Raw genomic sequence first — 111,820 nt, 5'->3', positions numbered from 1 at the left:
GAGATCATCCTGGACCACTACAAGAACCCTCACCACGCGGGTCTGCGTGACCCGTTCGAGGCAGAGGTGCACCACGTCAACCCCACCTGCGGTGACGAGGTGACCCTGCGCGTGCACCTGGACGGCGACGTCGTGCGCGACGTCTCCTACGACGCCGTCGGGTGCTCGATCTCCCAGGCGTCGGCATCGGTGATGGCGGACCTGGTGATCGGCAAGCGCGTCGACGACGCGCTGTCGGTGCACGAGGACTTCCTCGCGCTGATGCAGGGCAAGGGCACCGTCGTACCCGACGAGGAGGTGCTGGAGGACGGCATCGCCTTCGCCGGTGTCGCGAAGTTCCCGGCACGCGTCAAGTGCGCGCTGCTGGGTTGGATGGCCTGGAAGGACGCCACCGCAGCCGCCCTCCACGGGGCGGCCCAGACCGAGGAGAGCAAGTGAGCCAGAGCAACGAGACCATCGGGTCCACCGAGAGCGTCGACCACGGCGATCTGCCGGTCGTCGACGCCCCCGGAACGTCGACGGGTCCCAGCGTCGACGACGTCACCGAGGCGATGAAGGACGTCGTTGACCCCGAGCTCGGCATCAACGTCGTCGACCTCGGCCTGGTCTACGGCGTGCACGTCGACGAGGGCAACAACGCCGTGATCGACATGACGCTGACCTCGGCGGCCTGCCCGCTGACCGACGTGATCCAGGACCAGACCAACTCCGCCCTGGAGGGGCTGGTCAACGACGTCGCGATCAACTGGGTGTGGATGCCGCCGTGGGGCCCCGACAAGATCACCCCCGACGGCCGCGAGCAGCTGCGCGCCCTCGGCTTCAACGTCTGACCCGGGACACGTCCCGCACCGACCCGGCAGAGCCCCGACCAGGGGCGCTGCCGGGTCGTCGGCGTTCAGCAGTCGCCGCCGCCGCCGCCGCCGTCGGAGCAGCCCCCGTCGAAGAAGCCCCCGCCACCGCCGCCGTCGGAGCGACCCAACCGGTTGCCGGCGTCGTCCCAGGCCGAGACCCGGCTGACGCGGCGGGCCGGGAAGCTCTCGCCCCGGGCTAGCGCCACGCCCCAGATCACCAGGGCCACCACCGCCATCAGCGCGAGCACCGATGCCGTCGCCACCAGGCCCGCCAGCAAGAACCCCGTCATCTCGTTTTCCCCCGTCTCTCCCGGTCAGGCCCGCCGGCGTCGGGTGCGCAACAGGAGCATGGCCGCGGCCAGCAGGGCGAGCACGCCGGCTCCGGCGGCGCCCACGGCGGCCAGTGAGATGCCGCCCTCGTCGTCGGCGCCCGCGACCGCGGTGTCCTTCGGCTCGTCCTGCTCGGGCGTGGCGCTCGGCTGCTCCGTCGGGGTCTCCTCGGTGCCGCCGATCGGGTTCTCCACGAACTCCGGCGCGCCGGAGGGCTCTCCGCTGACCGCGAGGTCGAGCTCGAACGGCACGGCGATCGAGGGGTTCTCGTCGGTGTCCTCCAGGTACAAGGTCACCGTGTAGGCGCCGGCCTCGGAGCCGGCGAAGTTGGTGACGCCGTCGAGGTTCGCCAGGCTGATGGCTCCGGTGGTGACCGCCGGCTCGGTGGAGCCGTCGGTGAGCAGCAGCACGTCGTCGTTGATCGGCTGGTCGGTGGACGCGGCCTGGGCCGGGGCCCGGCTGGGGGAGTACACGTCCATGATCGTGTGCGGCCCGCCCGCGGCCGCCTCGCCGAGCGGCCCGTCCAGGGCGGGGTAGTGCGCGACGGCGTCGATCTGCTGGCCCCAGTCAGCCTCGACCGCGAAGGTCAGGGTCTCGCCCGGGACGATGGTGCCCTGGTAGCTGCCGGGCGTGAGCACCTCGGCATCGCCGAAGGACGTGCCGCCGGTGACCTCGGTGCGGGCTCCCTTGCTGGGACGCACCCAGGTGGCGGTCTTGGGGGCGGGCTGCAGCGTGTCGACGTTGGTGACGTCGGGCAGCTCGGTGACCTTGACCTCCATCGGCACCTCCTGCGCCGTGCCGCGGTAGGTGGCGGTCAGGATGAGCTCTTCGCTGGTGACGCAGGGGTCGTCGGGACCGGCGAAGACCGAGGCCACAGCGGCCTGGCTCACCAGCCGGTTGCTGCTGCCCACGCTCGTCGCCGAGCCGCAGGTGGCGCCGTCCGGGGTGGTCAGCCGGACGTCGACGTAGTCGGGACCCTGGCGGCTGGTGCGGAAGGCGACGCTGGTGAAGACCGTGGAGCCCTCCAGGGTCCGCTGCACGCGGTAGTGCTTCTCCGGAGCGGCGAGCTCGCCGCGGTCGAGCCAGTCGCCGGGCTCGATCTCGGGAGCCTGCTCGGGGGTGGCCGCACCGGTGACCGGGGTCCCGATCGCCGCATAGGGACGCGCCGCCCGTCGCGCCACCCGGATCAGCGAGTCGGCGAGCTCGTCCGCGCCGTCGACGTCGTAGTAGGTGCCGTTGCCGGCGCCGGCGACGCACTGCAGCTGCTTGCGTGCGGCGTCGTTGACGTCGAGGCCGACGACGTCGATGCGGACGTCCACGCCGTCCTTGGTGAGCTGACGGGCGACCACGCAGGGGTCGGGGTCGCAGGTGGGCTCGCCGTCCGAGACGAGGATGATGTTGCGCTTCCCCTCGCTGCCCAGGTCCTTGCCCGCCTCCTGCAGGGCGTAGCCCGTCGGCGTCTCCCCGTACGGCTTGTAGGCGTTCACGGCCTTGTTGAGCTCGCCGCGGTTGTCGGTGGCCGGCTCGACCACGACCTGGGAGTCGGTGCAGGCGCCGGCGTCGCGGGCGGAGAAGACCTTGGCGCCGTAGACGCGTAGCCCCACCTCCTGGTCGGCCGGCAGATCGGCCACGACCTTGCGCAGCGCCTCCTTGGCCGCCTCGATCTTGCTCTGCCCGCCGGGGGTCGACTCCTTCATCGAGCCCGAGGAGTCGAGGACCAGCATCAGTCGGCCGGGGTCATCCTCGGCTGCGGGGGCTGCGGGGGCTGCAGGGGCTGCGACCGGTGCGGCGGCAGGGGTCTCGGCGAGGACCGGGGCCGTGGGCACGACCATCCAGCCACTGACGGTGAGGGTCGCGATCGCGAGCAGGCGGATGGCTCTCGGAGCAGGCACGGTGGCCCCTTTCGCAGAGTCGAGGCGATTTGCAATAGGAAACTACGGAGTACTGTTGGCTCGCGTCAACCCGTTGCGTGATGCCTCGCCGTCGGGTGACCATCTGGACCACCATCGAGAAGCCAACGAAGAGGTGCCTCATGAACGCGGATGCGGAGGACCATGCTTCCCGGAACCGTGCCGAGCAAACGCGGTTGTACGGCGCGCCGTTGGGGGAGGTGGTCGACTCCCTCACCCAGCGCCTGAGCATCACCCGCGCGGCGTTGGCGGCGCTGCTCGGACTCTCGGCGCCGATGCTCTCCCAGCTGGCATCGGCTCACCGGCTGAAGATCGGCAACCCGGCCGCGGTGCAGCGCCTGCAGTGGCTGATGGAGCTCTCCGAAGACGTGGTGCGGGGCGAGTTGACCGCGCAGCAGGCGATGGAGACGGTCTCGGCCGACACGCCGGGCGGGGTGCTCACCCGCAGCTCCCAGCGGCTGCGCCGCGAGGGCGCGGGCGAGGTGCAGCAGGTGCTGCGGTGGGCGGGCACCCCCGAGGAGCACGAACGCGCCGCAGCGCTTCTCGAGGGGGAGTTCCCGGCCGTCGCCGAGGTCCTGCGCGTCTACGGAGCAGGTACGTCGGCCGATGCGGTGGCGCACTTCGAGCGTCACTTCCCCGCCTGAGGTGCCCAGTAGGACATGTCGAGCTGTGCCAGGATCGGACCCCGATGACGCATGAGTGAGGCGGTGGGTGTGGCTGAGGTGGTGGCGGGACGCTACGAGCTCGTCGATGTTCTCGACCGGGGTGGCGTCGGAACGGTGTGGCGGGCGTGGGACCACCGGGCGGGCGAGTTCGTGGCGGCGAAGGTCCTGCGCGCCTCCGACTCCGACGCGCTGATCCGGTTCGTCCGCGAGGCCAAGCGGCTGGTGGAGCATCCGCACGTGCTCGCGCCGCGCAGCTGGACCGGTGAGGACGACTGGGTGCTCTTCGCGATGGATCTGGTGCGGGGCGGGTCGGTGTCCACCCTGATCGGCGACTTCGGTGCCCTGCCCGAGGGGTGGGTCGTCGAGCTGGCGCGGCAGACGTCCGAGGCGCTGGCGGCCGTGCACGCAGCGGGGTTCGCGCATCGCGACGTGAAGCCCGCCAACCTCCTCCTGGACGCCACCGGCTCCGCTCAGCCACACCTGCGACTGTCCGACTTCGGCACGGCGGGGTCCTTCGACGGGCCGCGGCTGACCTCCAGCACCGCGGTTCTGGGCACGCCGGGATATCTGTCGCCGGAGGCGCGGCGGGGGGCGGATCCGGCGCCCGCGCAGGACATCTACGCGCTGGGGATGGCCATGCGCCACATGCTGGCGGGGTCGCTGGAGCCCGCCCGGCTCCCCGGGAGAGGCGGCGGGGAGCTCGCCGGGCTGATCTCGGCCATGACCGACCCGGACCCCTCGCGTCGTCCGGCCTCCGCACGCGAGGTGGTCGAGCGGCTCCACGAGCTGCCGGCGGCCGGTCGGCTGTCGCTGGGCGCGGACCCCGCCGCCCCGGTGGAGGTCTTCGACCACGTGCCGCCGCTGCCGACGCGGTGGTCCCTGCCCGGGCCCGAGCCCGAGCGCGGGGGACCCGGAGCGGTCGTGGTGCCTGCGGTGGGGCACGCCGCGACGAGTGACCCGGAGTCCTCGGGGCCGAGCGCCGCCACGATCACCATGCCGCGGATCGCCGAGGCGCCACGGGTGACGAGCGGAGTGGGGCGCGACCTGATGTGGGCGGGCCTGTTGGCGCTTCTCGGTCTGTCCCTGCTCGTCGCCTCGCTTCTGCTGGCGTGAGATAGAGGCGTTTGGCGCGGCTTTCCGTGGGTACGCTTTCGCCCGTTTGACGGACTCGCACCGAGGTCGGTCTGGATGAGCGGCGGGGGAACAGGAACTTGGCATCTTTCACGGTAGTCGCGTGCGGCTTCGCGGCGGCGCCTCTCGAGGCTCATCCCGCGCACCGCAAGGTGCTGCTGCTGCCGGACCCCACCTCCGCCGACTTCGTGGAGCAGGGCCTGGCGCTGTTGGCCAGCATCGAGACCGATCAGCCGGTCCTGCTGCTCCACGCCGGACGCCACGAGCAGGTGCGCAAGACTCGGGTGCTGCGCGCGCTGGCGCGCACGGTGGCGGTCCTGGGGGTCCCGCTGCCGGTGCCGCCCACCGGGCTGGCCGCGACGGCGACCTGGATGGCCACCCTGGCCGAGCGCCGGGTCCCCGCCGCGGTCGCCGTCGTACACCTCGAGCGTCAGCCCGCCGTCCTCCCGACGTTGGTGGTGACCACCTCGGCCGCCGGCCTCGAGATCGCGTGCGTCAAGCTGCGCCACCATGCCGTGTCCTGGGTGCCCGGCGTCACCTTCGGCCTCTCCGTGGGCCTCGGTGGATCGCGCATCGCCATCAACGGCGCCCCGGAGGTCGACTTCGGCAAGGACCAGCTCGATCGAGTGGTCCAGGGCAACCCCCAGCTGGGGAGCCGGATCGACTTCTCGCTGCCGCCGGTCGGCGAGACGGTGGAGCTCCCGGCGGGCGACCCCGCCACCTCGTGGTGGGGTCGCAAGCAGTTCTTCGAACAGACCCTGTTGCCCCAGGAGTTCCTGCCGACCCTGCAGCGCCTCTCACGTGAGCGCTTCGGGCGGTGCCCCGAATGTGGCGGCGTGGCGTCCGTGTCCTGTCTCTTCTGCAGTGCCCGAGAGGAAGTCGTGGTCGTATGAACCCCCGTCAACGTAGGGGAGTCCTGTTCCTCGCCGCCGCCATCGTGGGCGCCGTGGCGGTCTTCTTCGCCATCATCAGCTATGTCAACGACGTGGAGAGCCAGGTGGGCAACCGGGTGCCCGCCTACGTCGTCGTCGAGGACGTGGCCGCCTACCAGGAGCTGAGCGAGACCGACTTCGAGAAGGTCGAGATCCCCCAACGGTGGCTGCCCGACGGCACCGTCACGGACCTGGCCGACCTGATCGGCCAGGTGTCCGCGGCGCCGCTCACCGAGGGCACCCTGCTGCAGAACGCGAACCTCGTGCCGCGGCCCGGCCTGGAGGCGGGGCAGCGCGAGATCGCGATCCTCGTGGACGCCGAGACGGGCGTCGCCGGCAAGGTGCAGCCGGGTGACCGGGTCGACATCTGGGCCACCTTCGACGAGGGCATCACCGGCGTCGGACCTCGGACCAAGGTCATCGCCCAGAACCTGCTGATCCTGGACGTCGGGCTCACCGTGGCCCGCGAGAAGGCCAACTCGGCGGGCGGGATGACCCAGAACGAGGCGCTGCCGGTCACGTTCGCCACGGCGGAGGGGCAGGTCAAGGCCCTGACCTTCGCCGAGGCGTTCGCGTCCCAGACCCGCCTGGTCCTGCGTCCTCCGGGCGATGGGTCCGAGGTCGCCCCGGACAGCAAGACCTATGTGGAGACCTTCGAGAAGGGTGCCAAGTCATGAGCGCACGGGTGCTGCTCGGCATCGGGCAGGAGGAGCTGCGCAGCCAGACGGTCGCCACCTTCGCCGAGCTGGGCGACGACGTCGACGTGCTCGGCGTGGCGGAGACCTCCTCGGACCTGCTGCTCGCGGTGGACGCGGCGCAGGACCTCGACGTCGTGGTCGTCCACGACCAGATCGGCACGCTGCCCTACCTGGCGCTGGTGCGGGAGATCGTCACCCGCTCGCCGGACACCGCGGTGATGGTGATGACGGCCAGCCCGACGCTGTCCACCTACCAGGCCGTGATGGATGCCGGAGGGCGGGCCGTCATCGACTCGCCGCCCTCGCACGACGAGCTGTCCGCCCGCCTGCCCGGCATCCTGGACTGGCAGCGCCGGCTGCGTGCCATCTCCGGGCCGCCCTTGGGACTGAGCGGAGCAGACCAGGCGGGACGCCTCATCGCCTTCACCGGGGCCAAGGGCGGGGTCGGGACCAGCACGGTCGCCCTGCACGCGGCGCTCCTCGCCGCGGTGAGCAACCCCGAGCGGCGCATCTGCCTGATCGACCTCGACCTGCAGCAGCGCGGACTGCGTCAGATGTTCGACGTTTCCGCGAAGCGCACGATCGTCGACCTGGTGACGATCTCCGACGCCCTGACCGGGCGCAACCTGGACGAGGCGGTGATCGTTCACAAGAGCGGGCTGCGGGTGCTGATGTCGCCGCAGCAGGGTGAGCAGTCCGAGGACGTCTCGGGACCGGTCGCGCGCCAGATCATCGGCGCCGCCAAGGGCCACTACGACCTGATCATCGTCGATGCCGGCTCCGTGGTCAGCGAGGCCAGCGCGGTGGGCATGGAGTTCGCCGACGCGCTGATCATGGTCGCCACACCCGACGTGGCGTGCATCCGCGCCGTCCAGGACAAGCTCGACATGCTCAACCGCCTGCAGGTGGCCAAGAGCGGCGACGTCCAGCTGCTCTTCAACAAGGTCAACCCGCGCAACGAGGTCCAGCCCGAGTTCGGGGCCCGGATGACCTCCGCGGAGTCCCTGTCAGCGAGCATCCCGGAGGACTGGCGCAAGCTGGAGCCGGCCGCCAACGCGATGGCGCCGCTGGACGTCGCGGACGGGCCCTTCCGCCGGGCGATCCTGGCCCTCGGCCGGGAGCTGAACCTCGCGCTGCCCGCCGTCGCCGCGCCGCCGGTGGCCGCGGCTGCCGCCCCGCGCGGGAAGCTGAAGGTGAAGCCGCGGCGTCGCCGTGGCGACGAGGACGGCCAGGTGACGATCGAGGCCGTGGTCGGCATCGTCGTGGCGATGCTCATCCTGCTCCTGCTCATGCAGACGACGCTGCTGGCGATCGCGACCGTGTCCAGCCGCCGAGCGGCGGACGAGGCCGCGCGCACGGCGGTGCGCGGCGGCACCATCGCGGAGGTGCAGGAGGCGGCCGCGGATGCCGTGCCCGGCTTCTACGACGTCGAGGTGACCAGGATCGACGACACGACCTACAAGGCGACGCTGGAGGGCCCCACGCTCTTCCCGCTCGTCAACCGGCCCATCGCGGCCGATGGCTCGGCATCGAAGGAGGGGTCATGAGACGCGGACGGACACGCGACGAGCGCGGCCAGGCGGTCATCGAGATGATCGGGATCATCCCGATCGTCGCGCTGATCGTCGGCGCCATCATCCAGCTCTTCCTGGTGGGGTACGGCGCGGTGGCCGCCGAGTCCGCCTCGCGGATGGCCGCCCGCGAGGCCAGCAAGGGAACGACCCACAACATCGCCGAGCAGATGGCCGAGGACGACGTCATCGACCTGCTCGGAGCCCGTACCGACGTCTCCTCGGGCAACCTGAGCGAAGCCGGGGACGAGCCGTCGGTCACCGGTGGCGGTGGCGGCGACCAGGTCTCGGCGCGGACCTCGGTCAAGGTGCCGTTCCTCGGCATCGGCGTGCGGGGCCTCGACTTCGAGATCACCCGCTACGCCGTCATGCCGAAGGTCGAGGACTGAGCGCGTGAGCCTGAGAGACCGCAAGGGCGAGGTCCAGATCGACTCGGTCGTCAACGACAACGGCGTGACCTACCTGAAGGGACTCCTGCTCGAGGAGGTCGACCTCGGCGAGCTGTCGGCGCTGACCGAGGAGCAGCGCCGGGCCCGCCTGGAGCGGGTGGTCGGCACCCTGCTGACCCGGGAAGGGCCGCTGCTCACCAACCGCGAGCGCAACATCCTGGTCCGTCGCGTCGTGGACGAGGCACTCGGGCTGGGCGTCCTCGAGCCGCTCCTGCGCGACGAGACCATCACCGAGATCATGGTCAACGGACACGAGAAGATCTTCGTGGAGCGGGCCGGCAACATCCAGCAGCTGCCGCTGAGCTTCTCCTCGGTCGAGCAGGTCTACCAGGCGATCGACCGGATCGTGGCCGGCGTCAACCGCCGCGTCGACGAGTCGAGCCCGATGGTGGACGCCCGGCTCCCCGGGGGTGAGCGCGTCAACGTCATCGTCCCCCCGCTGGCGGTCGACGGTCCCACCATCACCATCCGTCGCTTCCCGCGCCCGTTCTCGATCGCCCGGCTGATCGAGATGGATGCCCTGGACGAGCCCACGTCCCGCCTGCTGTCGGCGATGGTGAAGGCGGAGCTCAACATCGTGGTGTCGGGCGGCACCGGATCCGGCAAGACCACGATGCTGAACGCGCTCTCCTCCTTCATCCCCGCCGACGAGCGCATCGTCACCATCGAGGACGCCGCCGAGCTCGCGCTCCAGCAGAACCACGTCATCCGGCTGGAGACCCGCCCGCCGAACGTGGAGGGCAAGGGCGAGGTCACCATCCGTGACCTGGTGCGCAACTCGCTGCGGATGCGTCCCGACCGGATCATCGTCGGGGAGACCCGCGGCGGCGAGGCGCTCGACATGCTCCAGGCCATGAACACCGGTCACGAGGGCTCCCTGGCCACCATCCACGCCAACACCGCCGAGGACGCGTTGCTGCGCTTCGAGACGCTGTGCACCATGTCGGAGGTGCAGCTGCCCGACGCGACGCTGCGCGACCAGATCAACAGCGCCATCGACTGCGTGGTTCAGCTCAGCCGGCTGCCGGACGGCAGCCGCCGCCTCACCGAGGTGGTCCTGCTCGTCTCGCGTCACCGCGACGACTACAAGATGCACCCGGTGTTCAGCTTCGTGCCCGACCCGTGGCTCGGCGACGGCAAGGTCACCGGCACGTCGACCTACCACTCGCTGCCGCAGCGCTACGCCGAGCGGATCCGGCTGTCCGGCATCGCGGTCCCCGACGAGTTCACCTCGGCGCCGCCGCCTCCGGAGCACGACCGGTGACCATCCTTGGCATCGTCCTGATGCTCCTGGCGACCCTGACGCTCGTCGTGGTGGGCGTCGGCGTGCTGGTCAAGGAGCAGGACCGGCGACGCTCGCTGGCCTTCGTCGTGTCCCAGGACCGCTCCCCGGCCCTGGCACGGCTGCGCCGCGGCCTCGAGCGCCGGGTGCTGCGGACCCGGTTCGGCAAGCGGCTCCGTTGGGGTCTGGACAACGCCGACCTGAAGTGGCCGGTCGCGGACGCCGTCATCATCGGGACCCTCATCGCCGCGCTGGCAGGCGTGATCAGCTACGGAATGGGCGGGCCGGTCCTCACCGTCATCGTCCTGTCGTTGCTGGGGATGGGCGCGCGGGCGTGGCTGAAGCGTCGCGAGGAGGCGCGCTTCTCGAAGTTCATCGACCAGCTGCCCGACCTGGCGCGGCTGCTCGCCAACGCGGCCAGCGCCGGGCTGTCGCTGCGGGCCGCCCTGGCCGTGGCCGCCCAGGAGACGGTGGAGCCGACGCGTGGCGAGCTGCACCGCGTCAACGAGGAGCTCGCCCTGGGGTCGTCGCTCGACGACGCCCTCGAGCGGATGGGCAGCCGGCTGCCCTCGCGGGAGCTGGCGGTGCTGGTCAACGTGCTGGTCATCCAGTCCCGGGCCGGCGGCAAGATCGTGACGGCCCTGCAGGGCATCACCGAGGCGCTGGAGATCCGCCGCGACCTCCGCCGTGAGGTCGCCACGCTCGTGGCCGGCTCCAAGGCCACCGTCCTCGCCGTCTCCGCGCTGGGGGGCGGGATGGTGGTCCTGGTGCACAACTCGGTCGAGGGCGGCCTGCGTGGGCTCCTCGCGAACCCGGTCGGGCTCTTCCTGTTCGTCTTCAGCCTGGGCCTGTTCCTCTTCGGGATGGTCCTGGTCCGCAAGGCAGCCAAGGTGGAGATCTGATGGCGCTGCTGCTCGGCACCGTGGGCCTGTGCCTCGTCGCGCTCGCCGCCCGCGGGTGGACCTTGATCCGTGAGCCCGGCGTGGACACCAGCGCCTTCAGCGCCTACGCGGACGCCGCTCCGCGCCGCGAGCGTACGAGCCTGGTGGGGAAGCTCCTGGTGTTCCTCGACCGCGCCATCGGCGGCCGGGTGTTGGGACAGATGCCCGCCGAGTCGCGTCGCAAGGTCAGGGCGGCGATCGCCCGGGCCGGGTCCCCGGAAGGCTTCACGGTCGAGAGCCTGATCCAGCGCCAGGCGACCTGGGCGGCTCTGGGCCTGGTGGCCGGGATCATCCTGCTGCTGCAGGGGCAGGTGCTGGGGATGCTGATCCCGGTGCTCGGCTGGTTCTTCCCCCGGCTCACCCTCTACACCGCGGCACGGCGTCGCGCCTCGGCCATCGAGCGCGAGCTGCCCGACTTCCTCGACGTGCTCTCGGTGACCATCAGCGCCGGCCTGGGCTTCCGCTCCGCCCTGCGACGGGTCTCCTCGCTGGTCGAGGGTCCGGTCGCCGAGGAGATGCTGGTGACGCTGCGTCAGATCGACCTGGGGGCCAGCCGGCGGGCCGCCTTCACCGAGCTGCGCGAGCGGACAACGGCTCCGTCACTGCACAACTTCGTCACGGCCTTCCTGCAGGCAGAGGAGCTGGGCACGCCGATCACCGGATTCCTGGAGACCTACGCCAAGGAGCTGCGACGCACCGCGGGCCAACGCGCGCGCACCGCCGCGGCGCGCGCGAACCCGAAGATCAGCCTGATCCTGACGCTGATCATCATGCCGGCGCTCTCGATCTTCATGATCGGCTCCCTGGTGCTGATGGCGTTCTCGGAGGCCTGAGTCGTGGCCACCTTGCAGCTGATCCCGCACTCGGACGAGTTCGAGCGCGTCCAGACCCTCAGCGAGGTCGCCAAGATCCTGCTCGACATCCGGATCGTGTGCTGCCTGCTGGTCACGCTGTGGCTGGCGTGGATCCCCGAGCTGCACGCCGCAGCGCTCGCCCTGGTCGCTGCCAGCGCCTGGCTGCTGATGGTGCTGCTGCGCTGGGAGAGCTTCGGGCTGACGCTGTGCACCCACCCCTTCATCCTGGCCGTGGATGCGATCGTGTGTCTGTTCGTGCTGCACCTCACCGAGCCGGTGAGCCCGATGCTCCTGGTGCTGGGCTCAGGAGCAGTGCTCTCGGGGCTCTGCCTGGGCCGCAGGGGCGCCTGGGTGTTCGCGCCGGTGCTCGCCGGAGGGTGGTGGTTCGTCTTCTCCTTCAGCACCCCCGAGTCGCTGCGCGCCGAGGACTCCTTCAACGCGCTGGTGGTGGTGCCGGTGCTGCTGGTCGGCTCGCTCTTCCTCGGCACCGGCATCAGGGAGGTGATCCTGCGGGCCGCCGAGACCGAGCGCGATCGGCGGCGGCAGAACCACTTCGCCGGCGTGGCCGAGGAACGGGCCAGGTTGGCTCGCGAGATGCACGACTCCCTGGTCAAGACCCTGCACGGCGTGGCGCTGCTCGCGGACACGCTGCCGGCGTGGCTGGAGCGCAGCCCGGACCGGGCTCGTCAGCACGCGGCCGCGATCAGCGAGCAGCTGCTCCAGGCCTCCAAGGACTCGCGGGCCCTGATCCTCGCGATGCGCCGCGCCCGCGGTGAGTCGGGGGTCGCCGAGCAGGTGCCGGAGGCCGTCGAACGGTGGTCGCTGAGCACCGGTCGCCGGACGGCGGTGCAGGTCAGCGGCGAACCCGATCTGTCGACCGAGTCGACCTACGAGCTGGTGGCGCTGCTCAACGAGGCGCTGGAGAACGTCGCTCGGCACACCCCCCCGACCACCGGAGTGGAGGTCTGCCTGGCCGAGAGCCCGGGATGGGTCGAGCTGACGGTCAGCGACGACGGTCCGGGCACCGATCTCGATCTCAACGGTCCCGGAACCCCGCGGCCGGGGCACTTCGGGGTGACCGGGATGCGCGAGCGGGCCGCCCGGGTGGGCGGAGCCCTCAGTTTCACCAGCAGCTCGACCGGCCCCACGACGGTTCACGTGCGTCTGCCGGCTGCCCTGCCCGACGAGGAGGAGTGGTACTAGATGAGCGTTCGCGTGCTGATCGCCGATGACAATCCGGTGGTCCGGATGGGGCTCACCAGCCTCCTGGAGCTGGAGGACGACATCGAGGTGTGCGGCGAGGCCAGCTCCGGTCCCGAGGCGCTCGCGCTGGCCCAGGCGCAGCGGCCCGACGTGGTGCTGCTCGACGTACGGATGCCCGGCGGGAACGGGCTCGACGTCCTCGCCGACCTCCAGGAGGTCAGCCGGGTGCTGATGCTGACCTACTCCGACGAGCCGGCGATCGTGTCGCAGGCGCTGACGGGGGGAGCCACCGGCTACCTGGTCTACGGCACCTTCGACAGCGCCGAGCTGGCGGTCGCGATCAAGGACACCGCCTGCGGGAGTGTCCGGCTCTCCCCACCGGCGGCCGCGGTGCTGCTCAGCGGGCCGCTTCGCCGCCCGGAGCCGGCCGCCGCCGACCCGGGCGGCACCGCGGTGGCCACCGTCCTCGACGCCGCGGTGATGCAGCGCTTCCACCTCTCCCGCCGGGAGCGGGAGATCGCCCAGGAGATGGTGCTGGGCAAGACCAACACCGAGATCGCCGCCTCGCTCTACATCGAGGAGAAGACGGTCAAGAACCACATCAACCGCCTCTTCGCGAAGCTGGGCGTCACCAACCGCTCGGCCGCCATCTCGCTGCTGCTGGGTCTGCGCTCCGTCTAGGCCTCACCCACGGTCGGGGCCCGGATTGGGCCCGGGTGATTGGGCCCGGAATTGGGCCCGCGGGCCCGAGGCGATCCGGCCCTTCCTGCGTAGCGTTCAGGTCGTCAGCAAGGGACGGGCAAGCCACTCGGACCACGACGACCCACATCTCTCTCACGACACCAGGAGCAACCATGAACCAGTTCGCAGCCACCCTGCAGGCCACCCTCCACGTCTTCAGCCAGAACCTCCAGACCCGGCGCGACGAGGCGGGCCAGACCACCGCCGAGTACGTCGGCATCCTGGCGTTCGTGGCTCTGCTGGCCGTCGCGGTGATCGGTTTCGCCACCCCCATCGGCGACCAGGCCAACACCATCATCACCTCGGCCTTCGACAAGATCTCCGAGAAGCTCGGCTGATTCATGCGCACTCGCGCCACTGGGGAGGAGGGCCAGGTCTACCCGGCCCTCCTCCTCGCGGTCATTGGTGGGTTCGCCATCGCGGTGACCTTCGTGGCCCTGCAGAACCTGCTCGACCAGACCGGCCGAGCAGACACCGCGGCCGACGCCGCGGCATTGGCGGTGGGAGCCGAGCACAAGGACCACGTCGAGTCGATGCTCAAGCTGGAGTCGGTCTTCGGCACCGGCGGGAGCCTCACCACCTTCCTCCAGAGCTTCGGATCCGCGCCCGCCGTTCAGGTTGCGGCGCGAGAGTACGCCGAGGCGAACGGTGCCGAGGTCGACGGCCTCGTCTCCTTCCGGGGCTACGACCCGGTGAAGCGCCAGTGGACCTACGAGGTGACCACCCGTCAGCTCGACACGGTCAAGGGCGGCGACGCCGAGGCCCGCTCCCGGAGCCGCTCGAAGGTCGCGGTCGCGATCTCGGGAGGCCTGTGCAGCGATCTGAGCGGCTTCATGATCGGCGGCTCCTGCATCGGGCTGACCGAGTACCTGGAGTCCTGCGTGGAACCACCTCCGCCACCGCCGCCACCTCCGCCGCCGCCGAGCCCCTCGGACCCCCCGGGCCCCGGCGGCCCGAAGGAGACCCAGAAGCCTGAGCCGGAGGAGCCCGAGGAGCCGGAGCCGTTCGAACCGGCCGGCTTCTGCGCCACGAACCTTGGTGATCTTCTGCAGTGGGACATCCACCTCATCCAGTGACACCGGCACCCCAGCGCCACACGGCACACCTAGTCAGGAGACGCACCATGTACCCATTCGGAGGCCGGAGGCGGCGCGGGGAAGACGGCGCGACCACCGCCGAGTACGTCGGCATCCTGGCCTTCGCGGCGCTCCTGGCGATCGCGGTGATCGGCTTCACGACCCCGATCTCGGGGCAGAGCAAGCAGATCATGTCGAGCGCCTTCTGCAAGATCGGTGGGACGCTCGGCGGTGCCGGCTGCTCCAACAGCGAGCTGCCCTCCTACGTCCCCACCGATTGCACGGTGTCCTCCAACGGCAAGCAGTACGGCGGCTCGGTGTCGGTCGTCGCCACCGTCGGCGGCGACAGCGGCTACACGCTGCTGAAGATCCGGGAGCGCCAGGACGACGGGTCCTTCAAGGACACCTATGTGGTGAGGACGTCGGGAGAGGTCAACGGGAGCTACGAGTTCGGTCCCAAGGCGGGGGCTGACGTCAACACCGGCAAGGGCGGGGTCGACGCGAGCAAGGGCGCCAGCGTCAACATCTCCGGGAACGTCAGCACCGGGAGCAACTTCAAGTTCGACTCGCTCGAGGAGGCGCGGGAGTTCGCCGAGAAGAACAAGGACAACTTCGGCGGCGTCGTGGGCGGCGTCGAGGGCGGGCCCGAGGCGGAGTCCACCTACTACCAGGCCGGCGGAGGCGTCGATGTCTCGGGTGACGCGGGGCCACTGAAGGGCTCGGGCGGTGGCAAGGCCGTCCTCGGAGTGGAGACGTACAAGAACGGAAACACCAAGTTCACGATGGCACTGACTCTCGAGGCCGCTGCCGAGCTGGGCATCCCCGTCCCCTCGGACATGATCGCAGCGAACGCCGCGGGCAACATGGCACTCTCGGTGACGACGGACGTGACCTTCGACAAGGACGGCAAGCTCGTCTCGATGGCCGGCGAGATCTCGGGCCAGGCGAAGGGATCGGCGAACGTCAAGCTCGGTCCCGGCCACGGCAAGCCGGAGCCCGGTACCACCAACGACGTGCTCAACCTGCCGAGCCTCACCGTGGGAGCCGGCGGCAAGGTGAGTCTCGGATTCTCGACCACGTTCGACGATGAGGGACGCAGCCAGCTCTCCGAAGCCGTGGGCGACTTCGTCACCGGGGGAGGGCTCGGCGAGGACGCCCAGGCGGCCATCACCGACCAGTTCGCCAACCACTCGCAGTACACGTTCACCCAGGGCACGGTGGACGAGAGCCGAGAGGAGTGGGGCGGTAAGGTCAAGGTGATCGCAGTCACCGTCGGCGCCGAGGGGCACGTCGTGACCACCGACGAGACGACGACCGGTGGCTGGTACTACAACCCCGTCACCGGCACCTGGGAGGAGAACCTCGCATGCGGATGACCTCGAGGGCACATGCGCTGCTCGGTGCGGCTCTCGCCGCGCTCCTGCTGCTGACCGGCTGTGGTGGAGAGGACGTCGAGGTGTCGGACGCATTGGTCTCGACCGCCCCCGATGAGTTCAAGATCGTCGAAGAGGATGGCGCCTCCTACGCGGCGGGCCACGGGATCGTGGTCACGATGGCCGAGGACTGGGTCGATTATGAGCCCGAGATCGAGAGCATCGAGGGCACTACCTGGGAGTGGGCCGTCGGCCAGCCGATCGAGACGACGCCGTTCCCCGCCGGACTGCAGTTCTCGATGGGCCAGCCCGACAAGGGCGCTCAGCTGGATGCCGGGATGGCCACCGCGGCCGAGAAGATCGCCGAGCTCTCGTCCGGCTACGAGCTCCTGGACAAGGGCGACGCGGACGTGCCGGGTGCCGAGGCAGCCGAGTTCCTCAGGTTCCGACGGAACCTGGACTACAACGGTGAGGAGTACCCGGTGGAGCAGGTGACGCTGATGATCCAGCTGTCGGACGACACCTCCTCCAGCATCCGCTTCATCGCCCCCGAGGGGGAGTGGGACTCGCTGATGAAGAAGGCCTACGACTCCGTGAAGGTCACCGCGGGATGATCACGCGCCCGATCGCGGTGACCCGTGGGGTGCTGGCGGCAGCCGCCATCGGCGTGGTCGGAGCCGGGATCGTCATCCTCGGCTTCTCCGTCGCCGGGGCGGATCGGACGATCAGCGACGTCCAGGGCGTCGGCTCCCGGGTGAACGTGCTGTGGTGGGGCTCCACCGCCTTCGTGGCCTGTGCCGCGATCCTGGCCGGTGTCATCGCCGGTGGGATGGCGTTGACGGGGGCGGGGCTGTCCTCGCCCGGACAGGCGGTGCTCACGGTGGCGACACCCCTGGCGCTGCTGACGGCGGCGAGCGTGGGGACCGCCTCCGGCCTCGGCTGGCTTGCCGACCGCACGGCGATGCCGGTCGGGGTGGGGTGCGCCATCGGCTTCGTGGGGGGCGCGCTCTACGTGATCCAGCGAGGCGTCATCGACCAGTCCTCGCAGTTCTCGACCCACCAGGAGCTTCCTCCCAGCAGAGCATGGGGAAGTCGCTGAGCGTGACGAGACGAACGTGCCGGTCACCGTGGCCGCGGTGAGCCGCCGAGACCGCCGGCGGCGCCTGCTCGTCTCGGTGCTTGCCGGCCTGCTGGTGGCGTTCGGGCTGGTCGCCCCGGGTCGGGCGAGCGCGCCGACCGACGCGGACCTGCGGGTGCTGGTCGTGCTGGACGTCTCGGGATCGATGCAACGCGACGGCGGGCACGGGCAGTCGCTGCTCGACGGCGCACGCCGGGCCCTCTCGGAGCTGGCGTTCTCGCTTCCTCGCGCCTCGAGCATGGGGCTGCGGGCCTACGGCTCGGACTACGCCGGCGACGACCGGGCCGAATCGTGCCGCGACTCGCGGCTGCTGGTGCCGCTGGCCCCGACCAGGCCGGCCCGGGTGGTCGCCGCGGCCGGTCGTCTGAGCCCCACCGGCGACACCCCGATCGGGTACGCCCTCACCCGGGCCGCCGACGACTTCACCCAGGGCGCCGGAGCCCGGGACGTGATCGTGCTGATCAGCGACGGCGAGGACAACTGCAGCACCCGTCCGCCGTGCGAGATCGTGAAGGACCTGAAGCGCAACGGCCTCGAGGTGCGCATCGAGACCGTCGGTGTCGCGCTCGGCCGGACCGGCAAGGCCCGCAGTCAGCTGCGCTGCATCGCCGACGCCACAGGCGGGGACTACTACGACGCCGAGAACTCCGACGCGCTCAGCGCGGCGCTGCGGCGGATCAGCCAGCAGGCGACGGGCCGGCTCGGGACCGGGCGTGCCGTCGAGGCGAGTCCGCGACGGGCGAAGGCCAGGATGATCACGCCCGGGGCCTACCGGATCACGCTGGCGCCGGGTGGCTCCGCCTGGTTCCGGTTCGACGCGCCGGTCGGCGCCCGGCCCCGGGTCCTCGCCACCATCGAGGGCGGTGAGCGGACGACGATGCCGCGAGAGCTCAGCAGGTGCCCGTCCTGGCGCGCCGAGCTGCGCAACCGGGCCGGCGAGGGCTACGTGTACCCGCCGTACGGCAACTCGGGAGTCTTCGACGGCGTGGACTTCGGCTCGACGGGAGCCTCCACCTCCCATCCGCTCGAGGAGAGCTCGACCGGCATCGACTACGCGGGCCCGTGGACCATCCGGCTGGCGCTGGGCGTCGACCGGGAGAACGAGCTTCTCGAGTGTGCCAAGTACCTGGCGCCGCGCCGGTACAACGTCCGGTTCTCGCTGGACTACGACGGCCTGGATCCGCAGTCCGAGCAGTCCGAGCAGCCGGTGGACCCGGGGGAGCCGGTGACGCCTCAGCCCGACCCGAGCACCGCGCCGCTGGTCCCCTCGCCGAGCGTCCCGCCGGCGTCACCGGGGCCCTCGGCTGCCGACAAGTACCGGCGGCCCGTCTCGGAGTCGGAGGCGCCGACGTGGCGCGCGCCGGTGCTCGCCGGCTTCCTGGCCGTCGGCACGATCGGGCTGGGGGTGCTGCTCTACCGGATCAGACGGCGTCGTGCGCGCGGCTGGTGAAGTCGATCCGGGACCCCTGGGTGAGACCCCAGGTCTCGAACGCCCCGGCCTCGGCCTCCAGGACGCCCTTGCTGCGCCATGACCACGGTCCGAGCCGGCCCGGCTGCATGGTGGCGACATGGATGGCGACGTGCTCCTTGTCCAGGTAGGCGACGTCGATCGCGAACTTCATCCGATAGGTGTGCACCTGCCGCGCCGGGGCCAGCCACAACGCGCCCTCCAGGCCGGTCCGGCCCAGGAGGCCCTTGCTGCGCGTGCGCGCGGTCGTGGCAAGCTCCACGAAAGCGACGTCACGCCCGTCGACGGTGAGGCGGTGCACGAAGAGTCCCCCTGCTTGGTGATGGTCGGTTCCGGCTGGTCCTCTCGCTCACGGACCGCTGGTGTAGTCCGTGGTGCCGCCCGTCCAGTTCGCGGTGGTCGAGTGCGACGGATCGTGACGCCAGTCGGACTGGGGGCTGCGCCGCACCAGGTCTCCGCGGCGGATCCGCCGGAAGATCGAGACGAACAGCGCCAGCACGCAGCCGGCGACGACCACGAAGACCCCGGCGATCAGGCCCACGATCCCAACGACACTCAAGTCCATGGCCAGTCCTCTCGTCACGGGTCAGTGCGCACAGGCTACGGGCAACGCGCTACTTTCGGGCGGTGAGCGTCGAGGTGTTCGTGCCGGTCGAGCGGATCGGGCGGTGGGTGGCCAACTTCGGCCAACGGCACGGGACCACCGCGCTGGCCTGCTCCGACGGTGCTCTGCGGGGGGTGGCCGAGGACGGGTCCACGTTCGTGGCGCGCCTGCCCTTCGCCGCGACGTACGACGGGGAGCCGGGCGCGGCGGGCCTCGCCGAGGCGTGGCGCCCTCCCGAGTTGTGGGGGATCCTGCTCGTCCGCAGGGGCGGATTCGCCGTCGCCCGACTGGCCGGGGACAGCATCGTCGCGTCCAAGGTGGGCCAGCGCCACGTCCAGGGGCGGACCAAGGCGGGCGGACAGAGCCAGCAGCGCTTCGCCCGCCGGCGCGACAACCAGGCCCGCCAGGCCTACGAGGCGGCGGCCGAGCACGCCGCGCGGCTGCTGGTCGCGGTGCCCGTGCTGGTGACCGGAGGGGACCGTCCGGCGGTCCGGGAGGTGCTCGAGGACCCGCGCCTGGCGCACCTCGAGGTGGTGGCGCCCTGGCTCGCCGTACCCGACCCGCGGCGCGGCGTGCTGGAGAGCGCGGTGCGCGACGCCTGCGCGATCCGGGTCGAGGTCACCAACCGCGGCTGAGCGTGCGGGACAGGCCGGCCTCCGTCGTGGAGATCTGCGGCGATCCGAGGCCGCGTTCTGTCAGGATGTGCCCATGTGGCAGCCCGAGCCCGGCTGGCGCCGCCTCCCGGCGGGCCCCTCCGCGTCGACGCAGGGAGTGTGGGCGTTCGACGAGGCGGGCCGGGAGCTGGTCGCCAAGCGGCTGCGCGCCCCGGGCCCCGACGACCCGGCTGAGCTCTCGGACCCGCGCCACCCCGCCTACTGGCGCCGCGAGGCCGACGCGGCCCTCGACCGGGGGACCGAGCGGACCCCCGGGCTGCGCAGCGCGGCGGCGCTCCGGGTGGACGAGGACCACGAGGGCGTCACGCTGGTCCACGAACTGGTCGAACTGGCGGACAACCCCGGCCTGTTCACGGCCCGCGCCCTGGGACGGTTCGCCGGTGCGCAGCTGGGGGAGCGGCCCTGGCTGAGCCGGGGACAGCTGCGCAGCCGGCTGCGTCCGGTGGAACGCCGCGGCGGTTGGACGGTCCTCGCCCGGACCACGGTCGCCGACGTCGCCCACCATCTGTGGTCGCGGCGCGAGGTGCTCCTCGCGCGCCTCGACGAGCTTCCGCAGGTGGCGCAGCACGGCGACCCGGTGCCGGCGAACCTGCGCGGGCGGCACGGTGACGACGTCATCGCCATCGACTGGTCGGCCCTGGGCCGAGGACCCGTCGGCGCCGACCTCGGCTACTTCGCCCTGTCCACCCGGGAATCGCTCGAGCCGCTGCTCGCGGCGTACCTGGGCGGGCTGCCGAGCGGGCTCGCCACCGCCGAGCAGGTGCTGCTGGCGGCGCGGGCGGTGTCGGTCTTCACGGTGCTCACCCGCGCCGACTGGGCGCTGTCCCGCGCGGCCGACGGCGAGGGCGCGCTGGCCGGGAAGTTCCGGCACCCCTCGGTGGCGCCGGCGCTCCAGGCCCTGCAGCGGCAGGCGGCGCACATCGAGGCGTTGTTGTGAGGTGCGCCGTCCCTGTTGCTTTCACGAGTTAACTCGTGAAACCCGCACATCCCACGTGAAGGAACACGTGGGAAGTGCGGGTTTCGTGTGGCCAGTGGCCTCGAGCGGGAGAGAGCGGCGACTAAGGGGTGCGCACGGCCCAGGTGTCGCAGCTCTCGAGGGTGCCGCGCTCGTAGCCGGTGCGGAACCACTTCATCCGCGACGCCGCGGAGCCGTGGGTCCAGGACTCCTCGTTGGTCTGGCCCTGGGTCTTCTGCTGGATCCGGTCGTCGCCCACCGCCTCGGCCGCCTCGATCGCCAGGCGGACGTCCTCGTCGGTGACCTCGGCGAACAGCCGGGACCCGGCCGCGTCCTCGGTGGAGGTGGCGGCGGCGGTCCACATCCCGGCGTAGCAGTCGGCCTGCAGCTCCAGGCGTACGGCGTCGCTGCGCGGGCCCTGCTGGGTCCGGACCCGGCCCATCGTCCCGCTCAGGTTCTGCAGGTGGTGTCCGTACTCGTGGGCGAGCACGTACGCCTCGACGAAGCCGCCGTCCGGGCCGCCGAGCTGGCGCTCCAGGACGGTGTCGAAGAACGCGGAGTCGAGGTAGATGCCCTGGTCGGCGGGGCAGTAGAAGGGGCCGACCGCCGAATCGGCGCGACCGCACGCGGTGTCGACCGCGCCGGTGAACGTGGCCATCGTGGCGGGCCGGAAGGCCACGTCGCCCTGCCGGGGCAGCGTGTCGGCCCAGTAGTCGTAGAGCGAGTTCTCGATCGCGACCCGGGCACAGTCGGCGCTCTCGTTAGCGTCCGCGCCCGTGGTGCAGCCGGCGTAGCGCTCCCGGTCGGCCTGCGCGACCCGGCTGGTGTCGACGCCCGACGTCGCCGTACCGCCCCCACCCTCGCCGCCGCCGACCAGCTGCAGGACCACGAAGACGATGATCAGCACCACCACGCCGCCGATGCCGCCGCCGGCCACCCCGCCGGGGATCGGCAGTCCGCCGCTCGCGCGGGCGGAGCGGCCACCGCCGCCGCGGTTGGAGACGCGGCCGGTGTCGAGACGAGCCTTGGGGTTGAAGCGCATCTGCGCATGATCGCACCCCGCTCTGGCGATGCGGGACGGGCCCGCGCCAGCGCGTAGGGTGGAGACGATGATGCGCGCGGGCCGATCGGCCTCCCGATGGCCCCGCATCCCTTCCCAGCCTGCAGAAAGCTCACATGATCACGGCACAGCAACTCGAGGTGCGCGCCGGTGCGCGCCTGCTCATGGAGAACGTCAGCTTCCGGGTCGCGGCCGGTGACAAGGTGGGTCTCGTCGGGCGCAACGGCGCCGGCAAGACCACCCTCACCAAGATCCTCGCCGGTGACGCGCTGCCCGCCTCCGGCCAGGTGCTGCGCTCGGGCGAGATCGGCTACCTGCCCCAGGACCCGCGCATCGGCGACCCCGAGGTGCTCGCGCGCGACCGGATCCTCTCGGCCCGCGGGCTCGACGACGCCGTACGGCGGATGCGCCAGTCCGAGGAGCAGATGGGCAGCGACGACCTGAAGGTCCGCGAGAAGGCGATGCGCCGCTACACCCGCGCGGAGGCCGACCTGCACGCCGGCGGCGGGTACGCCGCGGAGTCCGAGGCGGCCCAGATCGCGAAGAGCCTCGGCATCGAGGACCGGCTGCTCGGCCAGCCGCTGAAGACCCTGTCCGGTGGCCAGCGCCGCCGCGTCGAGCTGGCCCGGATCCTGTTCTCCGAGGCCGAGACGCTGCTGCTCGACGAGCCGACCAACCACCTCGACGCCGACTCCATCGTCTGGCTGCGTGAGTTCCTGCGCACCCACAAGGGCGGCCTGATCGTGATCAGCCACGACAACGGGCTGCTCGAGGCGACGGTCAACAAGGTCTTCCACCTGGACGCCAACCGGGCCGAGATCGACATCTACAACATGGGCTGGAAGGCCTACCTCACCCAGCGTGAGACCGACGAGCGACGTCGCAAGCGCGAGCGGCAGAACACCGAGCGCAAGGCCAGCACGCTGATGGACCAGGCGAACAAGATGCGGGCCAAGGCGACCAAGGCCACCGCCGCCCAGTCCATGCTCAAGCGCGCCGAGAAGATGATGGCCGGGCTCGAGGGCGAGCGTCAGGCCGACCGGGTGGCGAAGATCAAGTTCCCCTCGCCCGCCCCCTGCGGCAAGACCCCGCTGATGGGCACCGAGCTGTCGAAGTCCTACGGCTCGCTGGAGGTCTTCACCGACGTCGATCTGGCCATCGACAAGGGCTCGCGGGTCGTCATCCTCGGCCTCAACGGCGCCGGCAAGACCACGATGCTGCGGATCCTCGCCGGCGTCGACCAGCCCGACACCGGCAAGGTCGTCCCGGGCCACGGCGCGAAGCTGGGCTACTACGCCCAGGAGCACGAGACGCTGGACGTGAACCGGACGGTGCTGGAGAACCTGCGCACCGCCGCGCCCCAGCTCGCGGACGCCGAGGCACGCTCGGTGCTGGGCTCCTTCCTCTTCTCCGGCGACGACGCCAACAAGCCGGCCGGCGTGCTGTCCGGTGGCGAGAAGACCCGCCTGGCCCTGGCCATCCTGGTCGTATCCAGCGCCAACGTGCTGCTGCTCGACGAGCCCACCAACAACCTCGACCCCGCCTCGCGCGAGGAGGTGCTCGCCGCCATCCGCAGCTACGAGGGGGCGATCATCCTGGTCACCCACGACGAGGGTGCGGTGCGCGCCCTCGAGCCGGACCGGGTGCTGATCCTGCCCGACGGCGAAGAGGACCTCTGGAGCGACGAGTACGCCGACCTGGTCAGCCTCGCCTGAGCTGAGCTGAGCTGAGCTGAGCCGGGCGGGCGCGGCGCGGGCAAGGTGAGCCCAGCCTGACCTGCGGCCCGGCGAGGGGGCTTCCTAGACTGCGGCCCATGACTCCCGAACAGCTCACCTCCGCCGGCCTGCGTCTCGAGATCCAGGGGCCGGTGGCCACCCTGACGCTGAACCGGCCGGAGGCCCGCAACGCCCAGACGCCCACCATGTGGCGGGCGATGGCGCAGGTGGGGGAGTCGCTGCCCGAGGACGTCCGGGTGGTGGTCGTGCGCGGCGAGGGGCACAGCTTCTCCGCGGGCCTGGACCGCAAGATGCTCGACCCCGCGGGCGGGGACGGCGAAGAGACCGTGGCCTCGCTGCTGGCGCTGCCCGACGAGCAGATCTCGGCGACCATCGACGACTACCAGCGCGGCTTCACGTTCCTGCGCGACCCTCGCTTCGTCTCGATCGCCGCGGTGCAGGGATACGCCATCGGCGCCGGCTTCCAGCTGGCCCTCTCCTGCGACCTGAGGGTGCTCGCCGACGACGCGCAGCTGTGCATGAAGGAGTCCGCGCTGGGCCTGGTGCCGGACCTGACGGGAACAAAGCCGCTGGTCGAGAGCGTTGGCTACTCGCGAGCACTCGAGATCTGTGCCACCGCACGGATGGTGGGGGCCGCCGAGGCAGCGGCGATCGGGCTGGCGACGGCCGTCGTGCCGGCGTCCGAGCTGGACGCGGCGGTCGCGGACCTCACCGCCGCGCTGACCGCACCGATGGCGGGTGCGGTGCGTGAGACGAAGACCCTGCTGCAGGGGGCAGCGGACCGGAGCCTGGACGAGCAGCGCCGCCTCGAGCGTGAGGCGCAGGCCCGCAGGTTCCGTGAGCTGGCCCAGATGATGCAGGGATGACGACACCGGCCTGACCAGACCGGGTAGACGAAGCAGCAGGGCTGTTCGCGGCCCGGAGGAGGGGCCATGTCCGGCATGCAGGGGATGGGCCCGGCGTTCCGCAACCTGCGCACCGATCGCAGTGTGGCCAAGGCCAAGGTGGAGCGGGGCACGGTGCGCCGCATCCTGCAGTTCGCGCGGCCGCACCGGCGACTGATCGCGCTGTTCCTGTCGCTGACCGTCGTCGACGCCGGCCTGGTGGTGGTGACCCCGCTGCTGGTGCAGCGGATCATCGACGACGGGATCCTCGGCCACGACAGCACCCTGATCACCGTGCTGGCGCTGGCGATGGTGGCCACCGCGGTGCTCAGCGCCCTGCTGGCCGTGCTGTCGGGGTTCCTCTCGGCCAGGATCGGCGAGGGGCTCATCTACGACCTGCGCACCCAGGTCTTCGCGCACGTGCAGCGCCAGTCGCTGGCGTTCTTCACCCGCACGCAGACCGGCGCCCTGGTCTCGCGCCTGAACAACGACGTGATCGGGGCGCAGCGCGCCTTCACCTCCACCCTGTCCAGCACCGTGTCGAACACCATCTCGGTGTTCGTGGTGGGCATCGCGATGTTCGTGCTCAGCTGGCAGGTCACGCTGCTGTGCCTGGCGACGTTCCCGATCCTGCTGATCACCTCCCGCTGGGTCGGCAACCGGCTGGCCGGGCTGACGCGGCAGCAGATGGACGGCAACGCCGACCTCGGCAACGTCATGACCGAGCGGTTCAACGTGGGCGGCGCGATGCTGCTCAAGCTGTTCGGGCGTCGCGCCGACGAGGACGCGCTCTTCGCGCAGAAGGCCGGCCGGGTGCGCGACCTGGGCATCCGGATCTCGCTGATCACCCGGGTCTTCATGGCCACGATGATGGCGGTCCCGGCACTGGCCACCGCGCTGGTGTACGGCGTGGGCGGGCACCTCGCGGTCCGCGACCAGCTCACCATCGGCACGCTCGGGGCGCTGGCCACCCTGCTGCTGCGCCTGCTCGGGCCGTTGCAGGGGCTGTCCAACGTGCGCATCGACGTGATGACGGCGCTGGTCAGCTTCGATCGGGTCTTCGAGGTGCTCGACCTGCCGTCCCTGGTCGCCGAGAAGCCGGACGCCGTCGCGCTGCCCGCGGGCGCCGCGCGCCTGGAGTTCGACCGCGTCGGCTTCCGCTACCCCGGCGCCGAGGAGGTCGGCATCGAGTCGCTCGAGGGCGTCGCGCGCCGCGACACCCGCGACAACGGACCGGTGCTGCACGACGTCAGCTTCCGTGCCGAGCCCGGGCAGATGATCGCCCTGGTGGGTCCCTCGGGGGCCGGCAAGACCACCGTCACGCACCTGGTGGCGCGCCTCTACGACGTGACCGAGGGCGCCGTGCGCGTCGGTGGACACGACGTGCGCGACGTGACGCTGCAGTCGCTGGAGGACGCGGTCGGCTACGTCACCCAGGACGCGCACATGTTCCACGACACCATCCGCGCCAACCTGCTCTACGCCCGGCCCGGCGCCGACGACACCGAGATCTGGCACGCCCTGGAGGCCGCCCAGGTGGCGTCGCTGGTGCGCAGCCTCCCCGACGGCCTGGACACGGTGGTCGGCGACCGCGGCTACCGGCTCTCCGGTGGTGAGCGCCAGCGGCTCGCCATCGCCCGGCTGCTGCTCAAGGCGCCGGCGATCGTCGTCCTCGACGAGGCGACCGCCCACCTCGACAGCGAGTCCGAGGCCGCCGTGCAGCGGGCCCTGGACGCCGCCCTGGAGGGGCGCACGTCGCTGGTGATCGCCCACCGGCTCTCCACCGTGCGCCACGCCGACCGGATCCTGGTGCTCGAGCAGGGCCGGATCGTCCAGTCCGGCACGCACACCGACCTGCTCGCCCAGGGTGGCCTGTACGCCGACCTGTACCGCACGCAGTTCGCCGTCCACGACGGCGACCGGGTGGGCTGAGCGGGTGGGCTGAGCGAGGCCCTGCGCCTCGACGGGGTGAGTAGGCTCCCCGGCATGGACCTCCAGCTGCGCGAGCGCGTGTACGTCGTCACCGGTGGAGCCCGCGGCCTGGGTCGCGCGAGCGCCGAGCGTCTGGTCGCCGAGGGCGCCCGGGTGGTGCTCTCGGGACGCAGCGCCGACTCCCTCGACGAGGCCACGGCCGCGCTGGGCGAGGCGTCGCTCGGGGTCCGGGCGGACAACGCCGACCCGGACACGCCGGCGCGCCTGATCGCCGCCGCCCGGGAGCGCTGGGGGCGTCTGGACGGCGCCCTGATCAGCGTCGGCGGACCGCCCAAGGGCACGGTGGCCGACACCGGGGACGCGGCCTGGACCCGGTCGTTCGAGACCGTCTTCCTCGGTGCGGTCCGGCTGCTGCGCGAGATCGGCGCCGAGTTGTCCGACACCGGCGCGTTGGCCGTGGTGCTGTCCTCCAGCGTCCGCGCGCCGCTCGCGGAGATGGCGCTGTCCAACGGGTTGCGCCCCGGGCTGGCGATGGTCGCCAAGACGCTGGCCGAGGAGCTGGGGCCACGGGGGATCCGGGTGAACGGACTGCTGCCCGGGCGGATCGCGACCGAGCGGGTCGCCGAGCTCGACGCCTCCGCGCCCGACCCGGCCGCGGCCCGGGCCGCGGCGCTGGCCAGCATCCCGCTGGGACGCTACGGCGAGCCGGAGGAGTTCGGCCGGGCCGCGGCCTTCCTGCTCTCGCCCGCCGCGTCGTTCGTGAGCGGCGTGATGCTACCGGTCGACGGAGGCATGCTCCGCGCCCTGTGAGTCCTCGCCGGGGGACTCCTGGGCGGGCTCGTTCTTGCGCTTGGCCTTGCGCCACTCGTCGTAGCCCAGGTAGCAGAAGCCGAACACCGCGAGCACCCCGAAGAACCACCACTGCAGTCCGTAGAAGAAGTGTGGGCCGTCGCCGAGCTCGGGCAGGTCCGAGGGGGTGAGGGACTCGGCGGGCTCCGGGTCCTCCGAGGAGAGCTGCAGGAAGCCGCCGTACACCTCCCGGTCCAGGGCAGCACCGATCTCGGTGCTGGAGATGGCGCGCGTGGACTGGTTGGCGACCTTGGTGCTGTCGCCGGTGGCGTCGCCGCGGGCCCAGCCGGTCACCTCCACCTCGCCCGAGGGGGGCTGCGGAACCTCGGCGGCGTCGATGCCGCGGTTGTCGGTGGGCATCCAGCCGCGGTCCACCAGCAGGGCGGTGCCGTCCTCGGTGACCAGGGGGACGACGACGTTGATCCCGGACTTCCCGTCGCGGGTGCGGTAGCGCACGATCACGGTGTCGTCGGTGTCGTAGACCCCGGTCGCGGTGAGCCGGGCCCACTCGTCCTCGGAGCTGACGGCGCGACCCGGTGCCAGGACGTCCTGGACCGGGCGCGGGGTGGCGGTCTCGTTGCGCTCGACGACCTCGTTGCGGTCCTTGCGCTCCTCGAGCCGGTCGAACTGCCACCCGCCCAGCCACCACGCGCCGTAGGCGAGCAGCGCGACGGCGATGGCGAAGAGCGCCCACCGCCTGCTGAGGAACAACCGCATCCGATCCACCTCCCCGAGGGTAGTCGCGCGCGACGGGCGACTCGCGACCGGTCCCCGCCTACTGTGAGGTCCGCTTCACACCTAGACTGAGGCAATGAGCAGTGACCCCGTCACGACCTACGCGCTCGAGGACCGATTCGGCCGGGTGGCCACGGACCTGCGTGTCTCCCTGACCGACCGGTGCAACCTGCGGTGTTCCTACTGCATGCCGGCCGAGGGGCTGGACTGGCTACCCGACGAGTCGGTGTTGACCGACGACGAGATCGTGCGGCTGGTCCGGATCGGCGTGGAGAGACTCGGGGTCCAGGAGGTCCGCTTCACCGGCGGGGAGCCCCTGGTACGCCGCGGGCTGGTCGACATCGTGCGCCGCAGCCGTCTGGCGGGACCGGACCTGGAGCTGTCGGTGACCACCAACGCGCTCGGCCTGCGCCGTACCGCCCACACGCTCGCGGAGGCGGGGCTGAACCGGGTCAACGTGAGCCTGGACAGCGTGCGCGCCGAGACGTTCGCCGCGATCACCCGCCGCGACCGGCTCGACGACGTCCTCGCCGGCCTGGCCGCCGCGCGCGACGCCGGGCTCGGACCGGTCAAGGTGAACGCGGTCCTGCTGCGTGGGGTGAACCACGACCAGGCGCCCGAGCTGCTGCGCTGGGCGCTCGGCGAGGGTTACGAGCTGCGCTTCATCGAGCAGATGCCCCTGGACGCCCAGCACGGGTGGAGCCGGGAGCTGATGATCACCGCCGACGAGATCTTCGCGATGCTCGAGCGCGAGTTCGTGCTCACCGCCGCGGTGGAGCCGCGGGGGAGCGCACCGGCCGAGCTGTTCACCGTGGACGGCGGACCCGGCACGGTCGGGGTCATCGCCAGCGTGACGCGGCCCTTCTGCGGGGACTGCGACCGGGTCCGGCTCACCGCCGACGGCCAGATCCGCAACTGCCTGTTCGCGCGCGAGGAGTCCGACCTGCGGGCCTCCCTGCGCGGCGGAGCCTCCGACGACGAGATCGCCCGCCGCTGGGTCGCCGCGATGGCGGGCAAGCGGGCCGGGCACGGCATCGACGACCCGCTGTTCCTGCAGCCGGACCGCCCGATGTCGGCGATCGGCGGCTGAGCCCCCGGCCCGACTCTGCGCCGGCTCGGATCAGAGCGCCTCGACGTCGCGCAGGAACCCGCGTGCCTGGAGGAAGTCGCCCAGGGACGTGCGGTGCTGCGCGCACGCCAGCCAGGTCTTGCGGCGCTCGGGCGTGTGCAGCTTGGGGTTGTTCCACAGCAGGGCCCACACCGCGTCCTGCGGGCAGCCCTTCGCCGAGCAGGTCAGCGGTGCGTCCACCGGGGCGATCTCGGCAGCTTCGGTCTCGGGGGGCGCGCTCAGGGGATCGGGCATGGCGCCAGCCTAGAGACGGACGATGCCGGACAGCCACGGGGGAAGCTGTCCGGCATCGCGATTGCCGGCTCAGACGGGGGAGACCGAGCCGACGAGGGTAATTCTTGCACGGCCCTCAGCGGTTTTCTACCGCTGCGGGCCCAACGTGACGGGCCCCTCGTCGGCCCGCTCCGGGCCCGGAGAGGGGCCGGCTGCTGAGCGCGCGGACCCGCCGGTCAGGGGCGCGGCGGGAGCTGTGTCGAGCCGGTGGTCCCGCTGCCCAGCTGGCGGTCGATCGGACCGCCCTCGGGGACCTGGAAGTCGTCGCGGCGACGGGGGGCGACGTTGGCCATCACCACCGCGACGTAGGGCAGCACCACCGCGCCCGCCACCAGGGCCCAGCGCAGCCAACCGTCGGCGACGACCGCCCCGATGAAGCAGACCGCGCGCAGCGACATCGAGTACAGGTAGCGGCGCTGGCGCGCGGCGATCTCGTCGGCGCGGTTCGTCCCCGCACTGGTGATGCGCACGGGCTCGGAGTCCCGGCGACGCTCGCGCTCGGCCATCGCACCATCGTACGTCGCTACGATCGTCGAGCCGCCCGGGACCAGCCTGGACCGACACCGCACGGAGGACCCCATGACCGACCGCACCTACCGCGTCACCGAGATCGTCGGCACCTCGCCCGACGGCATCGACCAGGCGGTCCGCAACGGCATCGCGCGCGCCTCCCAGACCCTGCGCCACCTCGACTGGTTCGAGGTCACCCAGGTCCGCGGGCAGGTCAAGGACGGCCAGGTGGAGCACTTCCAGGTGGGCATCCGGCTCGGCTTCCGCCTCGAGGACGACTGAGCCGGCGTCCCACGGCCCGGGCGGCGAGGTGTTTAGGGCTACGCGCGGGTAATCGCTAGCGTCGCTGGACGTGAGCAGATCAGTCCTCGTCACCGGCGGCAATCGCGGCATCGGCCGCGCCATCGCGGAAGCCTTCCTCGCCCAGGGCGACAAGGTCGCCGTCACGACCCGCAACGGGGGAGCCCCGCAGGGCGCCCTCGACGTGCGCTGCGACGTGACCGACCCCGCCGCGGTGGAGGCGGCCTTCCTGAGCGTCGAGCAGGCGCACGGTCCGGTCGAGGTGCTGGTGGCCAACGCCGGCATCACCTCCGACACCCTGCTGCTGCGGATGTCCGAGGACGCCTGGTCCTCGGTGATCGAGACGAACCTGACCGGCTCCTACCGGTTGGCCAAGCGCGCCGCCAAGGGCATGCTGCGCCAGCGCCGCGGCCGGATCATCTTCGTCTCCTCGGTGGTCGCGATGCTGGGCTCGGCGGGCCAGGTGAACTACGCCGCCTCCAAGGCCGGGCTGATCGGCATGGCGCGCTCCATCGCCCGCGAGCTGGGCAGCCGTTCCATCACCGCGAACGTGGTGGCTCCCGGCTTCGTGGAGACCGACATGACCGGGGTGCTCACCGACGAGCAGAAGACGCTCATCAAGACCCAGGTGCCGCTGGGCCGCTACGCCACCCCGGACGAGGTGGCGTCGGTCGTCGCCTTCCTCGCCTCCGACGCCGCGGCGTACGTCACCGGGGCCGTGATCCCGGTCGACGGCGGCCTGGGCATGGGGCACTGACCAGGCCGGACCCGGCCGACAGCCAAGGAGAGGGAGCAACACACATGGGCATACTCGAGGGCAAGCGCATCCTGGTCGCCGGAGTCACGATGGACTCCTCCATCGGCTTCGCGACCGCCCGGGTCGCACAGGAGCAGGGCGCGACCGTGCTGATCTCCAACTTCGGCAGGGCGCTGGGGATCACCCGGCGGATCGCCAAGCGGCTCCCCGTGGAGCCGCCGGTCCTCGAGCTCGACGTCACCGACGACGAGCACCTCGCCCGGCTGCCCGACCTGGTGCGCGAGCACGTCGACGGCCTGGACGGGGTGGTCCACTCGATCGCCTACGGCAACCCCGAGACGCTGCTGGGGGGCGACTTCATGCAGGGGCCCTGGCCCGACGTGGCGCAGGCGCTGCAGGTCTCGGCGTTCTCGTTGAAGTCGCTGACCGCCGCCTGCCTGCCGCTGATGCCGCAGGGCGGCTCGGTGGTCGGGCTGACCTTCGACGCGACGGTGGCCTGGCCCGCCTACGACTGGATGGGCGTGGCCAAGGCCGGGCTGGAGTCGTGCTCGCGCTACCTCGCCCGCGACCTCGGGCCCCAGGGGGTGCGCTGCAACCTGGTCGCCGCCGGGCCGCTGAGGACGCTGGCGGCCAGGGCGATCCCCGGCTTCGAGGAGCTGGAGTCGATGTGGAGCACCCGCGCGCCGCTGGGCTGGGACGAGACCGACCAGACGCCGACCGCCAAGGCCGTCTGTGCGCTGCTCTCGGACTTCTTCCCCGCGACCACCGGTGAGATCGTGCACGTCGACGGCGGCTTCCACGCGATGGGCTCCTGAGCGAGCGCGCTGTCGCCACCGGCGCGGGTAGTGGCAGGATTCGGGGCGTGCCCGAGAACCGCAGTCTCGTCCTGATGCGACATGCCCAGGCCGAGGGCCACGCCGCCTCCGACGCCGCCCGCGACCTCACCGCGCGGGGGCGCGAGGACGCCGCCCGGGCGGCCGGCTGGCTGAGGTCGGCCGGCTTCGTGCCCGACCACGCCATGGTCTCGGCCGCGACCCGGACCCGGTCGACCTGGGCCGAGCTGGCCGAGACCGCAGGTTGGCACCTGGAGCCGGAGGTCGAGGCAGGGCTCTACTCAGCCGGACCCGAGACGGCGCTGGACCTGATCCGGCTGGCGCCGGCCTCGGCGCGCTCGGTGATCGTGGTGGGACACAACCCGACCATCGCCTACCTCGCCCAGATGCTCGACGACGGCGAGGGCGACGCGCAGGCCGGCGCGGCGATGGCGGGCGGCTACCCGACCGCCGCGGTGAGCGTCTTCGCCTACGACGGGGACTGGGCCGACCTCGGCTTCGCGACGGCGCGGCTGGCGGGGTTCCACGACGGGCGCGGCTGAGCCGCTTCGGGTCACCCGAGCGGGATCACACGGGGGGTGAGGGGGTCACGATGCCGGCCTCGGCGTCGGCGGCCTCGACCTCCTCGCGGGTGATCCCCAGCAGGTACATGATCGCGTCCAGGTAGGGCACGTTGACCGAGGTGTCGGCCGCCTCCCGCACCGCCGGCTTGGCGTTGTAGGCGATGCCGAGGCCCGCGGCGTTGAGCATGTCGAGGTCGTTGGCCCCGTCCCCGATCGCCACCACGCTGGACTCCGGCACGCCGACCTCGGCGGCGAACTCGCGCAGGGCCTGCGCCTTGCCGGCCCGGTCGACGACCTGGCCGACGATGCCGCCGGTGAGGCGGCCGTCGACGATCTCGAGCTCGTTGGCCCGGGAGAAGTGGATCCCGAGGTCGGCGGCGAGCCGGTCGGTGATCTGGCTGAAGCCGCCGGAGACGATGGCGAACCGGTAGCCCAGCCGGCTCAGCGTGCGCACCATCGTCCGGGCCCCGGGTGCGAGCTGGATCGCGTCGTACACCTGGTCGAGCGCCGAGGCGTCGACGCCGCGCAGCAGCGCCACCCGCGAGCGCAGCGACGCCTCGAAGTCGAGCTCCCCGCGCATCGCGGCCTCGGTGACGCGGGCGACCTCCGCCTCGCAGCCGGCGTGGGCGGCCAGCATCTCGATGACCTCGCCCTGCACCAGGGTGGAGTCCACGTCCATCACGATCAGCCGCATCCCGCGCCGGATCAGGCTGGCCGGCTGCACGGCGACGTCCACGCCTTGGCGCGACCCCTCGGGGGCGAGCACCGAGCGCAGGGTGGCCGGTGCGACGCCGGAGACGTGCAGGTCGATCGCGGTGACCGGGTAGCGGGCCATCCGCACGATCCGGTCGATGTTGCCCCCGACGTCGGCGATCCGCCCCGAGATGGCGGCCATTGCGTGCGCGTGCAGCGGGGCGCCGAGGACGGTCACGTGGGAGCGTCCCTGCTTGCGCGCCTGGTTGTCGCCGATGCCGCGCTCGATCGAGACGTGCATCCCCAGGAAGGCGGCGCTCTCCTCGACCGCGGCGGCGAGGCGCTTCCAGTCCCGCGGGGCGGTGACCAGGACCCCGAGCACCAGCTGGCCGCGCAGCACGATCTGCTCGACGTCGACGACGTCGACGCCGGTGTGGGCGAGGGTGGAGAAGATCGTCGACGTCACTCCGGGCCGGTCGATGCCGGTGAGGGTGATCAGCAGGGTGTTGGGGGCGTCCTGGGTCATGGCAGGACGAGGCTATCGCGGCCCGGGGACTCAGCCCGGCGGCCACACCTCCGGTGAGCACGCCGCGACGAGCCCGCGGCGGGCGGCGCGCTCCAGGGGGCGCAGCGCCTCGCGGCGCAGCTCGATCTCGTGGGCGGTGACCGCGGCGCCGTCGTCCTCGAGCGCCAGCTCCACGATCCCCGCGGCGAGCAGGGCGCGGCCGGCGAGCTCGACGCAGCGCGGGGGCACCCCCGGCGGGGCGTCGGGCAGCCGGAGCCGGCGCAGGTTCATCAGCTCGTCGGCGACCTCCGGGCGCCAGCGGGCCACGTCGAGCGCGGCCAGCGACTCGGCGGCGGCGATGATGGCGGCGCGCAGCCCGCGGTCGGCCTCGCCGACGTCGGGGAGCTGTCGGCGCGCGGCCGGGTGGGCGACCCAGGTGACCACCCGACCCACTCGCTCGGGGACCAGCCCGAGGTCACCCGCGAGCACGGCCTCGCCCGCCTCCAGGGCGGCCGCGTTGAACGCGGCGGGCCCACCCAGACCCACCGGGTCCCCCTCCGCCGGCAACGCCAGGCCGAGCCCGTCGACGCCGCGGGCGCGCAGCCCTGCCAGGGACTCCAGGAGCGGGCGCGGCTGAGCGTCGTGGGGGAGGCCGGGCGCCGTCTCGCGGACCAGGTGGGCGGCGTCCTCCCCGCCGAGCACGACGTCGAGGAGCTGGTCGGCGACCACCTGGCCGCGCAGCCAGGCGGTGCCCCACCAGGCGAGGACGGCGGATTCGGGCAGCGAGGCGCTCACGGGCGAAGACCCTACGCGGGGCTCGGAGGGGGATGGATAGGGTGAGCCCCATGACCGCTGTCCTCGAGTTCGCCGATGTCACGGTCCGAAGGGGCAAGGCGACCCTTCTCGACCAGCTCTCCTGGACCGTCAACGAGGATGAGCGGTGGGTGATCCTCGGCCCGAACGGCGCCGGCAAGACCACGCTGCTGCAAGTAGCGTCCGCGCAGATGCACCCCACCAGCGGCGTGGTGGGCATCCTCGGCGAGGTGCTGGGCACCGTCGACGTCTTCGAGCTGCGCCCCCGGATCGGCCTGACCAGCGCCGCCCTGGCCGAGCGCATCCCCCGCCACGAGCTGGTGCCCGACGTGGTCGTCTCCGCGTCGTACGGCGTGCTGGGGCGCTGGCGCGAGGACTACGACAGCCTGGACCACGACCGGGCCGACGCGCTGCTCACCGAGGTCGGCGTGCAGCACCTGCGCGAGCGGACCTTCGGGACGCTCAGCGAGGGCGAGCGCAAGCGGGTGCAGGTGGCGCGCGCGCTGATGACCGATCCCGAGCTGCTGCTCCTCGACGAGCCGGCGGCCGGCCTGGACCTGGGAGGGCGCGAGGATCTGGTCTCGATCCTCTCCACGCTGGCCGTGGACCCCGACTCGCCGGCGACCGTGCTGGTCTCCCACCACGTGGAGGAGATCCCCCCGGGGTTCACCCACGTGCTGATGCTGCGTGAGGGGCGCGCCGTCGCGGCCGGCCCGATCCCCGAGACGCTCACCGAGCACAACCTCTCGGAGACGTTCGGGATGCCGCTGAGCCTGGCTCACGACGAGGGCCGCTGGTCGGCGCGTCGTCGAAGTGGGCACCGCGCTCAGTGAACAGTCGATAGGCTCTCGTCATGGACTGGCTCGACTGGCTCAGAGAGCACGCGTGGGAGTCCTGGCTCGGGCTGGCCATCGCCCTCGGTGTCGCGGAGATGCTCAGCCTCGATCTGGTGCTGGCGATGCTCGCGGCCGGGGCCCTGGTGGGCATGCTGGCCGCGGTGGTCGGGCTGCCCTTCGGGCTGCAGGTCCTGGGGGCGTTCCTGGCCTCGGCGGCGATGCTCGCGCTGGTACGTCCCTCGATCGTCAAGCGGATGCACCACGGGCCCGAGCTGGTGCTCGGGCACAGCAAGCTGCTGGGCACCCAGGGCAGGGTCACCGAGGAGATCACCGGCCTGCAGGCCGGCCGGGTGCGGCTGGCCGGCGAGATCTGGTCGGCACTGCCCTACGACGAGACCCTGATCATCGCGCCCGGAGAGACCGTGGAGGTCCTCGAGATCCGCGGCGCCATCGCCTACGTCCACCCCGTCCCATCCCTGGAGAGCTGAGAGGAGTCACCATGCCCGTTTTCCTGGCCCTGCTCGTTCTTCTGGGGCTGTTCGTCATCGTGCTGTTGGCCAAGACCGTGCGGATCATCCCGCAGGCGCGTGCCGGTGTCGTGGAGCGGTTCGGCAAGTACAAGGAGACCCTCCCCGCAGGGCTCAACATCCTGGTGCCGTTCATCGACCGGGTGCGCTACATGATCGACCTGCGCGAGCAGGTGGTGAGCTTCCCGCCGCAGCCGGTGATCACCGAGGACAACCTGGTGGTCTCCATCGACACCGTCATCTACTTCCAGGTCACCGACCCGGTCAGTGCGACGTACGAGATCGCCAACTACATCCAGGCCGTCGAGCAGCTCACGATGACCACGCTGCGCAACATCGTCGGCGGCATGGACCTGGAGGAGACGCTGACCAGCCGCGACGAGATCAACACCCGGCTGCGTGGCGTGCTGGACGAGGCGACCGGCAAATGGGGCATCCGGGTGAACCGGGTCGAGCTCAAGGGCATCGACCCGCCGCCGTCGATCAAGGACTCGATGGAGAAGCAGATGCGCGCCGACCGCGACAAGCGCGCGCAGATCCTCACCGCCGAGGGTGGCCGGCAGGCCTCGATCCTCACCGCGGAGGGCCAGAAGCAGGCCGCGATCCTCTCCGCGGAGGGTGACCGCGAGTCGCAGATCCTGCGCGCCCAGGCGGATCGGGAGTCGCAGATCCTGCGTGCGCAGGGCGAGGGGCAGGCCATCCAGACGGTGTTCCAGGCGATCCACGACGGGCGCCCCGACCAGTCGCTGCTGGCCTACCAGTACCTGCAGATGATGCCGAAGATCGCCGAGGGTGACGCCAACAAGGTCTGGATCGTGCCCAGCGAGATCGGCAAGGCGCTGGAGGGGCTGGGCTCCACGATGAACAGCCTGCAGGGCATCCCCGACGAGGTCGAGGGACCGCGGGTCCGGGTGCCGATGGGCGAGGAGGCTCCGTCGCTGGCCGAGGACCTGGCCGAGGCCCATCAGCAGGTCTCCAGCGCCCAGGCCGAGGTCCAGCGCGCGATCGCGGAGGCCGAGGGCGCGGCCGCGCCCCGCCGCTCCGCCGGGAACGACATCGCCGGGCCCGACACCGAGGTGCCGCCGGCCCCGTGAGCATCCTGGAGATGGCCGCGGTCCTGCTCGCCGGGATCGCGGCCGGCACCATCAACACCGTGGTGGGGTCGGGAACGCTGGTGACGTTCCCGACCCTCATCGCGTTCGGCATCCCGCCCGTCACGGCCAACGTGTCCAACACGATCGGCCTGGTCCCCGGGTCGCTCTCCGGCGCCTGGGGCTACCGCCGCGAGCTCTCCGGCCAACGCGCCCGCATCCTGCGCCTGGCCGGCGCTTCCCTGATCGGCGGCGTCCTCGGGGCGGTGCTGCTGCTGGCCCTGCCCGAGGGGGCCTTCTCCGCGATCGTGCCGGTGCTGATCGTGCTCGGCTGCGTGCTGGTCGTGCTGCAGCCGCGGATCTCCGCGTGGGTGGCGCGCCGCCACGAGCACCTGGGCGGTCTGCCCGAGACCGGTGCCTGGTGGGTGTGGCCGCTGGTCCTGCTCGCCGGCGTGTACGGCGGCTACTTCGGCGCCGCCCAGGGCGTCCTGCTGATGGCGGTGATGGGGATCGGCATCAACGAGACCCTCCAGCGGCTCAACGGCGTCAAGAACATCCTGGCCGCGGTCGTCAACGGCATCTCGGGGCTCATCTTCGCGGTGGTGGCCCACGTCGACTGGCGCATCGTGGCGCTGATCGGGGTCGGCTCGGTGATCGGCGGCCAGATCGGCGCCAGCGTCGGGCGCCGGCTGCCGGCGACCGGCCTGCGGGTGTTCATCGTCGTCGTCGGCGTGGTCGCGCTGGTGTCGTTCCTGCTCTGAGCCGCGCTCGGGGTGCGGATCGCGCCTGGCCGCGGCGGGGTGTGGGTGCGCTCGCCGCGTCGTACTCCCCACACGAAACCCGCACTTCCCACGTGTTCCTTCGCGTGGGAAGTGCGGGTTTCACGAGTTAACTCGTGGTTCTGGCGCCCTCCCAGCCGCAACCACCGACCCGCCCGAGCGCCCCACCCCGAGCCTCAGCCGTACTTCAGCACCTGCGTGCCCCCGGCGAGCCGGTCGTGCCAGGCCTGCCGGGAGACGGTGTCGGCGTTGATGCCCAGGGCGATCGTGATCCAGGCGACGAACTGGACCAGGCTGCCGATGGCGCCACCGACGAAGGGGACGAGGGAGAGCATCCCGGCCGCGTAGAAGAGGTTGCGACGCAGCGCCTGCTCCAGCGTCGGGTTGGTGCCGCGGGGACCCACGGTGCGCAGCTTCATCACCATCTTCCCGATGGTCTGGCCCTGGGCGGACTCGAGATAGCCGAAGTACGCCAGCTGCATCGCCACCAGCAGCACGGTCGAGATGGCGTTCTCCAGGAGCCAGCCGTCGACGGTGATGCGCACGACGAGGCTCAGCACCAGGTAGGGCAGCCCGACCACCACGGCGTCCAGGAGGCGGGCCACGAACCGGTCGAGCAGCGGTGCCGGCACTCCGGCGGACGGCGCGGCGGGGAAGTCGCGGGGGAAGGGCTGGTGGGACATCGGGGGCTCCTCTGGCAGGGTCAGGCGTCGGCGCCGAGGTCGGCCACCCCGACGGCGACCGCGCCGAGTGCCGGCAGACACAGCAGCGCGCTGGTCGTCTTCCCAACGTAACCGCCACGCCCGGCGAGCAGTGCCGCAACGGTGTCGGCGCCGTCGATCGCGACCCCGAGCTGGACCAGGCGCCGGCGCGCCGGGCCGCCGGCGAGCAGGGTGATCGCGCCCAGCCCGATCTCGCGCGAGCCGAACATCCGGCTCAGGTAGGGAAGCTGCGGGTTCGCTGCGGAGTCGAGGCGCAGCAGCCGGGCGGCGAGGCCGGGGGAGACGAAGGAGACGGTGCCCAGGGCGATGCGGCCCCAGGCCAGGCCGGTCACGGGATTCATGGGCGTGACCCTAACCACACCGAGCCCGCTCAGGCGGGCTCGACGTCCGCCAATGAGACGTACGCCGTGTGCCAGCGCTCGATCTCGGCGTACGCCCGGCTCCGCGCGGGCTGTCGGGAGAGCACCACGTCGTGCCGGGCCCCGTCCACGGCGACCGTGGTCACGTGCCTGCCCAGCGAGGTGGCCCAGCGGCGGATCTGGCCCACGTCGAGCACGATGTCGGTGCTGTGCACCTCCTCGCCCATCTCCAGCGGGGCGCCGGTGCGCGCCGAGCAGAGCACCAGCACCGGACAGCCGACCTCCAGCCCGGCGTGCACCCGCGCGTGCCCGCGCCGCACGGCGCGCAGCCAGCCGGCGTACACCGGCCAGGAGTCCATCGGCTTCCACGCCAGCTCGTAGTCGAACTCGCCGTCGTGGTCACGGTGCAGGCTGCGCCCGTAGAAGCCGCTCACCGTGCGGGGGATCTCGCGCAGGGGACGGTGCTGCCCCACCCGGTCGACCAGTCGGGTGCCCACGGTGCGCATCAGGAACGAGCCGCGCAGGTCCAGCCAGGGGGAGTTGAGGACCATCCCGGTCGCCCCGGGGCGCCGCGCATCGGCCCACAGCGGCAGCGTGAGCCCGCCGGTGCTGTGGCCGCTGAGCAGGACGCGGTCGTGGCCGTCGCGCTCGGTGACCCGCTGCCAGGTGAGGTCGAGCTCCTCGAAGTACTCCTCGAGGTCGGCCACGTAGTTGGGTGTCTGGTGGGGGCGCAGCGACCGGCCGTACTTGCGCAGGTCGAGGGCGTAGAAGTCGTAGCCGCGGCTGGTCCACCACTCGGCGTACTCGGTGTGGAAGAAGTAGTCGGCGAAGCCGTGCACGTGCAGGACCGCGCCGGCCGAGGCCCCGGCGGGGCCGTCGGCGGGACGCCGCACCAGGGTCGCGACGACCTCGCCCTCGTCGTCGGGGCGCAGGGACAGGGTCTCGACGGTGTACGGCGCACCGAGTACGGCGTCGTGGGTGCTGCTGGTCACCGGCACATCCTCTCAGCCGCTCACCACGCTCGCGCGCGAATCCCCCACCGGGCGAGGACGGCGAGGGTCGCCGCGCGCAGCACCTCCGCGTCCGGCACGTGGGTGGGGTCGAGCCCGACCACCGACAGGGTGGCGACGTCGCCGTGGCGCGACCACCAGGTGCTGATCCCGCCGCGGGTGCCGCGCATCATGCCGCGGGTGACCCGCTGGGTCACCGAGCGCATCATCACCGAGGTCGGCGGCGTCCCGGTCGGCTGGGAGTACGACGTGGGCAGGCGCCCCAGGTTGGAGGCCAGGCACAGCGGGGCGGCGTTGTCGCGCGCCAGGCGACGCAGCAGCCGGTCCGGCATCATCTGCAGCAGCGGCTTGAGCGGCTCCACGGCGTCTCGCCGGGTCCCGGCTGCCAGCGACGAGAGCTCCGCGCGCACCGCGGTGCGGACCGCGGCGAGGTCGGTGACGCGGCCGACGCCGTCGACGACCTCGGTAGCGACGCTCACCGAGACCCCCGAGGTGGCGTTGGAGCGCAGATCGTCCTCGCCGCGCAGGCTGACCGGGACGGCCACCCGGACCGGGCGGCCGGCCTGCGCCCGCCCGAGCGCGAGGATCAGCTCGACAGAGATGGCCACCAGCAGCGTGTTGGCGGTGCCGCCGTGGCGACGGGCGACCTCCTCCCAGGCGTCGGCCGAGCAGTCGAGGACCACGGTCGGGATGGTGAAGGGCAGGTCGTCGTCGGCCGCCGGCGCGGGTATCGGGAGGTCGGAGGACTGCTGGGCGTCCAGGGCGGGTGCCGGGTCGCGGGCCAGGCGCCGCGCCTCGAGAAGCCCACGCCCGGAGCGGCGGGCCAGGTGCAGGGCGTCGCGCACGTCGTCGCGGCGACGGTGCTGGAGCAGGCCGGGGTCGTCGACGGGGAGGCGGCGACCGCGGGTGCCCTCGACCGCCGCGATCACCGCGCCCAGGTGGGCGCCGCCGTCGCAGAGCACGTGCGAGGTGAGGTAGGACAGCACGGAGCCACCGTCGTCGGTGCGGGCCAGAGCGAGCGCCCAGCCGGGCCCGTCCACCGGATCGACCTCGACGGCGGCCATCCGGTCCGCCCAGGCCAGGACCTGGTCGGCCGAGACCGGGTTGGGCTCGACGTGCAGCGCCGGGGCCACCGAGGAGCGCACCCACCGGGGCCGGGCGCCGGGGATCCTCGGCGCGGCCACCGTGCGGGCCAGCCGCCCGGTGGCGAGCCGAGCCCGGATCGCCTCCACCCCCGCCGGGTCCAGCTCGGTGTCGAAGCGCCACAGGGTCTGGTTGACCAGCGGGATGCCGAGCACCCGGCGGGCGCGCAGGAACAGGTCGTCGTCGTAGGTCAGTCGGTTGGCACGGGTGGCGGGTTCACGCAGGACGGGCACGTCATACCTCCGGGTCAGGCGCTGCGCACGTAGGCGCGCACGGTCAGGGGAGCCATCACGGCGATCAGCAGCACCGCGCCCAGCAGGGACCACAGCACGGAGCCTGCGGCCGGGGTCCCCGCGGCGAGCTCGCGCACCGCCGAGACCATGTGGGTGATCGGGTTGACCTCGGCGACGGCCCGCATCCAGCCCGGCATCGTCTCCACCGGCACCAGGGCGTTGGACATGAACGACAGCGGCATCAGCACCAGCATCGAGGCGCCCTGCACCGCCGAGGCGCTGCGCATCATCACGCCCATCAACGCGAAGACCCAGCTCACCGCGAACGCGCAGCCGATCACCAGCAGGCCGCCGAGGATGAGCCCGGACCAGGACTGCGGCCGGTAGCCCATCGCCAGGCCCACCACCACGGTGAGGCCCACCGCGATCACGTAGCGCAGCACGTCGGCGAGCAGCGACCCGGCCAGTGGCGCGGTCCGGGCGATCGGCAGGGAGCGGAACCGGTCGAAGACGCCCCGCTCCATGTCGTCGCGCAGCTGGACGCCGGTGACGACCGAGGCGGTCACCGCGATCTGGACCATCACCCCCGGCACCAGCCGGGGCAGGTAGGCGTCGATGCCGCCGGCGACCGCGCCGCCGAAGACGTTGGCGAACATCACCGTCGCCACCACCGGCAGGGCCACCACGTCGAAGAGACGCTGGGGGTCGTGGCGCACGCGCAGCAGCCCGCGGTAGGCCATCGTCAGCGACTGGCTGACCGCGGCGCTCATGCCGCCCCCTCGTCCTGGCCGGCGCCGGTGTCCGGGCGCGGGTCGCCGGTGAGGGCGAAGAACACGTCGTCGAGCGAGGGCCGGTGCACCCCGATCTCCTGCACCGCGATGGCGTGCTCGCGCAGCGCCAGCACGACGTCGGCGGCCACGGCAGGGTCCTCCACCGCGGCGTGCAGGACCCCGGGCTCCCCGGGGTCGGCGGAGGCAGCGGCGCGCCGCCCGGTCACCTGCGAGACGAGCAGGGCGGCGCGGCCCTGCTCGGCGGCGGCGACCCGGACGGTCAGGGTCGAGCTGCCCACCGAGGACTTGAGCCGGTCGGGGGTGTCGTCGGCGACGATGCGTCCTCGGTCCACCACCGCGATCCGGTCCGCGAGGTGGTCGGCCTCCTCGAGGTACTGCGTGGTCAGCAGCACGGTGCTGCCCTGGGCGACCAGGTCGCGCACGGTGGCCCACATCTGGGTCCGGGTCCGCGGGTCGAGCCCGGTGGTGGGCTCGTCGAGGAAGATCACCGGGGGCCGCGCGACCAGGCTGGCGGCGATGTCGAGGCGCCGGCGCATGCCCCCGGAGAAGCCCGACACCGGACGGCGGGCCGCCTCGGTGAGGCCGAACTCCTCCAGCAGGTCCTCGGCCCGGCGACGGGCCCCGCGGCGCAGGCCCAGCAGCCGGCCGATCACCACCAGGTTCTCGGTCGCGGTCAGCGCCTCGTCGAGCGAGGCGTACTGGCCGGTCAGCCCGATCAGGGACCGTACGGCGGTCGCCTCGCGCACCACGTCGTGGCCCAGGATGCTGGCCCGGCCGGCGTCGGGGCGCACCAGCGTGGCCAGGATCCGCACCGCGGTGGTCTTGCCGGCGCCGTTCGGGCCGAGCAGCGCGCACACGCTCCCCGCCGGCACCCTCAGGTCCACCGCGTCGAGGGCCCGGTGGCCCGCGAAGGACTTCACCAGCCCCTGGGCGTGCACGGCGTAGGGCTCATCCATGTGCTCTCCCTCCCACCCGGGTCCGCGACCCGGCGGTTGCGTCTACGGTTGCCCCGTGAAGTTCGCGATGGCGCTGGCCGGCAGCCGCGGCGACGTCCAGCCCGGGCTGGCGCTGGCCCTGGAGCTGCAGGCGGCGGGACACGGGGTCGCGGTCGGCGTCGCGCCCAACCTGGTCCCGATGGCCGCGCGGCTCGGTCTCGCGCCGGTCGCGGTCGGCACCGACAGCCACGACCTGCTGGTCTCCGACTTGGTCCGCCGCGACATGCGCTCGCGTCACCCGGTGCGTCGCCAGCGTGCGCTGCGCGAGGTCGCGACGGCAGGCTGGGACCCGCTGTGCGCCGACCTGCTGGAGCTCAGCGAGGGCGCCGACGCTGTGGTGACGGGCCTGCTCGGCCAGGAGGTCGGCTCGGCGGTGGCCGAGCACCGCGACATCGGCTTCGCGGCGCTGCACTACTGCCCGGTGCGCGCCAACACGGTGGTCCCGCTGGTGTCGCTGGGCGCCGGGTCGGCAGGCGTGCGCCGGGCCACCTGGGCGCTGGGGGAGCAGGCCCGCTGGCGGCTCACCAAGGCGGCCGAGAACCGGGTGCGCGCGTCGTTGGGGCTGCGGCCGGCTCGGGTCCAGCTGCCCGAGCGCCTGCGCGAGCGCGGGGCGCTGGAGATCCAGGCCTACGACCGCGCGCTGGTGCCCGGGCTGGGTGAGGAGTGGACTCCGCGCCGACCGCTGGTGGGCTTCCTCGGCCTCGACGCCCGAGCCCGCGCCCTGCTCGAGGACGCCGACCCGAGCACGGACCCGGAGCTCGACCGGTGGCTCGACGCCGGGGACGCCCCCGTCTACGTCGGCTTCGGCAGCATGCCGGTGAGCGACCCCGCCCACCTGGTCGGCGCCGTCGAGGCCGCCTGCGCCGACCTCGGTCTGCGCGCGGTCATCAGCAGCGGCTGGAACGACTTCCCCGGACGCCGCGGCGACCGGGTGCGGGTCGTCGGCGCCGTCGACCATGCGGTCGTGCTGCCGCGCTGCCGGGTGGCGGTGCACCACGGTGGGGCCGGCACCGTCGCCGCGACCCTGCGGGCCGGGCTGCCCTCGGTGATCGGCTGGTACAGCGCCGACCAGCCGCTGTGGGGCAGGCTGCTGACCGAGCTCGGGGTCGCCACCTCGCTGCGGGCGGCCGACCTCGACCGGCGGCGCCTGCGGGGTGCGCTGGAGCGGGTGCTCGGAGAGAACACCCGGGAGCGCGCCCGCCGTCTCGGTGCGTCGATGGTCGGTCCCGACCAGGCGGTGCGCGAGGCCGCCCGCCTGCTCGCCGACGCCGGCTGAGCCGACCCGCCTCACCACAGGGTGGCCTCGAGACCCCAGCGGGCCAGCTCCTCGCGCACGAGACGCTCCAGCGTGGTGTCGTCGGGGACCCGGTCGGGGTCCAGCGCGGCGATGCTCAGCGTGGTCACCTCACCGCGGGTGCAGGCCCACGCGGTCAGGCCGCCGCCCAGCAGCCGGATCTCCCCGGCCTGGGCGCCGACGTGATGGGCGATCGCGGCGACGCTGCGCGGCGTCGTACCGACGACGGAGCAGAAGGCCTGCGACAGCTCACCCATGTGCGAGGCCAGCACGGCCGCGGCGGGGGGCTGGGGGAGCCGGCCGATCACGGCGTCGGGCAGCATCTGGATCAGCGCCAGGGGCAGCGGCGCCGCACCCGGCGTGGCCGCGGCCAGCTCGGCGTACGCCCGCTTGCAGCCCGCCCGCACCCCGGCCAGGTCGCGCCCCTCGATCTGCTCGGGGGTGACCTCGACGCGCGCGATCCGGGTGCTGTTGGAGCGCAGGTCGTCCGGGGTGCGGGTGCTCACCGGCAGCGCCACCGGCACGTGCGAGCCGGCGCCGATCCGCCCGCTGGCCCGCGAGAGCGCGGCCGTCACCGCGACGAACCAGCTGGTGGGGCTGCCCCCGTGGGCGGCGAGCGCCGCGGTCAGGGTGGCGGTGTCGACCTCCGCGACGACCAGCGGCATCGTCCAGGGACCGGGCGGCGCCGGTGCCGGCGCTGACGTCGGGTCGGGCGTCGGTGCGGGCGTCGGTGCGGGCACGGCGGTGTCGGGCCCAACCGCTTCCGCGGGATCCTTCGCGGGGTCGGCGGCGGCCGAGTCCCGGCCGGGCCGGGTCAGCCGCCCCAGAGCCCAGCGGCCCACCTCGGCGAGCTGCCCGGCACCGTCGCGCAGATCGGCCAGCACCGCCCGGCCCAGCGAGGGACTGGTGGGCAGCCGCGGCGCCGGTACGCCGCGAACCGCGCGCTCGACCGCGTCCAGCATCGCCGCACCGTCGGCTACCGCGTGGGAGACCACGAGCGAGACGAGCGCGCCACCGCCGGCGACCTCGGCCACGGCGATCCGCCAGCCCCGGCCGAGGGCCGGCTCCAGCGCGGCCTGGCCCTGGGCACGCGCCCAGCACAGCGCATCGGCGGGGGAGAGCGGGCCGGGGTGCCCGACGACGTCCGGCGTGTGGGAGCTGGGGGCCCACCGGTCGCGTGCGCCGAGGACCCGGACCCGCTCGGCACGGCGGGCCAGCGCCCCCGCGGCCAGCGCGTCGCGGAAGAGGGTGACCCGCTGCATGTCGACCGGGTCGTCGAAGCGCCACACGAACTGGTTCACGATGGGGCTGGCCACGCCACGATGGCGGCGCAGGAAGAGGTCGTCGCCGAAGCTCAGGCGCAGCGGCGGCTGCTGCGGTGGACGGGTGGACAGGGGCATCGCGTCAGCCTTCGCGCGTGGGGGAGCGAACCCGGAGGTAGCCCTTCGGTCGATCGGGGAGCCGTCATGCAAGCCGATGTTTGTTACCGGAGCAAACGTGTCACTCAGTGTGTGAACATGAGTTATCTCACATCGCCTCCGGGGTGTAGGCAGGCAAGGATCGGGGTGTGGAGTACACGGAGCTGACTGACTACCCGTTCATCGCCGGTCGTCTGACGACCTGGCATCCCCACGTCGAGGAGGCGACGTGGGAGCCCGACCCGCGCGGGCTCTCCTGGGACCATGCCAACCAGCTGGCCCACGGCCAACGGGGGTCCTGGATCGGGTCGGTGCTGCGCGTCCCGGAGCCGTACGACGAGCAGGTGCTGCGTCGCGCGCTGCGCGCCTGGATCGCCCGCCACGAGGCGCTGCGGACCACGGTCGCGGCCACCGACGACGGCCACTGGCGCCGGCTGACCGCCCTCGGGGAGGGGGTGGACGTCCGCACGGTCGACCAGGGACACCACAGCGCGCAGGACGCCCGCGAGATGGTCGCCGGGCTCTTCGCGACGATCTCCGCCAGCGCCTGGCCGCACCTGCTGGTCGCGTCGGTGCACGAGGACGACGCCGACGGCTTCCTGCTCGTCTTCGGGGCCGACCACAGCGTGATGGACGCCTACTCGCAGCTGCTGTGGTTCGCCGAGATCGTCGAGCTCTACCGCCGCGTCGCGGCCGGCACCCCGGCCGGCGACCTCGTCGCCTGCGAGCTCGGCAGCCACGTCGACCACTCGGCGCTGGACCGCGCCCGCGGGGAGCGGCTCACCCCGGAGGCCCCGGCCGTGCGGCGGTGGCGAGAGTTCCTCTCCGCCGGCACCGGCACCCCCGAGCTCGGATTCCCGCACTTCCCCGACCCGCGCGTCACCGTGGCCGCCGTCAGCGATGAGGCGCTGCCGCAGCGCTCGTCCTCGACGCCGGTGGCCACCGCGGAGCAGGCCCGGGTGCTGGCGGACCTGTGTCGCGGCGCGGGCACCGGAGTGCAGTCGGGAGCGTTGGCCCTGCTCGCGCTGGCGATCCGCGCGCAGCGCGGCGTCGATCGGCTGGACTTCGTGCTGCCGCTGCACACCCGGCAGGACCCGGCGCACGCCACGTCCGTCGGCTGGTACGTCGGCTGCGCGCCGATCGCCCTCACCCTCGCCGGCGCCGACGCCCTCATCGACGTGATCGAGCGGGCGGCCGTCGCGGTCGCCCGCGATCGGGCCCTCGCCCTGCAGCCGCTGCCGCGGGTCGCGGAGCTGCTCGGCCTCGACGACCACCCGCACTTCGTGATCACGTACGTCGACACGCGAACCGTCCCGGGGTCCCGCGACTGGGAGGACTGGGGGGCGCGCGCGCTGCGCAGCCCGGTCCACGCCGACGACGAGGTCTACCTGTGGTTGATCCGCGACCACGACGGGATCAACGTCTCGGCGCGCTACCCGCGCGCAGGCGAGGCCGACCAGGTCATCGGCGAGGTGCTGCGCGAGCTGGCCCGGCTCTTCGAGAGCCTGCCCGCGCAGGCGAGCCAGGAGGTGAGCGCATGATCCTCGCGGAGATGTCGCAGTGGCGACCCGCGCCGGGGCGGCTGGCCTCCCTGCGTCCCAGCGCGGCCTGCCTGGCTGCGGCCGAGGCCGCCCCGGTCGACCCGGGACCGCCCTCGTTCCTGCAGCAGGACCACCTGCGCGCGTATGCGGCCGTGGCTCGTCGCGGCGGCCTCCACCGCGCCTGGACGGGGGTGGCCACCGAGATCGACGGGCCGCTGGACCGTGCGGCGCTGACCCGGGCCCTGCGCCGCTTCGTGGTCCGCCACGAGGGGATGCGCACCTGGTTCGACCTGAGCGGCCCCGAGCCGGTGCGCCACCTGGTGCCGGTGGCGGACGTGGACTTCGAGATCGTGGACGGCGCGCCCACCGCTGGCACCGAGGAAGCCGCCACCGAGGACGCCGCGGACGCCACCGCGGGGGAGGCGTGGCACCAGCGCCTGCAGGAGCACCTGACCGAGCGCTTCGACGCGGCCTGCCGCCCGGACTCCTGGCCGGGCTTCGCCCTCGAGGTGGTGGAGGGCCCCGACGGCTTCGGCCTGGCCTGGGGCTGCGACCACGCCTTCACCGACGGCGTCTCGCAGATCCTGCTCGCCTCCGAGCTGGCCGACCTCTATGCCGAGGAGGCCGCGCGCAGCGGGTCGGACGAGCCGGCAGGAGACGAGGACCCGGCAGGGGACGAGGAGCCGGTCGAGGGCTTCCTGGGCTACGTGGGCGCCGAGCGCCGGGCCGCGGCGGCGTACGACGCGTCGTCGCCCGAGGTCCGGGAGTGGGTCGAGATCGTGGCCACCCACGGCGGCCGGCTGCCGACGTTCCCCCTCGACCTCGGGCTGGAGCCGGGGGAGAGCGCGCCGGTCCGGATCCGGCACACCGATCTGCTCGACGCCGAGGACCTGGCCCGGCTCGACGCCGTCTGCAGGGCCGGCGGAGCGCGGCTCACCGCCGGCGTGTTCGCCGCCCTGGCCGAGACCGAGCGGCAGCTGACCGGCGCCGAGGACTACTTCGGCGTCACCGTGCTGAGCACCCGCGGCACCGGGCCCTGGACCACCGCGCAGGGCTGGTTCTGCACGTTCGCGCCGGTGGCCTTCGGGCTCGGCGGCGCCACCTCGTTCGCCGACGCGGTCGCGGCGGCACACGCGGGGTTCGAGCGGGCCAAGCGGCTCGCGGCGACCCCGGTGCACGTGGTGCTCGAGACGCTGGTGACCTCGGGGACCACCCCGCCGGAGTCGTTGGGGAGTCCGCAGCTGGTCTCCTACATCGACCTGCGCTGGTTCCCCGGCGTCGCGAGCCCGGCGCACGCGCGAGGGGTGCACTTCACCGGCGCCGGCCGCACCGCCAACGCGTCGATGTGGGTCAACCGGGACGCCGACCGGCTCTACGTGGTGGCGCAGACCCCGGACACCCCGTTCGCCCAGGAGGCGGTCACGACGTACCACGAGACGCTGCGCGCGGTGCTGCGCGCGGCGGCGGACGGTCGGCTGCTCGAGGGGGCCCATGCACGTCACCAGCGCTGAGCACTGGTCACCGGCCCCGGGCACGGTGACCACCTGGCGGGCCAGCCCCGCCGCCGGATCCGCCACTGTCGCGGTGCCGCTGTCGCTGAACCAGCGCAACCACCTGGCCGCCGCCGCCGCGGGGGAGCCGTCGGTGTGGCTCGCGGCGTCCTTCGACGTACCCGGCCCCCTCGACCCGGTCGCGCTGCAGGGCGCGATCGGCGACCTGGTCGCCCGGCACGGCACGCTCCAGTGCGAGGCGACAGTGAGCCCCGACGGCATCACCGGGCGCCGACACGAGCCGTCCGCGCTGGTGTGGGAGCCGCGGGTGGAGGCGAGCACCGCCGACCCGGCGCAGACGCGCGCGCTCCTGCGCGCCTGCTTCGACCGGGGCTGCGAGCCGTTCGGCTACCCGGCGTTCGTGCCGGCGGCGATCTCACGCCCGGAGGGCTCCACCGTGCTGCTCGCCCTCGACCACCTCCATGCCGACGCGCACTCGCTGCCGGTGGTGATCGAGGACCTCCATGCGCTGTACGACGCGCGCCGGACCGGCGGCCCCGCGGCGCTCCCCGAGGCGGGGTGCTTCGTCTCCTGGAACCGGGAGGGAGCGCCGCCGCCCGTCCCCGGTGACGACCCGCGGCTGCGCGCCTGGCACGACTTCCTCGCGGCGAGGTCGTACACGCTGCCGGTCTTCCCGCTCGCGCTGGGCGTGGCGGCCGGTGAGCGGGTGCCCCAGGAGACCGTGCTGCGCGGTCTCGCCGACGCCGAGGAGGCGGAGGCGCTGACCCGGATCGGGCGAAGGCAGGGGGCCTCGACGTTCGCGGTGCTGCTGACGGCGCTGAGCCGGGCGCTGGGCCGGATGGGTGGTGCGCACCCGCTCCAGCTGCTGGTGCCGGTCGGGCTGCGGCGCCGCGAGGACGAGCGGCGCGCGGTCGGCTGGTTCACCACCTCGGTGCCGCTGGAGGTGCCGACCGACGGCGCCGCCTCCCTGGCGGTGACCGGCGAGCGGCTGCGCCGGGCGCAGGACCTGGCGCAGGTGCCGCTGGACCAGGTGATCGCGACCCTGCCCCAGCCCTTGGTCCGCACTCGCGGCGACGTGTTCATGGTGTCCTGGCTGGACTATCGCCACACTCCCGGGCACGCGCGCGCCGGGGCTCGCCGGGCGCAGCACATCTCCGCGCCCACCCTGGCCGACGACGTGCAGCTGTGGCTGTCGCGGACCGCGGACGGCGTCGCCCTGCGGGTGCGCCTGCCCGGGACGCCCACGGCACGGCGTGCGGTGGGCGGGCTGCACGACGGATGGCGCGCGGAGCTGCGCTCTCTGCTGGCCGCGCGCTAGGTGCCGGCCCGCTGGCGCCCACAAGGGGGCGGCCCGGAACGCCAACGCCCGCGAGGGGCACCCGGCACGTGCCGGATGCCCCTCGCGGGTGGTGCTGGTGGTGCTGAGGGTGAGGCTAGGACTCAGTCCTCGCCCATGCCCGTGACGGCGTGCGCGTCACCGTCGTGGGAGAGCACCTTGACCTCGATGCGCTTGCCGATCTCGGCGTCGACGCTCTTCCAGTAGTCGAACGCCCGCTGGCGGATGCCGAGGTGCTCGACACTGCCGAGGGCACCGGCCACCGTGTTGACGAACCGCTCGCGCTGCTCGTCGTTGAAGACCTCGCGGACCATCGTGCCGGCCTGCCCGAAGTCGTCGTCCTCGGCGTGCAGCATGTAGGCGCTGCGCACCAGCTCGGCGTCGACGGCCCAGGTCTCCTCCGGGGTCGCGGCGTCGTCGGCCCAGCCGCGGTCGAACGAGTTCGGCGCGTAGACCGGAGCGGCACCCGAGTGGTCGAAGGCCATCTGGCCGTCGAACTGGTAGGTGTTCACGGCCGTCTTGGGACGGTTCACCGGCAGCTGCATGAAGTTGGTGCCGATGCGGTTGCGCTGCGCGTCGTTGTAGGCGAACGAGCGGCCCAGCAGCATCTTGTCGGGGGACATGCCGATGCCGGGGACCGTGTTGCCCGGCGAGAACGCCGCCTGCTCGATCTGGGCGAAGTGGTTCTCGGGGTTGCGGTTCAGCGTCATCCGGCCGACCTTCACCAGCGGGTAGTCCGAGTGCGGCCACACCTTGGTCAGGTCGAAGGGGTTGAAGCGGTAGTTGGCCGCGTCGGCGTACGGCATGATCTGCACGCTCAGCGTCCAGCTCGGGTAGTCGCCCTCGGCGATGGAGTCGAACAGGTCGCGGCGGTGGTACTCCGCGTCCGCCCCGGCCATCTCCTGGGCCTCCTCGTCGGAGAAGAACTCCATGCCCTGCTCGGTGTGGAAGTGGTACTTCACGAAGAACTTCTCGCCACCCTCGTTGACCCACATGTAGGTGTGCGAGCCGTAGCCGTTCATGTGGCGCCAGGTGCGGGGCAGGCCGCGCTCACCCATCAGGTAGGTGACCTGGTGGGCCGACTCGGGGTTGAGGGTCCAGAAGTCCCACTGCATGTTGGCGTCACGCAGGCCGGAGTCGGGCAGACGCTTCTGGCTGCGGATGAAGTGGGGGAACTTCATCGGGTCGCGCAGGAAGAACACCGGGGTGTTGTTGCCGACGATGTCGTAGTTGCCCTCGGTCGTGTAGAACTTCAGCGCGAAGCCGCGCACGTCGCGCCACGTGTCGGGCGAGCCGAGCTCGCCGGCGACCGTGGAGAAGCGGATCAGCAGCTCGGTGTTCGCGCCCTTCTGGAACAGCGCCGCCTTGGTGTAGGCCGACATGTCCTCGGTGGTGACGAACTCGCCGAAGGCGCCCGAGCCCTTGGCGTGCGGGCGACGCTCGGGGATGTTCTCCCGGTTGAAGTGCGCCATCTGCTCGATGAAGTGGACGTCGTGGAGCAGGAGCGGGCCGTTGGCGCCGACGCTCAGCGTGTTGCGGTCGCTCGGGGCGGGGCTGCCGAAAGCGGTCGTGGAACCGCCGTGCGGTCGGGTGTCACTCATCAGGTGTGTCTCCTTGTTGTCGCCGGGCGTCGGATGCCGGTGGGGCGAAGTGTGGGTGTGTCAGTCGGTGGAGCCGGACCGCGCGGCGGCCTGGCAGGTGGGGCAGAGTCCCCAGAAGGTCACCTCGGCCTCGTCCACGACGAAGCCACCATCGGTCAGCTGTGCCGGGTCCAGGCACGGGGCCGCGCCGGTGGCGCAGTCGACGTCGGTGACCGCGCCGCACGCGCGGCAGACCAGGTGGTGGTGGTTGTCGCCGGTGCTGAGCTCGTAGCGAGCCACGGAACCGGCCGGGTGGAACTTGCGGAGCACACCCTTCTCGGTGAGCGTGTTGAGCACGTCGTAGACCGCCTGCGTGGAGACCTCGAACTCACGCCGTACGGCGGTGAGCACGGCGTCGGCTCCGGAGTGGGGCGTCGCGGCGAGGGCGCTGAGGACTGCCAGTCGGGGCTTCGTGACGCGAAGACCGGCCGTCCGCAACACCGTCTCGGGCGAGGCGGTGGGGTGGTGGTGCACGACGCAGACTCAACCACCTTTTCTGGAACGAGTCAAGAAAAGGCTTGAGCTGGGCGTGGCGCGGACCACGCTGGAGAAGGGGTAACTCCGTGTTCGCCGCGTCGTTGGGGTCTGCGGAGCGAACGCGCAGGGTCGAGACGCGAGGAAGAGACGCATGGTGGACAAGGCAGGCAAGGTGGCGCCGGGACGGGTGACGCCGGGACGAGCAGTGGCGGCGGTGGCGTTGGCGGCGACGCTGGTCGGCGCCGGGGCGCTGCCCGCGGCGGGGGTCTCCGGGGACGCCGATCGCTCTGCCCGGGCCGGTGCGGCCGCGTCTCGCGACGGTGGGCACGGCGGCGGGCCCGGCGGCTCGGTCGGCTCACGTGGGCGCGGCGGTGACGGTCACGGTGGGCGCGGCGGCAGCGACCATGGCGACCACGGTGGCCGCGGCGGTGACGGTGGGCGCGGTAATGACGGTGGGCGCGCCCCCGGAGGCGGGCGCGACGGCGGGGACGGTGGTCACGACGACCACGGCGGTGGACCGGGCCGCGGGGGCGAGCCGGGCCGCGGGAGCGAACCGGGCCGCGGGAACGAACCCGGCCGGGGGCACGAACCGGGTCGCGGGAACGAGCCCGGCCGCGGGAACGAACCGGGCCGCGGGAACGAACCGGGCCGCGGGAACGAACCGGGCCGCGGGAACGAGCCCGGCCGCGGGAGCCAGCCGGGCCGCGGGAACGAGCCCGGGACCGGAGGGGACCGGCCGCCCGGCGGCGCTCTTCCCGGGGCTGGCTCCCCGACCCGAGGACCTGGTCCGAGCGGGGGCGCCGAGGGCCCTGCGGGTGGTCCGCGCCCGGGCGCCACGCTCGGCGGTGGGGGCGGCGTGCCCACGGCGACCGGCGGCGGTCAGGGCAGGCCGGGCGGCTCGTCGGGCACGCGCGCGGAGGGCGCCGGGCGCGCGCCGGTCGGTCCGGGCGCGGGCGCTGAGCGTCCCGCCGGCGAGTCCAGTGGTCCCGATGTGCAGGGCTCGACGCAGGACCGGGTCGTCGGCACTCGGGTGCTCGGCGCCTCGCGGGTGACGACGTCGACGGCTCAGTCCGTGGTCGATCGGGTGTTCCCGGGAGCGGAGCGGTCCTGGGCCGGCATGGCGGCGGCCGGCGCGCTGCTCCTGCTCGGCGCCGGCGTCGCCGTCGCCGCCCTGGCCCGTCAGCGCCGCGCGACGTCGTAGCGCTGGGAGGAGCTGGGGGACTCGAGGGAATAGCGCGACCGCGCAGGTGGTTGGACGGCTAGTTAGCTTTTCAACCATCGGAAGCGGTGAGCAGCGATGCAGTTCGGCATCTTCACGGTCGGCGACGTCACGACCGACCCGACCACGGGTCGCACCCCGACCGAGCACGAGCGGATCAAGGCCACGGTCGCCATCGCCAGGAAGGCGGAGGAGGTCGGGCTCGACGTCTTCGCGACCGGGCAGCACCACAATCCGCCGTTCATCCCCTCGGCGCCGACCACCACGCTGGCCTACATCGCCGCCCAGACCGAGCGGATCATCCTCTCCACCTCCACGACGCTGATCACGACCACCGACCCCGTGCGGATCGCGGAGGACTACGCCACGCTGCAGCACCTCTCCGACGGCCGGATGGACCTGATGATGGGGCGCGGCAACACCGGGCCGGTGTATCCGTGGTTCGGCAAGGACATCCGTCGGGGCATCGAGCTGGCGGTGGAGAACTACGCGCTGCTGCACCGGCTGTGGCGTGAGGACGTCGTCGACTGGGAGGGGCGGTTCCGGACCCCACTGCAGGGCTTCACCGCCACGCCGCGCCCGCTGGACGGCGTACCGCCGTTCGTCTGGCACGGGTCGATCCGCAGCCCCGAGATCGCCGAGCAGGCCGCCTACTACGGGGACGGCTTCTTCTCCAACCACATCTTCTGGCCCGCCTCGCACACCCGGCAGATGGTCGAGCTCTATCGCCGTCGCTTCGAGCACTACGGGCACGGCAGCGCGGACCAGGCCATCGTCGGCCTGGGCGGCCAGGTGTTCATGCGCCGCAACAGCCAGGACGCGGTGCGCGAGTTCCGGCCGTACTTCGACAACGCCCCGGTCTACGGGCACGGGCCCTCGCTGGAGGACTTCACCGCGCAGACGCCGCTGACCGTGGGCTCGCCTCAGGAGGTCATCGAGAAGACCCTCGGGTTCCGCGACTACGTCGGCGACTACCAGCGCCAGCTGTTCCTGATGGACCACGCCGGACTGCCGCTGAAGACGGTGCTCGAGCAGCTCGACCTGCTCGGTGAGGAGGTCGTGCCGGTGCTGCGCAAGGAGTTCGCGGCGTTGCGGCCCGCTCACGTGCCGGATGCGCCGACCCATGCCAGCCTGCTCGCCGAGACCCGTCGAGCCGGGGACGAGCGAGGACTCGCCGCCGGCGACCTCGCGGCGATCGCGCCGAGGCAGGACGCATGAGCCGCCGAATCGTCGTGGTCTCGGCGGGGCTGAGCGTCCCGTCCTCGACCCGGCTGCTCGCCGACCAGCTGGCCGGTGCCACCGCGTCCGCACTGGGCGAGGCAGGGGAGGAGCTCTCGCTCGACGTCGTCGAGCTGCGCGAGCTGGCCCATCCCCTGGTCGACAACCTGCTGACGCGGTTCCCCTCGGGGGAGCTCGCGGAGGCGATCGAGCAGGTGCGCCGTGCGGATGCGCTGATCGCGGTGACGCCGGTGTTCTCGGCCTCCTACAGCGGGCTGTTCAAGACGTTCTTCGACGTGCTGGAGCCCGACCTGCTGCGCGGCAAGCCGGTGCTGATCGGCGCCACCGCGGGAACGGCCCGGCATTCGCTGGTGCTCGAGCACGCATTGCGCCCGCTCTTCGCCTACCTCGGCGCGGTCGTGGTGCCGACCGGGGTCTTCGCCGCCAGCGAGGACTTCGGCAGCAGCGACGCCGGCCACCTCGACGCGCGGGTACGGCGCGCCGCCGGCGAGTTGGCCGCATTGCTCCTGGGCCCCCACCGCGCCCGCCCCAACCCCGACGCCACCCCCACCAACCCCCAACCCTTCCCCCACCTCGTCCCCTTCGAACAACTCCTCCACCGCACCTGAGCGACCCGTCACTCCCTCGACGTGACACGCCGTGTCCGGCGGAGGCATTGACGGGTCGGCGCAGGTAGGTAGGGGGTGGCCGGCCAGTGGCGTGGCGCGCACGGGGTCGCCCGAGTGCCGCCGTACGTCGTGGCGCCGGCTGGCGACGTGGCATGGGTCCCGCCGGTTCCCGCCATCCGGGCGGTGGGCGAGTGGGCCGGCGGGTGAGGCGTGCCCCACGCCGTACGCCGTACACCGGCGTGGTGCGGTCGTCGCCGGGGTGCCGGGGCGACCCGTCATTCGCTCCGCGGGACACGGCGTGTTTGGTCGAGGGAGTGACGGGTCGCGGGGTGCAGGTGTGGGGGTCTGGCTGCAGTTGAGGGGGCTGGTTGCCGGGTCTGGGCTGGAGGGGGGCTGACCTGGAGGGGGCTGACCTGGAGGGGGCTGGGCTGGAGGGGGCTGGGCTGGAGGGGGCTGGGCTGGAGGGGGGGTGGGCTGGAGGGGGCTGGGCTGGAGGGGGGGTGGGCTGGAGGGGTGGGCTCACAGGGAGGGCACAGGCTCGGCATGGGTGGGGCAGAGGCGCCGGCGTCACGGTGGAGCCATGACTACCACCGTGTTGCCCACCAGCTCCGTCCCGTCCGCACCGCCCGCTACCGCACGGGCGCCCGGTCACCGTCCCGGGCGCCGGTACGGCGTCGCGCTCGCCGCGCTGCTGCTCGGCACGGCGGCCCTCTACCTGTGGGGCCTGTCCGAGTCGGGCTGGGCGAACAGCTTCTACTCCGCAGCCGCTCAGGCGGGGGCGGAGTCGTGGAAGGCGTTCTTCTTCGGCTCCTCCGATGCCGCCAACAGCATCACCGTCGACAAGACCCCGCTCTCGGTGTGGCCGATGGCGCTGGCGGTGCGGATCTTCGGCCTGTCGTCCTGGGCGATCCTGGTACCCCAGGCCATCGCCGGTGTGCTGGCCGTCTGGCTGCTCACCGCCACGGTGCGGCGCAGCACCGGCTCGGCGGGCGCCGCGCTGCTCGCCGGCGCCACGCTGGCGCTGACCCCGGTGGCGGCGCTGATGTTCCGCTTCAACAACCCCGACGCCCTGCTCGTGCTGCTGCTCGTCGCTGCGGCGTACGCCGTGCTGCGCGCCATCGAGGCCGGCTCAGGCGGCGCCGACGCCCCGGCCGGACATCCGGTGCGCTGGCTGGCGCTCGCCGGCGCCCTGGTCGGCCTGGCGTTCCTCGCCAAGATGCTCCAGGCGTTCCTGGTACTGCCGGCGTTCGCGCTGGTCTACCTGATCGCCGGTCGGCCGCGGCTGCTCAAGCGGTTGAGCCACCTGCTCGTCGCGTTCGCGTCGATGGTCCTGGGCGGCGGTTGGTGGGTCGCGATCGTCGAGCTGTGGCCGGCCTCCAGCCGGCCCTACATCGGCGGCTCGCAGAACAACTCGATCCTCGAGCTCACCCTGGGCTACAACGGCTTCGGCCGGCTCAACGGCAACGAGACCGGTGCCGTGGGCGGTGGCGGCCCCGGCGGCCCCGGCGGCGCCGGCGGCGGAATGTGGGGCGAGGCCGGCCTGGGCCGGATGTTCGACGGCGAGATCGGCGGACAGATCGCCTGGCTCTTGCCGGCTGCGCTGATCCTGCTCCTGGCCGGGCTGTGGTTCACCCGGCACCGCGCCCGCACCGACCTGACCCGCGCCGCACTGGTGCTGTGGGGTGGCTGGCTGCTGGTCACCGGCCTGACCTTCAGCCTGATGGCCGGCATCTTCCACGCCTACTACACCGTCGCCCTGGCACCGGCCATCGCCGCCCTGGTCGGCATCGGCGCCGCCCTGATCTGGCAGCACCGGCACACGGTCGAGGCCGGCGGGGTCGCCGCCGTGAGCGTCGCGGCCACCGTGGTGACCGCGTTCGTGCTGCTCAGCCGCAGCCCCGACTTCCTGCCCTGGCTGCGCTGGTCGGTCCTGGTGGTCGGCCTGCTGGCCGCGATGGCGCTCGCCGCGCTCGCCTGGCTGCCGCGCCGCGCCACGGCCGTCGCCGGACTGCTCGCGCTGGTCGCCTGCCTGGCCGGCCCGACGGCGTACGCCGTGCAGACCGCGAGCACGCCGCACACCGGCTCGCTGCCGACCGCCGGTCCGAGCGTGGCCGGCGGCGGCCCCGGCGGCGGCCCCGGTGGAGCCCCCGGCGGCGCCCCCGGTGGCGGACAGGACGGCGGACAGGACGGCGCGTTCGGTGGGTTCGGTGCACCGCCCGGCCAGGGCCAGCTCCCCGGACAGGGCCAGCTCCCCGGGCAGGGCCAGCTCCCCGGCCAGGGCCAGATGCAGCCGCCGAGCCAGGGCCAGGCGCCCGGCCAGGGTGGCGGCGCCGGAGGGCTGCTGCACGGCAGCGACCCGAGCGCGGAGCTGACCGAGATGCTCGAGCAGGACGCCGAGGACTACACCTGGGTCGCGGCCGCCGTCGGCTCCAACAGCGCGGCCGGCTACCAGCTCGCCACCGAGGAGCCGGTGATGGCGATCGGTGGGTTCAACGGCTCCGACCCGAGTCCCACCCTCGAGCAGTTCCAGCAGTACGTCGCGGATGGAGAGATCCACTACTTCATCGGCGGGGACGGCTTCGGCCCCTCGATGGGCGGCAGCGATGCCAGCAGCGAGATCGCCGCGTGGGTGGAGGAGAGCTTCTCCTCGACCACCGTCGACGGCGTCACCGTCTACGACCTGACCAGCCCGATCAGGGACAACGGGGATGCGGCATGAGCGCCCTGCTCCCCATCTCGCCCGTCCGTGAGCCGGCTGCGGCCGTGACCACGTTGGAGGTGGTGATCCCGGTCTACAACGAGGAGCGCGACCTCACCCGCTCGGTCGAGCGGGTCCGCGAGCACCTCGCCACGCTGCCGTGGTCGAGCCGGGTGACGATCGCCGACAACGCCAGCACCGACGGCACCGCGGTGCTCGCGCGCCGGCTGGCGCGCGCCTACGACGACGTCCGCGTGGTGCGCCTGGCCGAGAAGGGCCGCGGCCGTGCGCTGAAGCGGGTCTGGTCGACCTCGGACGCCGCCGTGCTGGTGTACATGGACGTCGACCTGTCCACCGACCTGACCGCTCTGCTCCCGCTGGTGGCGCCGCTGATCAGCGGCCACTCCGACGTCGCCATCGGCACCCGGCTCGCCCGCAGCGCCCGGGTGCAGCGCGGGCCCAAGCGGGAGCTGATCTCGCGCTGCTACAACCTGCTGCTGCGCGGGACGCTGCACGCGAGGTTCTCCGACGCCCAGTGCGGGTTCAAGGCGATCCGGTCGGACGTCGCCCGGGAGCTGCTGCCCCTGGTCCAGGACGACGGCTGGTTCTTCGACACCGAGTTGCTGGTGCTCGCCGAGCGGGCCGGCCTGCGCATCCACGAGGTCCCGGTGGACTGGGTCGACGACCCGGACAGCCGGGTGGACGTCGTCCGCACCGCCCTAGACGACGTCCGCGGGATCCTCCGCGTCGGGAGCGGTCTGGTGACCGGCCGGCTGCCCGTCTCGCAGGTCGCCGCCCGGCTGGGCCGGGCGTCGGCGGACGCGGGAGGGGGCCGACTCGGCATGCAGGTCGTGCTGTTCGCGCTGGTCGGGGTCGCCTCGACCGCGGCGTACGCCGTGCTGTTCCTGCTGCTGCGGGGGGTGACCTCGCCGTTCCTGGCGAACCTGCCGGCGCTGTTGCTGACCGCGATCGCCAACACCGCGGCGAACCGGCGACTGACCTTCGGCGTGCGCGGGCGAGACGGCGCCCTGCGGCACCAGCTGCGCGGGCTGGTGGTCTTCGGCGTCGGGCTCGCGGTGACCAGTGGCGCGCTGTGGCTGCTGCAGGGCGCCGGGGTCGAGGACCAGCGCGTCGAGGTGGCGGTGCTCACCGTGGCCAACCTGGTGGTCACCCTGCTGCGCTTCGTGGCGATGCGGGTCTGGGTCTTCCGCCGGCAGGCCGCGGACGGCAGCGTCAGTGCTGGTAGGTCCCGTGGAGGATGGCGCGGCCGAGCGTCTTGAACGCCAGGTTGAACGACACCACCGCGGGGGAGGCCTCGGCGTCCACGCCGAGGGTCTCCTCGCCTACCGCGTGCACCACGAAGAAGTAGCGGTGCACCTGGTCGCCGGGCGGGGGAGCGGCACCCATGAACCCCCGGTCGCCGCCGTCGTTGCGGACGTGGAACGCCTCGCCGGGCAGGTCACCGGCCGCCGCGCCGGTGTCGAGCGAGGTGACGTCGGCGGGCAGGTCGACCAGCACCCAGTGCCAGAAGCCGCTGGGCGTCGGCGCGTCGGGGTCGAAGCAGGTGACCACGTAGGACTTCGTGCCCGCGGGCGCGCCCTCCCAGCTCAGCTGCGGTGAGGTGTTGCCCTTGTCGGCGACCTGGTCGTCCTTGAGCGGCCGACCGTCGGTGACGTCGGTGCTGGTCACCGTGAACGACGCGGTCGGCGGAAGCAGGTCGTAGGGGTTGGGGGCGACGGGACGCTCGATGCTCATGGCCGAGACGTTAGTGGACGGGTGGCAAGACGCCGAGCCTCCTCGGGGAGAATGTCGGGGTGAACCGCGACCTCATCGCCCAGACCCTGGCCAGCATCCAGCCGCCCGACTCCGCGGCTCTGACGCAGGCCCGCGAGCGGCAGGCGCAGCTGACCAAGCCCGCCGGAGCCCTCGGTGTGCTCGAGGACGTCTCGGTGCAGCTGGCGGGGATCAGCCGCAGCTGCCCGCCCCCGGTGCCCGCTCGCCCGGCGGTGGCGGTCTTCGCCGGCGACCACGGCGTGCTGGCCCAGGGGGTCTCGCCGTGGCCCCAGGAGGTCACCCGCGCGATGGTGGAGACGTTCCGGGCGGGCGGCGCGGCCGTCAACGTGCTCGCGCGCAGCGTCGGCGCCGAGGTGGTCGTGGTGGACGTGGGAGTGGCCGGCGAGGTCGCCGCGGACGACACCGTCCTGGTCCGCAAGGTCCGCGCCGGCACCGCCGACCTCGCGGTCGGGCCGGCGATGACGCGCGCCGAGGCCGAGCAGGCCGTCGGCGTGGGCATCGAGATCGCCCGCCGCCTCGTCGACGCCGGGCACGACCTGCTGATCACCGGCGACATGGGCATCGGCAACACCACCCCCTCGGCCTGCCTGGTCGCCGCCCTGGGCGGGGTCGACGCCGGCACGGCCACCGGCCGCGGCACCGGCATCGACGACGAGACCCTGGCCCTGAAGACCCGGGTGGTCGAGGCGGCCGTGGCCCGGTTGGGCGCCGATCCCGACCCGCTCGACGTGCTCGCCGAGGTGGGCGGCCTCGAGCACGCGGCGATCGCGGGCTTCGTGCTGGGCGCCGCCGCCGCCAGGGTCCCGGTGATCCTGGACGGCATCATCGCCGGGTCCGCCGCGCTGGTCGCCCAGGCCCTCGCCCCCCAGGTCACGGCGTACTGCCTGGCCGGGCATCGCTCGCTGGAGTCCGGCCACGCCGCCGCCCTGGCCGCGCTGGGGCTGCGCCCCCTGGTCGACCTCGACCTGCGCCTGGGCGAGGGCAGCGGCGCGGTACTGGCCTTCCCGCTGGTCCGCTCGGCCGCGCTGATCCTCGACGAGATGGCCACCTTCGACTCCGCGGGCGTCGCCCGCAAGGAGGGATGATGGAGCCGCGCCACCCGGCCCCCGACCTCGACGAGCACCCGCCGTACCCGGTCGGCCTGCGCCTGCACGGGCGTCGCGTCGTGGTGGTCGGCGGCGGGCACGTCGCCCAGCGCCGGGTGCCGGCGCTGATCGCCGCCGGCGCGGACGTGGTGCTGGTCTCCCCGGAGGTCACGCCCGCGCTCGAAGGGCTGGCCCCGGAGATCACCTGGCACCGGCGCCGCTTCGAGACCGGCGACCTCGAGGAGAGCTGGTACGTGATCGCCGCCACCGACTCACCCGAGGTCAACGCCGCGGTGGCGGCAGCCGCCGAGGAACGGCGGATCTTCTGCGTCCGCGCCGACGACGCCCGCTCGGCCACCGCCTGGACGCCCGCGGTCGGGCGCCACGGCTCGATGACGGTGGCGGTGCTCGGCAACCGCGAGCCGCGCAAGTCCTCCGGCGTGCGCGACGAGATCATGGCCGCGCTGGGGGACGGCCGGATCACCGCCCGCGGTGCCCAGGACCGTACGCCGGGAGTCGTGCTGGTCGGGGGCGGGCCGGGTGACCCCGAGCTGGTCACCGTCGCCGCCCGGCACGCGCTGGCCTCCGCGGACGTGGTGGTGGCCGACCGGCTCGCCCCGCGCGAGCTGCTCGACGAGCTCTCCCCGGAGGTGGAGCTGATCGACGTCGCGAAGCTGCCGCGCGGGCGCTCGGCGGCGCAGGAGGAGATCAACCGGGTGATCGTGGAGCGTGCACTGGCCGGCAAGCGGGTGGTGCGCTTCAAGGGCGGCGACAACTTCGTCTTCGGCCGCGGCTACGAGGAGATCCTCGCCTGCGAGGCGGCCGGCGTGCCGGTCAGCGTCATCCCCGGCCTCTCCTCGGCCATCTCGGTGCCGGCCCGCGCCGGGATCCCGGTCACCCACCGCGGCGTCACCCACGAGTTCACGGTCATCTCCGGGCACCTCCCGCCCGGGCACGAGGAGTCGCTGGTCGACTGGTCGGCGGTGGCCCGGATGCGCGGGACGGTGGTGCTGCTTATGGCCGTGCAGAACGCCGCGCCGATCGCCGCGGCACTGACGGCCGGCGGTCGTGACCCGAAGACCCCGGTCGCGGTGATCATCGAGGGCACGATGCCCGAGGAGCGCACGGTGCTGTCCACGCTCGGCGAGCTGGCCGACGACATCGTCGCCCACCGGGTCCGCCCACCGGCGATCATCGTGGTCGGCGAGGTCGTCGCCGTCGCCCGACCGGAGCGCTACAGCCGTGGCTGAGCTCGTCACGATCACCGACCCCGGCGACCCGCGGCTGGCCGACTACCGCGACCTGCGCGACGTCGAGCTGCGCAAGCACCTGGAGGCCGAGCACGGGCTCTTCCTCGCCGAGGGCGAGAAGGTGGTGCGCCGGGCCGTGGAGGGCGGCTTCACCCCACGGTCCTTCCTGATGGCCGAGCGCTGGCTGGAGGGGCTCAGCGACGTGTTGGCGACGACCGACGCCCCGTGCTACGTGGTCACCGAGGCGCTCGCCGAGGAGGTCACCGGCTTCCACGTGCACCGCGGCGCGCTCGCCTCCCTGGAGCGCCGCCCGCTGCCGTCCCTGGAGGAGGTGCTCGCCGGCGCCCGGTCGGTGCTGGTGCTGGAGGACATCGTCGACCACACCAACGTCGGCGCCATCTTCCGCTCCGGGGCCGCGCTGGGCTTCGACGCCGTACTGCTCTCCCCGCGCTGCGCCGACCCGCTCTACCGGCGTGCGATCAAGGTGGCGATGGGCGCGGTGTTCACCGTCCCGTGGACCCGCCTCGACGACTGGTACGACGCGCTGCCGCGGCTCGCGTCGTACGGCTTCACGACGGTGGCGCTCACCCTGGCCGACGACGCCACCGACATCGAGGCCGCCGTCGCGGGCGTCGACAAGGTGGCCCTGGTCCTCGGCTCCGAGGGGCCGGGACTCTCGCCGCGCTGGGAGCAGGCCGCCGATCGCCGGGCGATCATCCCGATGCGCGAGGGCATCGACTCCCTCAACGTCGCTGCCGCGACCGCCGTCGCCTGCTACGTCACCGCACGCCGGGCCCCGGCCGGGCCCGGCCGCGGCTGAGGTCTAGGTGCACCTCTCGTGACGCGCACGACCTCCCGCCCGCCGGGCCCGCTGGCTCCGCCCTATCGCGCCCTGACCGTGGGCATGGTGGTGCTGATCGTGCTCAACGCCTTCGAGGCGCTCGCGGTCACCACCGCGATGCCCACGATCAGCGACGAGCTCGGCGGGCTGCGGATGTACGCGCTGGCGTTCGCGGGACCGATGGCCACCGGCGTCCTGGCGATGGTCGTGGTCGGCACCTGGTGCGACCGGGTCGGCCCACGGACCCCGTTGCTCGCCACGGTGGTGATGTTCACCGCCGGTCTGGTCCTCGCCGGAGTGGCGGGGTCGATGGGTGTCCTCGTGGTCGGCCGGATCGTGCAGGGCTTCGGCGCCGGGATGGTGGTCGCGCTCTACGTGGTGGTGGCCCGGATCTACCCCGCTGAGCTGCACCCGCGGATCTTCGCGGCGTTCGCGGCGGCCTGGGTGGTGCCCTCGCTGGTCGGGCCGCTGGCCGCCGGGCTGGTCACCGAGCACCTCGGCTGGCGCTGGGTCTTCCTCGGCGTCGGCGCCCTCATCCTGCCCACGGTGCTGCTGCTGCGCGCCGGCCTCGCCGACCCCCGCCTGGCGCAGGGAGCCGGCGACGCCGCGCCGTGGAGCGCGCGCCGGCTGGTGGCCGGCGTGGTCATCGCGGTCTCGGTGCTCGTCCTGCACGTGGGGTCCGGCGAGGGAGCCGAGCACTCCTGGCAGCTGGTCGTGGTGGCGGTGGTCGTCACCGTGGTGGCCCTGCCGCTCGCGCTGCGCCGGCTGGTCCCGGCCGGGACCCTGCACGCGGCGCGCGGCCTGCCGGCGGTGGTGGCGATGCGCGGACTGCTCGGGGCCAGCTACTTCACCGCCGAGGTGTACCTCCCGCTGGTCCTCACCGAGCGCTACGACCTGGCCCCCAGCGCCGCCGGCCTGGTGCTCACCACCGGCGCGCTGACCTGGTCGGGTGCCTCGTGGCTGCAGTCGCGGCTGGGCAACGGGGCCCGTGAGGCGGCGGTCCTGCGGGCCGGCCCGATCCTGATCGGCGTCGGTGTGCTGGCGGCGCTGGTGGTGGTGGTCCTCGACCTGCACCCCGCGCTCGCGATCGTCACCTGGACGCTGGCCGGTGCCGGGATGGGGCTGTCCTACCCCCGGCTCTCGGTGCTGCTGCTGCGTTACTCCCAGGGCCCGGACCAGGGCGCCAACTCCTCGGCGGGACAGATCATGGAGTACGTCGGGATCGCCGTCGGGCTGGCCGCGGCCGGGGCCCTGTTCACGACGCTGGTCACCGACCGGACCACCACGGCGTACGCGGTGCCGTTCGTGCTGGCCCTCGTGCTGGCGGTGGGCGCCGTGCTCGTCGCCGGCCGGGCCCTGGCCGTTTCGACGGCCCCGAGCCGGGTGCGGCCGGGAGAAGGCCCGGGCGCGGTGCCCGCGCCCTGAGCGGGCTCACCGCCTGCCGCGCTCCGAGAGCGTCGGACTGCACGGCGCCGACCAAGCGACCGTCCGGTGCCCCTCACAGGTGCCGCACCATCGCCGAATGGTCAGCTCCATGCAGCCATCCCCTCACGCTGTGCGGCAGGACGTCTCAGCCGAGCGCCAGCTCCCAGGCGGACTCTCCACCGAACCGCTGGAAGCCCACCCGCCGCAGCACCGGTGAGGACGTGTCGACGCGCGCCTTGACCAGCGCGAAGTCGGCGCCGTGGGCCGCGAGGTCGCGGCAGCGCGCGGCCAGCAGCGCGCGGTAGACGCCCCGTCCGCGCACCCCCTCCTCCACGGCCGCACCCCACAGCCGACCCGAGTCCGCGACCCGGGTGAGCCCACCCGTGCCCACCAGGGGCCCGTCCGGCGCGCCCCATCGGGCCAGGTAGCGCCGAGCCACCGGCACCCGGCCGTCCAGGGGGAGGGTCAGCTGGTCCAGCTCACCGCGCAGCTGCGCCGGCGTCGGCGCATAGTCGTCGAAGATCCGCGCGGCGAGCAGCGCGGCCTCGGAGATGCTGTCGGCGTCCGTGGGGATCGTGACGTGGACGTCGCCGGGGACGTCGAGGGAGGCGAGCAGCGCGTCGGGCTCGCTCAGGTCGAGGGCGAGCACGTCGAGCACCTCGGCCTGCCGGAAGCCGAGCTCGCGCAGGGTGCTCGCGGTGTCGGGCGGCACCGTGGCCTCGGTGACCCACCAGCGCACGAGCGGGCTGCCGGCCTCCTCGGCGCGCGCCAGCACCGACGCGACCACCTCGGTGACCGGACGCGTGGTCACCGAGTACTGCACGCTGGTGGCCCAGCCCGGATAGATCGTCAGCCGGTAGTCGTCGGTGAGCACGTCCTGGGCGTCGGGAGGCACCCACACCCAGTCACGGGCGGCGGCGCGCACGCGGTCCGCGTCGAGCGCGCTCACCGGGCGTCCTGCGCGACGTCGATCTCCAGGATCAGCTCGACCCCGTCCTCCTCGTCCCACTGTTCGCCGATCGGGAAGAAGCCGAACTCGCGGACCAGCGCCAGGGACGCGTCGTTGTCGGGGGAGACACAGGCCCGGACCCGTCGTACGGCGGGGTCGTGGCGGGCCCGATCGACCATCAGCGCCAGCGCCGCACGCGCGTAGCCGCGCCGACGGCGGGCGGGGTCGACGCCGTAGCCGACCTCCACCAGCCCGGCCGGATCGGGCGCGGCGTGGAAGCCGGCGCGCCCGACAGCCTCGCCGGTGGCCTCGTCCACCAGGACGCCGGTCACCCAGTCCACGTCCTCGGGATGCTCGGGGAGCTGGGCGGCGCGCATCCGCCAGATGCTCGTGCAGTCGGTGCCGGCGAGCCACTCGGTGAGCGCGACCGGAGAGCTCTCCTGCGCCGCGGCCAGGTCGCCGTCGGCGAGCGCCCGGAGGGTGGCCAGCGGCAGCCGCTCGATGCGCACCGGGGGCGCCGGCGCCGGCGCCGGCTCGGTGCGTCGCCGGGCAGGGGCGCTCACGCGGGCCAACCCTCGCCGAACTCCTCGGCCGCCTTGTCGTGCTGCTTGGCCAGCCGCTTGCGCTGCTTGGTGGCCAGCCGGTCACCGAAGACGGTGCCCAGGGTGTGGTCGGTCTCGTGCTGCAGGCACCGGGCCAGCAGCCCGTCGCCGGAGTACTCCACCGGCTCGCCGTCGAGGCCGGTGCCGGTGACGCTCGCGAAGTCGGGGCGCGCGCACGGCACGAAGGCGCCGGGGTAGGACAGGCAGCCCTCGAGGTCCTCGTCGAGGTGGCGGTCCTTGCCCTCGGGCAGGGTGAGCACGGGGTTGCAGACCACCCCGGCGGTGCGCTGGCCGCTCTCGTCGGGGCAGTCGAAGACGAACACCGCGAGATCCACGCCGATCTGGCAGGCGGCCAGGCCGACGCCGTCCGCGGCGTACATCGTGGCCACCATGTCCGCCACCAGCGTGCGCAGCTCCTCGTCGTACGACGTGACGCGCGCCTGCGGGCGGTGCATCACCGGGGCGCCCCAGCGGGTCATCGGGCGCACGGTGCCGCCCTCGGGCAGCGGGCCGTACGGGGTCAGGACGGAGGACTCGGACTCGGGGGACATGGTGCCCGATCCTACGCCGCAGCCCACCGCGTGAGCGAAGCCACCGGCGTGAGCGTGGCGCGGAGTGTAACTGCAAGTTACAGTCAGCTCATGTCACTCACCACCAGCCCCCGGCCTGGTCGCCGGCACGGCTTGTCGTCACGCGAGAAGCGCGACCCGATCGGCTACGCGGTCGCCGCCCTGAACGTGGTCGCCCAGAGCGACCTCATCGACCGGCTCGGACTGCGCAAGCAGACCGAGCAGGCCGTCTTCACCGCCACCCGCAGCGGCTTCCGCACGGTCGGCGCGGCCAGCCGCACCTTCGCGGCCCGGGGGCGCAAGGGCGCCAGCGGTGTCCGCGTCCCGGCCGCGCCGCGGCCCGGCGTCTTCGACCTCACGCCCACCGAGGACGAGCAGATGCTCGTCGACGTGGTGGGGGAGTTCGCCGCCGAGGTCGTCCGCCCGGCCGCCGCCGCGGCCGACGAGGCCTGTGCGGCGCCCGCGGACCTGCTCGCCTCCAGCCTCGAGATCGGGCTGCCGATCCTCGGGGTGCCGGAGTCGCTGGGCGGCATCTCCGAGGAGCGCTCCGCGATGGCCGGAGCCCTGGTCGCCGAGGCGCTCGCGCGCGGCGACATGGGCCTGGCCGTGGCCGCGCTCGCGCCGGGGGCGGTCGCCACCGCGCTGTCGCTGTGGGGCACCGACGCGCAGCAGCAGACCTACCTGCCGGCGTTCACCGGCGACGAGGTGCCGGCCGCGGCGCTGGCCCTGGCCGAGCCCACGGTCCTCTTCGACGCCCTGGCGCCGAGCACCACGGCGCGTCGGGTCGGCGACGGCTACGTCCTGGACGGTGTGAAGTCGATGGTCCCGCGCGGCGCCGAGGCCGAGCTGCTGGTCGTCGGCGCGCAGCTGGACGGGCAGCCGGTCCTGTTCCTGGTCGAGTCCTCGACGACCGGGCTGAGCGTGGAGGCGGACCCCTCGATGGGCCTGCGCGCCGCCTCGCTGGCCCGGGTCGGTCTGGAGGGCGTCCGAGTGCCGGCCGACGCGGTCCTCGGCAGCACCGACGGCACCACGTACACCGAGTGCGTGCGGCTCTCCCGCCTGGCGTGGTGCGCGCTGGCGGTCGGCACCGGGCAGGCGGTGCTCGACTACGTCACGCCGTACGTGAACGAGCGGGAGGCCTTCGGGGAGCCGATCAGCCACCGCCAGTCGGTGGCCTTCATGGTCGCCAACATCGCCATCGAGCTGCAGTCGATGCGGCTGCTCACCTGGAAGGCCGCCTCGCGTGCCGCCCAGGGCAAGGACTTCGCCCGCGAGGTCGCCCTCGCGCGGCGGCTCTGTGCCGACAAGGGCATGCAGATCGGCCTCGACGGCGTCCAGTTGCTCGGCGGCCACGGCTTCGTCAAGGAGCACCCGGTGGAGCGGTGGTACCGCGACCTGCGAGCGATCGGCCTAGCGGAAGGAGGTGTCCTGGTCTGAGGACCGGGACCACATCATGATCAGTCTCGAGAACCCCAAGAAGTTCCGTCCGCTGGCCGGCCAGGCCCACCAGGTCGCGATGAACATGCTGCGCCCCATCTCGCGCAGGTACGACCGGGCCGAGCATGCCTACCCCAAGGAGCTCGACATGCTCGCCGCGATGATCGACGGGCTGTCGGAGTCCGGCGCCTCGGAGGGCGCGGGCGCGGCCGGCGTACGACGCGACGAATCCGCACCCGTCGACGCGGGCGTGAAGAACGGCGCCAACCTCGCCTCGGTGCTCTCCGTGCAGGAGATGTGCTGGGGCGACGTCGGCCTGCTGCTCTCGATGCCGCGTCAGGGCCTCGGCAACTCCGCGATCGCCTCGGTCGCCAACGACGAGCAGGCCGCGCGCTTCGCCGACGTCTGGGCCGGCATGGCGATCACCGAGCCCGGCACCGGCTCCGACTCGGCCAACATCAAGACCACCGCGGTGCTGGACGGCGACGAGTACGTCATCAACGGCGAGAAGATCTTCGTCACCGCCGGTGGGCGCTGCGACGCCGTGGTCGTCTGGGCGACGCTCGACCGCGAGCTGGGCCGGGCGGCGATCAAGTCGTTCGTCGTTCCCAAGGACACCCCGGGGATGCGCGTGGAGCGTCTCGAGCACAAGCTCGGGATCCGCTCCTCCGACACCGCCACGATCATCTTCGACGACTGCCGGGTGCCGGCCGAGAACCTGCTGGGCAGTCCGGACATCGACCCCAAGCAGGGGTTCGCCGGCGCGATGGCGACGTTCGACAACACCCGGCCGCTGGTGGCCGCGATGGCGGTCGGGTGTGCGCGCGCCGCCCTGGACCTGACCCGGGAGCTGCTCGAGCGGGCAGGGGTGGTCGTCGACTACGACCGGCCCAGCGCCGTCCAGTCCGCCGCCGCGGCGAAGTTCCTGCAGATGGAGGCCGACTGGGAGGCGGCGCACCTGCTCACCCTGCAGGCGGCGTGGATGGCCGACAACCGCAAGCCGAACTCCCTCGAGGCGTCGATGGCCAAGGCCAAGGCGGGGCGCGTCGGCTCCGACATCACGCTGAGCTGTGTGGAGCTGTGCGGCTCGCTGGGCTACAGCGAGAACGAGCTGCTCGAGAAGTGGGCACGAGACTCGAAGATCCTGGACATCTTCGAGGGCACCCAGCAGATCCAGCAGCTGATCGTGGCGCGGCGGATCCTCGGCCTGACCAGCGCCGAGCTGCGGTAGCCCGGTCCCGGACACGAAAGAAGGGGCGCTCGCGCATCTGCGCGAGCGCCCCTTCTCGTCGGGCTGGCCGGGTGTTCAGCCCTTGTCGGGCTCGGCCGCCTGCGACAGCGTCGCCTGCTCGCTGCGGACCGCCTTCGCGGTGGCCGGATCGATCAGGGGCTCGGCGCTCGACGGGGAGCCGGCGTCCTTGCGGGCGCTGTCGCTACTGCCACCGCTGCTGCCGCCGCTGCTCGCAGGGCTGGACGGGGTCGGCGTAGCGCTCTTCGAGGCCGTCTTGGCGGGGGCCTTCTTGGCGGCCGTCGGGGCAGCCGGGCTGGCCTTCTTGGCGGCGGTCTTCGTGGCCGGCGCCTTCTTGGCGGTCTTGGCCGGGGTGTCGCTGCCCGAGTCGGCCTTCTTGGTCGGCAGCTTGTCGCCCGGGGCGGAGTCCGGCTTGGGGGCGGGCTGCGCGACGCTCGCCGCCGCCTGGGTGGCGGCGGCCTTCTCAGCGGCCGGCTTCTGCTCGACCACCTTGGCGATGTCCGCCGGGGTGACGTCGACCTCGGGAGCGCTCGAGCTCGAGCTGGCTGCCTTCTTCGTCGCCTTCGCCGGCGCCTTCTTCGTGGTCTTCGTGGCCGACTTCTTGGCGGCCTTCTTCGCCAGCGGGGTGGCGAGATCCGGCTCCGTGGGCGGCTTGGTGACCGTCGGCTTCGCGTCGGGCGCCTTCGGGGCAGGTGCCTTGGCGGCCGGTGCCTTGGCCGCGGGCGCCTTGGCCGCTGGTGCCTTGGCCGCGGGTGCCTTGGCCGCGGGTGCCTTCGAGGCAGGGGCCTTCTTCGCCGCCTTCTTCGCCGCCTTCTTCACCGGGGCGGTGGGCGGCGTCTCTGCCAGCGCATCGCCGTGCGGCCTGGGCCGCTCAGACTCCACAGGCGCGGCCTTGGCAGCCGGGGCGCCTGCCCCAGCGGCACCGGAGGCGGGCTTGCTCACCGGCGCCGAAGGCGTCACCGGCCTGCGGGCGCCGACGGTGAACTGGGTGACGGTCTCGGTCGCGATCGAGGCCGCGGTACGGGTGACCTGGGTGGCCACCGAGACCCCGAAGGCCGCTGTGTCACGGGCTTGGCCGACCGCCTTCTCGGCGGCGCCGAATGGGTCCTTGATCGTGTCGAACGCTGCGTCCTTGATCTTGCCGAGCGGGCTCTTGCGCGCCACGTGACATCCCTTCGGTAGGTCTGGCCTTGGTGCGATTCAAGCACGGCGTCTGCCGAGCAGGTCGGGTTTCCCATTCCCGAGAACACGTTCTACCAATCGGGATCGAAACGTTGTGTTGGTCACATCGCCCCGTCTGGGCGGGAGGGCGCGCCGGATCGAGGAGGACGGGCTCGGCGGCCGTCAGGACACGGCCCGGAACGGGTCGTGCTCGGCCAGGATCCGATCCACCCGGGCCTGGTCGAGGCGGGCCACGACGTACTGGTTCTCCTGGGCGTCGCGCACGCACTTGGCGAGGGTGAAGCACGAGGTGGTCAGGAACAGCGTGCCCAGACCGAGGAATGAGCGGATCCACGGGTCCACGGGCAGGTAGAGGATCGCGACGATCATGGTGAGCAGCGCGGCACCGAAGGCGATGGCGGCCTGGGCGAAGAAGGCGTTGGTGTTGCGGGCCTGGGGCTTGGTGTTGTTGTCCATGGCCCAGAGCCTGCCGTCGCCCGCGACGTGGCGAATCCGTGCGGCTACCCGATCCGACTGAGTAGGACTACCCAGTGGACGGTGCTCGACTCAGCTGCCCGGGGCTGATCGGATGGGGGCCATGAAGCTGTACGCCGACACCGGCTCCCGTCGTACCCGACAGATCGTCGCCGACCTCCTCTTCGTGGCCTGGGTCGTGGGCTGGGTCTGGTTCGGGGTCACCGTGCACGACAAGACGTTGGCGCTCGCCGGACCGGGGCGCGACGCCGCGAGCGCCGGCTCCAGCCTCGCTGACGGCCTCGGCGACGCCGGTGACCTGCTGGACGGTGTCCCGCTCGTCGGCGGGGGGATCAAGGACACCTTCGAGAAGGCCGAGAAGGCCTCCACGAGCCTCGCCAAGGCGGGTCTGCAGGAGGTCGAGGCGGTCGAGGACCTGGCCCTGTGGCTGGGCGTGGCCGTGGTCGCGATCCCGGTGATGGCAGCCATGCCGTTCCACCTGCCGGGCCGCGTGCGCTACGTGCGCGAGGCCACCGCGACCTCGCGGCTGCTCGAGGTGCACTACGACCGGGATCTGCTGGCCTTGCGCGCGCTCGCCCGGCTGCCGCTGGCGCAGATCACCAGTCTCGGACCGGACCCAGCCGACGCCTGGCGCCGCCGTGATCCGCGCGCCGTGGACGCGCTGGCAGCAGCAGAGCTGCGCAGCCTCGGACTGAGGGCGCCCTCGGCGACCCGCCGGACGACGGCCAACCACCAGGCGCAGGCGTGAGCCGATGACCGACGAGGGCGTGCGCACCGACCTGATCATCGAGGTCATCACTGATGCCTTCGCGGCGCTGATGGAGGCGGATCCGGTCGCGTTCCGCGGGAAGTTCCGCACGATGTCGCGCGATCCGCACGCCTTCTACCGGGGCACCGCGTGCCTGTTCTACGCGGACGTGACCGGCTATCGCGGCGAGACGCGATGGGCCGAGGATCCCTACGCGGACGAGCGCAGCGGGCGGATCTGGGTGCACGGCGACCTGCACGTGGAGAACTTCGGGACGTACCTCAACTCCGACGGGCGCCTGGTCTTCGACGTCAACGACTTCGACGAGGCCTACATCGGCCGGTTCACCTGGGACCTCCAACGCTTCGCGGCGTCGCTGGCGCTGGTCTGCTGGCAGAAGGCGCTGCCCGACGCCGACATCCGCTCCCTGGTCGCCCGGTTCGTGCGCGCCTACCTGGCACAGGTCGACCACTACCGGAGCGCGGAGAGCGACGAGGACTTCGCCCTGCACCTCGACAACACCGAGGGCCCGGTGCTCGATGCTCTGCGCCGCGCGCGACTCCGGCGGCGTGCGGACTTCCTGGACGGTGCCACCGAGCTGCGCGAGGGGACGCGACGCTTCCGGGAGGACGCGAGCGTGCGGCACCTGGGGGGCGAGGAGCGGCGCGCGGTGGGAGCGGCGTTCGAGGGCTACCTGGAGACGATCCCGGCGTCGAAGCGCTTCGACCGGGACCTGTTCTACGAGCTTCGCGACGTGGTGGGCAAGAGCGGGTTCGGCATCGGCAGCGCCGGGCTCCCGGCGTACAGCCTGCTGGTGGAGGGGTACAGCCAGGCCCTCGACAACGACGTGGTGCTCTCCATGAAGCAGGCGAACGTGCCGGCGCTGAGCCGCTTCGTGGACACCGAGGCCGTCGACCGGTACTTCGCGCACGAGGCCCATCGCACCGCGGTCAGCCAGCGGGCGCTGCAGGTGCACACCGACCCGCTGCTCGGCCACACCGAGCTCGACGGTGTCGGCTACATCGTGTCGGAGGTCTCGCCCTACGAGCTCGACCTGGACTGGGGCTCGATCACCGAGCCGGAGGACATGGCGGCGGTGGTCGACCTGCTCGGGCGCGCCACCGCGAAGATCCACTGCGCCTCCGACGAGGACAGCGACCAGGACCTCGTCGACTTCCAGGTGGAGGAGGCGGTGGCCGCATCCGTCGAGCGCCGACGCCGCGCGTTCACCGACTGGGTGGTCGACTTCGGCGTCGCCTACGCCGGCCAGGTCCGCACCGACCACGCTCTCTTCGTCGAGGCCTTCCGCGAAGGCCGCATAGGCGTCAGCTCCACCTGACCCACCCCCGCCGAGTCGGCGCAACTTCGCACGCTCAGGGCACCCAGTCGGCGCAAGTTCAGGAGTTCACGCCGACTCGGCGGGGTGGGGGCGCGAGTTCACGCCGACTCGGCGGGGGGTTAGAGGGTTTGGGCGCGGGGGGAGGGGACGGCGCGGAGGTAGGTGGGGCGGGCCCAGCCCTCGGCTACGAACGCCACGTCCAGCGCGCGGACCGTCGCCTCGAGGCGGTCCTGGGGCACCAGCGCTACGGCGGAGCCGCCGAACCCGCCACCGGTCATCCGGGCACCGAGGGCGCCAGCCTCCAGCGCGGTGTGCACGGCCACGTCCAGCTCCGGGCAGGAGACCTCGAAGTCGTCGCGCAGCGAGAGGTGGGAGCCCCTCAGGGCCTGGCCGACCGCCGCCCAGTCGCGCTCCTGAAGAGCCGCCGATGTCGCCTCGACCCGGGCGTTCTCGGTGACCACGTGACGGGCGCGGCGCTGCAGCCGCTCGTGGGTCAGCCGCGCGAGGTCGGGCTCGGAGGCCTGGCGCAGCGTTGCGACGCCGAGCGCGCGGGCCGCCTCCTCGCAGTCGGCTCGCCGGGCGGCGTACCCGCCGTCGACGAGGGCGTGCGAGACCCCCGTGTCGACGACCAGCAGGGCGAGGCCGGCCTCCTCCAGCGGCAGCGGAACGTCGCGGGTCGAGCCGTCCTCGAAGTCGATCAGCAGCGCGCCGCCGTCCGTGGCCATCAGCGACACGGTCTGGTCCATGCCACCGGTCGGGGCGCCGGCCACCTCCGCCTCGGCCCGGATGCAGGCGTCGATCAACCTGCGCCGCAGCGCGTCGTCCAGGGGCAGCCCGAGCAGGTCCACGACGGCGACCGCCACGGCGCACTCCAGCGCCGCAGAGCTGGACAGGCCCGCTCCCACCGGCACGGTGCTCTCCACGTGCACGTCCAGGCCCGGCACCGCCAGCCCGTCCTCGGCGAGCGCCCACAGCACCCCGGTCACGTACGCCGCCCAGCCCTGGTCACCGCCGGGTCCGCAGGTGGCGAGGGTTCCCGTCCACGGCTGCTCCACCTGGGCGCTGGTGACCTGCACCCGGTCGTCGTCGCGAGGCGCGAGTGCGGCGTACGTCGCGTGCGGCAGCGCCAGCGGCAGGCAGAGGCCGGCGTTGTAGTCGGTGTGCTCCCCGATCAGGTTCACCCGGCCGGGGGCGCGGCCCACCACCTGGGCCTCGCGTCCGTTCCTGGCGAGGAAGCCGGCGCGGACGCCCGTCGTCAGGTCCTCGGGTGTGCCGGGCTCCACGAAGCTCATGGGGCCAGCCTAGGCGCCGGGGTCCGCGGGCCGAGTGCCAGACTCGGGGTCATGGCGGACGACGACAGCACGACAGGTGGGACGACCCCGGACGAGCCCGGCTCCGGCGCTCCGGCGGGTGGGACGGACCAGACCGGCCAGGCGAGCGCGGAGCTGATCGCCCTGGCCCATCAGCTCTTCGACTGGGTGCGCGCCGGGGAATCCGACCGGGTCCTGGCCTACGTGGACGCCGGTGTCCCGGTGGACCTTGCGGACCCGTCCGGCAACACGCTGCTGATGCTGGCCGCCTACCACGGGCAAGCGGCCCTCGTAGACGGCCTGGCGCAGCGCGGCGCCGACGTGAACCGGCTCAACGACCGGGGCCAGTCGCCCCTGGCCGGCGCCGTGTTCAAGGGCGAGGACGACGTCATCGCCTCGCTGCTCGCGCACGGTGCGGACCTGGACGCCGGCACGCCGTCGGCCCGCGCCACGGCGGCGATGTTCGGCCGGGACCTCTGAGCGCACGCCGCCCCGACGCATCGTGCGTCGGGGCGGCAGCCTGACTCACTCCGCGACAGCGTTCCTGCGGACCTCGGCGGTCGGGTCCTCGGCGGTCGGGTCTGCGGCAGCCGCGTCTGCGGCGGTCCCCGCGGATGGGCTCACGGACGGGTCCGAGGGCTTGACCGTCAGGTCGGAGCTCACCCCGGCGTCCGGATCCTTGTCGACCTTGATCACGAAGTCGTCACCGTGCTCGGTGACGCCCTTGACGACGGCCTGCTCGATGGCCTCGATGGCGTAGGCGCGCCGGATCATCAGCGGGTCGGAGCGCAGGTCCTTCACCAGCGACACCGACAGCCCGATCATCACCAGCACGAACGGCAGCGCGGCGACGATCGTCACCGTCTGCAGGCCGTTGAGGGCGTCCTCACCGCCGACCAGCAGCATCACCGCGGCCACCGCGCCGGTGGCGACGCCCCAGAAGACCACGACCGTGCGGGAGGGCTCGAGCGCTCCGTGCTCGGAGAGCGAGCCCATCACCAGGGCGGCGGCGTCGGCACCGGAGATGAAGAAGATCGCCACCAGCACCATCACCAGCACGCTGGTCACGGTGGCGAACGGGAAGGACTCCAGGGTGGTGAACAGCTGGGACTCGATCCCCCCGGCGCTGGCGATGTCGACGCCGTTGCTCTGCAGGTCGATCGCGGCGCCACCGAAGATGCAGAACCAGACCAGGCTGACCAGGCTGGGCACGAGCAGCACCCCGCTGACGAACTGGCGGATCGTGCGGCCGCGGGAGATCCGGGCGATGAACATGCCGACGAACGGCGTCCAGGACAGCCACCAGGCCCAGTAGAAGACCGTCCAGGTCTCCAGCCACTCGGTGGCCGCGGCGCCCTGGGTGGAGGTGCGCGCGGACATCATCGCGACGTCCTGGATGTAGGCGCCGATCGAGGTGGGGATCAGGTTGAGGATGAACACCGTCGGACCGACCACGAACACGAACAGGGCCAGGCAGACCGCCAGCACCATGTTGGTGTTGGACAGCCACTGGATGCCCTTGCTCACCCCGGAGACGGCGGAGAGCACGAAGGCCGCGGTCAGCGCGGCGATGATCATCACCAGCACGCCGTTGCCGATGGCGCCGATGCCGGCGACGATCTCCAGCCCGCTGCGGATCTGCAGGGCGCCCAGGCCCAGCGAGGCGGCCGAGCCGAACAGCGTGGCGAAGATGGCCAGCATGTCGATGACCTTGCCGCCGGGGCCGTGCGTGTGACGGCCCAGCAGGGGCTCGAAGGCCGCGCTGATCAGCTGCATACGGCCCTTGCGGTAGACGCCGTACGCCACCGCCAGGCCGACCACGGCGTAGATCGCCCACGGGTGCAGCGACCAGTGGAAGAGCGTGGTCGCCATGGCGTTCTGGGCGGCCTCGGGGTTGCCCGCCTCACCGGTCCCCGGCGGCGGGGTGACGAAGTGCGTGACCGGCTCGCTGACGCCGTAGAACATCAGGCCGATGCCCATGCCGGCGCTGAACATCATCGCGACCCATGAGGCGGTCCGGAACTCCGGGCCCTCGTCGTCACGGCCCAGCGGGATGTTGCCGAAGCGGCTCAGCGCGAGCCAGATCACGAACACCACGAACGCGCTCGAGGTCAGCACGAAGAGCCAGCCGGTGTTGGACATCGTCCAGCCCAGCGCCGTGTCGGACGCCGTGGCCATCGAGCTGGTGCTGACGAACCCCCAGATCAGGAACGCGATCGCGATCGCCGCGGTGACGCCGAAGACGACGCGGTCGAGGCCCGGTGAGCGTTGCTGCGGCGGGACGTTGAGGTGCGCGTCGAGGGCGGGGTGGGGGACAGGGGCTTGCTTCTTCACGGTGTCGGCGCACGGGTGCGCCGCCTCCCATCGGGGTGAGATGTGGATGGACTCAACCCTGGTCGGTTCCCCCCACGGGAGGCGACAAACCCGAGCGCGCACTAGCGTGTTGCCCGTGCAGACGTTGCGTGCGGACCGGGTCCTGGTGGTGTCGGCGACGGCCGAGGAGGCGGCGTACGTCCCCGACGGCGTGGCGGTGGAGATCACCGGCATCGGCAAGACGCAGGCGGCGGTGGCCACCACCCTGGCCCTGCTGGCACGCGCCGGCGCGGTGGACACAGTCGTCAACCTGGGCACCGCGGGCGCCCTGCGCGACGGGCTCAGCGGCGTCTTCGAGCCGGGCGCCGTGCTCAACCACGACCTCGCCGCCGACGCGATCCGTGCGCTCGGCCACGACCCGCACGACCGGCTCAGCCTCGAGGGCGGCGACGCCACCGTGCTGGCCACCGGCGACATGTTCGTCAGCGACCCCGCGGTGCGCGCGCGGCTGGCCACCCGGGCCGACCTCGTCGACATGGAGGGGTACGCCGTGGCGTGGGCCTGCCGGCAGGTCGGGGTCCCGGTGCGGATGCTCAAGCACGTCTCGGACAACGCCGACGCCGGCGCCCTCGACTGGCCGTCGCTGGTGGACGCCAGTGCCCGGGTGCTCGGCGCCCGGTTGTCCGAGCTGCTCGCCTGAGCGGACCGGCCGGAGCGAGCCGCCGGAACGAGCCCACCGCAGCGGGCGGCGGCTCAGCCCCGGGAGCTGCGCTCGGTGCGCCCGCGCACGATGCCGATGAACTCCTGGACCCGCTCGTCCTCGTTGTCGATCAGCCAGGCCAGTCCGATCTGGGTCTCGGGGACCCCGGCGACGGGCACGTAGACCACGTCCTTGCGCTGGTGCAGGCGGGCCACCGACATCGGCACCACCACGATCCCGGTGCCGGAGGCCACCACCTCGATGGCGTCCTTGAGGCTCATCTGCGGCCAGTCCAGCCGCTCGGCTCGCGCCACCTCGCTCCAGCCGGGCACGTCCTCGGGCGGCTGGACCAGCTGCTCGTCGGCCAGGTCCGCGAGGTCCACCTCGTCGAAGGCGCTGACCACGTGGTCCTTGGCCACCACCACGACCGGGCGCTCGTGGTAGAGCGGGATCAGGTGCAGCCCGCCCCGGTCCACGGGCAGCCGCACCAGGCACATGTCGAGGGTCCCGTCGCGCAGCCCGGTCTCCTGCTCGGCCTGCTCCACCGGGACCAGCTCCAGCGTGTCGCGTCGACGACGTCGCCACACGCCGGCCCACTTGTCGGGGGTCGCTCCGGTGACGAAGCCGACTCGGAAGGGGCGCTGCGCGGTGGACACCGGCTCAGGCTAGTGCGTGGCGCCCGCTCGGCCGCACTCGCGAGCGCCCTAGGGTGGCGGGCGTGACGAAGCCCCTGTCATCCGCCGACAGCGCAACTGGCCCCGACAGCGCAGCGCCGAGCCTGCGGTCGCTGCGCCGCGGCTGGTCCGGCCTGCCGGCCCCCGAGCTCGAGGAGCTGGTCGGCGACCTCGCCGCCTCCTTCCTGGCGCCGCTGGGACGGGTGGCCCCGGCCGGGCTCGGGCTCATCGGTCTGCCCCGGTGGTGGGGCAAGCGCTTCGGCGCCGCCGACGGCGAGACGCTGGCCGGGGTGAACCTGGTGCGTCCCCGGCACGGCGTACCCTCGGCCGGCGAAGCCGTGCTCGATCCCCGGCGGCTCCTCGAGACCCTGCCGATGACCGCCCGGCTGGGGTCGTCGCTGGCCGACGGGCGCCCGGCGGTCGTGGTGTCGTACGCCGCCGACGGTCCCCGGCCCTGGCGGTGGGTGCGCGACGAGGTACGACGCGGCGCGGGCGGGGAGCTCGTCGCGATGACCTACCTCGACGTGCCGGGCGCGCGGCGCGCCGGCGGCACGCCGTTCCTGCTGCGACGTCACCCCGCCCCGGACTGACCGGGGCCGGGTGCGGGGCGGTGGGGGCCTAGGGTCCTTGTCACTGGCCTGGTGAACTGCTGGGCTGACGTCAGGACGTCCCCGCCCCCGAGGAGTGAGCCCCGATGACCATCCAGCCCACGCCCGTGCGCCGTCCCGTCCGCGGGGCGGTCGACGTGCTGCTCGCCGACGGCCGGGTCGCGACCGTGCGGCCGCTGATGAGCACCGACCGTGAGGCCCTGCTGGAGCTGCACGACCAGGTCTCCGAGGACAGCTACCGGTTCCGCTTCTTCACCGCCGGGCGCGCCGCGGGACACAACTACGTCGAGCACCTGATGACCGCGGAGTCCTCCCAGGAGGCCGACCGCCCGATCGTGCTGCTGCTGCTGGTGGCCGACGAGCTCATCGGCGTGGCCACGGCCGAGCCCACCGAGCCGGCCACCGCGGAGATCTCCTTCCTGGTCGCCGACCAGGCGCACGGGATGGGGGCGGGCACGCTGCTGCTCGAGCACCTCGCCGCGCACGCCCGCGACCGCGGGATCCGGCGGTTCACCGCCGACGTGCTGCCCGAGAACCTCCAGATGCTGCGGGTGCTCAGCGACACCGGCTTCGCGGCCGAGCGCCAGCGCGAGCCGGGCACCGTGGTGATGACCCTGGACACCGCCGCCACCGCCGAGGCGGTGGCCGCGGCCGACCGGCGCGAGCGGCTCTCCGAGGCGCACTCGCTCGCCCCGCTGCTGCGGCCCCGCTCGGTGGCCGTGGTCGGGGTACGACGCGACGGCAGCGGCGTGGGGCGCGCCGTCCTGGACGCGATCCGCAAGGACGACTTCACCGGCCGCCTGGTGGTGGTGCACCCGAGCGCCGAGGAGATCGACGCGGTGCCGGCCTGCCGCAGCCTGGAGGACCTCGACGAGCCGGTGGACCTGGTGGTGGTGGCTGTCCCGGCGGCGCAGGTCCTCGCGGTGATCCAGCAGGCCGCCAGGGCCGGGGTGCGCGCGGCGGTCGTGCTCTCCGGCGGCTTCAGCGAGATGGGCGCGGCCGGGCGGGCGATGCAGCACCAGATGCTGGCCGTGGCCCGGCGACACAGCCTGCGCCTGGTCGGCCCGAACTGCCTCGGGGTGATGGCCAACCAGCCGGGCGTGCGGCTCAACGCCACCTTCACCCGCGGTCTGCCGCCCCGCGGCGGTCTCGCGGTGGCCACCCAGTCCGGAGGAGTGGGGATCGGCCTGCTCGACCGGGCCCGCGAGTCGGGCCTGGGCATCTCGTCGTTCGTCTCGCTGGGCAACAAGGCCGACGTCTCGGGCAACGACCTGCTCTCGGCGTGGCTCGAGGACGCCGAGGTATCGGCGGCCGTGCTCTACCTGGAGTCCTTCGGCAACGCCCAGAAGTTCGCCCGGGTCGCCCGCAGCTTCGCCGAGCGCAAGCCGCTGCTCGCGGTCGTCGGTGGCCGGTCGACCGGGGGCCGGCGCGCGGGCGCCTCGCACACCGCCGCCGCGGCCGTCCCCTCCGTCGGCGTGGATGCGCTGTTCGCGCAGTCGGGGGTGATCGGCTGCCGGGGTCTGGACGACCTGGCGGCCACCGCGCTGCTGCTCACCACCCAGCCGGTGCCCCGTGGCCCGCGGGTGGGCATCGTCGGCAACGCCGGCGGCCTCGGCGTCCTGGCGGCCGACGCCGCCTCGCGCGTCGGCATCGTCGTACCGGAGCTGTCGGGGGAGGACCAGCACCAGATGGAGTCCTACCTCTCGGGCACGATCGGTGCGAGCAACCCCGTGGACCTCGGTGCCAGCGTCGCCAGTGAGGACTTCCTGGCGGCGGTGCGCGGGATGCTCACCTCCGCCGAGGTCGACAGCGTGCTGGTCACGATCACGGCGACCGCGGTGAGCGACGCCGAGGGCGTCCTCGCCGGGCTCGCCCAGACGCGCACGGCGGCCCCACACAAGCCCCTGCTGCTGGTGGCGATCGGCGACGTCGAGGTGCCGCGGCACCAGGGGCCCGGGCGGGCGCCGTACGCGGCGTTCCGCTCCATCGACGAGGCGATCCAGTCCCTTGCCCACGCCGCCCGGTACGCCGCCTGGCTGGCGGCGCCGCCCACCGAGCTGCCCGGCGAGGACCCGGCGGTGGCCGAGCGTGCGCGCGCGCTGGCGACGACACAGCTGGGGCCCGCCACCGGCGGGGGCGACTCCGGCTGGCTCAGCCCGGCCGAGGTGCGCCGACTGCTCGGCCTCTACGGCATCGACGCCCCGGTGGGCCGCGTCGCCACCGGCGTGGAGGAGTGCCTCGCGCTGGCCGAGGAGATCGGCTTCCCGGTCGCGCTCAAGGTGGCCGACCCGGCGGTCGTGCACAAGTCCGACCGCGGGCTGGTCCGGGTCGGGGTGCACGGTCGCGACGCGGTGGTGGACTGCCTGGCCGACTTCGCCGCGGAGATGGGGCGACCCGACGTGCCCGTGCTGGTCCAGCCGATGGTGCTGGGCGGGGTCGAGCTGGCGCTCGGCGTCGTCCGGGACCCGGGCTTCGGGCCCCTGGTGATGGTCGCCAGCGGAGGGGTCGCCGTCGACGTCTGGGCCGACCACGTCTTCTCGATGCCCCCGCTGAGCCAGGGCGACGCGAAGCGGTCGCTGCGGGCACTGCGCATCTGGCCGCTGCTCGCCGGGCACCGGGGGGCGCGGCCCGCCGACGTGGAGGCCGTCGAGCGGATCGCGGTCGCCCTGGGCCGGTTGAGCCTCGACGTGCCGGAGATCGCCGAGATCGACCTCAACCCGGTGATGGTGCTGGCCGACGGGGCCGTCTGCGTGGACGCCAAGGTGCGCCTGGCCACCCCGACCACCCATCTCGACGCCGGGATCCCGCGCCGCCTCCGGCCCCCCGCGGTGGCGCCCGACTGAAGGCGTTCCCTTGCCCTGTCAGGGTGGTCGAGCCAGGCTGGAGGCGGATACCAACAGCGGAGGTCTGCCCATGTCCCCCTCACACGACCAGGCGATCGTCGTCGGGATCGACGGCGACGACACCGGGCTGGGGGCGCTGCGCTTCGCCGTGCGCGAGGCCCGCAGCGCCGACGCCTCCCTGCGGCTGGTGCACGTGCGCCCCGACCACATCGCGGCGATGCCGGTGGACCTCGCGGTCCGGATGGCGATGGAGCGCACCGGCAACCAGATCCTCGCCACGGCCACCGCTGCGGCGCAGGAGCTGGCCCCCGAGCTCAGCATCTCCCAGGAGCTCTACGACGGTCGCCGGGCGCTGACGCTCACCCGAGTCGCCGAGCACGCCCGGATGATCGTCCTGGGCCGCACGGACCGCTCGCTGCTCGAGCGGGCGCTGGGGATGGCCACCACGGCCGGGGTGGCGGCACGGGCGACCTGTCCGGTGGTCTGCGTCCCGGCCGCCTGGCCACCCGCCACGGAGCAGGAGGAGGTGGTGGTCGGCTTCAAGTCGCCGCACCACGCGCCGGAGCTGTTCCGCGCGGCCTTCGCCGAGGCCTCCTCGCGCCAGGCGCGGCTGGTCGTCCTGCATGCCTGGAAGCTGCCCGCCGCCTACGACGACCTGATCGTGGACCGCGTCGGCCGGCAGCGCTTCGCCGAACAGGCCAGGGAGGTCGTCGAGCCGCTGATCGAGCAGGCCCGTGGCGAGTATCCGGAGGTGCCTGTCGAGGTGACCGTGGTGCACGAGCCGCCCGGTCGCGCCCTGGTGGAGGCATCGCGCCGCGCAGACCTGCTGGTGCTGGTGCGCCGCGCCCACGGCGTCCCCGCGGCGACGCACCTGGGTGCCACCGCCCGCACGCTGTTGCGCGAGGCGGACTGCCCGGTGATGGTGGTCGCTCCCCAGGAGACGAACACGGACGCCGCGGCCGCCGCCGAGGTCACTGAGCGCGCGAGCGGTTGAACGCCGACCGGGCCTCGGACAGGGCCCCGTTGAAGCGCTGCAGCGCCTCGCCCAGGCCGGTGCGCGCGTCATCGAGGTCGTCGTCCTTGCTCTCCGTCTGAGCCTGGGTGAGCCGGGAGCGGGCGGCGAGCCAGGCGTTCTCCGCGGCGCCCAGCAGCCGGGTGGTGTCCTCCTGCAGGTCCTTGCGCCCCAGCGACGTGCGCACCCACATCTCGTCGAGCGCGCCGCGGCTGGCGTCGAGTCGGCGCCGCGCCTCGCTGAGGTAGTCCGCGCGACGCCCGCTGGTGCTGGCGTCGAGCTCGGCGAGCACGTGGCTGGCGTCGGCGCGCAGCTGGCGCAGCGTGGCGCCGAGCTCCTCGCGCACCGAGCTGCTCCCGGTGGCGGCGTGCTCACGCATCCGCGCGAGCGCCTCGTCGGCCCCCTTGAGGTCGTCACGCAGGTCCTGGATCAGCTGCTGGATGGCGGTGGGAGCGGCGTCGTCGCTCATGGGGGCCTCCTCGGTTGGCTGGATCCCCACCCTCGCGCGACACGCCGTCCAAGGCAATGGCCGGTGGGCGCCGAGCGTTCGGGCCGGTGCACACTTCAGGGGTGTCCGGCGACCCGATCCAGCGACTGCTCAGCGCACCGCCGGCCCTGCCGGTGGTCGAGGGGCTGGAGGCTCTCGCCGCGGCGCTCGCCGAGCACGGGATCGCGGTCGTGCAGGCGCCGCCAGGGACCGGCAAGACCACGATGGTGCCGCCGGCGGTCGCCGCCCTGCGGCCCGGGCGGGTGGTCGTCACCCAGCCGCGCCGCATCGCCGTACGGGCGGCGGCCCGGCGGCTGGCCGGACTGCTGGGAGAGACGGTGGGCCGCAGCGTCGGGTACGCCGTGCGCGGAGAGCGCCGCACCGGCCCGCAGACCCGGATCGAGGTGGTCACCACCGGGATCCTGCTGCGGCGTCTGCAGCGCGACCCGGAGCTGCCCGGCGTGAGCGCGGTGGTGCTCGACGAGGTCCACGAGCGCCAGCTCGACGTCGACCTGGCCCTGGCGCTGCTCGTCGACGTCCGCGCCCACCTGCGCGAGGACCTGATGGTGGTGGCGATGTCGGCCACGGTGGAGGCCGAGCGGACGGCGCGGCTGCTGGGCGACGGGTCCCCGGCTCCGGTCATCGCAGTGCCGGGCGCGCTGCACCCGGTCGAGCAGATGTGGAGCCCGCCGCCGCCGGGGGTGCGGCGCCTCGACGAGCGCGGGGTGACCCCGGCGTACCTCGACCACGTCGCCGGGTGCGTGCGCCAGGCCCTGGCTCGTCACGACGGTGACGTGCTGGTCTTCCTGCCCGGTGCCGGCGAGGTCGCGGGGGTGGTCCGGCGGCTGGCCGGCGCCGGCGCCGAGGTCCATGCCCTGCACGGGCGGGTGCCCTCCGCGGCGCAGGACCGGGCCCTCACCCCGGGACCGGGGCGCCGGGTGGTGGTGTCGACCGCCGTGGCGGAGTCGTCGCTGACCGTGCCCGGCGTGCGGGTCGTCGTCGACGCCGGGCTCTCCCGCCAGCCGCGCACCGACCACCGCAGCGGACTGGCCGGGCTGGTCACCGTCAACGTGAGCCGGGCCGCCGCCGAGCAGCGGGCCGGACGAGCGGGCCGCGAGGGCCCGGGTGTGGTGTACCGCTGCTGGTCACAGTCCGAGCACGCCCACCTGGCGGCTCATCCGGAGCCCGAGATCGCGACCGCGGACCTGACCGGTTTCACCCTCGAGGCGGCGGTCTGGGGCAGCCCGGACCCGGCGGAGCTGGCCCTCCTGGACCAGCCGCCACCCGCAGCGCTGGCCGCGGCCCGGGCCACCCTGCTGGCGCTGGGCGCCCTCGCCGACGACGGATCGCCGACCGCGCGCGGCCGGGCGATGGCCGACCTGGCCGTGGACCCGCCACTGGCGCGGGCGCTGCTGGACGGTGCCCGGCTGGTCGGCGCCCGGCGGGCGGCGGAGGTCGTGGCGCTGATCTCCTCGGACCTGCGGGTGCCGGACGGTGACCTGGTCGCCGGTCTGCGCACCATGCGCCGCGGTGGAGCCGCCACCACGCTGTGGGCGAGCACGGTCCGACAGCTGCGCGCCTCGCTGCCCGCCGCGCTGCGCGAGCACCCGGGCGAGGCGGGGACCGACGACGACCTCGCCGTCGGCCTGGTCTCGGCGCTCGCCCACCCGGGCCGCATCGCCCGGCGCCGCGCCGGCTCCTCGGCGTACCTGATGACGTCGGGGACCGGCGCCGTGCTCGCCCCCGGGGCGTCCGCCCTGGCCGGACACGCCTGGCTGGCCATCGCGGACGTCGAGCGACGCCCCGGGCAGCGCGACGCCACCATCCGGGCGGCCGCGCCGATCGGCGAGGACTCCGCGCTCGAGGCGGCGCCGGCCCTGTGGCGCGAGACGGAGGAGGTGGCGTGGGTGGCCGGGCAGGTGGTCGCCCGGCGGCGTACCTGGTTGGGGGCCGTCGAGCTCACCTCGGCGCCCTTCGAGCCGCCCGCCGACCTGGTGGCCGACGCGATCCGCGAGGGGCTGCGCACCGAGGGCTTGTCGCTGCTGCCCTGGACCGAGGCGGCCACGTCGCTGCGCCGCCGGGTCGGCTTCCTGCACGAGGTGCTGGGGGAGCCGTGGCCCGACCTGTCCGACGACGCGCTGCGGGCGGCCGTCGACGTCTGGCTCGCTCCCGAGCTGCACCGGCTGCGCGGCGCCCGCGACCTGAGGCGGGTCGACGTGCTGGCGGCGCTGCGCCGGCTGCTGCCCTGGCCCGAGGCCGGGCGCCTCGACGAGCTCGCCCCCGAACGGGTGAAGGTCCCCAGCGGCGCCTCGCACCGGATCGACTACACCGGCGCGCAGCCGGTGCTCGCGGTGCGCCTGCAGGAGGTGTTCGGCTGGACGGCGACGCCGCGGGTGGCCGAGGGCCGGGTCCCGCTCCTGCTGCACCTGCTCTCGCCGGCCGGCCGCCCGGCCGCGGTCACCGCCGACCTGGATTCGTTCTGGGACGGCGGCTATGCGCAGGTCCGCGCCGACCTGCGCGGGCGCTACCCCCGCCACGCCTGGCCCGAGGACCCGCGCACCGCCACCGCCACCGCGCGGGCGCGGCCGCGCTCGAGGTAGCCCGCGCCCGGAGCGCTCAGGCCATCAGGCGGGTGGCGAGCACCGCTGCCTGGGTACGGCGCTGGAGGCCGAGCTTGGTGAGGATCGTCGACACGTAGTTCTTGACCGTCTTCTCGGCGAGGAAGAGGCGCTCACCGATCTGGCGGTTGGTGAGTCCCTCGGCGACCAGGGCCAGGATCCGGTGCTCCTGCTCGGTCAGCGAGGCCAGCTCGCTGTGGGTGCTCTGCCCGGTGCGTACCCGCTCGAGCACGCGCAGCGTCAGCGCGGGATCGATGAGCGACTGCCCCCGGGCCACCTGGCGGATGCCCTGGACCAGCGCATCCCCGCCGATCTGCTTGAGGAGGTAGCCCGCAGCCCCGGCGACGATGGCGGCGAACAGCGCCTCGTCATCGTCGTAGGAGGTGAGGATCAGGCCCTGGATCGACGGGTCGATCGAGCGGACGTGTCGGCACACGTCGATGCCGCTGCCATCGGGCAGCCTGCCGTCCAGCACCGCGACGTCCGGTCGCAGGGCCGGGATGCGTGCCATCGCCTCGGCTGCCGTGGCGGACTCCCCGACGACCTCGATGTCGTCGTACTCGTCGAGGAGGTCACACAGACCGCGGCGGACCAGCTCGTGGTCGTCGACCAGGTAGATCCGGACAGGAGGCGTGGCACCGGCGGATGGCTGCCCCTGCGTGAGGAGGGCCGCCTCGGCGGCGACGTCGGCGGGTGCGTGGGACATGGGGCCTCCGGATGATCGGTCTGCGTGCTGCCCTCATGCTCGCCGTCCCCCTCGCGTGCCGGCAGGGCCTTCCCGTCCGCATGGCGAGGACCAACGTCCCGCAGGGCGCACGCCGATGCTCCGGACGCCGACAGACCGGACCTTGGACGCGCAGAGTCGGGACCTTGGTCCTTAGGATCTGGCGCCTCGACTCTGCAGGATTGCCGAGTGAACCCCATCCAGCGACTCGTCGTCGCCCGCGCCGAGGCGCCCTGGTTTCGACGTCGCCCCGCCATGGCGGTGGTGCTCGCCGGGGTCCTCTTCGCCGCGGTCTTCGGGCTGCGCCTCGCCTTCGGCGCGGACACCAGCGAGGGCATCACGATGCTCTACGCGCTCCCGGTCACCCTGCTGGCCCTGGCCCTCGGCGTACGCGGGGGAGTCGCGGCCGGGCTGATCGCGGTGGCACTCGTGGCCTCCTGGGTGGTGGTCGACTCCGTCGACCTCAGTGCGCTCGGGTGGGCCTCGCGCACCCTGCCTCACCTCCTGGTCGGGATCCTCCTGGGCGACGCCTCCGATCGGCTGCAGCACTCGGAGCGCCAGCGCCAGGCCCACGAGATCGCCGCGATGCGCCACCGGCAGGCGGTCGAGATCAACGACACCCTCGTTCAGGGGATGGCCGCGGCCAAGTGGGCGATGGAGGCCGGGCGCCACGAGCGCGCCCTGGAGACCCTCGACGAGACCCTGGAGACGGGGCAGCGCCTGGTCTCCGAGCTGATGCGGGACGCCGATATGGGGATGACCGGCAACCGCGCCACGTCCGTCCCTACCGCGCAGTCCGGCTCGACCACGCAGCAGGGCTCCACCAGCGTCGGCGCCTGACCGCACGGCCAAGGGCGAGTACGGCGGGCACGACCGGCGCGCAACCGACACGCAACTGCGCCGCAGAACCTCTTGCCAAACCGAACCGGCGCGGGGTTTCCTGAGGCGCGGCCCTCCAGCCGCTCGGGAACCCGGGAGCGCTCGGGGCCGTTGGCCGGCCACGCGTGTGAACGTCGACCCGCCACCTGTCCGCGCCGGTCACCGACGCGGGCGTCGTTCTCAGGAGGCGTCTTGCACCGTATTCGTATGATCGCGACAGGTGGGGCGAGCGCCCTGGTCCTGTCGCTGGTACCCGTGGCCACCACCCAGGCCGCAGCGCCACCCGGCGAGCCGACCGCTCGCACGTCCCTGGCGGAGGCTGCCCAGCGGCCCGCCAAGCAGGTCAGCAGCAAGGCCCTGCGCAAGGCGGTGACCACCCGCGGGGTGATGGAGCACGCACGCGCCTTCCAGCGCATCGCGGACCGCAACGACGGCAACCGCGCCTCCGGCACTCCCGGGTACGACGCGTCGGCGGCCTACGTGATGCGCACGCTGAAGCGAGCCGGCTACCTGGTGCGCCAGCAGTACTTCACGTTCCCGTTCTTCCAGGAGCTCTCCGCTCCGGTGCTGGAGCAGACCGCGCCCACCGCGACCACCTACACGACCGCCACCTACCAGTTCTCCGGCGCCGGCGATGTCACCGGGACGGTCGTCCCCATCGACCTCACCCTGCCGCCCACCCCGGAGCCCTCGTCCACGTCCGGCTGCGAGGACGAGGACTTCCCCGCCGCTCCCGCCACGCCGTCCATCGCCCTGATGCAGCGCGGCACCTGCCCGTTCGGTGACAAGGCCCAGAACGCGGCGGACGCCGGCTACGAGGCGGCGATCATCTTCAACGAGGGCCAGCCGGGGCGCACCGACCTGAGCACCGGCACGCTCGGGGCCCCGGTCACCATCCCGGTCGTCGGCCTGTCCTTCGCAGACGGCTCCGCGCTGGCCGCCCAGGCGGGAGCCGGCGAGGTCACCATGCACGTCACCACCGACACCCGCACCGATGCCGCCGCCCGCACCAGCAACATCATCGCCCGCACCAAGAAGGGCAACCCGAACCGGGCACTGGTGGTCGGCGCCCACCTCGACTCGGTGCTCGAGGGACCCGGCCTCAACGACAACGGCAGCGGCAGCGCGGCGCTCCTCGAGATCGCTCAGCAGATGTCGCGGCTGAAGGTCAAGCCGCGCCAGCAGGTGCGGTTCGCCTTCTGGGGTGCCGAGGAGGCGGGGCTGCTCGGCTCCGAGCACTACGTCTCCACCCTCAGCACGCAGGCCCGCCGGCAGATCATGGCCAACCTGAACTTCGACATGGTGGGCTCGCCCAACTACGCCCGCTTCGTGTACGACGGTGACGGCTCCGCCACCGAGGTGGCCGGACCCGCCGGGTCGGGTCGCATCGAGCAGGTCTTCACCAGGTACTTCCGCAGCCAGAAGCTGGCCAGCGCGCCCACGGAGTTCAGCGGCCGCTCGGACTACGGGCCGTTCATCGCGGTGGGCATCCCGGCAGGGGGTCTGTTCACCGGCGCCGAGGGAATCAAGACGGCGCAGGAGGCTCGCCTCTTCGGCGGCCGGGCCGGGCGTCCCTACGACAAGTGCTACCACAGCGCCTGCGACGACATCAGCAACGTCAGCCGCAAGGCGATCGGCGAGATGACCGACGCGGCGGCGCACGCCGTACTGACGTTGGCCAACGCCAAGCGCGGCTTCCTCGCCGAGCCCCGCGCCGAGCGCTCGCAGCGCTCGGCTCCCGGCGCGCCCTTCGAGGACGAGCACCTGCCCGTGCGCTGATCCGCAGCACTGCAGCACCGCAGCACTGAAAGCACCGCAGCACAATGAGACGGCGGCACCCGCTCGGCTGGGCGGGTGCCGCCGTCGTACGTCTCGGACCAGCCAGGGGCTCTGGGCGCTGCACTTCAGGGTGTCGAGGAAGCTCGGCCAGGGGCGTCAGCCGAGGGCCGAACGTCCCGGTTCGGGCCTGGATTGCGGCCTTCTGGGAGGTCGCCGGCCGCTAACCTCCGGTCATGACGCGCGAGGGTGGGTACGACGCGGATGTGGTGGTCGTCGGCAGTGGGTTCGGGGGCGCGGTCACCGCGCTGCGGCTGACCGAGGCCGGGCACCGGGTGCTGGTCCTGGAGCGCGGGCGGCGGCTCTCCGACGCGGACCTGGTGCGCGCCAGGCGCGACCCCCGCGACTACCTGTGGCAGCCCTCGCTGGGGCTGCGCGGGTTCTTCTGGCAGCGGATCTTCCGGCACATGGCGATCATCGGCGGCACCGGCGTGGGCGGGGGCTCGATCGTCTGGGCGGGCGTGCTGCTCGAGCCGGGCGAGGACTTCTACGCCGCCCCCGCGATGAGCGGCCTGGGCGTCGAGTGGCGCGCCGAGCTGGAGCCCCACCTGGCCCGGGCGGCGCGGATGCTGGGCCGGGTGACCAGCCCTCACCACGGGCCGATGGACGATCATCTGCGGGCGGCCGCGCGTGCGGTCGGCGCCGAGGCGACGTTCGGGCCCGTCCCGCTGGCCATCCACTTCGGACGCGAGGGCGAGCGCGAGCCTGACCCGTTCTTCGGTGGGGAGGGGCCCGAGCGCACCGGCTGCCGGCTGTGCGGGGAGTGCCTGCTCGGCTGCCCGTACGGCGCGAAGAACCAGCTGACCCGCAACTACCTGCACCTCGCCGAGCGCTACGGCGCCCGGATCCGCGCCGAGCAGGAGGTGCACCGCGTCGAGCCGTTGGCCGAGGGCGGCTACCTGGTGGGGGTGCGCCACCCGTGGCGGCGCGGCGAGACCGGCACGGTGCGCGCGCGGCAGGTGGTGCTCGCCGGCGGCGTCCTGGGCACCGTGGAGCTGCTCTACCGCTGTCGCGACGAGCTGGGCACCCTGCCGAGGGTCTCGCCGCGTCTGGGCCAGCACGTGCGGACGAACTCCGAGGCGCTGACGGCGGTGCTGCAGCCGCCCGGCCAGGACCTGTCCCGGGGGCCGACGATCTCGAGCGACTTCCACCCCGACGAGCGCACCCACACCACCCTGAACCGCTACATCGGCGGCTGGCACATGCGTTTCCAGGTCGGGCCGATGGTGGACGACGCGCGGCCCGCCCGCCGGGCACGTCGGGTGCTGGGCCAGCTGATCACCCGCCCGGGGGCCCAGGCCCGGCTGCTGTCCGCGCGCGGGCTGCTGCGGCGTCTGACCGTGCTGACCACGATGCAGCACCATGACAGCGAGCTCGCCCTGGACCTGCGTGCGGCGCCGCTGCGGCCCTGGCGCCGGGTGCTGCGCTCCCGGCTGACCGGTGGGGAGCGGCCGCCCAGCTACCTGCCGATCGCCAACGAGGTGACCCGGGCGTTCGCGGCCGCGTCCGGTGGGCGCGCGCTGAACCTGCTGGGGGAGTCGGTCGGCGGGCTGTCGATCACCGCGCACATCCTCGGCGGCGCGGTGATGGGCACCGATGCCAGCCGGGGGGTCGTCGACGCGGACCACCAGGTGCACGGCCACCCGGGGCTCTACGTGATGGACGCCAGCGTGATCCCGGCGAACCTCGGCGTGAACCCGTCGCTGACCATCACCGCGCTCGCGGAGAGGTTCGCCTCACGGTTCCCGGCGCGGGCCGGTGCTCCGCGGCGGCGCGAGCCGATCGACGCCCGGGAGACCGCCGCCGGCGGCCCGGTCTGAAATGAAGAAAAGGCCCCGTGGAGCCGGGGCCTTTCCAGTGTCCGAGGGGGGACTTGAACCCCCACCCTCTATACGAGGACTAGCACCTCAAGCTAGCGCGTCTGCCTATTCCGCCACCCGGACGAGTGCTGTGGAACTGTAACAAAGGTTCGCCCCAACTCTCACATCGGACCCCCTGGGCGGTGCAGATGTCAGGATGTGCCCATGGTCACCGAGAGCCCCCAGCCCGCGCCGTACGACCCCGCCGCCGAGGTCGTGGACCTGTGCCGCGACCTGATCCGCATCGACACCTCGAACTACGGCGATGCCGAGGGTCCCGGGGAGCGCAAGGCCGCCGAGCTGGTCGCCACCCTGCTCGACGAGGTCGGGATCACGTCGACGATGTACGAGTCCGAGCCGGGGCGCACGTCACTGATCGCGCACTGGGGCGGTACGACGGGTGAGCCGCTGTTGCTGCACGGCCACCTGGACGTGGTGCCGGCCGCGGCCGAGGACTGGCAGGTGCACCCCTTCTCCGGCGAGGTCCAGGACGGCTTCGTCTGGGGCCGCGGCGCGGTCGACATGAAGGACTTCGACGCGATGCTGCTCTCGGTGGTCCGGGCCCGCACCCGCGCGGGCCGGCTGCCCGAGCGTCCGATCGTGCTGTGCTTCACCGCCGACGAGGAGGCCGGCGGGCACAAGGGTGCCGAGCACCTGGTCAAGGTGGCGCGCGAGGAGCTCGAGGGCTGCACCGAGGCGGTCGGCGAGGTGGGCGGCTTCAGCGCGACGGTGCGAGGTCGGCGCATCTACCTGATCGAGGCGGCCGAGAAGGGGATGGCCTGGATGCGTCTGCGCGCCCGCGGACGCGCCGGCCACGGCTCGATGATCAACCACGAGAACGCCATCACCGAGCTGGCCGGAGCGGTGGCCCGGATCGGTGCCTACGAGTGGCCGGTGCGGCTCACCCCGGCGATGCGGGTGCTGCTGGCCTCGGTCGGGGAGCTCGCCGGGACCGAGGCGACGCCGGAGAATGCGGAGGCGCTGATCCAGGAGTTCGGCCCGGCGGCGCGGATGCTGGGCGCCGTCATCCGGAACACCGCGAACCCGACGATGCTCGACGCCGGCTACAAGGTCAACGTCATCCCGACCGAGGCCACGGCACACCTCGACGGCCGGTTCCTGCCCGGCTACGAGGATGAGTTCTTCGCCACGATCGCCGAGCTGTGCGGGGAGAACGTCGAGATGGACTTCGTCAGCCACCAGCAGCCCTGGGAGATGCCCTACGACACCCCGCTGGTGGACGCGATGACGCGCTCGCTGATGGCCGAGGACCCCGACGCCCTCGTCGCGCCGTACCTGATGAGCGCCGGGACGGACGCCAAGCACTTCACCAAGCTCGGGATGCGCTCCTACGGCTTCGCGCCCCTGCGCCTGCCCGCCGACCTCGACTTCACCGCGCTCTTCCACGGAGTCGACGAGCGGGTCCCGGTCGACGCCCTCCACTTCGGCGCCCGAGTCTTCGACCGCTTCCTCGACGAAGCCTGACCCAGCACGTCGAGTCGGCGTGAAGTCGCACCCCCAGCACGCCGAGTCGGCGTGAAGTCGTGCGCTCGGTACGCCGACCGGGCGTGAAGTCGCACGCCCGTAGCGTGAGTTCACGCCGACTCAGCACCCGTACGACGCGAGTTCACGCCGACTCAGCACCCGTACGACGCGAGTTCGCGCCGACTCAGCACCCGTACGAGGTGAGCTCGTGCCGGGTGGGCGGGGAATGGGGGCGGGGGCGAGGGGGTTGGGATGGGGGCAGGACGCCGCACGCAGTCAACCGAAGGAGAGCTCGTGAGCAAGGTCCTTCTCGTGGTCACCGCAGCCCGGCACTGGACGCTGAAGGACGGCACCCAGCACCCCACCGGGTTCTGGGCCGAGGAGCTCGTGGCGCCGTACCGGGTCTTCACCGACGCCGGTCACGAGGTCGTGATCGCGACGCCCGGGGGAGTGCCCCCGGTGGTCGACAAGGCCAGCCTCGCCGCCGACGCCAACGGGGGACAGGAGCAGGCCGACGCCATCGCCGCCCAGCTCGACGGCATCGAGCAGCTCGCGGCGCCGGTGCGTCTCGAGGACACCAGGCTCGACGACTACGCGGCGGTGTTCTACCCCGGCGGCCACGGCCCGATGGAGGACCTGGCGGTCGACGAGACCTCCGGGCGCCTGCTGGTCTCGGCCCTGGAGTCGGGCAAGCCGCTCGGCATCGTCTGCCACGCCCCCGCCGCGCTGCTGGCAACCGCCGACGCCGACGGCACCAGCCCGTTCGCGGGCTACCGGCTCACCGGCTTCAGCAACGCCGAGGAGAGCCAGGCCGGCCTGGCCGACCAGGCACCGTGGCTGCTGCAGGACCGCCTGATCGCGCTCGGCGCGGACTACCAGGAGGCCGAGCCGTGGACGCCGCACGTCGTGGTGGATCGGACGCTGTTCACCGGACAGAACCCGGCGTCCTCGGCCCCGTTGGCCGAGGAGATCCTCAAGGCCCTCTGAGTCGCCAGCGCGCACACCGCGTGAGCACAGTGCGGTCGATCCGGAGCACCACCTGCTCCGGATCGACCGCACACGTGTCTCAGCGGCTCACAGGTAGAAGGTCGGCCGTGCCTGGCGGATGATCTTGCGCCGCAGGGTGACCCGCCGGGTGCCGTCCGGGGTGATCCGCACCCGGTCCAGCTCCCAGCCGCCGTGCTCGGCCCGGTCCACCAGCAGCCGGGTCACCACGTTGCGCGAGAACTCCCGCGACAGCGTGATCCGATCGAACTCCCACTCCACTCCCGGGGCGGGCGGCCGACGATGCGTGCGAGGGCTCATCTCACTCTCCTGAGACGTCGTCCAGTGCGTCAGTGATCTCCTCGGGCAGCTCGAGCCCCTCGGTCTCCAGCACGGCACGCAGTTGTGCCGCCGTCCGCGCCCCGACGATGGGGGCGGTGACCCCTTCCCGGTCGCGCACCCAGACCAGCGCCACCTCGAGCGGCGACCAGCCCAGCCCGTCCGCGGCACGGATCACGGACTCCACGATGCCACGGCTGCGCTCGCCGAGGTAGGCGTTGACGAAGCCGGCGAAATGCTCGGTCGCGGCGCGCGAGTCCGACGGGGTCCCGTGCCGGTACTTCCCGGTCAGCACCCCGCGACCCAGCGGCGACCAGGGCAGCACGCCGAGGCCGAGGGCCTGGGCGGCGGGCAGCACCTCCGCCTCGATCGAGCGGTTCAGCAGCGAGTACTCCACCTGCGTCGAGGCGAGCAGCGCACGCCCCGGCACCGCGCGCTGCCAGGTGGCGGCCTGCGCGGTCTGCCAGCCGGTGTAGTTCGAGATCCCCACGTACGACGCGCGACCGCTGGACACCGCCAGGTCGAGCGCGGTGAGCGTCTCCTCGAGCGGGGTCGAGTCGTCCCACACGTGCACCTGCCAGAGGTCGACGTGGTCCACCCCGAGGCGCCGCAGCGAGGCGTCGAGGGTGGTGAGCAGATGACCGCGCGAGGTGTTCGTCGAACGCTGACCGTGGCGCCGCGAGATCCCGGCCTTGGTGGCGATCACCAGGTCGTCGCGGTCGGCGATCTCGCCGAGGAGCGACCCGATCAGCTCCTCCGAGGCTCCGTCGCCGTAGCCGGCCGCCGTGTCCAGCAGCGAGCCACCCGCCTCGGTGAAGGCGATCAGCTGGTCGCGCGCCTCATGCTCGTCGGTGTCTCGTCCCCATGTCATCGTCCCCAGACCGAGCCGGGAGACCTTGAGCCCTGTCGAGCCCATCGCGCGCTGCTGCATGGCGCAACGTTAGCCACGCCCCTCACGGACGGTTCCCGCGGCACGCCGTACACGTGGGTGTCGGACCGCGCCGACGCACTTCCACGTAGGCTTCCGGCCCGTGGTCGACCTACTCAAGGCTGTCGTGCTCGGGACCCTCCAAGGGCTCACCGAGTTCCTGCCGATCTCCAGCAGCGCCCATCTGCGGATCTTCCCCGAGATGCTCGGCTGGGGCGACCCGGGCGCGGCGTTCACCGCGGTCATCCAGATCGGCACCGAACTCGCCGTGCTCATCTACTTCCGCCACGACATCTGGCGCATCGCCACCGCCTGGCTGCGCTCGCTGGTGAAGCCGGAGTACCGCGGCCACCTCGACGCCCGGATGGGCTGGTTCATCATCATCGGCTCGCTGCCGATCGTGATCCTGGGCATCGCCCTCAAGGACGTGATCGAGAAGGACTTCCGCAGCCTGTGGATCATCGGCAGCACCCTGATCGTGCTCGGCATCGTCCTCGGGATCGCCGACAAGATGAGCAGCAGCAGCAAGCAGATCAAGCAGATGAACCTGCGCGACGCGGTGCTGATGGGGCTGGCCCAGGCGGCGGCGCTGGTCCCGGGGGTGTCCCGCTCGGGGGCGACGATCTCGATGGGCCGGATCCTCGGCTACGAGCGCGAGGCCGCGACCCGCTACGCGTTCCTGCTGGCCATCCCGGCGGTGGTCGGCGCGGGCCTGTACGAGCTCAAGGAGATCCCGCACGGGGACAACTCCTTCGGCTGGGCGCCCACGATCGTGGCGACCGTGGTCTCCTTCGTCGTCGGGTACGCCGCCATCGCCTGGCTGCTGCGCTACGTCTCCACCCGCTCCTACACGCCGTTCGTGATCTACCGGATCGGGCTGGGCGCCCTCACCCTGGGCCTCGTCGCCACCGGCGTGCTCGCCGCCTGAGCCGCCGGGATCACAGCCAGCCAGACCGCTTGAACTGCACCCACAGCAGCCCCGACGAGAGCGCCATCAGCGCCAGCGCGAACGGGTAGCCGAAGGTCCAGCCGAGCTCCGGCATGAACTTGAAGTTCATTCCATAGATCCCGGCGATCAGCGTCGGCACCACCACCAGGGCCGCGTACGCCGAGATCGTGCGCATGTCCTCGTTCTGCTGCACCGAGATCCGCGCGACGTGGGCGTCGAAGGCCGACGAGAGCAGCGCGTCCAGGTTGTCGATGATCTCCGCCACCCGGCCCAGGTGGTCGTCGACGTCGCGGAAGAACGGCCGGCTGTCCTGCCGGATCCCCTCGACGCGCCCGGCCGCGAGGTTGCTCATCGGCAGCCGCAGCGGGATCACCGCGCGGCGTACCTCGGCGATCTCGCGCTTGAGGGTGTAGATGCGCTCCGCGTCGCGGCTGCTCAGCGTCGAGAAGACGGACCGCTCGACCTCGTCGACGTCCACCTCCAACGAGGCGGCCACGGACTGGTACTGGTCGACCACCACGTCGCACACGGCGTACACGACGGCCGAGGCACCCTGGGAGAGCACCTCGGAGGCCCCCTCCAGGTAGCTGCGGGCGGAGTGCAGTCCGTTGCCCTCACCGTGGCGCACGGTGACGACATAGCCGGGGCCGATGAACAGGTTGATCTCGCCGGTCTCCACGGCGTCCTCGGCGTCGACGTACCAGAGCGTCTTGAGGACCAGGAAGAGGTCGTCGCCGTAGTGCTCGAGCTTCGGACGCTGGTGTGCCTTTACCGCGTCCTCGACCGCCAGCGGATGCAGGCCCAGCTGCCCGGCGACGGTGTCCATCTCCTCGGCCGTCGGCTCGTGCAGCCCGACCCAGACGAAGGAGTCGTCTCCGCGGACCCGCGCCCGCGCCTCACCCAGCTGGTCCACGGCGACGGCGCCCTCTTCCCGGACGCCGCCGCAGTAGAGCGCGCTCTCCACGATCATCGGGTCACTGTACGACGGATACGCTCCACGCCATGGCCACTGTGATCCTCGCGCGCCACGGGCGCACGACCGCCAACGCGTCCGGCGTGCTCGCCGGTCGTCAGGCGGGCGTCCGCCTCGACGACACCGGCGCCCGGCAGGCCCTCGCCGCCGGTGAGCGGCTCGCCGCGGTGCCGCTGGCGGCCATCGTCACCAGCCCGCTGACCCGGTGCCGGCAGACGGCGTCGGCGATCGCCAAGGCCCAGGCGCACGAGCGCCCCGCGCCGCCGGTGATCACCGAGCGCGGACTGCTGGAGTGCGACTACGGGCAGTGGCAGGGCCGCTCGATCAAGGAGCTCGCCCAGGAGGACCTCTGGCGGGTCGTGCAGCAGCAGCCCTCCGCGGTGACCTTCCCCGGCGGGGAGTCGATGTTCGCGATGCAGGCGCGGGCGGTGGAGGCGATCCGCCGCCACGACGCCGCGGTCGAGGCCGAGCACGGGCCGGGCGCCGTCTGGCTGGTCGTCTCCCACGGCGACATCATCAAATCCGTGCTGGCCGACGCGCTGGGCACCCACCTGGACCTGTTCCAGCGCATCCACGTCGACCCGGCGTCGCTGTCGCTGGTGCGTTACACCGCGACCCGTCCGTTCGTGCTGGGCGTGAACACCCACGCCGGCGCGCTGGACTGGCTCGTCGCGCCCCCCGCGGCCGCCGCAGCGGCCGCCGCACCGGGCGCCCCGGGCACCGACGCGGCCGCCACAGGGGACCCCGGCGACCCGGGGGACGCCGTGATCGGCGGCGGCGCCGGGCCCGGCGCCGCCGCTGTCGGGTCATAAGGTGGGGGACATGGCACCCCTCGTCCACGGTTTCGACCCTCCGGAGCGCTTCGTCGCCGGCACCGTCGGCCCTCCCGGCCAGCGGACCTTCTTCCTGCAGGCACGCGAGGGCGCACGCGTGATCAGCGTCTCGCTGGAGAAGCAGCAGGTGGCCGCCCTCACCGAGCGGATCGACGAGCTCCTCGACGAGGTGATGGTCCGGGCCACCACCGAGGCGGTCGTCCCCGCCGTGGCGCCACTCGACCTCGAGGACACCGCCCCGCTGGAGCAGCCGATCGAGGAGGAGTTCCGGGCGGGCACGATGACGCTGTCGTGGGACCCCACCGACGAGCGCATCGTGATCGAGGTCTTCCCGTTCAGCGAGGCCGCGGTGGTCGCCCCCGACCAGCTCGACGAGGAGCTCGAGGAGCCCGAGCCCGACGAGCTGCTGCTGGTGCGCCTCAGCGCCGCCGCCGCGCGCGCGTTCGTCAAGCGCGCCGCCCAGGTCCTCGAGGCCGGACGTCCCGACTGTCCGTTCTGCGGCCACCCGATCGACCCCGAGGGCCACCTGTGCGTGCGCGCCAACGGGTTCCGTCGACGCGACCCGTGAGCGCACCCGGCCCGGCGGAGGTCGACGTCGAACAGCTCCGGACCGCTCCGATCGAGCTGCACGGCCGGGTGATGCCGGCCTCCAACGCCACCTTCATCGGCGAGATCGACGACGTCCGGGTGGTCTACAAGCCGGTGGCGGGGGAGCGTCCGCTGTGGGACTTCCCCGACGGCACGCTCGCCCAGCGCGAGGTGGCGGCGTACGCCGTCTCGCAGGCCCTCGGCTGGGACGTCGTCCCGCTCACGTTCCTGCGCGACGGGCCGCACGGTCCGGGGATGGTCCAGCTGTGGCGTGAGCCCGACCCGGAGCAGAGCGCCGTCGACATCGTGCCCGAGGGCGAGGTGCCCCCGGGGTGGTGCCGGGTCTTCGACGGCGTCGACGGCAACGACAGCCCGGTGTCGCTGATCCACGAGGACACGCCCGCGCTGCGCCGGATGGCGATCTTCGACGTGCTGGTCAACAACGGTGATCGCAAGGGCGGACACGTCCTGGCGATGACCGACGGGCACCGCTACGGCGTCGACCACGGCGTGAGCTTCCACGTCGAGGACAAGCTCCGCACGGTGCTGTGGGGCTGGGCCGGCCAGGACCTGCGCACCGAGGAGCTCGACGCCGTACGACGCGTCGAGGACCTCGCCCTGTCCACCGGAGCCGGCACCCTGGGCCCGGAGCTGGCCGAGCTCGTCACCGGCGCCGAGGTCGGCGCCTTCCTCTCCCGGTGCGCGCTGCTGCTGCGCCGCGAGGCGATGCCGACGCCCGGCGGGGGCTGGCCGTCGATCCCGTGGCCACCCTTCTGACCTGACCCGTGCAGGGGGTTGGCTAGGCTGCCCGCCATGCGTACGTGGTCTGCTCCAGACGTCCCGACCCTGCCCGTCACGGGTCCCATCGTCCGGTTGCACGACACCGCGACCGACGCCGTGGTGGTCACCGACCCGGTGGGGCCGGCCCGGCTCTACGTCTGCGGCATCACGCCCTACGACGCCACGCACATGGGCCACGCCGCGACGTACCTCGCCTTCGACCTGCTCAACCGGGCCTGGCGCAGCGCCGGACACGAGGTGACCTACGTGCAGAACGTCACCGACGTCGACGACCCGCTGCTCGAGCGGGCCGCCAAGGTCGACATCGACTGGCGCGAGCTGGCCGAGCGGGAGACCGAGCTCTTCCGCCAGGACATGGAGGCGCTGCGGGTGCTGCCGCCGGCGCACTACATCGGCGCGGTCGAGTCGATCCCGCTCGCGGTCGAGCTGATCGCCCGGCTCGAGACCACCGGCTCGGTCTACCGCGTCGACGACGACCTCTACTTCTCCGTGGCCGCCGACCCCGACTTCGGCGCGGTGTCCCGCCTGGACCGCGAGGAGATGCTGCGGATCTTCCCCGAGCGCGGCGGCGACCCGGACCGGCCCGGCAAGCGCGACCCCCTGGACTGCCTGCTGTGGCGCGCGGAGCGCCCCGGCGAGCCGGCCTGGGAGAGCCCCTTCGGGCCGGGCCGCCCCGGCTGGCACATCGAGTGCACGGCCATCGCGATGGAGCACCTCGGCGGCGCCTTCGACGTCCAGGGCGGCGGCAGTGACCTGGTGTTCCCGCACCATGAGATGTGCGCGGGCCACGCCCAGGTGGCCGTGCCCGGCACGCCGTTCGCGCAGGTCTACTCCCACGCCGGGATGGTCGGCTACGACGGCGAGAAGATGTCGAAGTCGCGCGGCAACCTGGTGTTCGTCTCCGCCCTGCGCCGCAGCGACGTCGACCCGATGGCGATCCGGCTGACGCTGCTGCGCCACCACTACCGCTCCGACTGGGAGTGGACCGACGACCAGCTCTGGGCCTCGGTGGACGCGCTGGTGCGGATGCGCCAGGCGCTGTCCCTGGGCGCCGGGGCGCCGGCCGCGCCGGTCGTCGACATCGTGCTCGGCGCCCTGGCCGACGACCTGGACGCGCCCACGGCGCTGGCGGCCGTCGACGCCTGGGTCGCGGCCACGCTCGGCACCGACGGCCTGGCCGACACCAGCGACCCGAGCGCCGCGGCGACGATCCGGACGCTGCTCGACGCGGCCCTCGGCCTGGCTCTGTGAGGCGGGCCGGCCGGGTCGGTGCGGCTCAGCCGCCGGCCGGGTCGTCCCCGCGCCGCTTGAGGTAGCGCTCGAACTCGCGCGCGATCGCCTCGCCCGAGGCCTCCGGCAGGTCGGTGGTGTCCCGGGTCTCCTCGAGGGCGCGCACGTAGTCGGCGACGTCCTCGTCCTCCTCGGCGAGCTCGTCGACGCCGCGCTCCCAGGCGCGGGCGTCGTCGGGCAGCTCGCCGAGCGGGATGCTCGTCTCGAGCAGGTCCTCCAGCTGACCGACCAGGGCCAGGGTGGCCTTGGGGCAGGGGGGAGAGGCCACGTAGTGGGGGACCGCGGCCCAGTAGGAGACGGCCGGGATGTCGAGGCGCACGCAGGCGTCCTGGAAGACGCCGACGATCCCGGTGGGCCCCTCGTAGGAGGACTGCTCGAGCTTGAGCCGGTCTACCAGCTCGGGCTCGGTGGCGGTGCCCGTCACCGGGATCGGGCGGGTGTGCGGGGCGTCGGCGAGCAGCGCACCGAGCGTCACCACCAGCTGGCTGCCCAGGTCGTCGCAGGCGGCGAGCAGCTCGGCGCAGAACTGCCGCCAGCGCATGTTCGGCTCGATGCCGCGCACCAGGATCACGTCGCGTCCCATGCCCGGGGGCGAGGCGACCGCGATCCGGGTGGTGGGCCACTGGATGCGACGGTGGCCGAGCGCGTCGGTCCCGACGACGGGACGGTTGACCTGGAAGTCGTAGAACTCCTCGGGGTCGACCGCGCCGACGATGCGTGCCTGCCAGACGTCGATCAGGTGGTCGATGACCGACGAGGCGGAGTCGGCCGCGTCGTTCCACCCCTCGAAGGCGGCGATCACCACCGGGTCGACCAGCTCGGGCACGTCGTCCATCTCGATCACCCACCCAGCCTAGTCGCGGCCGGGGATTTCCTCCGTGCCGACCGGCGGTGTCACGATGCGGGAAGCCAGTCCACGAGACGGACAAGCCTGCCTAGGCTGGAGGACGCGGTCCGTGTCCGCGACCTTGAGGAGAACCTGTGAGCCCGTCCGAGCTGATTCGTCCCGATCTCACCGAGCAGCTCTCCGAGGCGATGCGCAGCCACATCCTGGTGATCGACGGTGCGATGGGCACGATGATCCAGGGCTACGGCCTCGAGGAGCCCGACTACCGCGGTGAGCGGTTCGCCGACACCGACCGCGAGCTCAAGGGCAACTCCGACGTGCTGTCGCTGACGCGCCCCGACGTGATCCGCGCGATCCACCGCAGCTACCTGGAGGCGGGCGCCGATATCGTCGCCACCAACACCTTCAGCGCCCAGCGCATCTCCCAGGCCGACTACGGCCTCGAGGACCTGGCCTACGAGCTCAACTTCGCCTCGGCCAGCCTCGCCCGGCAGGCTGCCGACGAGGTCACCGCGCAGACCCCGGACCGGCCCCGGTACGTGGCCGGCGGGCTCGGCCCGACCAACCGCACCGCGTCGATCAGTCCCGACGTCAACGACCCGGGTAAGCGCAACACCAGCTTCGACGAGCTCGCCGAGGCCTACCTCGAGCAGGCCCGGGGCCTGGTCGACGGCGGCGCCGACCTGCTGCTGATCGAGACGATCTTCGACACCCTCAACGCCAAGGCGGCGATCTTCGCCCTGGAGACGCTCTTCGAGGAGCGCGGGCGCCGCTGGCCGGTGGTCATCTCGGGCACCATCACCGACGCCTCGGGACGCACCCTGTCGGGTCAGCTGCCCGAGGCCTTCTGGAACGCCGTGCGCCACGCCCGGCCGCTGGCGATCGGGCTCAACTGCGCCCTGGGCGCCACCGACATGCGCCCCTACATCGCCGAGCTGGGCCGGGTCGCGGACTGCTTCATCTCCTGCTACCCCAACGCCGGACTCCCCAACGCCTTCGGGGAGTACGACGAGACCGCCCAGCAGATGGCCGCCGTGCTGGCCGAGTTCGCCGGCAACGGCCTGGTGAACCTGCTCGGCGGCTGCTGCGGCACCACCCCCGAGCACATCTCCGAGATCGCGAAGGCCGCCGCGTCCGGCACCCCGCACCAGCCGAGCACCATCGCGCCCGCCACCCGCCTCTCGGGCCTGGAGCCGTTCAACATCACCCCCGACAGCCTCTTCGTCAACGTCGGCGAGCGCACCAACATCACCGGGTCGGCGCGCTTCCGCAAGCTGATCAAGGACTCCGACTACGACGCGGCCCTGGCGGTGGCCGCCCAGCAGGTGGAGAACGGCGCCCAGGTCATCGACGTCAACATGGACGAGGGGATGATCGACGGCGTCGCCGCCATGGACCGCTTCCTCAAGCTGGTCGCCGGCGAGCCGGACATCAGCCGGGTGCCGGTGATGATCGACTCCTCCAAGTGGGAGGTGATCGAGGCCGGGCTCAAGTGCGTGCAGGGCAAGGCGATCGTCAACTCGATCTCGATGAAGGAGGGCGAGGACGCCTTCCGCGAGCACGCCCGGCTGTGCCGCAAGTACGGCGCGGCGGCCGTGGTGATGGCCTTCGACGAGGACGGCCAGGCCGACGATCTCGAGCGGCGCAAGGAGATCTGCGCCCGGGCCTACCGGATCCTCACCGAGGAGGTCGGGTTCCCCGCCGAGGACATCATCTTCGACCCCAACGTGTTCGCCGTGGCGACCGGCATCGAGGAGCACGCGTCGTACGGGCTGGACTTCATCGAGGCCACCCGCTGGATCAAGGAGAACCTGCCCGGGGCCAAGGTCTCCGGCGGCATCTCCAACGTGTCGTTCTCCTTCCGCGGCAACAACCCGGTTCGCGAGGCGATCCACGCGGTCTTCCTCTACCACGCGATCGCCGCCGGCCTGGACATGGGAATCGTCAACGCCGGCGCGCTGGTGGTCTACGACGAGGTCGACCCCGAGCTGCGCGAGCGCATCGAGGACGTCGTCCTCAACCGGCGTCCCGACGCCGCCGAGCGGCTGCTCGAGGTCGCCGAGGAGCACAACCGGGCCGCCGGGCGCACCGAGGCGGTGACCGAGGAGTGGCGCTCGCTGCCGGTCGGCGAGCGGATCACGCACGCGCTGGTCAAGGGCATCGACGCCTACGCGGAGTCCGACACCGAGGAGCTCCGTGCCGAGATCGAGGCGCGCGGCGGGCGGCCGATCGAGGTCATCGAGGGTCCGCTGATGGACGGCATGAACGTGGTCGGCGACCTGTTCGGGGCCGGCAAGATGTTCCTGCCGCAGGTGGTGAAGTCCGCACGGGTGATGAAGAAGGCCGTGGCCTACCTGATCCCGTTCATCGAGCAGGAGAAGCTCGACAACCCCCAGTACGCCACCGCCAAGGACACCAACGGCACGATCGTGATGGCCACCGTCAAGGGCGACGTCCACGACATCGGCAAGAACATCGTCGGCGTGGTGCTGCAGTGCAACAACTTCGAGGTCGTCGACCTCGGCGTGATGGTGCCGGTGCAGAAGATCATCGACAAGGCCGTCGAGGTGGACGCGGACGCGATCGGGCTGTCCGGGCTGATCACGCCCTCGCTCGACGAGATGGTCACCGTGGCCGCCGAGATGCAGCGCCAGGGGCTCACCATCCCGCTGCTGGTGGGCGGCGCGACCACCTCGCGCGCGCACACCGCGGTCAAGGTGGACGGCAAGTACGACGGCCCCGTCGTCTGGGTCAAGGACGCCTCGCGCTCGGTGCCGGTGCTGGCCGCGCTGCTCAGCGACGCCCAGCGCCCCAAGCTGCTGGCCGATCTGAAGACCGACTACGACGCGCTGCGCACCCGCTACGCCACCAAGCAGGACCGCCCGATGCTCTCCCTGGAGCAGGCGCGGGCCAACCGCACCCCGATCGACTGGGAGGGCTACCAGCCGCCCGCCCCGCGCCAGCCCGGCGTACACGTGCTGTCCGGCTACGACCTCGGGGTGCTGCGCGAGTACATCGACTGGCAGCCGTTCTTCAACGCCTGGGAGATGAAGGGGCGCTTCCCCGACATCCTCAACAACCCGACGACCGGCGAGACCGCCCGCGCCCTGTACGACGACGCGCAGGCCATGCTCGACCGGATCGTCTCGGAGAAGTGGCTCACCGCCAACGCCGTCTTCGGCTTCTTCCCCGCTCACGCGGTCGGCGACGACATCGTGCTCTACACCGACGAGTCGCGCACCGAGGTGCTGAGGACACTGCACAACCTGCGCCAGCAGGGCGAGCACCGCGACGGCGTGCCGAACCGGTGCCTGGGCGACTTCGTGGCGCCGCAGGAGAGCGGGCTGCCCGACCACGTGGGCGCCTTCGCGGTGACCGCCGGCCTGGGCATCCACGAGCGGATCGAGGCCTTCAAGAAGCAGAGCGACGACTACTCCGCGATCCTGCTCGAGTCGCTGGCCGACCGGCTGGCCGAGGCGTTCGCCGAGCACCTGCACGAGCGGGTCCGCAAGGAGTTCTGGGGCCACGCCCCCGACGAGACGCTCGACAACGAGGCCCTGATCGCGGAGCGCTACGAGGGGATCCGCCCGGCCCCCGGCTACCCGGCCTGTCCCGAGCACACCGAGAAGCGGACCCTGTGGGAGCTGCTCGACGTCAACGCCAACACCGAGATCGAGCTCACCGACGGGATGGCGATGTGGCCCGGCGCGGCCGTCTCGGGCTGGTACTTCTCCCACCCGCAGTCGCAGTACTTCGTCGTCGGCCGGATCGGACGCGACCAGGTCGAGGACTACGCGCGGCGCAAGGGCTGGACGATCGCGGAGGCCGAGCGCTGGCTCTCCTCCAACCTCGCCTACGACCCGGAGGACTGAGCCGCTCCGACGCGCCTGTGCTGAGGTCGGACGGAGCCCTGGTTTCTCGCGCGCGCGATCGACACAATGTGTGGGTCGCCGCTGCGGCCCAGGGCTCCCTCACCGGGGCGCCCTCCCACACCTCGAGGACTCGCATGACCGAGACCGAGATCGACCGCACCGTCCCCCCGTCGGGGACCGGCTGCGCCGAGTGCCTGGCCACCCCGGACGGCTGGTGGTTCCACCTGCGCCGGTGCGCGCGGTGCGGGCATGTCGGCTGCTGCGACTCCTCGCCGTCGCAGCACGCCACCGCCCACCACCGCAGCACCGGACACCGCTACGTGCAGAGCTTCGAACCCGGGGAGTCGTGGTTCTGGGACTACCGGGACGCGCGGATGCTTAGCGGACCGGAGCTCGCCGCCCCGCACCAACGTCCGATCGAGCAGGGAGCGCCGGCGCCGGCGCACCTGGTCCCCGCGGACTGGGAGTCCCGGCGCCACTGACTGCACATCGGCCGGTTGTTCACCGGCCTGGGGTTTTTTCGAGGCCACATTGTTTGGGGACGAGGACCGAGGAATTCAAACGAACGGACCTTCAGAAGGCTAAGTGCATGTGCGCTGATGAGCCCAAGGGAGGGTGCTCCACACCGTCCAAGACTCGGCGAACCCCCAGTAGGCTCAAAAGCCCCGGCTTGTGTAGCGCAAATGGCTAGCATGCCGACCATGGAAAACGTCTCGGAGGAGTGGATCCGTCGGACCATCGAGGAAAGGTGGAAGGCACGGCAGGATGAGATCGGCCAGTTCAACCTGGCGATCTTCGGAAAGACCGGAGTCGGGAAGAGCACCTTGCTCAACGCGATCTTTGGCGACAATGTTGCCGAGACCGGCATCGGTGAGCCCGTGACGCGGGGCCACCACCTCTACAAGCACTCGAGTGGCACGCTTGGAATCTTCGACACCGAGGGTCTCGAACTTGGCAAGGACGACGACCAGATCCTCGCGGAGCTCTCGGAACTGGTGAATGGCCTACGAAGCGAGCCGATCACGGCGCAGATCCACGTGGCGTGGTTTTGCGTCCGGTCGCGCGACGGGCGCTTCGAAGACTTTGAGGCGGACTTCGTGAAGCGGTTGCACGACCTACGACTTCCGGTGGCACTCGTGCTCACCCAAGTCCCAACGCGCGACGGCGAGCCGCACGAACGAGTCGTCGAACTGGCTCGGAACATCGCCGAGCGCGGCCTCCCGATCGTCGGCGAAAAGCCATTTCTCACGATGGCAATGCCGGACTCCTTCGACGGCCCGACCCACGGGCTCCAGGAGGTGCTAGACGCCACGTTTCGCGTCGCTCCCCAGGCCGTGAGGGAGGCCCTTGTTCATGCCCAGAGGATCGATCTGGAGCGGAAGCGCAGTGTCTGCCAACAGAGCATTACTGCCGCGGGCAGCGCTGCTGCAGCAGCTGGCGCCAGCCCGATCCCATTCTCGGACGCGGCCATCTTGATCCCGATCCAGCTCGGGATGCTGGCGCAGATTGCCATGGTCTACGGCATCCCTGTCGACCGGGCCACGGGAATGGCCCTGGCTATGACGGCGGCAAGCACGGGAGCCGGCAAGGCCATTGTCACTAACCTCATCAAGATGGTTCCTGGTGCTGGGACGTTCCTCGGTGGAGCAATCAGCGCAACCGTCGCTTCCTCACTAACTCTCGCGATGGGACATGCCTGGGTCGCAGTGTGCGAGCGGATCGCGACCGGCAAACTCAGGCGCGAGGTATTGCTCGACAGCAGCATCCTCAGGGGCGTTTTCATGGACGAGTTCAAGATGCAGGCACGGAAGCGAATGCCTGGTGTCGGCTGAGGATCACGCTCCAAGAGCTCATGCCTGGCACTCGTGGCATCTGTCGGATCTGCTCCCGCCGGGCTCATGCGGAGGCTTTCGCCGTCGAAGCACAAGGCATAGTGAGGCCGGCCGGCACAGGATGAGGACGTTGCGACTGACATAGACAGTGGAGATGACGCCCTCCTCGATGGCGTGGTCGACGGGCGCGTGTGTGCAGGTCAGCGGCGTCGAGGTCTCGGCCCGGTTGAGAATCTCGCGGGTCTCCGCGCAACTGCGTCCTCGGACTTGGTGCCCGACGACTAGAACTCCCGACTGAGCCTGGCGGTCGGTGATGCGCCCCGTGGTTATGTCGGTGGCTGCTGCGCACCTGATACTGGGTACGGACATTCGCCTGACGAGCTCCGGAGGACCTTCTGAACACCGCCGAATCGGGAGAACCCGGAGGTCGGACCGGCCACGCCGAGTTCCCCCACGCCGTCCTGTGGGACATGGACGGCACCCTCGTCGACACCGAGCCGTACTGGATCGCCACCGAGTTCGAGCTCGCCGAGCGCCACGGCGGGAAGTGGACCCACGAGCACGCGCTGGAGCTGGTCGGCAACGACCTGATCAGCTCGGGGCGCTACATCCGCGAGCACATGGGCATCGACCTCGAGCCCTCGCAGATCGTGGAGGAGCTGCTCGACGGAGTGGTGGCCCGGGTCGAGCGCGAGGTGCCCTGGCGACCCGGCGCCCGCGAGCTGCTGGCGGACCTGGGCGGCAACGGGGTGCCGTGCGCCCTGGTCACGATGTCCTACCGGCGCTTCGTCGAGCCGGTGCTGGCCGCCCTACCGCCGGGGACCTTCGCCGAGGTCGTCACCGGCGACGCGGTCACCCACGGCAAGCCGCACCCCGAGCCCTACCTCAAGGCCGCCGGCGCTCTGGGGCTCGACCCGTCGTCGTGCCTGGCCATCGAGGACTCCAACACCGGCGCCCGCTCGGCCGAGGCCGCGGGCTGCCTGGTGCTGTGCGTGCCCAACCACGTGCCGATCCTGGAGTCCGAGAACCGGGTCTTCCGCGACACCCTGGTCGGCCTGGACGCCGCCGCGCTGCGCCGGCTGACGCTCTGACGCCGCGGCCGTCCGGGCGCGCTCAGCCCTCGGAGGCGCTGCGCAACGTGGACGCGGGCTCCTCGCGCCCGAGCAGGGCGCCGTAGCTGAGTCCGGCGATCAGCGCTCCGCAGATCGGCGCGAGGATGAACAGCCACAGCTGGGCGATCGCGTCGCCGCCGGCGAAGAGCGCGGGGCCGATGGAGCGGGCCGGGTTCACCGAGGTGTTGGTGACAGGGATGCTGATCAGGTGGATCAGCGTCAGCGTCATGCCGATGGCCAGCGGCGCGAAGCCCTTGGGTGCCCGGGTGTCGGTGACGCCGAGGATCACGTAGAGGAAGATCGCGGTCAGCACCACCTCGATGACCACGCACGCCAGCAGCGAGTACTCACCCGGCGACCGGTCGCCGTAGCCGTTGCTGGCGAACCCGGACTCCTCGGCGGAGAACCCGGCCTGCCCCGACGCCACCAGGTAGAGCACGGCGGCCGCGGCGATCGCGGCCACCACCTGTACGACGATGTAGGCGGGGGTGTCCTTCCACGGGAACCGCCCCCCTGAGGCAAGCCCGAGGGTGACCGCCGGGTTGAAGTGTCCTCCGGAGACGTGCCCGACCCCGTAGGCCATGGTCAGCACCGTCAACCCGAAGGCGAACGAGACGCCCAGGAAGCCGATGCCCAGGTGCACGTCGTCGTCGCTGAGGAACCCGGCCGCGAGCACGGCTGAGCCGCACCCGCCCAGGACGAGCACGAACGTGCCCAGGAATTCCGCTGCCAGCCGGTGCGTCATCGGGATGGGAGTCGACATCGTGCCTCCGAGGGGCTCGCGGACCGAGGACGCTCCCCGCTCCGGGTAGTCCTCAAGTGTGCACCTCGCACGCCCAAATGGCTCGGGTCCTGCTCCATCGAAGGGGTCCGCTCAACGGAGCTCCGTGTCCGGCTGTCGTGCAGATCGTTGCCGATTTGGGACCTGCCACCGGGGTTTCTCCCGTGGCGTGGCTCACACTGCGGCCAGTATGTTCCCCGAAACCGGTCTCATTCGGGCCCGGGTCCGAGTCAGTAAGGGGTCTGGACGTGAACCGCAGAAGGCATGCGATCGCGCTGGCGGGGGTGGGCGTGCTGATGGCGTCCCTCGTCGCCTGCGGCGGCGACGACGAAGGTGACGGCGGCAACGGCGACGGCGGGAACGGCGCGGGCGACGCCAGCGGCGCCCCCTGGATCCTGGGCACCACGGAGTCCGTGACCGCGATGGACCCCGCCGGGTCCTACGACTTCGGCTCGTGGAACATGCAGTTCAACATCTTCGAGCAGCTGGTCTCCATCCCCGCCGGGGCCGACGCGCCGGTGGGCGACGCCGCGGAGTCCTGCGACTACGACGACGCCGAGACGGTGACCTGCACCCTGCGCGAGGGGCTGAAGTTCTCCAACGGCAACGAGCTCACCTCCTCGGACGTGAAATTCTCCTTCGAGCGCAACATCGCGATCGCCGACCCCAACGGCTCCTCGGTGCTCCTCGGCGCGATCAGCAACGGCGACGAGAAGAAGCCGGCGCTGGCCGAGGGCGCGATCGAGACGCCCGACGACACCACCGTCGTCTTCCACCTCAACAAGCCCGACACCACCTTCCTCAAGGTGCTCAGCACGGCCACGGCCTCGATCGTGGACGAGGAGACCTTCCCGGCGGACAAGCTCCTGGGCGACGCCGAGGTGATCGGCTCCGGCCCCTTCAAGCTCAGCCAGTACAAGCCCGGCGAGCAGGCCGTCCTCGAGGCCAACGCCGAGTACGACGGCGAGCGTGCGCCCAAGAGCTCGCAGATCTTCGTGCAGTACTTCGAGGACGCGGCACCGCTCAAGCAGGCCGTCGAGTCCGGCCAGGTCGACGTGGCCTGGCGCACCCTGAGCCCCACCGACCTGAACTCCCTCGAGGAGGGCGGCAAGGTCGATGTGCTGCACGGCGAGGGCTCGGAGTTCCGCTACTGGGTGTGGCAGTTCGCCAACCCGGTCGCCAAGGACGTGGCCACCCGGCAGGCCGTCGCCCAGATCATCGACCGCGAGGCGATCGCCCAGGACGCCTACGACGGCACCGTCGAGCCGGCGCAGTCCATCGTGCCGCCCGGGTTCGGTGGCCAGAAGGACTCCTTCGAGGAGAAGTACGGCGAGCCCGACGTGGAGGCCGCGAAGAAGCTGCTCAGCGACGCCGGCATCAAGACCCCGGTGAAGCTGACGCTCGGCTACACGCCCACCCACTACGGCCCCAACGCCGTGGACGAGGCCAACGAGCTCGCCGCGCAGCTCAACGACAGCGGCCTGTTCGAGGTGACCACGCAGGACGCCGAGTGGGAGGAGTACCAGACGCTCTACAAGGAGGGCGCCTACGACCTGTTCATCCTGGGTTGGTACCCCGACTTCCTGGACGCCGACAACTACCTCACCCCGTTCCTGCGTGAGGGCGGCTTCTACGCCAACAACTACAACAGCGAAGAGGTCAACGCCCTGCTCGACCAGGAGCTGGCCGAGACCGACGAGGGCACCCGCAGCGACCTGATCGGGCAGATCCAGGACATCGTGGCCGAGGACGTGCCGCTGATCCCGTCCTGGAACGGCCAGAACGTCGCGGTGGCGAGCTCGGAGATGGAGGGGGTCGAGGAGACGCTCGACCCGACGTACATCTTCCGCTTCTGGGGCATCTCGAAGAACAGCTGATCACCTGGGGGAGGAGGGCGCGCGCTGCGCCCTCCTCCCTCGCCCTTGTCCCACCCGTCCCACCCCGCCCCACCGTGCGTGTCCTGGCCGGCACGCCCCAGAGGAGTGATCTTGAGTTCCGCATCGGGCTCGCTGCCGCGCTACGTGATGGTGCGGCTGGCCCTCGTCGTACCGATGATGTGGGTGCTGCTCACCGTCGTGTTCTTCCTGCTCCGCGTGGCGCCGGGCGACCCGGTCTCGGCCGCTGTCGGCGGGAAGCTGAGCGAGGACGCCCTGGACGCGCGCCGGGCGACGCTGGGCCTGGACCGGCCGATGCTGGTGCAGTACCTGGACTACCTCGGCGACGTGGTCCGCCTCGACTTCGGCAACACCATCAGCGACAACCGCCCGGTCCTGGACCTGATCAGGGACCAGGGCGGCGCCACCCTGACCCTGACCCTGGGCGCCTTCCTCTTCGCGCTGCTGATCGGCCTGCCGCTGGGCCGGCTCGCCGGACGCTACCGCGACTCCGCGCTGGACGCGACGATCCGCGTCTTCGGGGTGGTGGCCTACGCCGCGCCGATCTTCTGGGTCGGCATCATGCTGGTCATCCTGGTGGTGAACCTGTTCCCCGGCTGGCCGACCTACGACATCGCCTCGGTGGTCACGAAGTTCACCACCGAGCCGAAGACGCACATCCTGCTCGTGGACACCATCCTGGCCGGTGACGGCGCCGCGACCGTCGACGTGCTCAAGCACCACCTGCTGCCGTGCCTGACCCTCGGCCTCCTGCTGTCCGGGGTGATCATCCGGCTGGTGCGCATCAACGTGATCCAGGCGATGAAGGGCGACTACGTCGAGGCCGCCCGCGCCCGCGGCATCGCGGAGGGCCGGGTGATCCGCAAGCACGCCTTCCGCAACGCGCTCGTCCCGGTGATCACCGTGATCGGCCTGCAGATCGCCCTGACGCTCTCCGGCGCGGTGCTCACCGAGCGCACCTTCAACTGGCCGGGGCTGGGCACCTCGCTGATCGACTACATCACCGCCCGCGACTACATCGCGGTCCAGGGGCTGGTGACGTTCTTCGCGATGATCGTGGTGCTCGTCAGCGTCGTCGTCGACATCATCAACGCCCTGGTCGACCCCCGAGTGAGGTACTGATGCGCACCCTCCTGCGGACCGTCTGGAACACCAAGGGGATGGCCCGGTGGATCTTCTTCACCGGCCTGCTGATCACCGCGGTGTTCGTGGTCTTCGCGGTCTTCGCGCCCTGGATCGCCCCCTACGACTTCAACCAGAGCACGGCCGACGGTTCCAAGCTGCCCAAGCTCGCCGCCCCGTCGGGCGAGCACTGGCTGGGCACCAACGACCAGTTCTACGACATCTACTCCCGGGTGGTCTGGGGGGCGCGGACCGCGCTGGAGGTGATCGTGCTGGCGGTGCTCCTGTCCGCCGTCGTCGGGGTGCCGCTGGGGATCCTCTCCGGCTTCATCGGCGGCTGGATCGACCGGATCCTGGTCTTCCTGATGGACGCCATGTACGCCTTCCCGGCGCTGCTGCTCGCGATCGTCTTCTCCTTCCTGCTGCGCGGCCCCCTCGGCGGGGGCATCGTGGCGGCGGCCCTGTCGCTGACGGCCGTCTACATCCCCCAGTACTTC

General features: G+C 72.6%; 110 protein-coding genes and 1 tRNA gene (2 of these 111 only partly in view). 74 read left to right on the top strand and 37 right to left on the bottom strand.

All coding sequences use genetic code 11. From position 1 onward, the window contains the following. Window positions 1–438: the 3' portion of a Fe-S cluster assembly sulfur transfer protein SufU gene (gene sufU / locus AC6EH9_RS10810; RefSeq protein WP_498422970.1), read on the top strand. 30 nt of this gene lie to the left of the window's left edge; only the last 438 of its 468 coding nucleotides appear in the window; the start codon falls outside the window, past its left edge; it ends in the stop codon at window positions 436–438. A 50-nt stretch (window positions 439–488) separates the two neighbouring features. Next, the gene (locus AC6EH9_RS10805; protein ID WP_498423134.1) at window positions 489–830 is read left to right on the top strand and encodes a metal-sulfur cluster assembly factor; all 342 of its coding nucleotides are present in this window, start codon (window positions 489–491) and stop codon (window positions 828–830) included. 65 nt (window positions 831–895) lie between these two features. Here AC6EH9_RS10805 and AC6EH9_RS10800 read toward each other — a convergent pair whose 3' ends face one another. Continuing rightward, window positions 896–1,141, bottom strand: coding sequence for a hypothetical protein (locus tag AC6EH9_RS10800; RefSeq protein WP_498422969.1), 246 nt, complete (start codon window positions 1,139–1,141; stop codon window positions 896–898). A gap of 24 nt (window positions 1,142–1,165) precedes the next feature. Next, a complete protein-coding gene (locus AC6EH9_RS10795; RefSeq protein ID WP_498422968.1) occupies window positions 1,166–3,073 on the bottom strand; it encodes a vWA domain-containing protein in 1,908 nt (635 codons plus the stop codon). A gap of 218 nt (window positions 3,074–3,291) precedes the next feature. On the opposite strand from AC6EH9_RS10795, the gene AC6EH9_RS10790 reads away from it, so the two are divergent. From AC6EH9_RS10790 to AC6EH9_RS10710, 17 genes are all read left to right on the top strand, one after another. Continuing rightward, window positions 3,292–3,735: a DNA-binding protein gene (locus AC6EH9_RS10790; protein WP_498422966.1), complete on the top strand. Its 444-nt coding sequence runs from the start codon at window positions 3,292–3,294 to the stop codon at window positions 3,733–3,735. Window positions 3,736–3,804: 69 nt separating this feature from the next. Then, a complete protein-coding gene (locus AC6EH9_RS10785; RefSeq protein ID WP_498422964.1) occupies window positions 3,805–4,869 on the top strand; it encodes a serine/threonine-protein kinase in 1,065 nt (354 codons plus the stop codon). Window positions 4,870–4,967: 98 nt separating this feature from the next. Then, the gene (locus tag AC6EH9_RS10780) at window positions 4,968–5,780 is read left to right on the top strand and encodes a hypothetical protein (protein ID WP_498422963.1); all 813 of its coding nucleotides are present in this window, start codon (window positions 4,968–4,970) and stop codon (window positions 5,778–5,780) included. Next, the gene (gene cpaB, locus AC6EH9_RS10775; RefSeq protein WP_498422962.1) at window positions 5,777–6,496 is read left to right on the top strand and encodes a Flp pilus assembly protein CpaB; all 720 of its coding nucleotides are present in this window, start codon (window positions 5,777–5,779) and stop codon (window positions 6,494–6,496) included. Before AC6EH9_RS10780 ends, cpaB begins: the two co-directional genes overlap by 4 nt. Next, entirely contained in the window at window positions 6,493–8,064 is a 1,572-nt protein-coding gene (locus AC6EH9_RS10770) for a CpaE/TadZ family protein (protein ID WP_498422959.1), read from the top strand. The genes cpaB and AC6EH9_RS10770 overlap by 4 nt, the downstream gene beginning before the upstream one ends. After that, window positions 8,061–8,477 carry a TadE/TadG family type IV pilus assembly protein gene (locus AC6EH9_RS10765; protein WP_498422957.1) on the top strand — a complete coding sequence of 139 codons (417 nt, stop codon included), beginning with the start codon at window positions 8,061–8,063 and terminating at the stop codon, window positions 8,475–8,477. Before AC6EH9_RS10770 ends, AC6EH9_RS10765 begins: the two co-directional genes overlap by 4 nt. Window positions 8,478–8,481: 4 nt before the next feature. Further along, entirely contained in the window at window positions 8,482–9,801 is a 1,320-nt protein-coding gene (locus AC6EH9_RS10760) for a TadA family conjugal transfer-associated ATPase (RefSeq protein ID WP_498422955.1), read from the top strand. Beyond that, complete coding sequence (locus AC6EH9_RS10755; RefSeq protein ID WP_498422954.1) at window positions 9,798–10,721, top strand: type II secretion system F family protein; 924 nt, start codon at window positions 9,798–9,800, stop codon at window positions 10,719–10,721. Before AC6EH9_RS10760 ends, AC6EH9_RS10755 begins: the two co-directional genes overlap by 4 nt. After that, window positions 10,721–11,593: a type II secretion system F family protein gene (locus AC6EH9_RS10750; RefSeq protein WP_498422953.1), complete on the top strand. Its 873-nt coding sequence runs from the start codon at window positions 10,721–10,723 to the stop codon at window positions 11,591–11,593. Before AC6EH9_RS10755 ends, AC6EH9_RS10750 begins: the two co-directional genes overlap by 1 nt. Window positions 11,594–11,596: 3 nt before the next feature. Then, window positions 11,597–12,817: a sensor histidine kinase gene (locus AC6EH9_RS10745; RefSeq protein WP_498422951.1), complete on the top strand. Its 1,221-nt coding sequence runs from the start codon at window positions 11,597–11,599 to the stop codon at window positions 12,815–12,817. After that, window positions 12,818–13,498, top strand: a complete 681-nt coding sequence (locus AC6EH9_RS10740) for a response regulator (RefSeq protein ID WP_498422950.1) — start codon at window positions 12,818–12,820, stop codon at window positions 13,496–13,498. Window positions 13,499–13,671: 173 nt separating this feature from the next. Continuing rightward, entirely contained in the window at window positions 13,672–13,896 is a 225-nt protein-coding gene (locus tag AC6EH9_RS10735; RefSeq protein WP_498422949.1) for a Flp family type IVb pilin, read from the top strand. Between the two features lie 3 nt (window positions 13,897–13,899). Further along, window positions 13,900–14,634 carry a hypothetical protein gene (locus AC6EH9_RS10730; RefSeq protein WP_498422948.1) on the top strand — a complete coding sequence of 245 codons (735 nt, stop codon included), beginning with the start codon at window positions 13,900–13,902 and terminating at the stop codon, window positions 14,632–14,634. A gap of 47 nt (window positions 14,635–14,681) precedes the next feature. Further along, window positions 14,682–16,010, top strand: coding sequence for a hypothetical protein (locus AC6EH9_RS10725; RefSeq protein ID WP_498422947.1), 1,329 nt, complete (start codon window positions 14,682–14,684; stop codon window positions 16,008–16,010). Next, a complete protein-coding gene (locus AC6EH9_RS10720; RefSeq protein ID WP_498422946.1) occupies window positions 16,001–16,621 on the top strand; it encodes a hypothetical protein in 621 nt (206 codons plus the stop codon). Before AC6EH9_RS10725 ends, AC6EH9_RS10720 begins: the two co-directional genes overlap by 10 nt. Beyond that, window positions 16,618–17,106 (top strand): hypothetical protein, encoded by a 489-nt coding sequence (locus tag AC6EH9_RS10715; RefSeq protein ID WP_498422945.1) that lies wholly within the window; start codon window positions 16,618–16,620, stop codon window positions 17,104–17,106. Before AC6EH9_RS10720 ends, AC6EH9_RS10715 begins: the two co-directional genes overlap by 4 nt. Window positions 17,107–17,143: 37 nt before the next feature. Beyond that, entirely contained in the window at window positions 17,144–18,595 is a 1,452-nt protein-coding gene (locus tag AC6EH9_RS10710) for a vWA domain-containing protein (protein ID WP_498422944.1), read from the top strand. On the opposite strand, the gene AC6EH9_RS10705 is transcribed toward AC6EH9_RS10710, so the two are convergent. Both AC6EH9_RS10705 and AC6EH9_RS10700 read right to left on the bottom strand, forming a co-directional pair. After that, window positions 18,567–18,914, bottom strand: a complete 348-nt coding sequence (locus tag AC6EH9_RS10705) for a DUF192 domain-containing protein (protein ID WP_498422943.1) — start codon at window positions 18,912–18,914, stop codon at window positions 18,567–18,569. The two genes, AC6EH9_RS10710 and AC6EH9_RS10705, sit on opposite strands and share 29 nt — an antisense overlap. Before the next feature lie 48 nt (window positions 18,915–18,962). Beyond that, on the bottom strand, window positions 18,963–19,178 hold the full coding sequence (locus AC6EH9_RS10700) for a hypothetical protein (protein WP_498422942.1): 216 nt from the start codon (window positions 19,176–19,178) through the stop codon (window positions 18,963–18,965). Between the two features lie 62 nt (window positions 19,179–19,240). Between AC6EH9_RS10700 and AC6EH9_RS10695 the strand changes: the two genes are divergently transcribed. Both AC6EH9_RS10695 and AC6EH9_RS10690 read left to right on the top strand, forming a co-directional pair. Continuing rightward, window positions 19,241–19,852, top strand: a complete 612-nt coding sequence (locus AC6EH9_RS10695; RefSeq protein WP_498422940.1) for an acVLRF1 family peptidyl-tRNA hydrolase — start codon at window positions 19,241–19,243, stop codon at window positions 19,850–19,852. Window positions 19,853–19,925: 73 nt separating this feature from the next. Next, window positions 19,926–20,828 (top strand): phosphotransferase, encoded by a 903-nt coding sequence (locus AC6EH9_RS10690; protein ID WP_498422938.1) that lies wholly within the window; start codon window positions 19,926–19,928, stop codon window positions 20,826–20,828. Between the two features lie 121 nt (window positions 20,829–20,949). Here the strand turns inward: AC6EH9_RS10690 and ypfJ are convergent, their stop codons facing one another. Then, window positions 20,950–21,888: a KPN_02809 family neutral zinc metallopeptidase gene (gene ypfJ / locus AC6EH9_RS10685; RefSeq protein WP_498422937.1), complete on the bottom strand. Its 939-nt coding sequence runs from the start codon at window positions 21,886–21,888 to the stop codon at window positions 20,950–20,952. Between the two features lie 134 nt (window positions 21,889–22,022). On the opposite strand from ypfJ, the gene AC6EH9_RS10680 reads away from it, so the two are divergent. From AC6EH9_RS10680 to AC6EH9_RS10665, 4 genes are all read left to right on the top strand, one after another. After that, a complete protein-coding gene (locus tag AC6EH9_RS10680; RefSeq protein ID WP_498422936.1) occupies window positions 22,023–23,621 on the top strand; it encodes an ABC-F family ATP-binding cassette domain-containing protein in 1,599 nt (532 codons plus the stop codon). A gap of 98 nt (window positions 23,622–23,719) precedes the next feature. Further along, window positions 23,720–24,508, top strand: a complete 789-nt coding sequence (locus AC6EH9_RS10675) for an enoyl-CoA hydratase/isomerase family protein (RefSeq protein WP_498422935.1) — start codon at window positions 23,720–23,722, stop codon at window positions 24,506–24,508. Window positions 24,509–24,574: 66 nt separating this feature from the next. Then, complete coding sequence (locus AC6EH9_RS10670; RefSeq protein WP_498422934.1) at window positions 24,575–26,458, top strand: ABC transporter ATP-binding protein; 1,884 nt, start codon at window positions 24,575–24,577, stop codon at window positions 26,456–26,458. Window positions 26,459–26,512: 54 nt separating this feature from the next. Continuing rightward, complete coding sequence (locus tag AC6EH9_RS10665) at window positions 26,513–27,268, top strand: SDR family oxidoreductase (RefSeq protein WP_498422932.1); 756 nt, start codon at window positions 26,513–26,515, stop codon at window positions 27,266–27,268. Here AC6EH9_RS10665 and AC6EH9_RS10660 read toward each other — a convergent pair. Continuing rightward, window positions 27,233–28,024 (bottom strand): SURF1 family cytochrome oxidase biogenesis protein, encoded by a 792-nt coding sequence (locus AC6EH9_RS10660; RefSeq protein ID WP_498422931.1) that lies wholly within the window; start codon window positions 28,022–28,024, stop codon window positions 27,233–27,235. The two genes, AC6EH9_RS10665 and AC6EH9_RS10660, sit on opposite strands and share 36 nt — an antisense overlap. Before the next feature lie 94 nt (window positions 28,025–28,118). Between AC6EH9_RS10660 and moaA the strand changes: the two genes are divergently transcribed. Beyond that, on the top strand, window positions 28,119–29,132 hold the full coding sequence (gene moaA, locus AC6EH9_RS10655) for a GTP 3',8-cyclase MoaA (protein ID WP_498422930.1): 1,014 nt from the start codon (window positions 28,119–28,121) through the stop codon (window positions 29,130–29,132). Between the two features lie 30 nt (window positions 29,133–29,162). On the opposite strand, the gene AC6EH9_RS10650 is transcribed toward moaA, so the two are convergent. Both AC6EH9_RS10650 and AC6EH9_RS10645 read right to left on the bottom strand, forming a co-directional pair. After that, entirely contained in the window at window positions 29,163–29,405 is a 243-nt protein-coding gene (locus AC6EH9_RS10650) for a hypothetical protein (protein ID WP_498422929.1), read from the bottom strand. A gap of 215 nt (window positions 29,406–29,620) precedes the next feature. After that, window positions 29,621–29,950 (bottom strand): DUF3099 domain-containing protein, encoded by a 330-nt coding sequence (locus AC6EH9_RS10645; RefSeq protein WP_498422928.1) that lies wholly within the window; start codon window positions 29,948–29,950, stop codon window positions 29,621–29,623. A 73-nt stretch (window positions 29,951–30,023) separates the two neighbouring features. Here AC6EH9_RS10645 and AC6EH9_RS10640 point away from each other — a divergent pair, with 73 nt between their 5' ends. From AC6EH9_RS10640 to AC6EH9_RS10625, 4 genes are all read left to right on the top strand, one after another. Continuing rightward, window positions 30,024–30,236: a dodecin gene (locus tag AC6EH9_RS10640; protein ID WP_498422927.1), complete on the top strand. Its 213-nt coding sequence runs from the start codon at window positions 30,024–30,026 to the stop codon at window positions 30,234–30,236. Between the two features lie 70 nt (window positions 30,237–30,306). After that, on the top strand, window positions 30,307–31,011 hold the full coding sequence (gene fabG / locus AC6EH9_RS10635; protein WP_498422926.1) for a 3-oxoacyl-ACP reductase FabG: 705 nt from the start codon (window positions 30,307–30,309) through the stop codon (window positions 31,009–31,011). 44 nt (window positions 31,012–31,055) lie between these two features. Then, window positions 31,056–31,826 carry an enoyl-ACP reductase FabI gene (gene fabI, locus AC6EH9_RS10630; protein WP_498422924.1) on the top strand — a complete coding sequence of 257 codons (771 nt, stop codon included), beginning with the start codon at window positions 31,056–31,058 and terminating at the stop codon, window positions 31,824–31,826. A 47-nt stretch (window positions 31,827–31,873) separates the two neighbouring features. Next, entirely contained in the window at window positions 31,874–32,386 is a 513-nt protein-coding gene (locus tag AC6EH9_RS10625) for a SixA phosphatase family protein (protein ID WP_498422923.1), read from the top strand. A gap of 25 nt (window positions 32,387–32,411) precedes the next feature. Here the strand turns inward: AC6EH9_RS10625 and serB are convergent, their stop codons facing one another. After that, window positions 32,412–33,626, bottom strand: a complete 1,215-nt coding sequence (gene serB, locus AC6EH9_RS10620) for a phosphoserine phosphatase SerB (protein WP_498422921.1) — start codon at window positions 33,624–33,626, stop codon at window positions 32,412–32,414. 30 nt (window positions 33,627–33,656) lie between these two features. Then, window positions 33,657–34,400 carry an Rv1486c family protein gene (locus AC6EH9_RS10615; protein WP_498422920.1) on the bottom strand — a complete coding sequence of 248 codons (744 nt, stop codon included), beginning with the start codon at window positions 34,398–34,400 and terminating at the stop codon, window positions 33,657–33,659. Window positions 34,401–34,450: 50 nt separating this feature from the next. Here AC6EH9_RS10615 and AC6EH9_RS10610 point away from each other — a divergent pair, with 50 nt between their 5' ends. Genes AC6EH9_RS10610 through AC6EH9_RS10595 form a run of 4 tightly spaced genes read left to right on the top strand, consistent with a single transcriptional unit; the run spans window position 34,451 to window position 37,633 of the window. Continuing rightward, window positions 34,451–35,251 carry an ABC transporter ATP-binding protein gene (locus AC6EH9_RS10610; protein ID WP_498422919.1) on the top strand — a complete coding sequence of 267 codons (801 nt, stop codon included), beginning with the start codon at window positions 34,451–34,453 and terminating at the stop codon, window positions 35,249–35,251. Window positions 35,252–35,271: 20 nt separating this feature from the next. After that, complete coding sequence (locus AC6EH9_RS10605) at window positions 35,272–35,742, top strand: NfeD family protein (protein WP_498422917.1); 471 nt, start codon at window positions 35,272–35,274, stop codon at window positions 35,740–35,742. Between the two features lie 11 nt (window positions 35,743–35,753). Then, window positions 35,754–36,875, top strand: coding sequence for an SPFH domain-containing protein (locus AC6EH9_RS10600; protein WP_498422915.1), 1,122 nt, complete (start codon window positions 35,754–35,756; stop codon window positions 36,873–36,875). Beyond that, a complete protein-coding gene (locus tag AC6EH9_RS10595) occupies window positions 36,872–37,633 on the top strand; it encodes a sulfite exporter TauE/SafE family protein (protein WP_498422912.1) in 762 nt (253 codons plus the stop codon). The genes AC6EH9_RS10600 and AC6EH9_RS10595 overlap by 4 nt, the downstream gene beginning before the upstream one ends. A gap of 194 nt (window positions 37,634–37,827) precedes the next feature. Here AC6EH9_RS10595 and AC6EH9_RS10590 read toward each other — a convergent pair whose 3' ends face one another. From AC6EH9_RS10590 to AC6EH9_RS10565, 6 genes are read right to left on the bottom strand one after another with little or no spacing between them, the layout of a single operon-like run. After that, on the bottom strand, window positions 37,828–38,334 hold the full coding sequence (locus AC6EH9_RS10590) for an RDD family protein (RefSeq protein WP_498422910.1): 507 nt from the start codon (window positions 38,332–38,334) through the stop codon (window positions 37,828–37,830). A gap of 20 nt (window positions 38,335–38,354) precedes the next feature. Continuing rightward, the gene (locus AC6EH9_RS10585) at window positions 38,355–38,714 is read right to left on the bottom strand and encodes a hypothetical protein (protein WP_498422908.1); all 360 of its coding nucleotides are present in this window, start codon (window positions 38,712–38,714) and stop codon (window positions 38,355–38,357) included. Window positions 38,715–38,743: 29 nt separating this feature from the next. Continuing rightward, window positions 38,744–39,724, bottom strand: coding sequence for an alpha/beta hydrolase (locus AC6EH9_RS10580; RefSeq protein WP_498422906.1), 981 nt, complete (start codon window positions 39,722–39,724; stop codon window positions 38,744–38,746). 20 nt (window positions 39,725–39,744) lie between these two features. Continuing rightward, window positions 39,745–41,118, bottom strand: coding sequence for a hypothetical protein (locus AC6EH9_RS10575; RefSeq protein ID WP_498422905.1), 1,374 nt, complete (start codon window positions 41,116–41,118; stop codon window positions 39,745–39,747). Window positions 41,119–41,132: 14 nt separating this feature from the next. Continuing rightward, window positions 41,133–41,888, bottom strand: a complete 756-nt coding sequence (locus AC6EH9_RS10570) for an ABC transporter permease (RefSeq protein WP_498422903.1) — start codon at window positions 41,886–41,888, stop codon at window positions 41,133–41,135. After that, window positions 41,885–42,865 (bottom strand): ATP-binding cassette domain-containing protein, encoded by a 981-nt coding sequence (locus AC6EH9_RS10565; RefSeq protein ID WP_498422900.1) that lies wholly within the window; start codon window positions 42,863–42,865, stop codon window positions 41,885–41,887. The genes AC6EH9_RS10570 and AC6EH9_RS10565 overlap by 4 nt, the downstream gene beginning before the upstream one ends. A 55-nt stretch (window positions 42,866–42,920) precedes the next feature. Between AC6EH9_RS10565 and AC6EH9_RS10560 the strand changes: the two genes are divergently transcribed. After that, window positions 42,921–44,180: a glycosyltransferase gene (locus AC6EH9_RS10560; RefSeq protein WP_498422898.1), complete on the top strand. Its 1,260-nt coding sequence runs from the start codon at window positions 42,921–42,923 to the stop codon at window positions 44,178–44,180. An 11-nt stretch (window positions 44,181–44,191) separates the two neighbouring features. Here the strand turns inward: AC6EH9_RS10560 and AC6EH9_RS10555 are convergent, their stop codons facing one another. Next, the gene (locus tag AC6EH9_RS10555) at window positions 44,192–45,598 is read right to left on the bottom strand and encodes a hypothetical protein (RefSeq protein ID WP_498422896.1); all 1,407 of its coding nucleotides are present in this window, start codon (window positions 45,596–45,598) and stop codon (window positions 44,192–44,194) included. Window positions 45,599–45,765: 167 nt separating this feature from the next. Here AC6EH9_RS10555 and AC6EH9_RS10550 point away from each other — a divergent pair, with 167 nt between their 5' ends. Genes AC6EH9_RS10550 through AC6EH9_RS10540 form a run of 3 tightly spaced genes read left to right on the top strand, consistent with a single transcriptional unit; the run spans window position 45,766 to window position 49,986 of the window. Next, entirely contained in the window at window positions 45,766–47,157 is a 1,392-nt protein-coding gene (locus AC6EH9_RS10550) for a condensation domain-containing protein (protein ID WP_498422895.1), read from the top strand. After that, window positions 47,154–48,668, top strand: a complete 1,515-nt coding sequence (locus AC6EH9_RS10545; RefSeq protein ID WP_498422894.1) for a condensation domain-containing protein — start codon at window positions 47,154–47,156, stop codon at window positions 48,666–48,668. Before AC6EH9_RS10550 ends, AC6EH9_RS10545 begins: the two co-directional genes overlap by 4 nt. Beyond that, on the top strand, window positions 48,649–49,986 hold the full coding sequence (locus AC6EH9_RS10540; RefSeq protein ID WP_498422893.1) for a condensation domain-containing protein: 1,338 nt from the start codon (window positions 48,649–48,651) through the stop codon (window positions 49,984–49,986). Before AC6EH9_RS10545 ends, AC6EH9_RS10540 begins: the two co-directional genes overlap by 20 nt. Before the next feature lie 122 nt (window positions 49,987–50,108). On the opposite strand, the gene AC6EH9_RS10535 is transcribed toward AC6EH9_RS10540, so the two are convergent. The 3 genes from AC6EH9_RS10535 to AC6EH9_RS10525 form a co-directional block, all read right to left on the bottom strand. Next, the gene (locus AC6EH9_RS10535; RefSeq protein ID WP_498422891.1) at window positions 50,109–51,605 is read right to left on the bottom strand and encodes a catalase; all 1,497 of its coding nucleotides are present in this window, start codon (window positions 51,603–51,605) and stop codon (window positions 50,109–50,111) included. 60 nt (window positions 51,606–51,665) lie between these two features. Continuing rightward, the gene (locus AC6EH9_RS10530; RefSeq protein WP_498422889.1) at window positions 51,666–52,118 is read right to left on the bottom strand and encodes a Fur family transcriptional regulator; all 453 of its coding nucleotides are present in this window, start codon (window positions 52,116–52,118) and stop codon (window positions 51,666–51,668) included. A gap of 358 nt (window positions 52,119–52,476) precedes the next feature. Beyond that, window positions 52,477–52,620 carry a hypothetical protein gene (locus AC6EH9_RS10525; RefSeq protein ID WP_498422887.1) on the bottom strand — a complete coding sequence of 48 codons (144 nt, stop codon included), beginning with the start codon at window positions 52,618–52,620 and terminating at the stop codon, window positions 52,477–52,479. A gap of 357 nt (window positions 52,621–52,977) precedes the next feature. Between AC6EH9_RS10525 and AC6EH9_RS10520 the strand changes: the two genes are divergently transcribed. From AC6EH9_RS10520 to AC6EH9_RS10500, 5 genes are all read left to right on the top strand, one after another. Next, window positions 52,978–53,322 (top strand): hypothetical protein, encoded by a 345-nt coding sequence (locus AC6EH9_RS10520; protein ID WP_498422885.1) that lies wholly within the window; start codon window positions 52,978–52,980, stop codon window positions 53,320–53,322. Between the two features lie 96 nt (window positions 53,323–53,418). Next, entirely contained in the window at window positions 53,419–54,558 is a 1,140-nt protein-coding gene (locus tag AC6EH9_RS10515; protein WP_498422883.1) for an LLM class flavin-dependent oxidoreductase, read from the top strand. Next, complete coding sequence (locus AC6EH9_RS10510; protein ID WP_498422881.1) at window positions 54,555–55,187, top strand: FMN reductase; 633 nt, start codon at window positions 54,555–54,557, stop codon at window positions 55,185–55,187. Before AC6EH9_RS10515 ends, AC6EH9_RS10510 begins: the two co-directional genes overlap by 4 nt. 580 nt (window positions 55,188–55,767) lie before the next feature. Then, window positions 55,768–57,906: a glycosyltransferase family 39 protein gene (locus AC6EH9_RS10505; RefSeq protein WP_498422879.1), complete on the top strand. Its 2,139-nt coding sequence runs from the start codon at window positions 55,768–55,770 to the stop codon at window positions 57,904–57,906. Beyond that, a complete protein-coding gene (locus AC6EH9_RS10500; RefSeq protein WP_498422877.1) occupies window positions 57,903–59,165 on the top strand; it encodes a bifunctional glycosyltransferase family 2/GtrA family protein in 1,263 nt (420 codons plus the stop codon). Before AC6EH9_RS10505 ends, AC6EH9_RS10500 begins: the two co-directional genes overlap by 4 nt. Here the strand turns inward: AC6EH9_RS10500 and AC6EH9_RS10495 are convergent. Next, window positions 59,119–59,640, bottom strand: a complete 522-nt coding sequence (locus tag AC6EH9_RS10495) for a YbhB/YbcL family Raf kinase inhibitor-like protein (protein WP_498422875.1) — start codon at window positions 59,638–59,640, stop codon at window positions 59,119–59,121. The two genes, AC6EH9_RS10500 and AC6EH9_RS10495, sit on opposite strands and share 47 nt — an antisense overlap. Before the next feature lie 59 nt (window positions 59,641–59,699). On the opposite strand from AC6EH9_RS10495, the gene cobT reads away from it, so the two are divergent. The 4 genes from cobT to AC6EH9_RS10475 are packed head-to-tail and all read left to right on the top strand — an operon-like array spanning window position 59,700 to window position 64,280. Next, the gene (cobT, locus tag AC6EH9_RS10490) at window positions 59,700–60,764 is read left to right on the top strand and encodes a nicotinate-nucleotide--dimethylbenzimidazole phosphoribosyltransferase (RefSeq protein ID WP_498422873.1); all 1,065 of its coding nucleotides are present in this window, start codon (window positions 59,700–59,702) and stop codon (window positions 60,762–60,764) included. Beyond that, window positions 60,764–62,014, top strand: a complete 1,251-nt coding sequence (cobA, locus tag AC6EH9_RS10485; RefSeq protein ID WP_498422871.1) for a uroporphyrinogen-III C-methyltransferase — start codon at window positions 60,764–60,766, stop codon at window positions 62,012–62,014. Before cobT ends, cobA begins: the two co-directional genes overlap by 1 nt. Continuing rightward, window positions 62,007–62,834, top strand: a complete 828-nt coding sequence (locus tag AC6EH9_RS10480) for a TrmH family RNA methyltransferase (protein ID WP_498422869.1) — start codon at window positions 62,007–62,009, stop codon at window positions 62,832–62,834. Before cobA ends, AC6EH9_RS10480 begins: the two co-directional genes overlap by 8 nt. A gap of 18 nt (window positions 62,835–62,852) precedes the next feature. Next, window positions 62,853–64,280: an MFS transporter gene (locus AC6EH9_RS10475; RefSeq protein WP_498422867.1), complete on the top strand. Its 1,428-nt coding sequence runs from the start codon at window positions 62,853–62,855 to the stop codon at window positions 64,278–64,280. Between the two features lie 145 nt (window positions 64,281–64,425). On the opposite strand, the gene AC6EH9_RS10470 is transcribed toward AC6EH9_RS10475, so the two are convergent. Genes AC6EH9_RS10470 through def form a run of 3 tightly spaced genes read right to left on the bottom strand, consistent with a single transcriptional unit; the run spans window position 64,426 to window position 66,382 of the window. Continuing rightward, the gene (locus AC6EH9_RS10470; protein WP_498422864.1) at window positions 64,426–65,229 is read right to left on the bottom strand and encodes a GNAT family N-acetyltransferase; all 804 of its coding nucleotides are present in this window, start codon (window positions 65,227–65,229) and stop codon (window positions 64,426–64,428) included. Continuing rightward, complete coding sequence (locus AC6EH9_RS10465; RefSeq protein WP_498422862.1) at window positions 65,226–65,792, bottom strand: GNAT family N-acetyltransferase; 567 nt, start codon at window positions 65,790–65,792, stop codon at window positions 65,226–65,228. Before AC6EH9_RS10465 ends, AC6EH9_RS10470 begins: the two co-directional genes overlap by 4 nt. Beyond that, window positions 65,789–66,382 carry a peptide deformylase gene (gene def / locus AC6EH9_RS10460; RefSeq protein ID WP_498422860.1) on the bottom strand — a complete coding sequence of 198 codons (594 nt, stop codon included), beginning with the start codon at window positions 66,380–66,382 and terminating at the stop codon, window positions 65,789–65,791. The genes AC6EH9_RS10465 and def overlap by 4 nt, the downstream gene beginning before the upstream one ends. A 90-nt stretch (window positions 66,383–66,472) precedes the next feature. Between def and AC6EH9_RS10455 the strand changes: the two genes are divergently transcribed. Beyond that, entirely contained in the window at window positions 66,473–67,837 is a 1,365-nt protein-coding gene (locus AC6EH9_RS10455; protein WP_498422857.1) for an acyl-CoA dehydrogenase family protein, read from the top strand. A gap of 16 nt (window positions 67,838–67,853) precedes the next feature. Next, window positions 67,854–69,068, top strand: a complete 1,215-nt coding sequence (locus AC6EH9_RS10450; protein WP_498422856.1) for an acyl-CoA dehydrogenase family protein — start codon at window positions 67,854–67,856, stop codon at window positions 69,066–69,068. A gap of 75 nt (window positions 69,069–69,143) precedes the next feature. Here the strand turns inward: AC6EH9_RS10450 and AC6EH9_RS10445 are convergent, their stop codons facing one another. Together AC6EH9_RS10445 and AC6EH9_RS10440 are read right to left on the bottom strand one after the other, a co-directional pair. Further along, window positions 69,144–70,250, bottom strand: a complete 1,107-nt coding sequence (locus AC6EH9_RS10445) for a hypothetical protein (protein ID WP_498422854.1) — start codon at window positions 70,248–70,250, stop codon at window positions 69,144–69,146. 180 nt (window positions 70,251–70,430) lie between these two features. Beyond that, window positions 70,431–70,724, bottom strand: a complete 294-nt coding sequence (locus AC6EH9_RS10440; protein ID WP_498422852.1) for a YiaA/YiaB family inner membrane protein — start codon at window positions 70,722–70,724, stop codon at window positions 70,431–70,433. A 121-nt stretch (window positions 70,725–70,845) separates the two neighbouring features. On the opposite strand from AC6EH9_RS10440, the gene AC6EH9_RS10435 reads away from it, so the two are divergent. Both AC6EH9_RS10435 and AC6EH9_RS10430 read left to right on the top strand, forming a co-directional pair. Further along, window positions 70,846–71,490 carry a hypothetical protein gene (locus AC6EH9_RS10435; RefSeq protein ID WP_498422850.1) on the top strand — a complete coding sequence of 215 codons (645 nt, stop codon included), beginning with the start codon at window positions 70,846–70,848 and terminating at the stop codon, window positions 71,488–71,490. Between the two features lie 4 nt (window positions 71,491–71,494). Beyond that, window positions 71,495–72,829 (top strand): DUF2252 domain-containing protein, encoded by a 1,335-nt coding sequence (locus AC6EH9_RS10430; RefSeq protein ID WP_498422848.1) that lies wholly within the window; start codon window positions 71,495–71,497, stop codon window positions 72,827–72,829. Window positions 72,830–72,948: 119 nt separating this feature from the next. Here AC6EH9_RS10430 and galK read toward each other — a convergent pair whose 3' ends face one another. Continuing rightward, window positions 72,949–74,121 carry a galactokinase gene (gene galK / locus AC6EH9_RS10425; protein WP_498422846.1) on the bottom strand — a complete coding sequence of 391 codons (1,173 nt, stop codon included), beginning with the start codon at window positions 74,119–74,121 and terminating at the stop codon, window positions 72,949–72,951. A 51-nt stretch (window positions 74,122–74,172) separates the two neighbouring features. Between galK and AC6EH9_RS10420 the strand changes: the two genes are divergently transcribed. Beyond that, complete coding sequence (locus AC6EH9_RS10420; protein WP_498422844.1) at window positions 74,173–74,619, top strand: ankyrin repeat domain-containing protein; 447 nt, start codon at window positions 74,173–74,175, stop codon at window positions 74,617–74,619. A 45-nt stretch (window positions 74,620–74,664) separates the two neighbouring features. Here AC6EH9_RS10420 and AC6EH9_RS10415 read toward each other — a convergent pair whose 3' ends face one another. Beyond that, window positions 74,665–76,473, bottom strand: coding sequence for a BCCT family transporter (locus AC6EH9_RS10415; protein ID WP_498422841.1), 1,809 nt, complete (start codon window positions 76,471–76,473; stop codon window positions 74,665–74,667). Window positions 76,474–76,588: 115 nt separating this feature from the next. Here AC6EH9_RS10415 and AC6EH9_RS10410 point away from each other — a divergent pair, with 115 nt between their 5' ends. Next, window positions 76,589–77,152 (top strand): nucleosidase, encoded by a 564-nt coding sequence (locus AC6EH9_RS10410; RefSeq protein ID WP_498422839.1) that lies wholly within the window; start codon window positions 76,589–76,591, stop codon window positions 77,150–77,152. Window positions 77,153–77,205: 53 nt separating this feature from the next. Here AC6EH9_RS10410 and AC6EH9_RS10405 read toward each other — a convergent pair whose 3' ends face one another. Then, on the bottom strand, window positions 77,206–77,808 hold the full coding sequence (locus AC6EH9_RS10405) for a LysR substrate-binding domain-containing protein (protein ID WP_498422837.1): 603 nt from the start codon (window positions 77,806–77,808) through the stop codon (window positions 77,206–77,208). 62 nt (window positions 77,809–77,870) lie between these two features. Here AC6EH9_RS10405 and AC6EH9_RS10400 point away from each other — a divergent pair, with 62 nt between their 5' ends. From AC6EH9_RS10400 to AC6EH9_RS10390, 3 genes are all read left to right on the top strand, one after another. Then, window positions 77,871–78,416 (top strand): hypothetical protein, encoded by a 546-nt coding sequence (locus AC6EH9_RS10400; protein ID WP_498422834.1) that lies wholly within the window; start codon window positions 77,871–77,873, stop codon window positions 78,414–78,416. 104 nt (window positions 78,417–78,520) lie between these two features. After that, entirely contained in the window at window positions 78,521–81,277 is a 2,757-nt protein-coding gene (locus AC6EH9_RS10395; protein WP_498422832.1) for a bifunctional acetate--CoA ligase family protein/GNAT family N-acetyltransferase, read from the top strand. A 70-nt stretch (window positions 81,278–81,347) separates the two neighbouring features. Then, window positions 81,348–82,271: a universal stress protein gene (locus AC6EH9_RS10390; RefSeq protein WP_498422831.1), complete on the top strand. Its 924-nt coding sequence runs from the start codon at window positions 81,348–81,350 to the stop codon at window positions 82,269–82,271. Here the strand turns inward: AC6EH9_RS10390 and AC6EH9_RS10385 are convergent. Beyond that, window positions 82,249–82,758, bottom strand: a complete 510-nt coding sequence (locus AC6EH9_RS10385; RefSeq protein WP_498422830.1) for a hypothetical protein — start codon at window positions 82,756–82,758, stop codon at window positions 82,249–82,251. The two genes, AC6EH9_RS10390 and AC6EH9_RS10385, sit on opposite strands and share 23 nt — an antisense overlap. A 101-nt stretch (window positions 82,759–82,859) precedes the next feature. Between AC6EH9_RS10385 and hrpB the strand changes: the two genes are divergently transcribed. Next, complete coding sequence (hrpB, locus tag AC6EH9_RS10380) at window positions 82,860–85,376, top strand: ATP-dependent helicase HrpB (RefSeq protein ID WP_498422828.1); 2,517 nt, start codon at window positions 82,860–82,862, stop codon at window positions 85,374–85,376. 16 nt (window positions 85,377–85,392) lie between these two features. On the opposite strand, the gene AC6EH9_RS10375 is transcribed toward hrpB, so the two are convergent. Further along, on the bottom strand, window positions 85,393–86,100 hold the full coding sequence (locus AC6EH9_RS10375; RefSeq protein ID WP_498422825.1) for a response regulator: 708 nt from the start codon (window positions 86,098–86,100) through the stop codon (window positions 85,393–85,395). A gap of 207 nt (window positions 86,101–86,307) precedes the next feature. Here AC6EH9_RS10375 and AC6EH9_RS10370 point away from each other — a divergent pair, with 207 nt between their 5' ends. From AC6EH9_RS10370 to AC6EH9_RS10360, 3 genes are all read left to right on the top strand, one after another. Continuing rightward, window positions 86,308–86,958: a hypothetical protein gene (locus tag AC6EH9_RS10370; RefSeq protein ID WP_498422824.1), complete on the top strand. Its 651-nt coding sequence runs from the start codon at window positions 86,308–86,310 to the stop codon at window positions 86,956–86,958. Window positions 86,959–87,204: 246 nt separating this feature from the next. Continuing rightward, a complete protein-coding gene (locus tag AC6EH9_RS10365; RefSeq protein WP_498422822.1) occupies window positions 87,205–88,776 on the top strand; it encodes a M28 family metallopeptidase in 1,572 nt (523 codons plus the stop codon). A 233-nt stretch (window positions 88,777–89,009) separates the two neighbouring features. Then, window positions 89,010–90,653 (top strand): FAD-dependent oxidoreductase, encoded by a 1,644-nt coding sequence (locus AC6EH9_RS10360; RefSeq protein WP_498422821.1) that lies wholly within the window; start codon window positions 89,010–89,012, stop codon window positions 90,651–90,653. Between the two features lie 38 nt (window positions 90,654–90,691). On the opposite strand, the gene AC6EH9_RS10355 is transcribed toward AC6EH9_RS10360, so the two are convergent. Continuing rightward, window positions 90,692–90,776: transfer RNA gene (locus AC6EH9_RS10355), tRNA-Leu, on the bottom strand. An 81-nt stretch (window positions 90,777–90,857) separates the two neighbouring features. Here AC6EH9_RS10355 and AC6EH9_RS10350 point away from each other — a divergent pair. Then, entirely contained in the window at window positions 90,858–92,177 is a 1,320-nt protein-coding gene (locus AC6EH9_RS10350; protein ID WP_498422819.1) for a M20/M25/M40 family metallo-hydrolase, read from the top strand. Window positions 92,178–92,471: 294 nt separating this feature from the next. Next, the gene (locus AC6EH9_RS10345; RefSeq protein WP_498422817.1) at window positions 92,472–93,164 is read left to right on the top strand and encodes a type 1 glutamine amidotransferase domain-containing protein; all 693 of its coding nucleotides are present in this window, start codon (window positions 92,472–92,474) and stop codon (window positions 93,162–93,164) included. Window positions 93,165–93,251: 87 nt separating this feature from the next. Here AC6EH9_RS10345 and AC6EH9_RS10340 read toward each other — a convergent pair whose 3' ends face one another. Both AC6EH9_RS10340 and AC6EH9_RS10335 read right to left on the bottom strand, forming a co-directional pair. After that, a complete protein-coding gene (locus tag AC6EH9_RS10340) occupies window positions 93,252–93,482 on the bottom strand; it encodes a DUF5703 family protein (protein ID WP_498422816.1) in 231 nt (76 codons plus the stop codon). A 1-nt stretch (window position 93,483) separates the two neighbouring features. Continuing rightward, a complete protein-coding gene (locus AC6EH9_RS10335) occupies window positions 93,484–94,431 on the bottom strand; it encodes an aldo/keto reductase (RefSeq protein WP_498422815.1) in 948 nt (315 codons plus the stop codon). Between the two features lie 100 nt (window positions 94,432–94,531). Here AC6EH9_RS10335 and AC6EH9_RS10330 point away from each other — a divergent pair, with 100 nt between their 5' ends. Beyond that, entirely contained in the window at window positions 94,532–95,356 is an 825-nt protein-coding gene (locus tag AC6EH9_RS10330; protein WP_498422814.1) for an undecaprenyl-diphosphate phosphatase, read from the top strand. A gap of 10 nt (window positions 95,357–95,366) precedes the next feature. Here AC6EH9_RS10330 and corA read toward each other — a convergent pair whose 3' ends face one another. Then, entirely contained in the window at window positions 95,367–96,347 is a 981-nt protein-coding gene (gene corA / locus AC6EH9_RS10325; RefSeq protein ID WP_498422812.1) for a magnesium/cobalt transporter CorA, read from the bottom strand. Window positions 96,348–96,379: 32 nt separating this feature from the next. Here corA and AC6EH9_RS10320 point away from each other — a divergent pair, with 32 nt between their 5' ends. Genes AC6EH9_RS10320 through mshC form a run of 4 tightly spaced genes read left to right on the top strand, consistent with a single transcriptional unit; the run spans window position 96,380 to window position 99,823 of the window. Continuing rightward, a complete protein-coding gene (locus AC6EH9_RS10320) occupies window positions 96,380–97,162 on the top strand; it encodes a histidine phosphatase family protein (protein WP_498422811.1) in 783 nt (260 codons plus the stop codon). A gap of 10 nt (window positions 97,163–97,172) precedes the next feature. Then, window positions 97,173–97,751, top strand: coding sequence for a DUF3090 domain-containing protein (locus AC6EH9_RS10315; protein WP_498422809.1), 579 nt, complete (start codon window positions 97,173–97,175; stop codon window positions 97,749–97,751). Continuing rightward, window positions 97,748–98,548: an SCO1664 family protein gene (locus AC6EH9_RS10310; RefSeq protein ID WP_498422807.1), complete on the top strand. Its 801-nt coding sequence runs from the start codon at window positions 97,748–97,750 to the stop codon at window positions 98,546–98,548. The genes AC6EH9_RS10315 and AC6EH9_RS10310 overlap by 4 nt, the downstream gene beginning before the upstream one ends. 36 nt (window positions 98,549–98,584) lie before the next feature. Beyond that, entirely contained in the window at window positions 98,585–99,823 is a 1,239-nt protein-coding gene (gene mshC / locus AC6EH9_RS10305) for a cysteine--1-D-myo-inosityl 2-amino-2-deoxy-alpha-D-glucopyranoside ligase (protein ID WP_498422805.1), read from the top strand. 25 nt (window positions 99,824–99,848) lie between these two features. On the opposite strand, the gene AC6EH9_RS10300 is transcribed toward mshC, so the two are convergent. Then, window positions 99,849–100,697, bottom strand: a complete 849-nt coding sequence (locus AC6EH9_RS10300) for a PAC2 family protein (RefSeq protein ID WP_498423132.1) — start codon at window positions 100,695–100,697, stop codon at window positions 99,849–99,851. A gap of 146 nt (window positions 100,698–100,843) precedes the next feature. On the opposite strand from AC6EH9_RS10300, the gene metH reads away from it, so the two are divergent. From metH to AC6EH9_RS10280, 4 genes are all read left to right on the top strand, one after another. Continuing rightward, the gene (metH, locus tag AC6EH9_RS10295) at window positions 100,844–104,581 is read left to right on the top strand and encodes a methionine synthase (protein WP_498422803.1); all 3,738 of its coding nucleotides are present in this window, start codon (window positions 100,844–100,846) and stop codon (window positions 104,579–104,581) included. A gap of 134 nt (window positions 104,582–104,715) precedes the next feature. Beyond that, the gene (locus AC6EH9_RS10290) at window positions 104,716–105,063 is read left to right on the top strand and encodes a UBP-type zinc finger domain-containing protein (RefSeq protein ID WP_498422801.1); all 348 of its coding nucleotides are present in this window, start codon (window positions 104,716–104,718) and stop codon (window positions 105,061–105,063) included. 219 nt (window positions 105,064–105,282) lie between these two features. After that, entirely contained in the window at window positions 105,283–106,413 is a 1,131-nt protein-coding gene (locus AC6EH9_RS10285) for a YcjF family protein (protein ID WP_498422800.1), read from the top strand. 395 nt (window positions 106,414–106,808) lie between these two features. Further along, window positions 106,809–107,504 (top strand): HAD family hydrolase, encoded by a 696-nt coding sequence (locus AC6EH9_RS10280; protein WP_498423130.1) that lies wholly within the window; start codon window positions 106,809–106,811, stop codon window positions 107,502–107,504. A 22-nt stretch (window positions 107,505–107,526) separates the two neighbouring features. Here AC6EH9_RS10280 and aqpZ read toward each other — a convergent pair whose 3' ends face one another. After that, window positions 107,527–108,288: an aquaporin Z gene (aqpZ, locus tag AC6EH9_RS10275; protein WP_498422798.1), complete on the bottom strand. Its 762-nt coding sequence runs from the start codon at window positions 108,286–108,288 to the stop codon at window positions 107,527–107,529. 266 nt (window positions 108,289–108,554) lie between these two features. Between aqpZ and AC6EH9_RS10270 the strand changes: the two genes are divergently transcribed. From AC6EH9_RS10270 to AC6EH9_RS10260, 3 genes are all read left to right on the top strand, one after another. Then, window positions 108,555–110,183 carry an ABC transporter substrate-binding protein gene (locus AC6EH9_RS10270; protein WP_498422796.1) on the top strand — a complete coding sequence of 543 codons (1,629 nt, stop codon included), beginning with the start codon at window positions 108,555–108,557 and terminating at the stop codon, window positions 110,181–110,183. Window positions 110,184–110,294: 111 nt separating this feature from the next. Beyond that, window positions 110,295–111,323, top strand: a complete 1,029-nt coding sequence (locus tag AC6EH9_RS10265; RefSeq protein WP_498422794.1) for an ABC transporter permease — start codon at window positions 110,295–110,297, stop codon at window positions 111,321–111,323. After that, a protein-coding gene (locus AC6EH9_RS10260; RefSeq protein ID WP_498422792.1) for an ABC transporter permease crosses the window boundary here: on the top strand, window positions 111,323–111,820 show its 5' portion. Its footprint extends 432 nt past the window's final position; only the first 498 of its 930 coding nucleotides appear in the window; it begins with the start codon at window positions 111,323–111,325; its stop codon lies off the right edge, out of view. Before AC6EH9_RS10265 ends, AC6EH9_RS10260 begins: the two co-directional genes overlap by 1 nt.

The organism is Nocardioides sp. Z21_20 (assembly GCF_059766585.1).
The sequence above is the reverse complement of the archived record's forward strand: the minus strand, read 5'-3'. Positions and strand labels throughout refer to the sequence as shown.

Excerpts from the sequence above, each read along its gene's own strand:
- AC6EH9_RS10800 (WP_498422969.1), bottom strand. The coding sequence starts at position 1,141 with ATGACGGGGTTCTTGCTGGCGGGCCTGGTGGCGACGGCATCGGTGCTC.
- cpaB (WP_498422962.1), top strand. The coding sequence starts at position 5,777 with ATGAACCCCCGTCAACGTAGGGGAGTCCTGTTCCTCGCCGCCGCCATC.
- AC6EH9_RS10770 (WP_498422959.1), top strand. The coding sequence starts at position 6,493 with ATGAGCGCACGGGTGCTGCTCGGCATCGGGCAGGAGGAGCTGCGCAGC.
- AC6EH9_RS10765 (WP_498422957.1), top strand. The coding sequence starts at position 8,061 with ATGAGACGCGGACGGACACGCGACGAGCGCGGCCAGGCGGTCATCGAG.
- AC6EH9_RS10750 (WP_498422953.1), top strand. The coding sequence starts at position 10,721 with ATGGCGCTGCTGCTCGGCACCGTGGGCCTGTGCCTCGTCGCGCTCGCC.
- AC6EH9_RS10740 (WP_498422950.1), top strand. The coding sequence starts at position 12,818 with ATGAGCGTTCGCGTGCTGATCGCCGATGACAATCCGGTGGTCCGGATG.
- AC6EH9_RS10735 (WP_498422949.1), top strand. The coding sequence starts at position 13,672 with ATGAACCAGTTCGCAGCCACCCTGCAGGCCACCCTCCACGTCTTCAGC.
- AC6EH9_RS10730 (WP_498422948.1), top strand. The coding sequence starts at position 13,900 with ATGCGCACTCGCGCCACTGGGGAGGAGGGCCAGGTCTACCCGGCCCTC.
- AC6EH9_RS10725 (WP_498422947.1), top strand. The coding sequence starts at position 14,682 with ATGTACCCATTCGGAGGCCGGAGGCGGCGCGGGGAAGACGGCGCGACC.
- AC6EH9_RS10720 (WP_498422946.1), top strand. The coding sequence starts at position 16,001 with ATGCGGATGACCTCGAGGGCACATGCGCTGCTCGGTGCGGCTCTCGCC.
- AC6EH9_RS10715 (WP_498422945.1), top strand. The coding sequence starts at position 16,618 with ATGATCACGCGCCCGATCGCGGTGACCCGTGGGGTGCTGGCGGCAGCC.
- AC6EH9_RS10700 (WP_498422942.1), bottom strand. The coding sequence starts at position 19,178 with ATGGACTTGAGTGTCGTTGGGATCGTGGGCCTGATCGCCGGGGTCTTC.
- AC6EH9_RS10690 (WP_498422938.1), top strand. The coding sequence starts at position 19,926 with ATGTGGCAGCCCGAGCCCGGCTGGCGCCGCCTCCCGGCGGGCCCCTCC.
- ypfJ (WP_498422937.1), bottom strand. The coding sequence starts at position 21,888 with ATGCGCTTCAACCCCAAGGCTCGTCTCGACACCGGCCGCGTCTCCAAC.
- AC6EH9_RS10680 (WP_498422936.1), top strand. The coding sequence starts at position 22,023 with ATGATCACGGCACAGCAACTCGAGGTGCGCGCCGGTGCGCGCCTGCTC.
- AC6EH9_RS10675 (WP_498422935.1), top strand. The coding sequence starts at position 23,720 with ATGACTCCCGAACAGCTCACCTCCGCCGGCCTGCGTCTCGAGATCCAG.
- AC6EH9_RS10670 (WP_498422934.1), top strand. The coding sequence starts at position 24,575 with ATGTCCGGCATGCAGGGGATGGGCCCGGCGTTCCGCAACCTGCGCACC.
- AC6EH9_RS10665 (WP_498422932.1), top strand. The coding sequence starts at position 26,513 with ATGGACCTCCAGCTGCGCGAGCGCGTGTACGTCGTCACCGGTGGAGCC.
- AC6EH9_RS10660 (WP_498422931.1), bottom strand. The coding sequence starts at position 28,024 with ATGCGGTTGTTCCTCAGCAGGCGGTGGGCGCTCTTCGCCATCGCCGTC.
- moaA (WP_498422930.1), top strand. The coding sequence starts at position 28,119 with ATGAGCAGTGACCCCGTCACGACCTACGCGCTCGAGGACCGATTCGGC.
- AC6EH9_RS10650 (WP_498422929.1), bottom strand. The coding sequence starts at position 29,405 with ATGCCCGATCCCCTGAGCGCGCCCCCCGAGACCGAAGCTGCCGAGATC.
- AC6EH9_RS10645 (WP_498422928.1), bottom strand. The coding sequence starts at position 29,950 with ATGGCCGAGCGCGAGCGTCGCCGGGACTCCGAGCCCGTGCGCATCACC.
- AC6EH9_RS10640 (WP_498422927.1), top strand. The coding sequence starts at position 30,024 with ATGACCGACCGCACCTACCGCGTCACCGAGATCGTCGGCACCTCGCCC.
- fabI (WP_498422924.1), top strand. The coding sequence starts at position 31,056 with ATGGGCATACTCGAGGGCAAGCGCATCCTGGTCGCCGGAGTCACGATG.
- serB (WP_498422921.1), bottom strand. The coding sequence starts at position 33,626 with ATGACCCAGGACGCCCCCAACACCCTGCTGATCACCCTCACCGGCATC.
- AC6EH9_RS10610 (WP_498422919.1), top strand. The coding sequence starts at position 34,451 with ATGACCGCTGTCCTCGAGTTCGCCGATGTCACGGTCCGAAGGGGCAAG.
- AC6EH9_RS10605 (WP_498422917.1), top strand. The coding sequence starts at position 35,272 with ATGGACTGGCTCGACTGGCTCAGAGAGCACGCGTGGGAGTCCTGGCTC.
- AC6EH9_RS10600 (WP_498422915.1), top strand. The coding sequence starts at position 35,754 with ATGCCCGTTTTCCTGGCCCTGCTCGTTCTTCTGGGGCTGTTCGTCATC.
- AC6EH9_RS10590 (WP_498422910.1), bottom strand. The coding sequence starts at position 38,334 with ATGTCCCACCAGCCCTTCCCCCGCGACTTCCCCGCCGCGCCGTCCGCC.
- AC6EH9_RS10585 (WP_498422908.1), bottom strand. The coding sequence starts at position 38,714 with ATGAATCCCGTGACCGGCCTGGCCTGGGGCCGCATCGCCCTGGGCACC.
- AC6EH9_RS10570 (WP_498422903.1), bottom strand. The coding sequence starts at position 41,888 with ATGAGCGCCGCGGTCAGCCAGTCGCTGACGATGGCCTACCGCGGGCTG.
- AC6EH9_RS10565 (WP_498422900.1), bottom strand. The coding sequence starts at position 42,865 with ATGGATGAGCCCTACGCCGTGCACGCCCAGGGGCTGGTGAAGTCCTTC.
- AC6EH9_RS10555 (WP_498422896.1), bottom strand. The coding sequence starts at position 45,598 with ATGCCCCTGTCCACCCGTCCACCGCAGCAGCCGCCGCTGCGCCTGAGC.
- AC6EH9_RS10545 (WP_498422894.1), top strand. The coding sequence starts at position 47,154 with ATGATCCTCGCGGAGATGTCGCAGTGGCGACCCGCGCCGGGGCGGCTG.
- AC6EH9_RS10540 (WP_498422893.1), top strand. The coding sequence starts at position 48,649 with ATGCACGTCACCAGCGCTGAGCACTGGTCACCGGCCCCGGGCACGGTG.
- AC6EH9_RS10535 (WP_498422891.1), bottom strand. The coding sequence starts at position 51,605 with ATGAGTGACACCCGACCGCACGGCGGTTCCACGACCGCTTTCGGCAGC.
- AC6EH9_RS10515 (WP_498422883.1), top strand. The coding sequence starts at position 53,419 with ATGCAGTTCGGCATCTTCACGGTCGGCGACGTCACGACCGACCCGACC.
- AC6EH9_RS10510 (WP_498422881.1), top strand. The coding sequence starts at position 54,555 with ATGAGCCGCCGAATCGTCGTGGTCTCGGCGGGGCTGAGCGTCCCGTCC.
- AC6EH9_RS10505 (WP_498422879.1), top strand. The coding sequence starts at position 55,768 with ATGACTACCACCGTGTTGCCCACCAGCTCCGTCCCGTCCGCACCGCCC.
- AC6EH9_RS10500 (WP_498422877.1), top strand. The coding sequence starts at position 57,903 with ATGAGCGCCCTGCTCCCCATCTCGCCCGTCCGTGAGCCGGCTGCGGCC.
- AC6EH9_RS10495 (WP_498422875.1), bottom strand. The coding sequence starts at position 59,640 with ATGAGCATCGAGCGTCCCGTCGCCCCCAACCCCTACGACCTGCTTCCG.
- cobA (WP_498422871.1), top strand. The coding sequence starts at position 60,764 with ATGGAGCCGCGCCACCCGGCCCCCGACCTCGACGAGCACCCGCCGTAC.
- def (WP_498422860.1), bottom strand. The coding sequence starts at position 66,382 with ATGTCCCCCGAGTCCGAGTCCTCCGTCCTGACCCCGTACGGCCCGCTG.
- AC6EH9_RS10455 (WP_498422857.1), top strand. The coding sequence starts at position 66,473 with ATGTCACTCACCACCAGCCCCCGGCCTGGTCGCCGGCACGGCTTGTCG.
- AC6EH9_RS10450 (WP_498422856.1), top strand. The coding sequence starts at position 67,854 with ATGATCAGTCTCGAGAACCCCAAGAAGTTCCGTCCGCTGGCCGGCCAG.
- AC6EH9_RS10440 (WP_498422852.1), bottom strand. The coding sequence starts at position 70,724 with ATGGACAACAACACCAAGCCCCAGGCCCGCAACACCAACGCCTTCTTC.
- AC6EH9_RS10435 (WP_498422850.1), top strand. The coding sequence starts at position 70,846 with ATGAAGCTGTACGCCGACACCGGCTCCCGTCGTACCCGACAGATCGTC.
- AC6EH9_RS10430 (WP_498422848.1), top strand. The coding sequence starts at position 71,495 with ATGACCGACGAGGGCGTGCGCACCGACCTGATCATCGAGGTCATCACT.
- galK (WP_498422846.1), bottom strand. The coding sequence starts at position 74,121 with ATGAGCTTCGTGGAGCCCGGCACACCCGAGGACCTGACGACGGGCGTC.
- AC6EH9_RS10420 (WP_498422844.1), top strand. The coding sequence starts at position 74,173 with ATGGCGGACGACGACAGCACGACAGGTGGGACGACCCCGGACGAGCCC.
- AC6EH9_RS10395 (WP_498422832.1), top strand. The coding sequence starts at position 78,521 with ATGACCATCCAGCCCACGCCCGTGCGCCGTCCCGTCCGCGGGGCGGTC.
- AC6EH9_RS10390 (WP_498422831.1), top strand. The coding sequence starts at position 81,348 with ATGTCCCCCTCACACGACCAGGCGATCGTCGTCGGGATCGACGGCGAC.
- AC6EH9_RS10385 (WP_498422830.1), bottom strand. The coding sequence starts at position 82,758 with ATGAGCGACGACGCCGCTCCCACCGCCATCCAGCAGCTGATCCAGGAC.
- AC6EH9_RS10375 (WP_498422825.1), bottom strand. The coding sequence starts at position 86,100 with ATGTCCCACGCACCCGCCGACGTCGCCGCCGAGGCGGCCCTCCTCACG.
- AC6EH9_RS10365 (WP_498422822.1), top strand. The coding sequence starts at position 87,205 with ATGATCGCGACAGGTGGGGCGAGCGCCCTGGTCCTGTCGCTGGTACCC.
- AC6EH9_RS10360 (WP_498422821.1), top strand. The coding sequence starts at position 89,010 with ATGACGCGCGAGGGTGGGTACGACGCGGATGTGGTGGTCGTCGGCAGT.
- AC6EH9_RS10350 (WP_498422819.1), top strand. The coding sequence starts at position 90,858 with ATGGTCACCGAGAGCCCCCAGCCCGCGCCGTACGACCCCGCCGCCGAG.
- AC6EH9_RS10340 (WP_498422816.1), bottom strand. The coding sequence starts at position 93,482 with ATGAGCCCTCGCACGCATCGTCGGCCGCCCGCCCCGGGAGTGGAGTGG.
- AC6EH9_RS10335 (WP_498422815.1), bottom strand. The coding sequence starts at position 94,431 with ATGCAGCAGCGCGCGATGGGCTCGACAGGGCTCAAGGTCTCCCGGCTC.
- corA (WP_498422812.1), bottom strand. The coding sequence starts at position 96,347 with ATGATCGTGGAGAGCGCGCTCTACTGCGGCGGCGTCCGGGAAGAGGGC.
- AC6EH9_RS10320 (WP_498422811.1), top strand. The coding sequence starts at position 96,380 with ATGGCCACTGTGATCCTCGCGCGCCACGGGCGCACGACCGCCAACGCG.
- AC6EH9_RS10315 (WP_498422809.1), top strand. The coding sequence starts at position 97,173 with ATGGCACCCCTCGTCCACGGTTTCGACCCTCCGGAGCGCTTCGTCGCC.
- mshC (WP_498422805.1), top strand. The coding sequence starts at position 98,585 with ATGCGTACGTGGTCTGCTCCAGACGTCCCGACCCTGCCCGTCACGGGT.
- AC6EH9_RS10300 (WP_498423132.1), bottom strand. The coding sequence starts at position 100,697 with ATGGACGACGTGCCCGAGCTGGTCGACCCGGTGGTGATCGCCGCCTTC.
- AC6EH9_RS10290 (WP_498422801.1), top strand. The coding sequence starts at position 104,716 with ATGACCGAGACCGAGATCGACCGCACCGTCCCCCCGTCGGGGACCGGC.
- AC6EH9_RS10285 (WP_498422800.1), top strand. The coding sequence starts at position 105,283 with ATGGAAAACGTCTCGGAGGAGTGGATCCGTCGGACCATCGAGGAAAGG.
- aqpZ (WP_498422798.1), bottom strand. The coding sequence starts at position 108,288 with ATGTCGACTCCCATCCCGATGACGCACCGGCTGGCAGCGGAATTCCTG.